The organism is Modestobacter marinus, from assembly GCF_019799945.1.
Taxonomy (GTDB): Bacteria; Actinomycetota; Actinomycetes; order Mycobacteriales; family Geodermatophilaceae; genus Modestobacter; species Modestobacter marinus_B.
This window is the reverse complement of the sequence record NZ_JABGCH010000014.1, coordinates 1-115343: the sequence shown is the minus strand read 5'-3', so window position 1 is coordinate 115343 and position 115343 is coordinate 1. Positions and strand designations below refer to the sequence as shown.

Sequence of the window (115343 nt, the reverse complement as noted above, 5' to 3'; positions counted from 1 at the left end):
GAGCGGGGGCCGCGGGAGCGGTGACGGCCCGGGGGCTGCCCGGCAATCAACCACGGGGGCACTGGACCCGCCCCCGCCGGTCCGCCCAGATCGCCTGGCAGCACCTCGTGCTCACCCTCGAGCGGGCCGCCCAGCAGCTCGCCGACCCCGCCTGGCTGAACCCCTGGGAGGCGCTCGACCAGGTGCTCGCCGCCTACAGCGCCACTCGGACGACCCAACCGCTCGGCGGTCCCGATCCCGGCGCAGGTCTCGGCCCGGACACCGGTCTGGCCCTGCTGGTGAAGCCGACCGTCGAGGCCGCCTTCTTACGTCAACAGCACCTGCTGGCCCTCCTCGATCGCGCCATCGACACCACGCAGACCGCCCCAACCCAGCTGCCGGCGTTCGACCAGCAGACCGCGCAGGCCCTGCTGGCCCGCGTTCGCGCTCTGCAGGCGCATGGTCCCGACGCTGGCCAGCTCGCTAGCCCCGACGGAGCCGCCGGCTGTGGGGACGCCGAAGCCGACGGCGCCGGCGGCGATCCCGTTCGAGAGGTGTTGAGGTACGCGCCCACCTTTCTCAGGGTGATGGGGACCAACAAGGCCCTCGCGCTTGCCACCGGCGTCCGCGACCCCGGACTCCTCGCCATGGTTTAAGACGTCGCGGTCCTCGCCGAGGGCAGCCGGTACGACGCATCCGACCCCGTCGTGACCCCGCTCCTCGACGGCATCGTCGACCAACTGAGCCGTCACCCGGGCTTCGCCGGCGAGGTCCGCAAGACCTTCCCGCTGCTGAATCACCAGACCGTGCTGTTCCTCAAGAGCCGCCTCGATCTGACCCAGAGCACCCTGCTCGGACCGAGTGCGGGAGCGGCCAGGCGCCCGCAGAGTTGACCGGAGGAATACGCCGGATCCACTCCAGGACGTGGGATGTCTGTCGAGTGAGCGCTGTGCTTCCCTGGTGCTGAGCGCCGGATCACTCGTTTGTGCTGGCAGGAGCCTTGGCGCGGCTGGGCTGCACCCGCATCGGTTCTCCGGGCATCTTCGGGGTGCACACCCGCGAAACGCCGTCCTGAACTGCATAAACGCAGGTCGCCGAGGAGCGAAATCGGTCAGGTTGTCGGTCGAACGCGGTTGCCGCTGCACGGGTGCGGCGCCGTGACGAAACTACTCGAGGAGGTTGCGTTGCCCTGGGCGTCGGTGGCGACGTCACCGGCGGGGATCGGGGAAGCCGAGGCTGGTGTAGCCGGGGGCGCGCTTGGCGAGGGACGAGGCGAGGACGCCGGTGGCCACGTCGTGGTAGTCGTGCACCTCGGCGGTGGTCTTGCCCGGGTGCGGGCGCAGGACGCGCCCGGCGTACTGGACGAGGCGGCCCTTGAAGGCGATCGGCGCGGCGAGGAAGAGGGTGTCCAGTGCGGGGCAGTCAAAGCCCTCGCCGATGTAGGGGCCGGTGGCGACGATCAGTAGCGGTGACCGGCCGGGGTGGGGTTCCAGCCGGGCGAGGGCCGCGGTGCGGGCCTTGGCGCCCATACCGCCGCGCAGAATGACCGGGTCGTGCCCGTGCTCGCGCAGCGCGGCGGCGAGACGGTCGAGATGGTCGGTCCACTGGGTGAGCACCAGGCAGTGCCGGCCGCGGGTCAGTGCCGTGACCACATCGGTGACGACCTGAGCGGTGCGGGTGTCGTCGGCGACGAGGTCGCGGTAGATCGCGGCGATGGCGCCGGGTGCGGCCGGATCCGCGTCGCCGGTGTAGCGAAAGCCGGTGGGGTGCACGTGCAGCACCGGCTCCGGTGCCGGTGCATCGGCTGATCGGACGGCGAGGGTGCCGATCGGTGCCGGGGTGAGGGTGTGCCGGACCGGTCCGAGTTGCAGGCCGATGAGGTCGTCGAGCTGGTCGCGGCGGTACGGGGTGGCGGTCAGGCCGAGCCAGCGGCGGGCCGGGATCTGCCGGACGGCGTGTTCGAAGGCGGCCGCGGGAACGTGGTGGCACTCGTCGATGACGACCAGCCCGTAGCCGGCGGTCAGCTCGGCGACGTCGTCTGCGCGGGCGAGGGTCTGGAGGGTGGCGACGTCGATGACGCCGGTGGTCCTGCTGCGCCCGCCGCCGCGTTGGCCGGCCGTGATGCCCAGCAGTTCGCGGATCCGCGCTCGCCACTGGTCGGCCAGCGCCTTGCGGTCGACCAGCACCAGGGTGGAGACGGCGTGCTGCGCGATCAGCGCGCAGGCGATGACCGTCTTCCCGGCGCCGGGTGGAGCGACCAGGACGCCCAGCTCATGCCTGGCCAGTGCGTCGCATGCGGCCTGCTGTTCGGGGTCGAGCTGGGCGGTGAAGCGGAAGGTGTGCGGTCGTCCCGGGTCGCGTTCGTCGGCGAGTTCCAGGCGGCTGCCGGCCTGCTCGATCAGTGCGGTGAGTCGGTGGAGCATCCCGCGGGGGAGGATCAGGTCGCCGGTGAGGGTCTCGTCGTAGCTGCGCAGGAAGCGCGGGGTGTCCCAGGTGGAGGCCCGCCGGCGCTGGCGCTCGTAGAAGGCCGGGTTGGGCATCGAGGCGGCGTGCTTGAGCGTCGCCATCAGCGGCGGCGGCAGGTCCGCGCCGTTGACGGTGATCGCCGCGCCGAGTGCGGCGCGGATGGCGGCGGGCGGCAGGACGGCGATCCTGGTCGAGGTGGGGGGGCGGAGCCGGTCGACCGCGGCGCCGACGGGAACCTGGCCCAGCCGCTGCGCCAGCAGGGTGACCTCTTTGGGGGTGAGGCGGCCGAGGCTGGACAGGTAGGACCACTGGTCCTCGTGCGGCTCCAGGGTGGCCAGGTCCAGGAACACCGTGGCCCCGCGGCGGCGGGCGCGGCCCTGCAGCGGCGCGGCGATCAGGTTGCCGAGCCCACCGACCTGCAGGACGTCCTGGGAGGGGAAGAGCCGGTCGTAGCTGGCCAGGTCCATCCGCCCGCGCACCGCGATCGCTTCGCGCAGCAGCCCGCTGCCCACCTGTCGGGCGGTCACCGCAGGGACCGGGGCGGTGAAGAACAGCCACACGTGGGCGCCCAGGCCGGAGCGGGAGACCTCCAGCGCGGCGGATGCACCGGCGGCGCGCGCCGCCTTCAGATAGGCCGGCGCGTCGAGCATGGCGGTGGCGCCGTCGAAGTCGGCGGCCAGCCAGCAGCAGCGGTCGCCGTCCAGCAGCGGGTACAGACCGAGCTCCAGCTCTCCGGAGAGATGGGCGGTGATCACCTCCTGGGTCAGTGGGAGGTACTCACGTTCTGCTGCCGGGACACCCTTGCGCCAGCCGCCTCGCACCGCGGGCGTCCAGCCCGACCTTCCCGACCGGCCGTTCTCCCACCGCAGCGCGTACACGTCCGGGCGGCCTGCGAACAACGCCGCGAAGAAGGCGACCTTGGCCGCCGCCGGCGAGCCGGCGTGCACCGGACCGGGCGCCGCGTCGAACACGCCGGTCTGCACCGGACCCGGTGGTCGCGCCTCCCTGGGGGTCAACTCCAGCAGGCGCAGCAACCGGGTGTTCTCCGCTCGCAACCGGGCCACCTCGTCGCGCAGCGCCGACAGTTCGTCGTCCAGATCGACGAACGGCAGCGTGCCCTGCTCGTGGTTCGAGGTCCCCGGCACGTCTGTCATGATGTCGCGAAAGCGACGATTTGCGATCACTGCGCAGAACCGCCATTAGTCCTGGAGCGCTCACCGGCCGGCAGCGGTCACTTTGGTGTGCCATCAGCGTTCGCACTTGGCCTGGTCGTAGAGAACGCGGATGTCGGCGGGTCCGCTGCCGGAGTGGCGCCAACATCGGACGGTGGAGGGGCTGGTGCCGAGGCGCTCGGCGACCTCCTGGGTGGTCAGCAAGTTTCTCGTGGTGAGACGGCGATGGGGACGGATACGAGTCCGGCACTCTCAGAAGGCGTCGAGCCGACTCGATTGGCGACAGCCGGGATGGGGTGACAACGGGGCGACAATACTGGTGAGTCGCGGTCCGCCACGTCACCCCTGTGTCACCGCAGGACCGGGCGACGTTCCTACCGAAAGCGACGCCGGGTTCGTTGCTGCACCACGCGCACGACGTCGTCCAGAGTCGCGGCGATCGCGATCAGGTGCCGGTCGTAGACCCTGCCCTGCTCGACCTGGGCGGCGAGCTCGCGAAGGAGCTCCACCCGGGCAAGCTGCCGAGGCCGCGCAGCTGTCCTCGGCGCCGTCGCCGGGACTGTGACCACCCGTTCGACAATCTCGACAGCGCTTCGTCCGCATGCGGCGGCCCGGGCCTGCTCCCAGGCCCGGTGCCGGCAGGTCGCCGAGCACCACTTCGAAATCGGCCCCCGCGATGCTGGGGTGATCGGCCCGTGGCACCACCCGCACGTCGTAGCCGCCGCCCGCCGAGCCCAACTGTGCGAGCCGTCCCCCTCCGGTGCACGGTCCAGCGACGGCGCCTGCCGCGCGAGGGATCGCTCCTGCTGCTGACGGCGTCGACGATCACGGTCACGCTGCCGAGCGCGGTACTCACTGCTGCCCTTGCTGCCCATGCCTCCGAGCGTCCGAGGTGACGTTCATGTACCCGTCACCACGATTTGCGGGGTCCCTGGATGCATTAGGTGTGTGGGTCATGATGTCTTACCTCGATCGGTCGCCAAGGCCGCTGCTCCGTAGCGGCGGCGATGGCGCCGTGGCGGGACGCGACCGTCCGCTCGTCGCATGGTGCGTGGTTGATGGCGGGCAGCTCCGTGTACAGCCCCTTCGCGAGACGATCCGGGGCGTGGACAAGCGACGAGGTGGAAGTGCCGACGTCCTGCGCGGCACACGCCTACGTCGTCGATCTTGCCCGGTCTCGCCGACAGTGACGGCGTGTGCGAGCCATGACCGCCGTCTTGCCATGCGACATCCGGGGCTCCTTCGCGCCGGCCGTCGCGCGGCTCGAGGTGACCGCTCTTGCCCTTGGGCTCGCCTGTCGACCTGGCCATGAGCGGCTGGAGTACGAGAGCCTGACGGAACGCCACTCGTCAGTGCACTCGACGGTCGCACCGGCCACCGAAGGATCCAGTACGCCATCTACGCCGCGGCATGCCTGCGTGCAGGGCTGCATGCCGACCCGCTGGGCGGACGCCGGAGGGTCCGTTGCTCGACCTACGAGCTGCCGTGGCACCAGCCCATGGCGTCCTCGGCGGCCGTCCGCTCAGACGGTCGCCGCCCGGGTCTCAGGGTGTTTCCGCCGCCCCGGGCTAACCCGGTCCACCCGTACGCGACCCCGCCCACCGCTACGGAGCCCGCGCTTCGCCCGCAGAATGGCTTCGCTCACGACATGACCCGGCCGCCACGGCGGGTCAAGCAGCCAGTACTTGGCTCGGTCGGATGAGCTGAGAACGGACCAGCGCTCGCCGCGCCACCAGTCGCCTTCCCCTCAGCTCCCGACCGAGGAGAGGTGTGCGGATGGGCACGACGAAGCGCCGGCAGGCCGGCGAGGGTGGGATCAGCGAGTACCAGACGAAAGCAGGGCCGCGGTTCCTGATCAAGTAATCGGTGCTGCAGGAGGACGGAAACAAACGCGTCGTCTGCAAGCGCGGCTTCAGGACCAGGCGCGAGGCCGCCGCCGCGCTGCGCGCGAAGAGCCGCAGGACGGAGACCGGCGACTGGGGCCATCCGTCGAAGCAGCCCCTGGCGGCCTACCTCACCGAGTGGCTCGACGGGCAGCGGCTGGCCCCCGCAACGCTGGCCAGCTACCGCAAGAACGTGCGTCTGCACCTCGCGCCCTGCCTGGGTGCCGTACCGATGGACCGGCTGACCGGGCACCGCCGTCGACGCCTGGATGCGCACGCTGGAGGCATCGGGCCGGGCTGACGGGCACGGCGGACTGTCACCCCGCACGGTGCGTTACGTCTACACGATCCTGCGGTCAGCACTCGCCGACGCGGTCAAGCACGGCCGGCTCGCCGTCAACCCCACCGACCGGTCGACCCCGCCCAGCCCGTCGCAGGCCCGGCCGCCGGAGATGCACGCCTGGACGGCACCGGAGCTCGCCCGCTTCCTCCGGTGGGCAGATGAGCACGACTCCGACATGGCCATGGCCTGGCGGCTGCTGGCTTACACGGGGATGCGCCGCGGCGAGGCGCTCGCACTGCGGTGGCGCGACGTCGACCTGGACGCCGGACGGGTTGCCGTCCGCCGCAGCGTCGGCGTGGTCAAGGACAAGGGGAAGGGCGAGCAGCTGGTCGAGGGCGTGACGAAGACCGGCCAGTCCCGGGTCGTGGACCTCGACGCCGGCACGGTCGCCGCCCTGCGCGCCTACCGCGCTGTCCGCGGATCGGTGGCACTGGACCTCGTCCGTGACACCGCCCTGGTGCTCGGCACTCTCGTCGGCAGTCACCGGCACCCCGAGCGGTTCTACCGGCTGTTCGTCGAGTACCAGCTGCAGGCCCGCAGGGCTCTGGGGGAGGAGCTGTTGCCGGTGATCCGGCTGCACCACTTGCGGCACACCCACGCCACGCTGCTGCTGGCGGCCGGCGAGCCGGTCAAGGTCGTCTCTGAACGGCTCGGCCACGCCAGCGCGACCATCACCCTCACCGTCTACCAGCACGTGCACCCCGGCATGGGCCGGCAGGCGGCCGACCGGTTCGCCGCACTGCTCGACGGCTGAGAACAGCGCCAGGGCCGCGAAGTATCAAAGTGGTATCACGAGGCCCTTCCCGGCTCCGAAACGATATCACCCCGGGCTCCTGACCTGCAGGAACACCGGGGTGAGGGAGTGTCCGAGGGGGGACTTGAAGCACTACTCGGCAGGTTGTGCTGAATCGGTGCCTGGAGCCCTGCCGAAGCGAAGCCAGTCGTACCAGCAGAGTACGGGCCACCAGTGCGATTTGTACGTTGGAATCTGCCGCATGGCTATCAAAGTGGCGTGCCGGTCGTCCAGCGAGTAGTCGGCCGGGTCCTGCTCCTGCTCCCGCTTCTCGCGGAGGCGGTCGAGGTCGATGCCGGTGTTCCGGTGCCATTCGGCGCTCAGGACAATTCAGCACTTCGCCGCCCTGCGCTTTGGTGATGCGGACGCGCCGCTCGTCGACCCCTCGAAGTTATGGCCAGGGTCGGGAGTTAGCGCTTTTGCGCCTGGGGCGCGGCGTAAAGATTGGCCAGGCGGATAGAGATCGCCCGATCGAGGAGCCGCTCAATCGTTTCGGACATGTGAACGAGCCGGATCCGTCGAGCAAACTCGATTGGACCGAACGTCTCCGCAAGCTTGCCGATCGTCTCGTCGGCGAAGCTGCTTGATACGACATTGACTCCCTCGAAGTCTAGGTACAGTACAGGTGCACCCTCGTTGAGCACGTTAACCAGCCAGTTGCGCAACTCAGTCGCAGCTTTGCGGGAGCCGGTGCCGTGCGCATGCTCCGCCAGCTTGATGATATGGAAACCTTCGTCAGATTCGAATGACTCGAGGCGGCTATGAACCGCACGCCCTGCCAGGACCTTCGAGATGTCCACAGCTTGATCCGTCCGTACTTGCCAATCGACGACGGTTCCGAAATGATCGTCGTCCGCAATGATTCCTGACCCGAGGTTCAGTGTGGTTACCCGCTTGTCGGTCATCTCAAGACCCGAGCGACCGGAGATAAGACGCAAACTGCCTCGGTTCTCCTCGACGGCCGCCTTCAACCCGTAGAGGCCATTGCCTCGCTTGTCTCCTGTGCTACTGACGCCCTCCTGGAGGGCTAGGGTAATTGCGTCCACTCCCGTTCGGGGTCGATGCACGCCACCTCGGATGAACGATCGGTGGATGCCAATTCCCGTGTCGGCGACGCAGACGCTCAAGCGTGGTCGCTGCTTGGTGACGGAGGCCATCACAAAGCCTTGCTCGACGTGGCTGTGCTGGAAGACATTATCTAGCACCTCATAGAGACTCCAATTGAGCGTCTGTAGTACGCCAGGGCTGAACTGGACCTGCCTGCTGAAGTCTTCGACGAGCGAGTTGCAGAGATGGACGGCGAGATCCTCGGTGTACGCCCAGACCAGGCTCAGACGGTTCGTTGCGGCCGAGAGGTTTTCTCTTGTCGCAAGCAGGGGACTGCGAACTCGCGCGTGGTTGAGGAAGGAATCAGTAGCAACCTTGACAGTCACTTGCAGGCCAAGCTCTTTGTGCTGCTCCACCAGGGCTGCAAGGGGGACAATGGCGTTCGCGTAGGTGCCGCCCTCAACTCCCGTCAAGTCGATCTCGACGGCGGCATGCCCTCGCTCGCGTGCCTGCTTCAGGAAGACCGCTACCGCCACGACCTCGGGATGGCCGGCCAGCTTGGTCATTTTTAGGGTTGGTTTTGCGGCCGGGGGCGCTGGTACGGGCACACCCTCTCCTGACGTCGACGCACTCGGCAGGTGGGCCCCGTTCGCCACGCCTCGATCGCGGATCAAGAGTCCGCCGGGCGGTTCAACTTCTCGATCGCAACTGTGCACCCAGCGAGAAAGTCCGTCTGGGTGTCAGCCGTCTGCTCGAACATGCCCAGAACGTAGTTGTACTCGTGCAGGCACTGCCCCGACACGTCGCTGATGCTTCGCCCATAGTCGGCAACAGCGTCGGACCAGGCGTTGCCGCCTGCGATGACCCCGTCCAGGTAGGCGTCCGAGGGGGTGCCGCCGCCGTTGGTCATGGCGGCGAGGCCCGAGCCAGCGATGAAGGCGAGGTACGTGTACAGGATGACGAGGGCGACCTTCCAGCGGGTCCGGAGCCCAGAGATCCAGTTCCACGCTCGATGTACCTGCTGCACGGCTACTCCGATCGCTGCCTCCACGTAACGGAAGGTCCCGTCTTGCATCGGCGGTCGGCGGCGATGTCTTGACCTACCGAGTATTAGCGCCCTGACGTCGGGGCGAAGCGGCAGGACGACCAGGGGCCGGGGACAGGGACGGCGGACCCCCACCACCTGGAATCAACCGCACGGCGCACGCGCCGACCGTTTCGCCGATTTGCTGACCGCCGCGCGGCTGGAGGTTGACACCTTACGACTGGCCGTCTGCCACGCCGGGCCACCTCGCCCCGTCGAGACCGCCGAGCCGAGGACGAGCGGAGTGGCCCGCTCCTTGAGAAGGGGGTGCCGGTCCCCGCCCCCGCGGCGGTGTTGGTGGCCGTGGAGTCGGCGCTGGCCCGGTTCGGTGCGGATGGCGACGTCCGCCTGCCGGGCAGCCGGCTGAGGGGCGGCGCCGAGCTGAGGGCCGACCGAAGCGGGATCCCGCAACTAATCGTGTCGTACAGGCATCGCTTACTCATCGAAAACGTGCTGAGACGAGCTGATGCGGCCAACGTCAACCAGCGGCATACGTGCTGCTCAGAGCAACAACTCGTCATTTGTCAATGTTGGTCAACTACGCCAGATCAAATCGCAGGATGTATTGGCTCGGGCAGGCTTGACGACTGGTTTCGCAACCTGAATTCGGGCGGGCGTAGCAGGGCCTGACGGGGCGGCGGCCGCGCAGCCACCCGTCCGGGCGAAGACGTCGGCCGCGCTATCGAAGGCGACGTCGTTCCCAGGGGGCTTGCACTGGTGTCACCCCTCGACGCAGCGACCGGTAGGGACGATGTCACCCCGGGACGCGTCGCGTGTTCCAGCGGTGTCACCCCGGGCCTTCATCGGTTGCTCATCGACGTCACCCCCGCGCGGCTGTCACCAACTCGGCCGTTTCGGCGCCTTCTGGAGATGAGCCGCCGCTGGCCGAGGCAGCGGCCCTTGCTCTCTCCGGAGGAGTCATGACCGAGTCTGCCCCTGAGCCGAAGGCGGCATCCGGCGACAGCCGTGCCCGCGACCGCGCCGTGATCGCGCGCATCGCGGCCGCGGAGCGCTGGGCCCGCACCCCGGACCGGGCGGCGGCGACCGAGCCGGCCCGTCGCGGGCTGCGGGCCCGGTTCGAGCGGGAGGCCGACCCCGACGGGATTCTCGACGCCGCCGAGCGGGCGCGGCGCGCGGACGCGCTCATGACCGCGCACATGCTGCGGTTGGCCCGCGCCTCGGCCAAGACCCGTCGGTCGGCGACCGAGCGCGGTCGGCCCCGTTAGAGCCGGTCGCCCAGGGCCAGCCGGCGGTGCGCCTCGTGCGCCCGCTCGACCGCGGTGGAGGCGGCGTAGCGGGACAACATCTCGTCGCTGCGCCAGCCGGCCAGCATCATCAGGTCCCGCTCCTGCCCGCCGCCGACCAGCCAGCGGTGGGCGAAGGTGTGCCGGAACCGGTGCGGATGCACTCCGTCGACGCCCGCCTGCCGGCTGCGCACCTCGAGCACCTCGCGGACGCCGTCGACGGTCATCGCCCCGCGCAGCCCGAGCAGCAGCTTCGGTGAACTCGCCCGGGCGTGCAGCGCGCGCACCCGCAGGTAGCGGTCGATCGCCTGGCCGGTCCGGGCGCCGAATGGCACCGCCCGCGGCTGGGATCCCTTGCCGATGACGTAGGCGACCTCGCGGTCCAGGTCGACGTCCTCGAGCTTGAGCCCGCACAGCTCCGACACCCGGACGCCGGTGTCCAGCAGCAGCCGCAGGATCACCTCGTCCCGACGGCCGAGAAATATCGGGCGAGCGAACGTGCCCGGACGACCCCGGCCGACCGCGCACGTCTTCAGCAGCGCGGTGATCTCGGCGTCGGTGAGGATCGGCACCGGCTTGTCCGGGGCGGTGGCGATCTCGATGCCCTCGGTGGGCGCCGTGTCCAGCTCACCCTCGACGACCAGCCACCGGCAGAACCGGCGCATGCCGCGCAGTCGGGTGGCCACCGTGCTGGGCTCGCAGTTCTCCGCCAGCTCGGCCAGCCAGGCGCTGATCGCGTGCCGGGTCAGCTCGTTGAGGGTCTCGGGGCGGTCGTGCTCGGCCAGCCAGCGGCTGAAGTAGCGGACGCTCTGGCTGTACAGCTCGATGGTGCGGGGTGCCTTGCTGGCCGCGCGCAGGTGCCGACGAAATGACGCGAGAAGGTCCTCCAGCCGCACCGCCACGGAGGGAGATTATCGGTCGAACGAGCGCTGCGCGAGGTCTCCCGACGCCCCTAACTCAGGTATTTTTGCTGGTGGGAGCCTTGGCGCGGCTGGGCTGCACCCGCATCGGCTCGCCCGGCATCTTCGGGTAGTCCGGGGGATAGGGCATCTCCCCGAGCCCGAGGTCGCGCTCCTGCTGGTCGGCGAGCTCCACCAGCGGGGTGATGTCGAAGGCGTGGTCGGCCAGCCCGGCGTGCTTGTCCCCGACCTGGCGGAACCGGGCGGGCATGGTGAGCACGTCGAAGTCCAAGGGGGAGACGTCGGGCAGCTCGTCCCAGTCCAGTGGCGCGGAGACCGGGGCGTGCGGCTTCGGCCGGATCGAGTAGGCGCTGGCGATCGTGCGGTCCCGGGCCATCTGGTTGTAGTCGATGAAGATCTTCTCGCCGCGCTCCTCCTTCCACCAGTTCATCGTCACGCGGTCCGGGATGCGCCGTTCCAGCTCCCGGCCGAACGCGATCACCGCCCGGCGCACCTCCGGGAAGGTCCACCGCGGCTGGATCGGCACGTAGATGTGCACCCCGCGCCCGCCGGACGTCTTCGGCCAGCCCTCCATGCCGTACTCGTGCAGCAGCTCCCGCACGTGCGGCGCGACCCAGACCGCGTCGGAGAAGTCGGTGCCCGGCTGCGGGTCCAGGTCGATGCGGATCTGGTCGGGCTGCTCGACGTCCCCCTTCGACACCGGCCACGGGTGGAAGGTGAGCGTTCCCAGGTTGGCGCACCAGGCGACGACGGCGACCGAGTCGGGCGCGATCTCGTCGGCGGTCCGCCCGCTGGGGAAGGTGATGTGCGCCGTCGGCACCCACTCGGGGGCGTTCTTGGGGACCCGCTTCTGGTAGAACGCGTCGCCGGTGTTGTCGACCCGGGTGGAGAGCCGGGCGCCCTCGAAGACCCCGCCGGGCCAGCGCTCCAGCGTCGTCGGCCGGTCCCGCAGCGCGAACAGGACGCCCGGCCCGACGGCGACGAAGTACTCGACGACGTCGATCTTCCGGATGCCCCTGTCGGCGAAGTACGGCTTCTCCGGGTTGCTCACCCGCACCTCGTGGCCGTCGAGCTCAAGCACCACGGCGTCCTTGCTGCTGCCCATCGGGCTCCGTCCGGTCGGGCGCGCGGGAGCGCGCGGGTCAGGCGGGAAGGATCCGTGCCCGAGCGCGACCGCGCAAGATCAAGCGGGGCAGGTCGTGCCGTCCGCGGGAACCGCCAGGTCGATCAGGTACGCGTTGACCGCCCCCGTCACGCAGTCGGTCTTGGGGTAGGCGGTGTGCCCGTTGCCCTCCCAGGTGAGCAGCGTCCCGCTGAGCAGCTGGGTGGCCATGTCGACGGCGCCGCCGGCCGGCGTCACCGGGTCGCCCCGCGTGCCGATCACCAGGATCGGGGCGCTGCCCTCGGCGTCGCGCGCGGGCAACGGGGTGCGCGGCGCCTCCCAGGCCGTGCAGGTGTAGAGGCCGCGTGCGGCGTCGGCACCGAAGAGCGGGTACTTGCCGTTCCAGTCGGCGGCCAGCTCCTGCACCTGCTCCCGGGTGAACTCCTCGTCGGTGTCCGCGCAGGTCACGGCGACCATCGCGTCGATGACGTTCGTGTAGGTCCCGTCGTCGGTCCGGCCGGTGTAGGTGTCCGCCAGGGTGAGGACCCCGGCCGAGTCGCCCTCACCGGCCGAGGCCAGCGCCTGGGCCAGCTGCGGCCAGGCACTGGGCTGGTACAGGGCCGAGCGGACGGCGTTCAGCACCAGGCCGGGCGTCGCCTCCCGGGTCTCACCCGCCCGGCTGCTGGGGACCGGGTCGGCGGCCGCCTGGGCGAGCCGGTCGTTGAGGAACCCGCGGGGGTCGCCGCCCAGCGGGCAGCCGCCCATCAGGCCGGTGCAGTTGGCGGCGAAGGCGTCGAAGACGGCCTCGAAGGCCTGCGCCTGCGCCTCGGCCCGCTCCTGCCGGCCGGCGTCGGGGTCGACGGCGCCGTCGAGCACCAGGGCGCGCACCCGGTCGGGGAACAGCTCGGCGTAGGCGGAACCGAGCGTCGTCCCGTAGCTGTAGCCGAGGTAGGTCAGCTGCTCGTCGTCGAGCGACTGGCGGACCAGGTCCATGTCCCGGGCCGCGTCGACCGTGCTGAAGGCGCCCAGCGCCGCGCCGTACTTCTCCGCGCAGCCCTCGGCCGCCGCGTCCACGCGGCCGAAGGACTCCTCCAGCGAGGTCTCGTCGAGCGCGCGCGGGTCCTCGGCGAAGAGCTCGTCCTTCTGCTCGGCGCTGATGCACTCGACCGGGGTGGACAGGCCCACCCCGCGGGGGTCGACGCCCACCACGTCGAAGCGGGCCAGGACGTCCGTGGGCAGGGTCAGCGCCGCCTGCACCGCCGCGTCGGTGGCCGACTGGCCCGGGCCGCCCGGGTTCACCTGCAGCGACCCGATCCGGTCGGTCTGCCCGGCGAGCACGGCGCGGACCAGGACCAGCTGGAGGGTGCCGCCCTCGGGGTCGTCGTAGCTGACCGGCACGTCGGTCGTCCCGCACTCGAAGGACAGGTCGCGGTCGGAGCCGGGGCGACCCTCGATGATCGGGTCGATCTGCTCGCTGCAGTCGCTCCAGTCGATCGGCTGGGCCTCGGGCGCGGCAGTGGTCGCCGGGGCGGAGCTGCTGGCCGTCGGCTCGTCGTCGCCGGTGGAGGTGCAACCGGCGAGGACCGCGGGGGTCAGGAGCAGGGCGCCGAGGACGGCGGCGGAGGTGCGGCGGTGCGAGTACACGATGATCCACCCTAGGACCCGCACGGAGAGGTGGCAGCCGCAACCGTCTGCCTCAGCCGCCCAGCACCTCCGCGAGGTCGTAGCGGACCGGGACGTCGAGCTGGTCGTACGTGCAGGAGCGCGCCTCGCGGTCGGTCCGCCAGCGCACGAACTGGCCGGTGTGCCGCAGCCGGCTGCCCTCGAGCTGGTCGTACTTGACCTCCACGACCAGCTCCGGGCGCAGCGGCACCCACGACAGGTCCTTGCCCGCGTTCCAGCGGCTGGTGGCCCCCGGCATCCGGTGCTCGCCGTCCGCGTCGGTCTGCGCGTTCGCCCAGTCCTGCCAGGGGTGCCCGTCCAGTGCCTCGGCCCGGTACGGCGCCAGCTCCTCGACCAGTTCCGCGCGGCGCTTCATCGGGAACGAGGCGGCCACGCCGATGTGCTGCAGGGTGCCGGCGTCGTCGTACAGCCCGAGCAGCAGCGAGCCGACCACCGGGCCGCTCTTGTGCCACCGGAAGCCGGCGACCACGCAGTCGGCGGTGCGCACGTGCTTGACCTTGGTCATCACCCGCTGGTCGGGGGCGTAGGGCTGGTCGCCCCGCTTGGCGACGACGCCGTCCAGGCCGGCGCCCTCGAACTCGTGGAACCACCGCTGCCCGGTCTCGGCGTCCTGGGTGATCGTGCTGACGTACACCGGGGCCTCCACCCCGGCCAGCACCTCCCGGAGCCGGGCCTGCCGCTCGGCGAACGGGGTCTCCATCAGCGACTCGTCGCCCAGCGCGAGCAGGTCGAAGGCGACGAAGGACGCCGGGGTCTCCTGAGCGAGCTTCGCGACCCGGGAGGCGGCCGGGTGGATGCGCTGCAGCAGGGCCTCGAAGTCCAGCCGGTCGCCGCGCGGGACGACGATCTCGCCGTCGATCACGCACCGCTCGGGCAGCCGGGCCCGCACCGCCTCGGCCACGTCGGGGAAGTAGCGGGTCAGCGGCCGCTCGTTGCGGCTGCCCAGCTCCACCTCGTCGCCGTCGCGGAAGACGATGCAGCGGAAGCCGTCCCACTTCGGCTCGTAGAACCAGCCCTCGCCCGTGGGCAGCTGGGACGCGGGCTTGGCGAGCATCGGCTTGACCGGAGGCAGCACGGGCAGGTCCATGGCGTCAGTCAAGCAGCCCCCGGTGATCCGGCTCACGACCGATGAGTTCGCCCCGCCGCCGGCGTCCTCTGACCAGGGGAGACCGCCGACCGAGGAGTCCGGATGACCGCGACCTCAGCACCGACCGCCCGCACCCTCGACGTGCCCGGTGGGTGCCTGCACCACGAGATCCGGGGTGCCGGGCCCCTGGTGGTGCTGGTCGGCGCCCCGATGGACGCCGACGCCTTCGCGCCGCTGGCCGACCTGCTCGCCACCGACCACACCGTGCTCACCACCGACCCGCGCGGCGTGCACCGCAGCCGGGTCGACGACCCCGAGCGCGACTCTCCGCCCGAGCTGCGCGCCGACGACCTGTCCCGGCTGATCGCCGATCTCGACGCGGGGCCCGCCACCGTCCTGGGCTCCAGCGGGGGAGCGGTCAGCGCCCTGGCGCTCGTCCAGGCCCATCCCGAGCTGGTGCCCACGGTGATCGCCCACGAGCCGCCCCTGGAGGAGCTGCTCGAGGACCGGGAGCAGTTGCGGGCCGGGACGCAGCGGATCGTCGACACCTACCTGGCGGAGGGCTCGGCCGCGGCCTGGCGGGCGTTCATGGGGATCGCGGGCCTCCCCGAGGACGACGGGGGCACCGGTGCACCCGACGGGCCGTCGGAGCGGGACGAGCGGGTGATCGCCGACGAGCGGCACTTCTTCCTCCGGGAGCTGCGCGCCACCACCGGCTTCCGGCCCGACCTGGCAGCACTGCGGGCCGCCCCGACCCGGATCGTGGTCGGGATCGGCGAGGACTCCGCGGGCCAGCTGTGCGACCGGACGTCCCGGGCGCTCGCCGCGGCCCTCGGCACCCGGCCGACGCTCTTCCCGGGCTCCCACGTCGGCTTCGTGGAGGACCCGGTGCGGTTCGCCGCCCGGTTGCGCGAGGTGCTGTCGGCCGGCTGAGGAACCGGCTCAGCGCAGCGCGTACCGGGTGAAGAGGACGCCGTCCTCCTCCAGCACCTGGCGGAGCGCGGCGCCGGCCGGCGCCGGGAGCCCGGCCGGCAGGAGCCCCGGCCCGCCGACCAGCAGCGGGGCGATCGACAGGTCCAGCTCGTCGACCACGCCGGCGGCGAGGGCGGCCCGGAACAGCGCGGGGCCGCCCTCGCAGACCACCTGCTCGAGCCCGCGGGCGGCGAGCTGGTCGAGCGCGGCGGGCAGGTCGACGTCGTCGTCCCCGCAGACCAGCACGTCGACCCCGGCGGCGCTCAGCGACGCCCGGCGATCGGGATCGGCGGCGGCGCAGGTGACCAGCAGCGTCGGTGCGACGGCGCCGGTGACCAGCTGGTCGTCCGGGCGGAGCGACGCGCGCCGGGAGACGACGGCGATCGGCGCCACCGGCGCGCGGCCCAGCTCGGCGCGCAGCCGGCCGACGGGGGAGTCCGCGAACACCGGCCGGTACCCCTCGGCCGCGGCCGTGCCCGCACCCACCAGGACGACGTCGGACAGCGCGCGCAGCACCCGGAACACCCGCCGGTCACCCGCCGAGCCGAGCCCGCCGCTGCGGCCCCCGACGGCGATCACGCCGTCGAGCGCCGCGACGAAGTCGACCCGCAGGTGCCGGCCCGGCGGCAGCCGGTAGGCCTCGGCGAGGCCGTCGTCGTCGAGCGCGCCGGGGTCGGGCAACAACCGCCGCACGATCAGCGGGTGGTGACGACGGCGGCGCTCTCCGCGGGGACGTGCACGACCGTCCCGTCCAGCTGGGGGGCGTCCCCGGTGCTGAACAGCACGCCGGTGGCGGCGACGTCGAGCTGCACCTCGCGCTCCTGGTCGGACAGGTTCGCGAGCACCCGCAGCGAGCCGCGGTCGACGACGAGCCACCGCTCCTCGTCGTCCCAGCTGACCGCCATCTGGGTGAGGTCGGCGTCGACCAGCTCCGGGTGCTGCTTGCGCAGCGCGAGCAGCGCCCGGTGCACGGACAGCAGGTGCGCGTGCGGCTCCTTGCCCACCTCCGACCAGTCCAGCTTCGAGCGGGTGAAGGTCTCCGGGTCCTGCGGGTCGGGGACGACGGCGGCGTCCCAGCCGTGCTCGGCGAACTCCCCGATCCGGCCCTCGGCGGTGGCCTTGCCCAGCTCCGGCTCCGGGTGGCTGGTGAAGAACTGCCAGGGCGTCGAGGCGCCCCACTCCTCGCCCATGAAGAGCATCGGCGTGAAGGGGCTGGTCAGCACCACCGTCGCGCCGACGGCGAGCAACCCGGGGGAGAGGGAGGCGGAGATCCGGTCACCGACGGCCCGGTTGCCGATCTGGTCGTGGTCCTGCAGGTAGGCGAGGAACTTCCAGCCCGGCAGCGCGTTCGTGTCCACCGGCCGGCCGTGGTGGCGGCGCCGGAAGCTCGACCACGCGCCGTCGTGGAAGTACGCGCCGACCATCGTCTTGGCCACCCCGCCGAGGCCCGCGGCGTGGAAGTCGGAGTAGTAGCCCTGGCCCTCGCCGGTGAGCTGGGTGTGCAGGGCGTGGTGGAAGTCGTCGCTCCACTGCGCGTCCAGCCCCTTGCCGCCGGCCACCCGCGGGGTGACCAGCGAGGGGTCGTTGAGGTCGCTCTCGGCGATGAGCGTCAGCGGGCGGCCCTCGGCGACCGAGAGGCGCTCCACCTCCACGGCCATCTCCTCCAGCACGTGGGTGGCGCGCTCGTCGACCAGGGCGTGCACCGCGTCCAGCCGGAGGCCGTCGACGTGCATGTCCCGCAGCCACATCAGCGCGTTGTCGATGATGTAGCGGCGGACCTCGTCGGAGTCGGGGCCCGAGAGGTTGACCGAGTTGCCCCAGGTGTTGGCCCCGCCCTCGCTGAAGACCGGGAAGAACAGCGGCAGGTAGTTGCCCGACGGGCCGAGGTGGTTGTAGACGACGTCCTGGATCACGGCCAGGCCGCGCTGGTGGCAGGCGTCGACGAACCGCTGGTAGGCGGCCGGGCCGCCGTAGCTCTCCTGGACGGCGTACCAGGCGACGCCGTCGTAGCCCCAGTTGTGGGTGCCGTTGAACCCGTTGACCGGCAGCAGCTCGACGAAGTCGACGCCGAGGTCGACCAGGTGGTCCAGCCGGTCGATCGCCGACTCCAGGGTGCCCTCGGGCGTGAACGTGCCGACGTGCAGCTCGTAGACGACACCGCCGGCGAGCCGGCGGCCGGTCCAGGCGCGGTCCCCCCAGGTGTACGCCGCGGGGTCGAAGCGCCGGGACAGCCCGTGCACGCCGTCGGGCTGCCGGCGCGAGCGCGGGTCGGGGCGGGGGGTCTCGTCGTCGTCGAGCAGGAAGCCGTAGTCGGCCTCCGGGGACGCCGGGACCGTGGCCCGCCAGAAGCCGGCGTCGTCCCGCCGCATGTCGTGCACCTCGCCGTCGATCTGCAGGCGGACCCGCTCGGGCACGGGCGCCCAGACGGAGAACTCGACGGGCTCGGACATGCGGGGGCCTCCTGGAACGGGTCGGGCGGGCGGCGCGGGAGATCATGCCCGCGTCCCGGCGGACCAACCCTCGGTGTGCCCAGGCCCACCGGACGGCGGCCGGGGCGGATGCCCCGGCCGCCCTCGGCGTGTCAGACCGAGATGACCTGACCGACGAAGATCCGGTTCGGGTCGCTGATCGTGCTGCCGTTCTGGTTGTGCAGCTCGCGCCAGCTAACGCCATGGGCTGCGGCGATCTTCGCCAGGGTGTCGCCGGGCTGCACCGTGTAGGTGCCCCCGGACGACGACGAGGCGGCGGCCGCCGGTGCCGGAGCCGCCGGTGCGGGCGCCGCGGCCGCGGCCGTGGACCCGCCGGTGAGGTACCGGCCGCAGTGCGGCCAGGCGCCGATGCCCTGGCCGTCGAGGACGGCCTCGGCGATGGCGACCTGCTGGTCCGGGCTGGCCAGGTCGGCCCGCGACGCGTACTGCCCGCCGCCGTAGGCCAGCCACGTGGACGAGCTGAACTGCAGCCCGCCGTAGTAGCCGTTGCCGGTGTTGATGTGCCAGTTGCCACTGGACTCGCACTTCGCGACGCCGGTCCAGTCGTGCTCGGCGGCCTGCGCGGGGGAGACCCCCAGGGCGAGGGCGGTACCGAGCGCGGCGGTGCCGACGACGCCCGCGCGGAGCAGACGGCGGCGGGCAGGGGTGAGCTGGACGTGCTGGGACATGCGGGATCCTCCGATCACCGCCGGCGAGGTGAGCTGTCGGGTTCGGGCGATCGGTGCCCGGCCGCGTGCCGCGGCTTCACCCCGAGACGCGCTCCTGGTTTCGGGCGCGCCGGATGTGGGTCCCCCACCCCCGTCCGGGAGGTTCGACGTCAGGCGGCCGGTGGACGGGGTTGGGCGGTCCGGCGCCTCGCAGCCCGGCCAGGGTGCCCGGATGCGCGGGGAACGCTAAGCGGAACCGCGCGGTCTCGCCGAACGAGACTGGCGCGTCCTGTCGGCGTGTCGCTGACAGGCCGAGCCGGTCGCTGCGTACAGCGACCGGCCCGGGACGTCACGTGTCAGAACGTCGACCCCGCGGCCCTTCCGGCAGGAGGGCCCTTCCTCAGTCGCGGACGAGCAGCGCGACCGGCAGCTGGGTGAGCAGCTCGCTCAGCTGGACGCCGCCGGCGGCGGAGACGACCCGGGTACCGGTCAGCAGGTCGCGCCACGCCCCGGTGGGCAGGGTGATGGCGGTGTCCGCCCACCCGCTCCCGGCCAGCTGCACCGGCCGCCGGGTCGCCACCGTCACGACGCCGCCGCGGTCGAAGGCCACGACGGAGTCGGCGGCGGTGCCGGTGGCCGCCACCGGGGTGTACCCGGCGAAGGCCTCCGGGTGGTCCCGGCGGTGCCGCAGCGTGCGCGACACGACCAGCAGCTTGGCCGCACCGGTCTCGTCGACCGGCGGCACCCAGCCGCCGTCGAGCCGGGCCAGCAGCTCGCGCCGCTGCGCGTAGTCGACCGGACGGCGGTTGTCCGGGTCGACCAGCGAGAAGTCCCACAGCTCGGTGCCCTGGTAGACGTCCGGGACGCCGGGCATCGTGAGCTGCAGCAGCTTCTGGCTCAGCGCGTTGCTGTACCCGAACGGCGCGATGCGGGCGACGAGGTCCTCGATCGCGCCGTGCGTCGCCTCGTCGTCGAACGCGGCGTCGACCAGCGCGTGCAGCTGCTCCTCGAACTCCTGCACCGGGTTCGTCCAGGTGGTCGAGGTGCCCGCCTCGCGGGCGGCCTTCTCCACGTAGGCGTGCGCGCGGTCCCGGGACAGCGGCCAGGCGCCGACCAGGTTCTGCCACACCAGGTGCGCCAGGGAGCGGTCGGCCAGCGGGTGCCGGTCGAGCAGCTGGCGCACCAGCTCAGCCCACTCGGTGGGGATCTCGGCCAGCACCGCCAGCCGGGCCCGGACGTCCTCGCTGCGCTTGGTGTCGTGCGTGGACAGCGTCGTCATCGAGGCCGGACGGCGCTCGACCCGCCGCTGCTGCGCCTCGTGGAACTCGGTGACCGTCGTCCCGAACCGGGCCGGGTCCCCGCCCACCTCGTTGAGCGCGACGAACCGGGCCCACCGGTAGTAGGCGCTGTCCTCGACGCCCTTGGCCATGACCGGGCCGGAGGTCTGCTCGAACCGGGTGGCCAGCTCGGTGCCGGCCTGCCCCAGCAGCGGGTGCAGGGCGTCGACCGCAGCGGTGAGGTCCGGCCGGCGCTGCTTGACCGCGTGGACCGTCTCGTCGAGGTGCACGCGCCCGTCGGGCAGGTAGCTGCGGTACACCGGGAAGCTCGCCAGCAGCTCGGCCAGCCCCTCGCGCACCTCGGCCGCCGGGACTGCGGCATGGCCCACCCCCCCGAGCTCGCCGACGATCCGCTGCAGCCGGGCGACCTCCGAGCCCAGCATCCCGTCGGTGACCTCGCGCTTGCAGTCGTGCACCAGCTGCGCGTAGTCGACGGGCGCGCCGGTCAGCTCGGTGTCCAGCGCGGTGATCGCCGTCTCGCCGGCCGGGTCGACCAGGACGTCGTCTACCTCGGCGAGCGCGTCGTAGCCCGTCGTCCCCGCGGTCCGCCAGCTGTCCGGCAGCTCCTCGCCGGGCTCGAGGATCTTCTCGACCACGGTCCACCGGTCGCCGGTGACCTCGGCCAGCCGGTCCAGGTAGCGCTTCGGGTCGGCGAGGCCGTCGGGGTGGTCGATGCGCAGCGCGTCGACCGAGCCGCCGTCGACCAGCTCCACGATCTTCCGGTGGGTGGCGTCGAAGACCTCGGGGTCCTCCACCCGCAGTCCGGCGAGCGTGTTGATCGCGAAGAACCGGCGGTAGTTGAGCTCGTCGTCGGCACGCCGCCAGTCGACCAGCTCGTAGTGCTGCCGGGCGTGCACCGCGACCGGGTCGTCGCCGGCCTCGGCGGTGCCCGGCGCCACCGGGAACCGGTTGCCGTAGTAGTGCAGCTCCGGCTCGCCGTCCACCTCGGCCAGCTCCAGCTTCGCGAGGTCCTCGTCGCTGCCGAGCACGGGGAGGCGCACGCGGCCGCCGCCGAAGTCCCAGTCGATGTCGAACGCGGCCGCGTGCGCGCTGTCCCGGCCGTGCCGGAGCACGTCCCACCACCACGGCGACTCGGCCGCGTCGCTGACGCCCATGTGGTTGGGCACCAGGTCCAGCACGAGCCCGAGGCCGTGTTCGTGCAGGGCGGAGACGAAGCGGTCGAACCCCGCCTGGCCGCCGCGCGACTCGTCGATGTGCGCGTGGTCGGTGGTGTCGTACCCGTGGGTGCTGCCCTCGGCCGAGCGCAGCAGCGGCGAGGAGTAGGCGTGGGTCACGCCGAGGTCGGCGAGGTAGCCGGCCACGGCCGCCGCGTCGTCGAGGGTGAAGTCGGCGGTCACCTGCAGCCGGTAGGTGCCCGCGGGCACCTCCCGGCTGCGGTGACCGTCCGTGGACGGTGTGCTCATGCGGCGGCCTGGAGCACGACCATGGCCCGGGCGTGCAGGGTGAGCGTGTCGCCCGCCTTGACCGTGACGGGCTCCACCTCACCCAGCTCGGCGGTGTCCACGATCACGGTCCAGCTCTGGGCGTACTCGTCGCTGGGCAGGGTGAAGTCGATCGGCTCGTTCGAGGCGTTGAAGGCCAGGTAGAAGCAGTCGTCGGTGACCAGCTCGCCGCGCTCGTCCATCTCCCTGATGCCGTGGCCGTTGAGGTACATGGCCAGCGACTTGGCGTACCCGGCGTCCCAGTCCTCGTCGGACATCAGCTCACCGGCCGCGGTCAGCCAGGCGATGTCCTGCACCGGGTCGCCCTCTTCCCGGCGGACCGGGCGGCCGTGGAAGAAGCGGCGACGGCGGAACGTCGGGTGGTCGGTGCGCAGCTTGGTGACGAGCTTGGTGAACTCGAGCAGCCCCTCGTCGACCGAGTCCCAGTCGATCCAGGTCAGCTCGGAGTCCTGGCAGTAGCCGTTGTTGTTGCCGTTCTGGGTCCGGCCGAGCTCGTCGCCGTGCAGCAGCATCGGCACGCCCTGGGACAGCATCAGCGTGGCGATGAAGTTCCGCCGCTGCCGGGCCCGGAGGGTGAGCACGTCCTTCTTCTTCGTCCTGCCTTCGACGCCGCAGTTCCAGCTGCGGTTGTGGCTCTCGCCGTCGTTGTTGCCCTCGCCGTTGGCCTCGTTGTGCTTCTCGTTGTAGGAGACCAGGTCGTTGAGGGTGAACCCGTCGTGCGCGGTGACGAAGTTGATGCTCGCCACCGGCCGGCGGCCGGAGTGCTGGTAGAGGTCGGCGGAGCCGGTGACCCGGCTGGCGAACTCACCGATGGTGGCGTCCTCGCCGCGCCAGAAGTCGCGGACGGTGTCGCGGTACTTGCCGTTCCACTCGGTCCACAGCGCCGGGAAGTTGCCCACCTGGTAGCCGCCCTCGCCGATGTCCCACGGCTCGGCGATCAGCTTGACCTGGCTGACGATCGGGTCCTGGTGGACCAGGTCGAAGAACGCCGACAGCCGGTCGACCTCGTGGAACTGGCGAGCCAGCGTGGAGGCCAGGTCGAAGCGGAAGCCGTCGACGTGCATCTCGGTGACCCAGTAGCGCAGCGAGTCCATGATCAGCTGCAGCGACTGCGGGGTGCGGACGTTCAGCGAGTTCCCGGTGCCGGTGGTGTCCATGTAGTACTGCTCGTCGCCCTCGACCAGCCGGTAGTACGCCCGGTTGTCGATGCCCCGGAACGACAAGGTGGGGCCCATGTGGTTGCCCTCGGCGGTGTGGTTGTAGACCACGTCGAGGATCACCTCGATGCCCGCCTCGTGCAGGGCGCGCACCATGCCCTTGAACTCCTGGACCTGCTGCCCGTCGGTGTTCTGCGCGTACTCGTTGTGCGGGGCGAAGAAGCCGATCGTGTTGTAGCCCCAGTAGTTGCGGAGGCCCTTCTGCAGCAGGGTGTCGTCCTGCACGAACTGGTGCACCGGCATGAGCTCGATCGCGGTGACCCCGAGGCTCTGCAGGTGCTCGATGATCGCCGGGTGCGCGACGCCGGCGTACGTGCCGCGCAGCTGCTCGGGGATCCGCGGGTGGGTCATGGTCAGGCCCTTGACGTGGGCCTCGTAGATGACGGTCCGCTGGTACGGCGTCTTCGGCGGGCGGTCGACGCCCCAGTCGAAGAAGGGGTTGATGACGACGGACTTCGGCATGTGCACCGCGGAGTCCAGGTCGTTCCGCTTACCGGAGTTGAAGTGGTAGCCGAAGCAGGCCTCGTCCCAGTCGATCTGGCCGTCGATCGCCTTGGCGTACGGGTCGAGCAGCAACTTGTTGGGGTTGCAGCGCTGTCCCTGGCTCGGGTCGTTGGGGCCGTGCACGCGGTAGCCGTACCGCTGGCCGGGCTGGATGCCGGGCAGGAACGCGTGCCAGACGAAGGCGTCCCGCTCGGGGAGCCGGATGCGCTCCTCCTTGCCGTCGGCATCGAAGAGACACAGCTCGACCTTCTCGGCGACCTCGCTGTAGATGGCGAAGTTGGTTCCGGTGCCGTCGTAGGTGGCGCCGAGGGGATAGTCGTTGCCGGGCCACACCTGGGTGGTCATGGAGAGGTCGTCCTCCTGGACTGAGCGCCCCGTTCCGGGGCACGTACGGCACGTCGCTGGTGCGGGGGAGTTGAACAGGCGTCCGCGGTCGGATGCCCGGATCGTGGCTGTCGCACACCTGTCATGACCTGCGCCACAGCGGGCGACATGGACGGGGCGGCCATGATCATCGGCATGGCCGGGCGGCGGAGTGCCCGCGCGGGGTGCGGCGGGCGGCCCGCGGCGACGATGCGCGCGGGGGCCGACGACGGCGGCGGCGAGACCGCCCAGAACGGTACCCGGCACGGCCGGGAGCCGGTGCTGGGCAGGAGGCGCAGTCCGGTCCGCCGCTGACCCCGTCCGGCTGCCCGGGTGGCACTGGCGGCGGCCGGAGCTGCGCGTTCCTACCGGCGGCGAGGCTAGGGGTGCGCGCGGTCGGGGACAAGACCACCGGTGCGTTCGCTCCGGCGTGTCGCCCCAGTCGTCCCCTCGAGGCGCACGAGGCGTCACGTGCACCGCCGGGCGAGGAGGTCGCGGGAGCCGTTCTGTCGTCCCCCCGTCGTACCGTCGTCCCGTGCGCGCATCCACCGACATCCGGCCCACGCGGGGCCGGTTCCGGGTCGTCAGCGAGTTCGAGCCCTCCGGTGACCAGCCGGCGGCCATCAAGGCGCTGGCCGAGCGGGTCAACGCCGGCGAGACCGACACCGTGCTGCTCGGTGCCACCGGCACCGGGAAGTCGGCCACCACCGCCTGGCTCGTCGAGCAGGTGCAGCGGCCCACGCTGGTCATGGCGCCGAACAAGACCCTCGCCGCGCAGCTGGCCAACGAGTTCCGTGAGCTGCTGCCCGACGCCGCGGTGGAGTACTTCGTCTCCTACTACGACTACTACCAGCCCGAGGCCTACGTCCCGCAGACCGACACGTACATCGAGAAGGACTCCTCGATCAACGAGGAGGTGGAGCGGCTGCGGCACTCGGCGACCAACAGCCTGCTCACCCGCCGCGACGTCATCGTGGTCTCGACCGTGTCCTGCATCTACGGCCTCGGCACCCCGGAGGAGTACGTCGAGCGGGCGCTGAAGATCAAGGTGGGGGAGGAACGCGACCGCGACGACCTGCTGCGCACCCTGGTCACCGAGCAGTACACCCGCAACGACCTGTCCTTCACCCGGGGCACCTTCCGGGTCCGCGGCGACACCATCGAGGTCTTCCCGGTCTACGAGGAGCTCGCCTGCCGGATCGAGATGTTCGGCGACGAGGTGGAGCGGCTGTACTACCTGCACCCGCTCACCGGTGAGGTCGTCCGCGAGGTGGAGGAGCTGTTCGTCTTCCCGGCCACCCACTACGTCGCCGGCCCGGAGCGGATGGAACGGGCGATCCGCACCATCGAGGCGGAGCTGGAGCAGCGGCTGGCCGAGCTGGAGAAGCAGGGGAAGCTGCTGGAGGCCCAGCGGCTGCGCATGCGCACCACCTACGACATCGAGATGATGCGGCAGGTCGGCTTCTGCTCGGGGATCGAGAACTACTCCCGGCACATCGACGGGCGCGCGCCCGGCAGCGCCGGCGCCTGCCTCATCGACTACTTCCCGGACGACTTCCTGCTGGTCATCGACGAGTCGCACGTCACCGTGCCGCAGATCGGCGGCATGTACGAGGGCGACATGAGCCGCAAGCGCACCCTCGTGGAGCACGGCTTCCGGCTGCCCTCGGCGATGGACAACCGTCCGCTGCGCTGGGAGGAGTTCACCGACCGGATCCACCAGACCGTCTACCTGTCGGCCACCCCGGGCTCCTACGAGCTGGGCAAGGTCCAGGGGGACGTCGTCGAGCAGGTGATCCGCCCGACCGGCCTGGTCGACCCCGAGGTCGTGGTGAAGCCGACCAAGGGCCAGATCGACGACCTGGTGCACGAGATCCGGGTACGCACCGAGAAGAACGAGCGGGTGCTGGTCACCACGCTGACCAAGAAGATGGCCGAGGACCTCACCGACTACCTGCTGGAGCTCGGCATCAAGGTGCGGTACCTGCACTCCGAGGTCGACACCCTGCGCCGGGTGGAGCTGCTGCGGGAGCTCCGCCAGGGCGAGTACGACGTGCTGGTCGGGATCAACCTGCTGCGCGAGGGGCTCGACCTGCCCGAGGTGTCGCTGGTCGCCATCCTCGACGCGGACAAGGAGGGGTTCCTGCGCTCGGGCACCTCCCTGATCCAGACGATCGGCCGCGCGGCGCGCAACGTCTCCGGCGAGGTGCACATGTACGCCGACAAGATCACCCCGTCGATGGCGCAGGCGATCGAGGAGACCAACCGGCGGCGTGAGAAGCAGGTCGCCTACAACCTGGAGCACGGCATCGACCCGCAGCCGCTGCGGAAGAAGATCGTCGACATCCTCGACGGGATCTACAAGGCCGCCGAGGACGCCGAGGCGTCCACCGAGCTGATCGGCGGCTCCGGGCGCCAGCAGTCCCGCGGGAAGTCGCCGGTGCCGGGGCTGTCGTCGAGGAGGGCGGGCAAGGCCGGCTCGATCGACGTCCAGGGGCTCCCGCGCAACGAGCTGGCCGACATGATCGCGACGATGAACGAGCAGATGCTCGCCGCCGCCCGGGAGCTGCAGTTCGAGGTCGCCGCCCGGCTGCGCGACGAGCTCAACGAGCTGAAGAAGGAGCTGCGCCAGCTCGACGCCGCACACGCCTGAACACCGCCCTCGCGCCCGCCGCTCGCACGTTCTCCGCGGGCGGCAGGGGGCTGGCGGGCTCTCCGCTGACCGAAGGGCACGATCGCGTGGTGGCGGTCGAGAGCCCGGGTTGGTACGGCGTGCGGTGCCTCTTCGCCCACGGGATCACCGACGACGGGCAGTCCTACGAAGAGCGAGAGACCTCAGCACACCGGCACCGAGCTCCAGCAGACGGGCGAGTGAGCTGCTGTTGTGCGCTGGTGGTCGCTTCCGCGGTATGGAGGCGACGATCAGCGCACAACGGAGGAGGAGCGCGGTGCAGCGCGAGGAGCTGGTGGCCTACTGCCTGGCCAAGGCGGGGGCGGAGGAGACCTACCCCTGGGGTGAGGCCGAGCTGGTGGCCAAGGTGGGCGGCAAGGCGTTCGCCTTCATCGGGCTGGACGGCGGCACGGTCGGGCTGAAGTGCGGCCGGGACGCTGCCGAGGCGGCCGAGTGGCGCGAGCGCTACCCGGGTGCCGTGACCGTCAGTGCCTACGTCGGGCGGTACGGCTGGAACTCCGTCGACTGGACCGGCCCGGTGCCCGACGACGAGGTCCGCGAGCTGGTGGACGGCTCGTACGACGCGGTGGTCGCCGCGCTGCCGAAGAGCCGCCGGCCGCCCACCGGCTGAGGCCCCGGCCGCCGGGAACACGGGAGGGGTCCCGCGCGTTACCCCCTCGAACCGACCCGGTGCGGCATCGCTGACGCCTGTGCCCGGGACGGGGGTGGAGGGGAGTATCCCCACGCGGCAACGTCGTCAGTACGAGGTCCCATGACCTCCGGCGCTGCCGGTCGGCCATCGACGGCCGACGGGAGAGACCTCCGGAGCTGACACTCGCCAGCACACCGGAGGAAATCCTTGGACGTCCCCTTCTGGATCTGGGCGATCACCATCGCCGCGGTCCTCGGCATGCTCGTGTTCGACTTCGTCGGGCACGTACGCACCCCGCACGCACCCTCGCTCCGCGAGGCAGCCACCTGGTCGGCGGTCTACGTCGGCATCGCGATCGTCTTCGGCCTGCTCGTCTTCTGGTTCGGCGGAGCGCAGCCCGGTGGTGAGTACTTCGCCGGCTACATCACCGAGAAGAGCCTGTCGGTCGACAACCTCTTCGTCTTCGTGCTGATCATGGCCAGCTTCGGCGTGCCGCGGATCGCCCAGCAGAAAGTGCTGCTGTTCGGCATCACCTTCGCCCTGGTGCTGCGGACCATCTTCATCGCCGTCGGCGCCGCCGCGATCGAGAACTTCAGCTGGGTCTTCTGGATCTTCGGCGGCATCCTGATCTGGACCGCGATCGTGCAGGCCCGCAGCGGCGGCCACGGTGGCGACGAGGAGTACCAGGAGAACGCTGTCCTCCGGCTCGTGCGCCGCGTCCTGCCCACCACCGAGGAGCACCACGGCGACCGGATGACGGTGAAGCTGCAGGGCAAGCGGTACATCACCCCGCTGGCCATCGCACTGATCGCCATCGGCACCGCGGACATCATCTTCGCCGTCGACTCGATCCCGGCCATCTTCGGCCTGACCCAGGACACCTACCTGGTCTTCGCGGCGAACGCGTTCTCGCTGCTCGGTCTCCGGCAGCTGTTCTTCCTCATCGACGGGCTGCTCGACCGGCTGGTCTACCTGGCCTACGGCCTCGCGGTGATCCTCGCCTTCATCGGCGCCAAGCTCCTCATCCACGCCATGCACACCAACGAGCTGTCCTGGCTCAACGGCGGCGAGCACATCACCGTCATCCCGGAGATCCCGACCTGGCTGTCCCTGACGGTCATCATCGTGACCCTGCTGGTCACCACCGTCGCGAGCCTGCGCCACGACCGCCGGGTGCGGGAGCGCCGGCGGACCCGGGACGCCGCGGCGGCCGGGCTCGGCACCGCCGCCGTCACCGGCGAGGCAGCGCCCGTGGACGGCGAGGCGGTGCGGCTGGACGGCGAGGCGGTGCCTGTGGACGGCGACGCGGCGCCGGTGGACGGCGAGGACCGTCTCGCGCACGCGGGGGACGGCGCCCTGCGCAGCGGTTCGTCCGCGCGTCGCGACTGACCCTCGCTCAGCCGCTCCGGGGCCGGGGACGATCGACCGTCGTCCCCGGTCCCGCCCGGTCCCGCCCGTCCGGTCCGCCGGTCCTGGACCGCCGCGGGGTGGGGCGGCGGCGCGACCGACCGCGGCACACGGCCCTTCCGCGAACTCTGTGGGGTGGCTGTAGTTTGATGCCGGGTCTCAGAGTCGGCGGTGGTCGGCGGGACCCGTAGGTGGAGGGGAGTATCCCCACGCGGCGGTGTCGTCATCACGAGGTCCCATGACCTCCGGCGCCGTCGGTCGCCGGCTGGTGTCGGCGGCGGGAGAGACCTCCGGCACTGACGACTGCCAGTCCCCGGAGGAAGCTGCATGACCGCACCCGTACCCGTCCCCGAGCCGCTGCGGCGCCTGATGGCGACCCCCCTGCGGAACGGACGGTGCGTCTGATGGAGCTCCCGGTCTGGTTCGAGATCGCGACGTTCGTGGGGCTGACCGTCCTGCTGCTCGCCGACCTCGCCATCGTCGCCCGCCGTCCGCACGAGCCCTCCGTCAAGGAGGCAGGCCTCTGGGTCTCGTTCTACGTGGGCCTGGCCCTGCTCTTCGGTCTGGTCGTCCTCGCGGTGACCAACGGGCGGTACGCCACGGAGTTCTACGCGGGCTGGCTGACCGAGTACTCCCTCTCGGTCGACAACCTCTTCGTCTTCGTGATCATCATGGCCCGCTTCCAGGTGCCGAGGAAGCTCCAGCAAGAGGCGCTGATGATCGGGATCATCATCGCCCTCGTGCTGCGCGGCATCTTCATCCTGCTCGGCGCCGTGGTCATCGAGCGGTTCGTCTGGGTCTTCTACATCTTCGGTGTCTTCCTCATCTACACCGCGATCAACCTCGTCCGGCACCGGGGCGACGACGAGGACTACGAGGAGAACGCGTTCATCCGCCGCATGCGCCGGGTCCTGCCGATGTCGAAGGACTACCACGGCGCGAAGATCCGGGTGACCGAGGACGGCAAGAAGCTGTGGACGCCGATGATCGTGGTGATCCTGGCCCTCGGCACCACCGACCTGATCTTCGCGCTCGACAGCATCCCGGCGATCTTCGGGTTGACCCGCGAGCCGTTCATCGTGTTCACCGCGAACGTCTTCGCGCTGATGGGTCTGCGGCAGCTGTACTTCCTGCTCGGCGGCCTGCTCAAGCGGCTCGTCTACCTGTCCCTCGGCCTGGCCGTCATCCTGGCGTTCATCGGCGTCAAGCTGATCCTCGAGGCGGTGCACGAGAACCAGCTGCCGTTCGCCGGCGACCGCGAGCCGATCGAGAGCGTCCCCCACATCCCGATCTGGCTGTCGCTGTCGATCATCCTGGGTGTCCTGCTGATCGCCACGGTGGCCAGCCTGCTCAAGACCCGCGGCGAGGAGCCGGACGAGGACGTCCCCGCCGAGGTCGAGCAGGGTGGGTCGCCCGTCTCCACGGAGACCACAGGGCGTCCCGCGCCCGCTCCGGAGACGGCCGAGGAGACCCGCCGCAGCTGACCGGTCCCCGGGTGCGCCGTCCGCGGCGCACCCGGGGTCGGGGTCAGCGGGGCGGGAGCGTGCCCGGCTCGACGACGGCGCCGCCGGCCGCCACCAGCACGCCGTCCTTCCAGACCTCCCGGACCCGCCCGGGCAGCCCGGACAGGTCGCCCGCGTCGCCCTCCAGCACGACGAGGTCCGCCCGCTTGCCGCGCTCGAGGCTGCCCAGCTCGGCGTCGACGCCCATCAACTGCGCGGCCGAGAGCGTCGTGGCGTGCCAGACCTGCTCCGGGGTCATCCCGCAGTCGGCCATGAGCTGCAGCTCGCCCAGGTTGTCGCCGTGCGGGCCGACGCCGCTGTCGGTGCCCATCGCGATCTTCACGCCCGCCTCCACCGCGCGGGTGACCGAGGCGTCGTGCACCGCCTGCACGGTGCGGGCCTTCTCGATCACCCTCGCCGGGAGCGAGGCGCCGGCCGCCACGGCGGTGAGCACCGCCCGCGGCGCGGCGAGGGTGGGCACCAGCCACGTGCCGGCCTCCAGCATCAGCTCGATCGCCTCGTCGTCGAGGAAGATGCCGTGCTCGATCGACCGGATGCCGGCCCGCACCGCCGCCTTGATGCCCTCCGCGCCCTGCGCGTGCGCCATCACCGCCACGCCCGCCGCCTCGGCCTCCTCGACCAGCGCGTCCAGCTCGGCCGGCCGGAAGTGGGGGTGCCGCGGGTCGTCCCGGGCCGAGAGGACGCCGCCGCTGGTGGCGACCTTGAGCACGTCGGCCCCCGCGCGCAGCAGCTCGCGGACGGTGCGGCGCATCGCGTCGGCGCCGTCTACCACCGTGGCCGGGCGCCCCGGGTGCGGGCCCATCAGCGGCACCTCGGCGCCGCAGACGTGCCAGCCGTCGCCGTGCCCGCCGGTCTGGGACAGCATGCTGATCGCGATCTGCATCCGCGGCCCGGCGATCAGCCCGTTCCGCACCGCCTCGGCCACGCCGAGGTCGGCGCCGCCCGCGTCGCGCACCGAGGTGATGCCCAGCGCCACGGTGCGCCGCAGGTTGTGGGCCGCCTCGTAGAAGCCGTAGCTGAACGGCGTCTGCAGCACCCGCAGCATGTCGACGCCGCTGAGCATGACGTGCACGTGGCAGTCGAACAGGCCCGGCAGCAGCGTGGCGCCGGCGCAGTCGACCACCTCGTCGCCGTCCAGCCCCGGGCCGACCGCGACGATGCGGCCGTCCTCGACGGCGACGTCCGCGGGCGCCGCCGGGCTGCCCGTGCCGTCGAAGACCTGTCCACCGGAGAACACGCGTCTCGTCATGCGCGCACCCTAGGACCTCACCCGTTAGCGGTGCTCATCATCTGGGCCGTGCCGGGCCTGGGCTAGCGTGCCCGTCATGCGGCCGACCGACCTCTCCCTGCTGCGCGTTCCCGGCGTCCCCGCGGTGTCGCCGGACGGGCAGGCCGCCGTCGTCGCCGTCACCCGGCTGGACCTGGACGCCGACGAGTACCGCAGCCGGCTGTGGACGGTGCCCACCGACGGCTCCACGCCGCCCCGGCCGCTGACCCAGGGGCACCGCGACTCCGCGCCGGTGTTCTCCCCGGACGGGCGGTGGCTGGCCTACCTCTCCGCGGAGCCCAAGGGTCGGCCGCAGCTGCACGTGCTGCCGGTCGGCGGCGGCACCGCCCGGGCGCTGACCGACCACCACCTCGGCGCGGGGGCGCCGGTCTGGTCGCCGGACTCCCGGCGGCTGGCCTACGTCGCGCGGGTGCCCGAGCCCGGCCGGTACGGCACCGAGGAGGAGGTCGGCGCCGGCGGCGAGGCGCCGCGGCTGATCACCACGCTGAAGTACCGCGCCGACGACCTCGGGTTCACCAACGACCGGCGCAGCCACGTGTTCGTCCTCGACCTGCCCGGGGACGACGACGGCGCCCCGCTGCCCGAGCCGTTCCAGGTCACCGACGGCGACGCCGACGACCAGGACGTCGCCTGGAGCCCGGACGGCACGGAGCTGGCGTTCGTCTCCGCCCGGCACGAGAGCGCCGACCGTGACCTCGTCGCCGACGTCTACGCCGTCCGGCCGGACGGGACCGGTCTGCGCCGGGTCACCGAGTCGCGGGCCGGCTGCTCCCGGCCGGCGTTCGACCCGGACGACCTGTCCGGCAGCACGATCTACGTCACCGCCGTCCCGGACCTGGGCGAGAGCGGCCGGGACTTCGTCGCCCGCCAGGCCACCCTGTGCCGGGTGTCCGCGGCCGGAGGCCCGCTGGAGGTGCTGCTCGACCCCGAGGAGCACCAGCGCGGCGACGAGACCCCCACGACGGTCATCGCCGACGGCGCGGCCTTCCTCGGCGTCGAGCGCCGCGGGTCGGTCGAGCTGCTGCGCGTGCCGCTGCGCGGCGGGCAGCCGGAGGCGCTGGTCGACGGGCCGTACACCGTGCGCGGGGTCGGGATCGGAGGGGGCGTCGTCGTAGCGACCGTGGCGCACGACCGCTCCGCCGGTGAGCTGATCGCCATCACCCCGGGACGCCGACGGCTGATCAGCGGGTTCGGCGCGCCGCTGCAGCGCACCGGCCGGCTGCACCGGATGCGCGAGCGGACCGCCACCGCGCCGGACGGCTACCCGGTGCACGGCTGGGTGACCACCCCGCCCGGCCCCGGTCCGCACCCGGTGCTGCTCACCGTGCACGGCGGCCCCTTCTCCCAGTACGGCTGGACGCTGTTCGACGAGACCCAGGCCTACGTCGAGGCCGGCTACGCGGTGGTGCAGTGCAACCCGCGCGGGTCGTCGGGGTACGGCCAGGCGCACGGCCGGGCGGTCCAGCAGCGGATGGGCACGGTGGACGCCGACGACGTCGTGGCCTTCCTCGACGCCGCGCTGGAGGACCCGGCGCTGGACGCGGGCCGGGTGGGCGTCATGGGCGGCTCGTACGGCGGCTTCATGACCACGCTGCTGCTCGGGCGCACCGACCGGTTCGTCGCCGGGATCAGCGAGCGCGCGTTCAACGACCCGGTGAGCTTCGTGGGGTCCTCGGACATCGGGTTCTTCTTCGCCGACGAGTACGTGGGCACCGACCCGGCCGGCATCGCCGCGCAGTCGCCGCTGGCGCACTCCTACAAGATCAGGACGCCCACGCTGGTGATCCACTCCGAGGAGGACTGGCGCTGCCCGCTGGAGCAGGGCACCCGGCTCTACGTCGAGCTGAAGCGCCGCGGCGTGCCCACCGAGCTGCTGCTGTTCCCCGGCGAGGGGCACGAGCTGTCCCGGTCGGGGCGGCCGAAGCACCGGCTGGCCCGGCTGGAGCACGTGCTGCGCTGGTGGGCCCGCTGGCTGCCCACGGCGCAGAACGCCGCGGGGCTGGCCGAGCTCACGGCCGCGGGCGGCCGGGGCGCGGGCGAGGCGGAGCCGGTGGACGTGGCGGTGGACGGCGAGGCCACCGGACGGCGGTCCGACACGATCGCCGTCCCAGCCACCCGGCTGCGGTGACCGCTGCCGCGCTGCCGGTCGCGCCCGACGGCGACCCCGCGCACCGCCGTCCTGGACCCGGCTACTGAGGCCCGGCCGGTCCGCTCGCGTGGCGGGCCACGGACAGCGCGACGCCCGCGTGGTCCAGGTGCCCGTCCCCGTCGTCGACGGCCCGCTGGTACACCGCGGCGAGGGTCGTCGCGATCGGCAGGGCGAGACCGTGCGCCGCCGCGGCCTCGGCGGCGAACCGCAGGTCCTTGAGCTGGTTGTCCATGCTCCCGCCGCCCGTGAAGTCGCCGGTGAGCCAGCGGTCGCCCTTCTGCCGGAGCGCCTCCGAGCCGGCCAGCCCGCCACCGAGCAGCTCGAGCAGCGGTCGCCGGTCGATGCCGTGCGCATCGGCCAGCACCAGCGCCTCGGAGAGCGCCCCGAGGGTCGCGGCGACGACCACCTGGTTGCACGCCTTCGCCACCTCGCCCGCGCCGCAGGGGCCCAGGTGGCGGACCGTCGACCCGACCAGGGACAGCACCGGCCACGCGCGGTCCACCGCCTCGGCCGTGCCGCCCACCATGACGCTCAGGGCGCCGGACTCCGCACCGGCCGGGCCCCCGCTGACCGGGGCGTCGACGACGTCGATGCCCGAGGCCGCCAGCCGCTCGGCGAGCGCGGCGACCCGTACGGGCGAGACGGTCCCGTGCACCACGAGGACCGGCCGGGCCACACCGGCGGCGGCCCAGCCGGCGAGCAGGCCGTCCTCGCCCTCGAGCACCTCCTCGACGTCCCCGAGGTCGGTGAGCACGGTCAGGGTGACCGGGGCGGCGGCCTCGGCCGGGCGGCTCACCACCCGCGCCCCGGCGGACCGGAGCGCCTCGGCCTTGGCCGGCGTCCGGTTCCACACGGTCAGCTCGCCGAGCGCGGCGAGGAGGCGTCGCGCGATGGGTCCCCCCATCCGGCCGAGGCCGAGCAGGGACACGTCCGGGGTGCTCATGGGCCGGGGTCCTCCAGGTCGTCGGATCGAGGTCTGCGGGGTCGCGTCGTCGCCTCGTGCCCCGCCGCCGGCCCTACTCTGCACGCCGTGGGCCGGGGCCGGTCCACCGAGCAGGAGGGAAGGGCCGTGGACGTCTCCTCGACCGGTGCCCCGACGGTGGTCGGGGCCGGTGCGCATGCCGTGCCGTCGTCCTGGGCCACGCGGGCCGGGGTGACGATGCTGCACATCGCCAACCACACGCCGTCGGCGGTCACCGTCTACCTCGCCGCCGTGCTCGCCGCGGCGACCGCGGTCTCGGTCCTGGAGGACTGGGCGTTCGGTGACGCGGTCTGGTGGGCGTTCGTCACCACGACGACCACGGGCTACGGCGACCTGTCGCCGGCGACGGCGGCCGGCCGGGTCATCGCGGTGGTCACGATGTTCGTGGGCATCGTGGGCATCGGCGTCATCGTCGGGCGGATCGCCGCCGTCGTCATCCGGACCCGGGACGACTTCACGCACGAGGAGCAGGTCGACCTGTCCCACGACTCGGACGAGCAGCTGCGGCTGCTGCGGGAGATCCAGGCGCAACTGGAGGCGGGCGACGCTGCGCCGACGGCGGACCAGGAGGACTCGGCGAACCGCGCCCCCTGACCGTGCGTGCGGCAGCTGCCGGGACCGTTCCCTCGCCGCATGCCGATCTCCGCGATGGAGCGGTGGCCGCGCACCCGTCGCGGTCCTAGCGTGCACGGATGGCGCTCATCTATCCCGTGGTGGCCGATGCTCCCGAGCCCGAGGACGGGACGGACCCCGAGTTCGCGGAGCTCGCCAGCGACCTGTCCGACGCCTGGCTCGTCGAGATCGCCGTCGATGACGACGGGGACGACGCGTGCTTCGGTCCCCTGACCGCGCGGGCCGCCTGGGAGCTCGCGGTCGGCGTCGACGCGCGACGCCCGGCGTGGGCGGTGTCGGTCGTGCCGTTGCACGTCGCCGGGACGGCGGAGGAGCTGGTCGCCCTCTTCGAGGAGGACCAGCCGGGCCCTGCGGCGGTCGACGAGGGGCGCTGACGTCGGGGTGGTGGCAGGGTGCTGTCGTGGTCGCGCGCCAGGTCCCCCGCTGGTCGGAGTTCGCCGAACTGGTGCAGCCGCGTCGGCTCCCGGGCGACGCCACCGACCGGCGTCTGGCGCGTGCCGCGACGATCGGCGACCTGCGGGACCTGGCCCGGCGGACGGTTCCGCGCGCCGTGTTCGACTACACCGACGGGGCCGCCGGAGCGGAGATCTCGCTGCGGCGCTCACGGGAGGCCTACCAGCGCGTCGAGTTCTGCCCCCGGGTGCTGCGCGACGTGAGCGTGGTGGACCCCTCCACGACCCTGCTCGGGGCACCCTCGGCCCTGCCGCTGGTGTTCGCGCCCACGGGCTTCACCCGGCTGCTGCACACCGAGGGCGAGTCGGCGGTGGCCCGGGTGGCCGAGCGGATCGGCGTCCCGTACGCGCTGTCGACGATGGGGACGACGTCGATCGAGGCACTGGCCGAGGCGGCGCCGGGCGCCCGGAGGTGGTTCCAGCTCTACCTGTGGCGCGACCGGGAGGCCAGCGCCGCCCTGGTGCAGCGAGCGGCGGCCGCCGGTTACGAGGCGCTGGTGCTCACCGTGGACACGCCCGTCGCCGGCCCGCGGCTGCGCGACGTGCGCAACGGCTTCTCGATCCCGCCCGCGCTCACCCTGCGGACCGTCGCCAACGCCGCCGTCCACCCGCGCTGGTGGATCGACCTGCTCACCACCCCACCGCTGGAGTTCGCCTCGCTCCGCTCCTGGGGCGGCACGGTGGCCGAGCTGGTGGACCGCGTCTTCGAACCGGCGGCCACCCTGGCCGACGTCGAGCGACTGCGTGCGTCGTGGCCGGGAGCCCTGGTGGTCAAGGGCGTCCAAGGGGTGGACGACGCCCGCGCTGTCGTGGACGCCGGGGCCGACGCCGTGGTCGTCAGCAACCACGGCGGTCGGCAGCTCGACCGCTCACCCACGCCGCTGGAGCAGCTGCCCGCCGTCGCGCAGGCGGTCGGGGACCGCGCCGAGGTGTACGTGGACGGTGGCGTCCTCGATGGTGCCGACGTCGTCGCCGCGGTCGCGCTCGGGGCCCGGGCGTGCCTGGTGGGGCGGGCGTACCTGTACGGGCTGATGGCCGGCGGGGAGCGCGGAGTGCAGCGGGCGGCCGACATCCTGTCCAAGGAGGTCACCCGCACCATGCAGTTGCTCGGCGTCGCGGGCGTGGCCGACCTGACCGCGGAGCGGGCCCGCCTGCGCCCCTGAGGCATTGCCCCGGCGACCTGCGGGTTCCTAGGGTGCCGCATGGACCTCGTCGAGATCGTGCCCTCGTTCGAGCAGTACGCGTTCACCTTCGGCGGGGTGCCCCCGCTGCGGCGCGTGACGCCGGGGACGGCGCTGCGGCTGTGGTCCGACGACGCCTTCTGCGGCGCCCTGCGCTCGGTCGAGGACCTCTCCAGCGAGAAGGTCGACCTGCGCTACGTGAACCCGCAGACCGGGCCCTTCCACGTCGAGGGCGCCGAGCCCGGCGACACGCTGGCGCTGCACTTCGTGGCGATGGAGCCGGCCCGGGACTGGGGTGCCTCGGCCGCGATCCCGTTCTTCGGCGGGCTCACCAGCACCGACCGGGTGGCCACGCTGCAGGACCCGCTGCCCGACACCACCTGGATCTACGAGCTCGACCGGGCGCGCAACACGGTCACCTTCGTCGCCGGGCACAGCGACTTCTCGGTGGACCTGCCGGTCGAGCCGATGCTGGGCACGGTGGGCGTCGCGCCGCCCGGGGGAGAGGCACGGAGCTCGCTGGTGCCCGAGCGTTTCGGCGGCAACATGGACACCCCGCAGATGCGGGCCGGCACCACCTGTTTCCTCGGGGTGAACGTCGAGGGCGCGCTGTTCTCCGTCGGCGACGGGCACTACCGGCAGGGCGAGGGGGAGGCGTGCGGGACCGCCGTCGAGGGCGCCATGACGACGACGGTGATCGTGGAGCTGATCAAGGGCGGCGGGCCGGCCTGGCCGCGGCTCGAGGACGACACCCACTGGATGACCGTCGGCTCCAGCCGCCCCCTCGAGGACGCCTGGCGGATCGGCCAGGTCGAGCTGGTGCGCTGGTTCGGCGAGCTGTACGGACTGCACGCGATGGACGCCTACCAGCTGCTCTCGCAGATCACCGAGGTGCCGATCGCCAACGTGGTGGACGCGAACTACAGCGCCGTGGTCAAGGCGCGCAAGTCCCTGCTGCCCACGGCGTCGGCCTACGGCGGACTGCACGCGGAGCTCCGACAGCGCGCTGCCGGGCTGCTCTGACCCGATTCCCGAGACCAGGAGAGAACCCATGGACCTGCAGTTGACCGGCGCCCGGGTGCTCGTCACCGGGGGCACCCGCGGCATCGGGCGGGCGACCGTCGAGGCGTTCGCCGACGAGGGCGCGGCCGTCGAGTTCTGCGCCCGCGACGCCGGGGAGATCGAGACGACCGAGAAGGCCCTGGCCGGCCGCGGCGGCGGCGTGCGCGGCGTGCAGCTCGACGTCCGCGACGGCGCGGCGCTGACCGCGTGGGTGGAGGCAGCGGCGGAGCGGCTGGGCGGCCTCGACGCCGTCGTCGCGAACATCAGCGCGCTCGCCATCCCGGACACCGAGGAGAACTGGTACACGTCGTTCGAGGTCGACCTGATGCACACCGTGCGGCTGGCGAGGGCGGCCCTGCCCCACCTGGAGGCCAGCAGCAACGGGTCGATCGTGGCGATCTCCAGCGTCTCGGGGCGCGAGGCCGACTTCGCCTCCGGCCCGTACGGCACGATGAAGACGGCGATCGTCGGGTACGTCTCCGGCCTGGCGCTCCAGCTGGCCGGTCGGGTGCGGGCCAACGTCGTCTCCCCGGGGAACACCTACTTCGACGGCGGCGTCTGGCAGCAGATCGAGCAGGGCAACCCGGAGCTCTTCACCATGGCGCTGGGCCTGAACCCGACCGGGCACATGGGCACGCCGGAGGAGTCGGCCCGGGCGGTCGTCTTCCTGAGCAGTCCCGTCGCGAGCCGCATCTCCGGGACGAACCTGGTCGTCGACGGCGCGCTGACCCGCGGCGTGCAGCTCTGAACCAGCGGGCACCCGGGGAACAGGGGACCCGGTCAACCCCGGTCGTCGGCTCCGCTCGCGGCGCCGACGTGGACCACCCGTCTCGTCTCGTACCAGGTCGCGCCGACCGGCTCGCCGGCCATGTTCCAGCTCCAGGAGACCCGCGGGGTGATGCGCAGGAACAGACCTGGACCCACCATCCCGACCCGCTCCACGGGACCGTCGGCCACGCCGTAGACCCTGATCCCGCGCGCGACGAACGGGTCGAGGGACGGCAGGTCGTCCACCACCAGGGCGACCTTGCGACGTCCGGCTCGCACGTTGCTGACCTTGCGGGTCCTCAGGACGCTCGCACCGGAGCCGCCGACCCAGAAGTACGCACCGTCGAACTCGATGGCGACCGGGACGACGTCAGGCTGATCGTCCTCACCGAGCGTCGCCAGCCGGGCGATCCCGTGGGACCGCAGGAACTCCAGCTCGTCGGCCCTAAAGGTCACCTGGTCACCACCCGCGGGCGCGCCACTCGCCGAGGTGTGGACGCTCGGCGCCCAGGGTCGTGTCGTTGCCGTGCCCCGGGTAGACCCACGTGTCGTCCGGGAGGACGTCGAACAACCGGGCCTCGACGTCGTCGATCAGGCTGGTGAACCGGGCCGCGTCCTGCTGGGTGCTGCCCACACCGCCGGGGAACAGGCTGTCGCCGGTGAACACGTGCGTGCCCGCGCCCTCCGGCCCGCGCCAGACCAGCGCGATCGACCCGGGGGTGTGACCACGCAGGTGCACGACTTCCAGCGTCTGGTCGCCCACGGCGACGGTGTCCCCGTGCTCGACGGTCCGCGTCACCGGGACCGGCAGGTCCCCGGCGTCGGCCGGGTGCGCGATCGTCTCCGCGCCGGTGGCCGCGACCACCTCCGGCAGGGCGCGGTGGTGGTCCCAGTGGCCGTGCGTGGTGACCACGGCGCGCAGGTCGGCGCCCGCGATCAGCGCGAGCAGCGCCGCGGGCTCGGCCGCCGCGTCGACGAGCACCGACTGGCCGGTGCCGGGCCCGGTGCCGGTGTCGGTGAGCAGGTAGGCGTTGTTCGCCATCTCGCTGACCGCGAGCTTGCGGATGGTCAGCCCGGGCAGCTCCCGCACGTCCGCCGGGCCGCCCACCGTGACCTCGCCGGTGTAGGTCTGCGCGCTCATCCCGCTCCCAACTGGAACTGTCGGTCGCCCCGGATAGGTTCGTCGCATGGACGGTAGTGCAGCGCCCGGGTCCACCTCCCTGCACGACCACGGGGTGGTCGGGCTGCCCGCCACGGAGATCGCGGCCCGGGTGCGCGCCGGTGAGCTGTCCGCCGTCGAGGTCGTCCGCGCCCACCTGCGCCACCTCGCCGAGGCCGACCCCCGCCTCGGCGCGTTCCGCGTGCTGCGCACCGAGGCAGCCCTGGCCGAGGCGGCCGAGGTCGACGCCTCCCCGCGGCGCGGGGAGCTGCCGCTGGCCGGCGTGCCGATCGCGGTGAAGGACAACGTCGCCGTGGCAGGCGAGGTCGCCACCGACGGGTCCCGGGCCCACCACCCGGCGCCCGCCAGCGCCGACCACCCCGTGGTGGCCCGGCTGCGGGAGGCCGGTGCCGTGGTCGTCGGGATCACCCGGGTGCCGGAGCTGTGCCTGTACTCGGCCACCGACGGTCCGGGCACCGTCACCCGCAACCCCTGGGACACCGCCCGCTCGCCCGCCGGGTCCTCGGGCGGCAGCGCGGCCGCGGTCGCGGCGGGCATCGTGCCGCTGGCCCAGGGCAACGACGGGCTGGGGTCGCTGCGGCTGCCCGCGGCCGCGTGCGGTCTGGTCACGCTGAAACCGGGGTCGGGCGTCGTCCCGGCGTCCATCGGGGCCGACAGCTGGTCGGGGATGGCGGAGAACGGCGTCCTGGCGACCACGGTGGCCGACCTGCGCGCCGGCTTCGCGGTGCTCGCCGGGGCGGCGGCCGGGCCACCGCCGGGCGAGGGGGCGCCGCTGCGCGTCGCGGTCTCCACCCGCTCCCCGCTGCCGGGGGTCCGGCTCGACGCCGCGGGGCGGGCCGCCGTCGACGCCGTGGTGGCCGAGCTGCGGGCCGCCGGGCACACCGTGGTCCGCCGCGACCCCCCGATCACCGTGGGCGCCGCCCTCGGCGCCGTCGCCCGCTGGCTGGCCGGCGCGGACGCCGACGCCGACGCGCTTGGCCTGGACCGGTCCGCGCTGGAGCCGCGCAGCCGCCGGCACGCGCAGCTGGGTCGCTGGGTCCGCCGCGCCGGACTGGTCCGGCCGGGTGCGGCCGCCCTGTTCCGGTCCCGGATGGGCGAGTTCTTCGACCACGTCGACGTCCTGCTCACCCCGATCGTCACCGGTCTCCCCCTGCCGGCCCGGCCGTGGCACGAGCGGGGCCTGCTGGCCAACCTCACCGCCAACGCCCGCTGGGCGCCGTGGGCCGGCGCGTGGAACCTGGCCGGTCTGCCGGCCCTCGTGCTGCCGGCCGGACCGGGGCGCGAGGGGCTGCCGACCGCGGTCCAGCTGGTCGGCCCGGCAGGCTCCGAGACGCGACTACTCTGGCTGGCCGGAGAGCTGGAGCACCGGCTGCCCTGGCGCCGGCACGCCCCCGTGTTCGACCCCCGGGAACCCGTCGGCTGACCCGCTCCTCCGCGGGGCACCCTCGTCGCCGGGAGAGACGCAGCTGACACGCCGGCGGGGGACTGCACCCCAGCGGGAAGGCGTTCCACCCGGCGATGACGGACAGCGCGCGAGAGCACGGAGCACCGCCCCACCTCTGGCTCAGCCAGACCCGAACCACTGCGACCGACAGGGATCACATGGACCGGCTCGTCGTCCGCGGCGCCCGCGAGCACAACCTCAAGGACGTCCACCTCGACCTGCCCCGCGACGCGATGATCGTGTTCACGGGGCTCTCCGGCTCGGGCAAGTCGAGCCTCGCCTTCGACACGATCTTCGCCGAGGGTCAGCGCCGGTACGTCGAGTCGCTGTCGGCCTACGCCCGCCAGTTCCTCGGCCAGATGGACAAGCCGGACGTCGACTTCATCGAGGGGCTGTCCCCGGCTGTGTCGATCGACCAGAAGTCCACCAACCGCAACCCGCGGTCGACCGTCGGGACGATCACCGAGGTCTACGACTACCTGCGCCTGCTCTACGCCCGCGCCGGTCAGCCGCACTGCCCCAACTGCGGCAAGCCGATCTCCCGGCAGACACCGCAGCAGATCGTCGACCAGGTGCTGGCCATGGAGGAGGGCACCAAGTTCCAGGTTCTCGCCCCGGTCGTCCGGGCGCGCAAGGGCGAGTACGTCGACCTGTTCAGCTCGCTGCAGACCCAGGGCTTCTCCCGGGTCCGGGTCGACGGCACCGTGCACCCGCTCACCGAGCCGCCGAAGCTGAAGAAGCAGGAGAAGCACACGATCGAGGTGATCGTCGACCGGCTCACCGTCAAGGAGAGCGCCAAGCGGCGGCTCACCGACTCGGTCGAGACCGCGCTGGGGCTGGCCGGCGGGATGGTCGTGCTGGACTTCGTCGACCTGCCCGAGGACGACCCGCACCGCGAGCGCACCTTTTCCGAGCACCTCGCCTGCATCGACGACGGGCTGTCCTTCGAGGCGCTCGAGCCGCGGTCCTTCTCCTTCAACTCGCCGTTCGGCGCGTGCCCCGAGTGCACCGGCATCGGCACCCGCAAGGAGGTCGACCCGGAGCTCGTCATCCCCGACGCGACCAAGAGCCTGGCCGACGGCGCGGTGGCGCCGTGGGCCGGGTCGATGAGCAACGAGTACTTCCTGCGGCTGCTCAGCGGGCTGTCGGACATGCTCGGCTTCTCCATGCAGGACCCCTGGGAGAAGCTGCCCGCCCGGGTGCAGAAGGCCGTCCTGCACGGCTCGCCCGACCAGGTGCACGTCCGCTACAAGAACCGCTACGGCCGCGAGCGCAGCTACTACGCCGCCTTCGAGGGCGTGCTGCCCTTCCTCGAGCGCCGGCACGAGGACACCGACAGCGACTTCATGCGGGACAAGTACGAGGGCTACATGCGCGACGTGCCGTGCCCCGTCTGTCACGGCACCCGGCTCAAGCCGGAGATCCTCGCGGTCAAGCTCAACAGCCGCTCGATCGCCGAGGTCACCAACCTCTCGATCGGCGAGGCATCGCAGTGGCTGGGGGCGCTGGAGCTCGGCGAGCGGGAGAAGGCGATCGCCGACCGCGTGCTCCGGGAGATCCAGGCCCGGCTGTCCTTCCTCGTCGACGTCGGCCTGGACTACCTGTCGCTGGACCGCCCGGCGGCCACCCTCGCCGGTGGCGAGGCGCAGCGGATCCGGCTGGCCACCCAGATCGGTTCCGGGCTGGTCGGCGTCCTCTACGTGCTCGACGAGCCGTCGATCGGGCTGCACCAGCGGGACAACGTCCGGCTGATCGAGACGCTCGTCCGGCTCCGCGACATGGGCAACACGCTGATCGTCGTCGAGCACGACGAGGACACGATCAAGCAGGCCGACTGGATCGTGGACATCGGACCCGGTGCCGGCGAGCACGGCGGCGAGGTGGTGGTCAGCGGAACGTACGAGGACCTGCTGGCCAGCGAGCGGTCGCTCACCGGGCAGTACCTGTCCGGCCGGCGGGAGATCACCATCCCGGCGAACCGCCGGGAGCCCGCCCCGGGCAAGGAGCTGGTGGTCAAGGGCGCCCGCGAGAACACCCTGCGCGGGATCGACGTCGCCTTCCCACTCGGCTGCCTGGTGGCGGTGACCGGGGTCTCCGGCTCCGGCAAGTCCAGCCTGGTCAACGACATCCTCTACACGACGCTGGCCAATGAGCTGAACCGCGCCCGCATGGTGCCCGGCCGGCACCGGACCATCACCGGCCTCGACCAGCTGGACAAGGTCGTCGGCGTCGACCAGTCGCCGATCGGCCGCACGCCGCGGTCCAACCCGGCCACGTACACCGGCGTCTGGGACCACGTCCGCAAGCTGTTCGCCAGCACGACCGAGGCGAAGATGCGCGGCTACCAGCCCGGCCGCTTCTCCTTCAACGTCAAGGGCGGCCGCTGCGAGGCGTGCTCCGGCGACGGCACGTTGAAGATCGAGATGAACTTCCTGCCCGACGTGTACGTCCCCTGCGAGGTCTGCAAGGGCGCCCGGTTCAACCGGGAGACCCTCGAGGTGCACTACAAGGGCAAGACGGTCGCCGAGGTCCTCGACATGCCGATCGAGGAGGCCGCGGACTTCTTCGAGGCGATCCCGGCCATCTCCCGGCACCTGCGCACGCTCACCGACGTGGGCCTGGGGTACGTGCGGCTCGGCCAGCCGGCCACCACCCTGTCCGGCGGGGAGGCGCAGCGGGTCAAGCTGGCCAGCGAGCTGCAGAAGCGGTCCAACGGACGCACCATCTACGTCCTCGACGAGCCCACCACCGGGCTGCACTTCGAGGACATCCGCAAGCTGCTGCTGGTCATCCAGGGCCTGGTCGACAAGGGCAACTCGGTCATCGTGATCGAGCACAACCTCGACGTGATCAAGAGCGCCGACTGGATCATCGACATGGGGCCCGAGGGTGGCTTCCGCGGGGGACAGGTTGTGGCCGAGGGGCCGCCGGAGTTCGTCGCGACGGTGCCCGAGAGCCACACCGGCCGGTTCCTGGCGAACATCCTGGACCCGGAGACGGTCGCCGCGGCCGCCGGCCCGAAGAAGCGGACCCGCAAGAAGGCCAGCTGAGGGATGCCCCGGGGTGCCGCGGCCACGGTGAGCCGTGGCCGCGCCACCAGGGGGCGGCCACGGTGAGCCGTGGCCGCGCCACCAGGGGGCGTCCGTCCGTCGGCGGTCGGGTGCTCAGCCGCCCGCAGGACGAGCCATCGGACGGTCGGCGGGCTCGACGCGCGGTCCCGGCACGACGGTCCGGCCCGCCTCGACGTCCTGCCAGAAGGCATCGACCCGTGCGTTCCACACGTCCGGCACCTCCTGGAAGGGCTGGTGCGCCTCGCCCTCCTGCACCTCGAACACGGCGCCCGGGATGAGCTCGGCCACGGTCCGGGCGAGGTCCGGCCGCCCGACGAGATCGGCGCTGCCCGCGAGCACGAGGGTCGGTGCGGTCACCTGCGGCAGCCGGTCGGTGGTGTCGTGGTCGACGAGCGCGTCGAGGTAGTGCCGCAGGTCCTCGGCCGCCTGCGGATACGGGAAGGTGAGCACGTCGTCGATGAATGCGGCGACGGTGCCGTCGGCGTGGGCCCGCGGCGTGTAGACGTCGAGGAAGAACGCCTCGAGGAACTCCCGGTCGCTGGGGGCGGCGGTGACCAGCCAGCCGACGGAGCGCAGCCAGGTGCGCAGGTAGGCGTCCGGTCGCGCCCAGGTGCCCTGCAGCACCAGGCTCCGCACGAGGTCCGGACGGCGCAGGGCGAGCTCCTGCGCGGTGATGCTGCCGCCGGAGAAGCCGGCCACGTGCGCCGACCGGATGCCGAGGCCGTCGAGGACGCTGGCCGCGTCGTCGGCCGTCGCCTCCACCGTCGCCGGTGCATCCGGCATCGCCGTCCGACCGGACCCCCGGTTGTCGAATGCCGTCAGCCGGTACCGGTCCGCCAGCCCGTCGAGCTGGAACTGCCACGACTCCACCGTGTCGCCGGCGCCGCCGATGAGCAGGACGTCGGGGCCCTGCCCGACCTGCTCGGTCCAGATGCTGAGGTCTCGTGCGTCCACGAACCCGCCCATCGCGGGCCTCCTTCGGGTCGAGGTCATCGTGGTCCCCGCTGGAGGAGTCGAACCTCGTACGGCCAGGCTGGGAGCCCCGCGATCGGCTGTCAACCACGCCCGCGACGACCAGGCCGCCGTCCCCAGGTCCGCGGCCGACGGCTCGCGACGCCGTCCTCCACACGCGTCCGGCGTGGGCGTTCCCGCAGGGCGGGACGGGCCCGCCGGACTGTCGGCGTGTCGACCTAATCTGGTGACATGGCCGACCCGTCCACGTATCGACCCGCGGTCGGCAGCATCCCGGAGAGCCCCGGGGTCTACAGATTCCGCGACCCCGCCGGCCGGGTCATCTACGTCGGCAAGGCCAAGAGCCTCCGGCAGCGGCTCAACAGCTACTTCGCCGACGTCGCCGGCCTGCACCCGCGCACCCGGCAGATGGTCACCACGGCGGCCTCCGTCGAGTGGACCGTCGTCGGCACCGAGGTCGAGGCCCTCCAACTCGAGTACAACTGGATCAAGGAGTTCGACCCGCGCTTCAACGTCCGCTACCGCGACGACAAGAGCTACCCGTCGCTGGCCGTGACGCTGAACGAGGAGTACCCGCGGCTGCAGGTGATGCGCGGGCCGAAGAAGAAGGGCGTCCGCTACTTCGGGCCCTACGCGCACGCCTGGGCGATCCGCGAGACGCTGGACACGCTGACCCGGGTCTTCCCGGCCCGCACCTGCTCCAACGGCGTCTTCAAGCGGGCGAGCCAGATCGGCCGCCCCTGCCTGCTCGGGTACATCGGCAAGTGCGCCGCACCCTGCGTCGGCCGGGTCAGCGCCGAGGAGCACCGGGAGATCGTCGACGACTTCTGCGACTTCATGGCCGGCCGGACCGACTCGATGGTCAAGCGGCTCGAGCGGGAGATGGCCGAGGCCGCCGAGGCGATGGAGTACGAGAAGGCCGCACGGCTGCGCGACGACCTCGGCGCGCTCAAGCGGGCGATGGAGAAGCAGGCCGTCGTCCTCGGGGACGGCACAGACGCCGACGTCGTCGCCTTCGCGCAGGACGAGCTGGAGGCCGCCGTGCAGGTCTTCCACGTGCGCGGCGGGCGGGTCCGCGGTCAGCGCGGCTGGATCATCGACAAGGTCGAGGAGGTCACCACCGGCCAGCTCGTCGAGCAGTTCCTGCTGCAGGTGTACGGCGGGGTCGACGAGCAGACCGGTGTGGGGGAGGCCGGCGAGGCGGTGCCGCGGGAGGTGCTCGTCCCCGAGCTCCCCGACGACGCCGACGTCTACGCCGAGCTGCTCAGCGAGCTGCGCGGCTCCCGGGTGTCCCTGCGGGTGCCCCAGCGTGGCGACAAGCGCAACCTCATGGAGACCGTCGAGCGCAACGCCAAGGAGGCCTTCGCGCGGCACCGCGTGAAGCGGGCCAGCGACCTCACCGCCCGCTCCCTGGCCCTCGCGGAGATCCAGGAGGCGCTCGACCTGCCCGAGGCGCCGCTGCGGATCGAGTGCATCGACATCTCGCACGTCCAGGGCACCAACGTCGTGGCCAGCATGGTCGTGTTCGAGGACGGGCTGGCCAAGAAGTCGGACTACCGGCGGTTCTCCGTCGCGCACGGCACCGACGACACCGCGGCGATGGCCGAGGTGGTCCGGCGGCGGTTCGCCCGCCACCTCAAGGAGGAGGCCGACCGCCGGGACGAGCAGGGCATCGCCGCCGAGGAGGGTCGGCCCCGCAAGTTCGCCTATCCGCCGAACCTGCTGGTCGTCGACGGCGGGGCGCCGCAGGTGGCCGCGGCCGGCCGGTCGCTGGCCGAGCTCGGCATCGTCGACGTCGCGGTCTGCGGCCTGGCCAAGCGGATGGAGGAGGTGTGGCTGCCCGACGACCCCGACCCGTTGATCCTGCCGCGCACCTCCGAGGCCCTGTACCTGCTGCAACGGGTCCGTGACGAGGCCCACCGGTTCGCGATCACCTACCACCGGCAGCGACGATCCACGACGATGCTGGTCTCGCTGTTGGACGACGTCCCGGGGCTCGGCGAGTCCCGGCGAAAGGCGCTGATGAAGCAGTTCGGTTCGCTCAAGCGGCTGCGTGCCGCCACGGTCGAGGAGCTCACCGCGGTGCCCGGCATCGGCCGGCGCACCGCTGAGGCGGTGCTCGCCGCCGTGGCCGAGCCCGGGGCGCCGTCCGCCGAGCCCGACCCCGAGGTGGAGGGCGTCGACCCCGACGACGAGGTGCTCCGCTCCGCCGCCCAGCAGCGGCCGGTCCAGGGTGCGGACGCCGGCGAGATGGCCGAGGTCGGCCGGGTGCGCCCGGCCGCCGGGGCGGGCGCGTGAGCGCGCTCGGGTCGGTGCCGTCCGGAGGTGGACCGGCGGGGGAGCGCCGTGCGGCCGAGGGGCCACCGGCGGGACCGCAGAGCGACGTGCCGCCGTCGCTGGACAGCACGACCACCGAGGTCCCGCCGCTGGACGTCGTGGTGGTGACCGGGCTGTCCGGTGCCGGCAAGAACAGCGCCGGCCGGGTGTTGGAGGACCTCGGCTTCTTCGTCGTCGACAACCTGCCGCCGGCCCTGCTGCAGCCGATGGTCGAGCTCGGCGCCCGCGGCGACCTGCGCCGGTTCGCCGCTGTCGTCGACGTGCGCAGCCGCGCGTTCTCCAGCGACCTGCAGGAGGCGATCCGGCTGCTCGCCGAGGCCGGGCACCGGCCGCGGGTGGTGTACGTCCACGCCCGCAACGAGGTGCTCATCCGCCGGTACGAGTCGGTGCGCCGCGAGCACCCGCTGCAGGGCACCGGCCGGCTGATCGACGGGATCGACGCCGAGCGCGAGCTGCTCACCGGCATCGCCGGGGAGGCCGACCTCTGGATCGACACCAGCGACCTCAACGTGCACCAGCTGCGCGACACCCTCGAGTCGGCGTTCGTCGAGCACGGGGCGCCGCCGCAGGTCGTCGCCACGGTGCTGAGCTTCGGCTTCAAGTACGGCCTGCCGCTGGACGCCGACCTGGTGGTCGACGCCCGCTTCCTGCCGAACCCGCACTGGGTGCCCGAGCTGCGGCCGATGACCGGCCGGGACGCCGAGGTGCGCGACTACGTGCTCGCCCAGGAGTCCGCCGAGCCGTTCCTGGACGGCTACATGAAGGTCCTCCGGCTGCTGCTGCCCGGGTACCGGCGGGAGGGCAAGCGCTACCTGACCCTCGCGGTGGGCTGCACCGGCGGCAAGCACCGCAGCGTCGCCATCGCCGAGGAGTTCGCCCGCCGGCTCTCCGCCGAGGGCGTGACCGCGACCGCCCGCCACCGCGACCTGGGGCGCGAGTAGTGGCCGGCCCGCCCCTCAAGGTCGTCGCCTTCGGCGGCGGCCACGGCCTGGCCGCCGCCCTGGGCGCCTGGCGTCGGCTCACCCCCGACGTCACCGCGGTGGTCACCGTCGCCGACGACGGCGGGTCCTCCGGCCGGATCCGGCGTGAGATGCCGGTCCTGCCGCCGGGCGACCTGCGCATGGCGCTGGCGGCGCTGGCCGGCGACGCCCCGCGGACCCAGGAGATGGTGCGGCTCATGCAGCACCGGTTCGGCGGCGAGGGTGTGCTGGCCGGGCACCCGGTGGGCAACCTCGTGCTGACCGGTCTGACGGAGATGTACGGCGGGGACAGCGTGCGCGCCCTGCGGGTGATGGCGGACCTGCTGGGCGCCACCGGCCGGGTGCTGCCGATGGCCGAGGTGCCGCTGGACCTGATCGCGACGGTGGCCAGCGTCGACCCGGACGACCCGCAGGAGACCCGCCGGATCCGTGGGCAGGTGGCGATCGCCTCCACGCCCGGCCACGTCACCGACATCAAGGTGTCCCCGGCGGACCCGCCGGTGCCCGACGCTGTGCTCGAGGCGATCGCCGCGGCCGACGTGGTCAGCCTGGGCCCGGGGTCCTGGTACACCTCGGTGCTGCCGCACCTGCTGGTCCCGCGACTGCGCAAGGCACTGGAGGTCAGCCCCGCCCGGGTGGTCGTCGTGCTGAACCTGGAGCCGCAGGTGGGGGAGACCGACGGCTTCTCGCCGCAGGAGCACCTGCGCGTCCTGCTGGCCCATCTGGGGAGCGTGTCGCTCCACACTGTGATCGCGGATGCGACTGCGGTTGTTGACCGGCGTGGTCTCCTGTCTGCTGTGCAGGGATGTGGAGCGGAGCTGGTGCTCGCACCGGTCGCCGCACCCGACGGCGCACCACGGCACGAACCCACCCGGCTCGCCGCCGCACTGGCCTCCGCGGTCGGTGCACGGTGACCGGCGGGGGAGGGGACGGGCCCCGGCACGACCGGGGCACGGCCGGCACACAGGGGGAGAGGGACAACCGTTGAGGGCGATGGCTGGGGACACGAGAGCAGGTCGCTGCGGGCGCGCAGGGAGGTGGACGTCGTGGCGATGACGGCGATGGTCAAGGACGAGCTCTCCCGCGTGGAGTGCACCAAGACGTCCGAGCGCAAGGCCGAGGTGACGGCGCTGCTCCGGTTCTCCGGGGGGCTGCACATCGTCGGTGGCCGGGTGGTCATCGAGGCGGAGCTGGACACCGGCTCGGTCGCCCGCCGCCTGCGCCGGGACATCAGCGAGGTCTACGGCTACACCAGCGGGGTCAGCGTCCTGGCCGGCGGCAACATCCGCCGGGGCGTGCGGTACCTGGTGCGGATCGCCAAGCACGGTGAGGGCCTGGCCCGGCAGACCGGCCTGGTCGACCAGCGCGGCCGCCCGGTGCGGGGCCTGCCGCCGTCGGTGGTGTCCGGCAGCATCGGCGACGCCGAGGCCGCCTGGCGGGGCGCCTTCCTGGCGCACGGCTCGCTGACCGAGCCGGGGCGGTCGTCGTCCCTCGAGGTGACCTGCCCGGGCCCGGAGGCCGCGATGGCGCTGGTCGGCGCGGCCCGGCGGTTGGGCATCGGCGCGAAGGCACGTGAGGTGCGCGGCACCGACCGCGTGGTGGTGCGGGACGGCGACGCGATCAGCGCGCTGCTGACCCGGATGGGCGCGCACGACGCCGTCATGGCCTGGGAGGAGCGGCGGATGCGCCGCGAGGTCCGGGCCACCGCCAACCGGCTGGCCAACTTCGACGACGCCAACCTGCGCCGCTCGGCGCGGGCCGCGGTGGCGGCGAGCGCCCGGGTGGAGCGCGCGCTGGAGATCCTCGGCGACGACGCCCCCGAGCACCTGCTCATCGCCGGCCGGCTGCGGCTGGAGCACGGCCAGGCCTCGCTCGAGGAGCTCGGTCAGCGGGCAGATCCGCCGATGACGAAGGACGCGGTGGCCGGTCGCATAAGGCGTCTGCTGGCCATGGCGGACAAGCGGGCCAAGGACCTCGGCATCCCCGACACGGAGTCCGTCGTCACCGACGACATGCTGGCGCAGTGACCCGGGCGCGGGCGCTCGGTCGCCCCGGGGCGATGCGGCTGGGGAGCCCGCCCGGCGGTGAGGACCGGGCGGTCGGACGGAGGGGTCCGGGCCGATAGGCTCTGGGCGCGATGTGGCCGCGCGCACGCGTGGTCGACGCTGCGGCCGGGCCACCCGGGTCCGGCTGCGCGACACGGTCTGGGAGGTCCGCAGTGACGGTACGGGTCGGGATCAACGGGTTCGGTCGGATCGGCCGCAACTTCTATCGGGCAGCGGCCGCGAGCGGCCAGGACATCGAGATCGTCGCGGTCAACGACCTCACCACCCCCGAGACGCTCGCCCACCTGCTGAAGTACGACAGCATCCTGGGCAAGCTGGCCGAAGACGTCTCGGTCGTCGGTGACGGCATCAAGGTCGGCGGCGCCACCCTCAAGGTCCTCGCCGAGCGCGACCCGGCCAACCTCCCCTGGGGCGAGCTGGGCGTCGACGTCGTCGTCGAGTCCACCGGCTTCTTCACCAAGGCCGCCGACGCCCGCAAGCACGTCGACTCCGGCGGCGCCAAGAAGGTCGTCATCTCCGCGCCGGCCACCGACGACGACCTGACGATCGTCATGGGCGTCAACCACGAGCAGTACGACGGCTCGCAGACGATCATCAGCAACGCCTCGTGCACCACCAACTGCCTCGCGCCGCTGGCCAAGGTGCTCAACGACGCGTTCGGCATCGAGCGCGGCCTGATGACGACGATCCACGCCTACACCGCCGACCAGAACCTGCAGGACGGCCCGCACAAGGACCTCCGCCGCGCCCGCGCCGCCGCGCTGAACATCGTCCCGACCTCCACCGGCGCGGCCAAGGCGATCGGCCTGGTGCTGCCCGAGCTGAAGGGCAAGCTGGACGGCTACGCGCTGCGCGTCCCGGTCCCCACCGGCTCGGCCACCGACCTCACCGTGACCCTGTCCCGCGAGGTCACCGTCGACGAGGTCAACGCCGCCTACCGCGAGGCTGCCGCCGGTCCGCTGGCGCCCTACCTGACCTACACCGACGCGCCGATCGTCTCCTCCGACATCGTCACCGACCCGGCGTCGTGCATCTACGACTCGGGGCTGACCAAGGTCTTCGGGAACCAGGTCAAGGTCGTCGGCTGGTACGACAACGAGTGGGGCTACTCCAACCGCCTCGTCGACTCCGTCGCGCTGGTCGGCAGCAAGCTCCAGTGATGCGGTCCGTCGACGAGCTCATCGCCGACGGGGTCGCGGGTCGGCGCGTCCTGCTGCGCGCCGACCTGAACGTCCCCCTGGACCAGGCCCGGCTCGGCGAGGGCGCGGCCGCGATCACCGACGACGGCCGGATCCGGGCGAGCGTGCCCACCATCCAGGCGCTGCGGGAGGCCGGCGCCCGGGTCATCGTCGCCGCGCACCTGGGCCGTCCCAAGGGCGAGCCGGACCCGCAGTACTCCCTCGCGCCGGTCGCCGCCCGCCTGGGCGAGCTGCTGGGCACCGACGTCCCGCTGGCGGCCGACGTCGCCGGACCGGACGCCTCCGGCCGGGTGGCGGGGCTCGCCGACGGCAACGTGCTGCTGCTGGAGAACGTCCGCTTCGAGGCGGCGGAGACCAGCAAGGACGACGCCGTCCGCGGGGAGCTCGCCGACCGGCTGGCCGGGCTGGCCGACCTCTACGTCGACGACGCCTTCGGTGCGGTGCACCGCAAGCACGCCTCGGTGTACGACATCGCCGAGCGGCTGCCGCACGCCGCCGGGCGGCTGGTCGCCCGGGAGCTGGAGGTGCTGACCCGGCTCACCCAGGACCCGGAGCGGCCCTACGTCGTGGTGCTCGGCGGCTCGAAGGTGAGCGACAAGCTCGCCGTCATCGAGGCGCTGCTGCCCAAGGTCGACACCCTGCTGGTGGGCGGCGGGATGTGCTTCACGTTCCTGGCCGCCCAGGGGCACGGCGTCGGCAAGTCGCTGCTGGAGGCCGACCAGGTCGACACCTGCCGGCGGCTGCTGGCCGAGGCCGGCAACCGGATCGTGCTGCCGCTCGACGTCGTCTGCGCGCCGGAGTTCAGCGCCGACGTCGAGACGACCGTCGTCCCCGTGGAGGAGATCCCGGACGGGCAGATGGGCCTCGACGTGGGCCCGCGCACCGTGGAGCTCTTCGGCTCCTCGCTCGGCGACGCGCGCACGGTGTTCTGGAACGGGCCGATGGGCGTCTTCGAGCTGGCCCCCTTCCAGGCCGGCACCCGCGGTGTCGCGCAGGCGGTCGCCGCGGTCGACGGGCTGTCGGTGGTCGGCGGGGGCGACTCCGCGGCCGCCGTCCGGCAGCTCGGCCTCGACGAGGCCGCGTACGGGCACATCAGCACCGGGGGCGGCGCGTCCCTGGAGTACCTCGAGGGCCGGCAGCTGCCGGGCCTCGCGGCGCTCGCCGACTGAGGGGATGGCGATGGCACGCACGAGGAACACCCCGGCGGTCCGCGAGGGGCGCCGTCCGCTCATCGCGGGCAACTGGAAGATGAACCTGACCCACCTCGAGGCCATCGGGCTGGTCCAGAAGCTGGCCTTCTCGCTCACCGAGGTCCAGCTCGAGGCCGCCGAGGTGGTCGTGCTCCCGCCGTTCACCGCGCTGCGCAGCGTCCAGACGCTGGTCGCCGGGGACAAGCTGGCGATCGGGTACGGCGCGCAGGACCTCTCGGCGCAGGACTCCGGTGCTTACACCGGTGAGGTCAGCGGGGCGATGCTGGCGGCGCTGGCCTGCCAGTACGTCGTCGTCGGTCACTCGGAGCGGCGCACGCTGCACGCCGAGGACGACGCCGTCGTCGCCAGCAAGGTCCAGGCGGCGCTGCGCCACGGGCTCACGCCCCTGCTCTGCGTGGGGGAAGGGCTCGACGTCCGGCGGACCGGCGCGCACGTCGCGCACTGCACCGGCCAGCTCGACGCGGCCCTGGCCGGGCTGACCGCCGAGCAGCTCGGCGGCCTGGTGGTCGCCTACGAGCCGGTGTGGGCGATCGGCACCGGTGAGGTGGCCACCCCGGACGACGCGCAGGAGGTCTGCGCCGCACTCCGGGCGCGGCTCGCCGAGAGCGTCGGCCCGGAGACGGCGGCGGGCGTCCGTATCCTCTACGGCGGGTCGGTGAAGGCCGGTAGCGCGGCCGGCATCCTCGCCGGGCCGGACGTCGACGGAGCGCTCGTCGGCGGTGCCAGCCTGGACGCCGACGAGTTCGCATCGATCTGTCGACACGCCGCCGACGGGGGCTGACCGCCGCCGGCACTGACCGGGCGGAGCAAGCACCACGGTGATCCACCGCACTGACCGACGGCCGGCCGGCCGCCGTCCCCTCCGGGGCGCGCACCGACCGGCCGTCGTACTGTCCCTCCTCCTCGTCCTCGGGTTGCTGGTCGGCTGCGGCAGCGGCAACAGCGGCGTGGCCGGCGTGCCCACCCTCACCGGGGAGGCCGGCGCCGGCGTCGACGGCGTGCGCGCCCCGTCCGACGCGACCGGTGGCACGCTGCGGCTGGTCACCGGCGAGGTGGACAGCCTGGACCCGCAGCGCTCCTACGTGCCCGGCGTCTGGAACCTGATGCGGCTCTACGTCCGCACGCTGGTGACCTACTCGACCGAGCCGGGGCGGACCGACGAGCTGGTCCCCGACCTCGCCACCGACCTGGGCAGCACGCCCGACGGCGGGCGGACCTGGACCTTCACCCTCAAGGACGGCATCCGCTTCGAGACCGGCCAGCCCATCACCTCCCGGGACGTCAAGTACGGCATCGAGCGGTCCTTCGCCTCCGACGTCGTGGTGGGCGGCCCCAGCTACGTCGTCGACCTGCTCGACGACCCGGCCAACCCCTACGCCGGGCCCTACCAGGACGAGACCGCGGACAAGCTCGGCCTCGGCTCGATCGCCACGCCGGACGACCGGACGATCACCTTCACGCTGACCACCCCGGCCCTGGACTTCCCGTTCGTGATGGCGCTGCCCTCGAGCAGCCCGGTGCCGGGCGCCAACGACGCCGCCGGGGCGTACGGCGAGAAGCCGATCTCGTCGGGGCCGTACCTGGTCGCCTCGGTCGACGCCCGGGCCGGCATCCGGCTGGAGCGCAACCCGGAGTGGGACCCGGCGACCGACGAGGTGCGCACCGCGCTGCCCGACGCGGTCGTCGTCCGCACCGGGATGTCCGGCCTGGCCCGTGACCAGGCGCTGCTGGCCGGCTCGGCCGACATCGACCTCTCCGGCAGCGGGGTCCAGCAGACGATCACCACCGGCCGGCTGGACGACGAGCAGGTCGCCGCCCGCGTCGACGACGTGACCACCGGCTCGGTGCGGCTGCTCGCCCTGCCCACGACGGTCGCCCCGATGGACAACGCCGACTGCCGGGCCGCGGTCGCCGCCGTCGTCGACCGGGCCGCGGTGCAGGAGAGCATCGGCGGGTCCACCAACGCGGTGCGGACCGCTCACCTGTGGCCGCGGGCGCTGGACGGCGGTCCCGAGCAGGCCGATCCCCAGCCGGACCTCGACGCCGCCCGGGAGGCGCTGGAGCGGTGCGGGCGGCCCGACGGGTTCAGCACGGTGATAGCCGTCCCCGACGCCCTGAACGCCGTCGCCCTGGCGGACACCGTCTCCGGGGCACTCGCCGAGGTCGGCATCACGGCGGAGGTGCGGCCGCTGGACCCGACCACGTACTACGCCACCGACATCGGCAACCCCGAGACGGTCACCGCCAACGGCTACGGCATCGTGCTGGCCACCTGGAAGGCGGACTTCCCGACCCCAGCGTCGTTCCTGGTCCCATTGGTCGACGGCCGGTCCATCCGCACGGTGGGCAACACCAACTACGCCCACCTCGACACCCCGGAGATCAACGCCCGGGTCGACACCGCCCGGGCGGCCGCCGAGCCGGCGGCCGCCGACGAGGCCTGGCGGCAGGTCGTCGGCGCGGCCGAGGCGACCGGGGTGTACGTGCCGCTGGCCGAGGCCCGGGTGCAGCTGCTCAGCGGGCAGCGGCTGCGCAACGGCGTCGTGATGCAGCCCTACGGGGGCTACGACGTGGCCACCGCCGGCGTCGGCTGACAGCTTCGGGAGCATCGCAGCAAGCGCCAGCGACCGAGGAGCGGACCGGGGCGCGGAAGCCGACCGGCCGACCGGGTCGACAGCGTCGGTCGCGGGGGGCGCCACCGGCGGTCGGCTAGGCTGGAACGTCGAGAGGCCGGCTCCCCGGCCCGAGCAGTGTCCGCCGTCAGTCCCGCCCGCCAGGGTGCCTGCCGTCACCCGTGCCCACGGGACAGGAGAAATCGCATGGAGCTGGTCCTCAACGTGCTGCTGGTGCTCACCAGCATCGTGCTCGTGGTGCTCATCCTGCTGCACCGCGGCAAGGGTGGTGGGCTGTCCTCGATGTTCGGCGGCGCCGTCTCCTCGCAGCTGTCGGGCAGCTCGGTGGTGGAGAAGAACCTCAACCGGCTGACCGTCTTCGCCGGCCTGGTCTGGACAGTCTGCATCGTCGCGCTCGGCATCCTCATCAAGGCCGGTTGACCTCGCAGTTCCCCCGCACGGCCGGCTGAGCACCCCAGTTCTTCCGGACGCTTGCGAGCCGATACGCACGGTGTTCGCATCGTGACCTGAGTCCGGCCGGGGAGGCCCTAGACTGCCCGGGCGGTGATCAACTCGGTACCGCGTCGAGGCGACGATCAGGGGGCCGCTCGTGGCTGGTGGGAACGCGATCCGAGGCAGTCGGGTCGGTGCGGGGCCGATGGGGGAGGCCGAGCGGGGCGAGGCCGCGCCGCGTCGGCGCGTCGGCTTCTGGTGTGCGAACGGACACGAGTCCCGCATCGCCTTCGCGGCCGACGTCGAGCTGCCGGAGACCTGGGACTGCCCGCGCTGCGGTCTCCCGGCCGGTCTCGACGAGCAGAACCCACCCCCGGCGCCGCGCACGGAGCCCTACAAGACGCACCTGGCCTACGTCCGCGAGCGGCGCAGCGACGCCGACGGTGACGCGCTCCTCGAGGAGGCGCTGTCCCGGCTGCGGGCCCGCCGCGGCGCCTGAGGAAGGACCTCGTTCCCCCCACGCCCCGCAAGCTCGGCGCGGGTCCCTGAACGAGGCCGACCCAGCACGTCACCAGGCCCGGTCACCCGCCCGGGGTGACCGGGCCGTCGTCGCGTGCGGCGGTCAGTGCGGCAGCTGGCTCGCAGCGGCCTCGTCGAGCAGCCAGCGGGTGGCCCGGGTGCCCCGGGCGCCGGCGGCCGGCAGCTCCACCGGGGTCACTTCGCCCGAGAGCGCCCGGGCCACCGCGTCGGCCTTCGCCTCGCCGCTGACCAGCAGCCAGACCTCCTCGGCGGAGGTGATGGCCGGGAACCCGAGGCTGATCCGGGTGGGCGGCGGCTTGGGGCAGTCGCGGACGGCGACCACCGGCCGCTCGTCCCGCGCCGCCGGCGACTCCGGGAAGATCGAGGCCACGTGCCCCTCTCCGCCCATGCCGAGCATCAGCACGTCGAAGCGGGGGAGTCGAAGGACCCCTCCGCCCCCCGCCGCTCGCGAGCTCGCGGCGGGACCCTGCGGAGGGGCCGCCCGCTCGAGTCGCGTGGCCGCGGCCGCCAGCTGCTCGGCGTACCAGGCGGCGGCGTCCTCCGGCTCGTCGAAGCCGGCGTCCGACGACGGGATGGGGTGCAGCCGCTCCGGGTCCAGACCCACCCGGTCGAGGAAGGCGGTGCGGGCGCCGGTCTCGTTGCGGTCGTCGGAGCCGGCCGGCACGAACCGCTCGTCGCCCCACCACACGTCGACCTGCTGCCAGTCCACGACGGCGTGCTCGGGCTCCGCGGCCAGGTCGGCGACCCGCTGGAGGACGGCGGTGCCGATCCCGCCGCCGGTGAGCACCACCGACGCCGTCCCGTGCACCGCCTGAGCCGCCGCCAGCCGGGCGACCAGCGCGGAGGCGACCACCCGGGCCAGGTGCTCGGCGTCCGGCTGGACGACCACGTCCGGCGTGGGCCGGCCCAGCGCGGCGAGCGCCTCGTCGACCCGGTCACCCGGGGACTGCTGGGTCATCGCCGCGTCACCTCCCCGGCCGACGGCGCGTCCGCCGACTGGACGACCTGCTGCTCGTCGGAGTCGTCCGCGGGGTCGTCGTGCTCCCCGCTCCGGGCGACCTCGTCGGTGTCCTCCGAGGTCACCGGAACGGTGGGTGCGGGCTGGGCGGCGGCCGGGGTGGACGTGCGGCCGTCGCCGTCGTCCTGCGCCGACTGGTCGGGGCGCATGGGGTCGTACCAGACGTGATCCCGGCAGGCGCTCCGCTCGCTCAGCCCTGACAGGCCGGTGACCGCCGCCAGCGCCTCGCTGTAGGGCTCGTCGGGGTCCAGCCGCCGCAGCTCCTCGCCGACCAGCTCACCCAGCGTGCGCTCGGGCAGCGCCACGACGGCGTCGGGCCGGTAGGGCTGGCTGATCACCGCGCCGCCCTTGCGGTCGTCCCGCAGGCGCACCTCCTCGTCCTCGTCCAGCCGCAGGACCACCCCGGAGATGCCCGACGGGCCGGGGGCGCGCTCGCCGCGCACCACCGGGACGCTGCAGCCGCAGCGGGAGGACAGCCACCCGGCCACCAGCTGGGCGGTGGCGTTGGCGGGGTCGCCCTCGATCTGACCGCCCTCCACCCGGACCGGTTCACCGCGCCGGCCGGAGACCGAGTCCAGACTGGAGGCGAGGATGGCCCGCCAGGGCGTGCTGCGGGTCCAGGCGAGGTCGGTGTCCCCGGGGGCGTAGTCCCGGGCCCGCATCTGCAGAACGGCCACCGGGTCGTCGGTCAGCGACGAGTCGGTGATCCGCCGGTCGGCGATCACCCCGAGCGCGTCGCGGGCGATGAGCTCCGGCGGCGACTCGTGCCACCAGGTGACGACGGGGGCGTCGGCGGCCAGCAGTGGCAGCACGACCGACTCGGCGTGCAGGCCCAGCCGTCCGTACATCCGCATGACCACGGCCTCGCCGGGGCCCAGCCGGCCACCGATCTGCACCTCGGCGTCCAGCCGCGGCATCGGGGCCTCGATCTGGCGGCGGACGACGACGAGCAGCCGGCACGGGTGCAGCTCGGCGGCCGCCGTCGCCGCCTGCTCGGCCTCGGCGACCCGGCGCTCGTCGGCGACGACCACCAGGGTCAGCGCGATGCCGCTCATCACCGCCCCGCCGGTGCGGCGCTGGGCGGCCAGTTCCTTGACCACCGCGGATCCGGTGGTGTCCCAGAGCGTGGTCACGGGGTCTCCTCGGGAGCGGGCACGGGGGAGGGGAGGAACGGGGTCACGGCCGGCGCCACTGACGTCCCTCGGCCTCGAGCATCGCGTCGGCGGCGCGCGGGCCCCACTCGCCGGCCCGGTAGGGCTGTGGCGTGGTGCCGGCCCAGAACTCCTCGAGCGGGTCGATGACCGCCCAGGAGGCCTCGACCTCGGCGTTGCGCGGGAAGAGGGTGGCGTCGCCGAGGAGGACGTCCAGCAGCAGGCGCTCGTAGGCCTCCGGGCTCGCCTCGGTGAACTGCTCGCCGTAGAGGAAGTCCATGGCGACGTCCCGGACCTCCATGACGCTGCCGGGCACCTTCGAGCCGAACTTCAGGGTCACCCCCTCGTCGGGCTGGACGCGGATAACCAGCTGGTTGTGGCCCAGCTCCTCGGTGTCGGTGGGCGCGAACGGCAGGTGCGGGGCGCGCTTGAACACGAGGGCGATCTCGGTGACCCGGCGGGGGAGCCGCTTGCCGGCGCGCAGGTAGAACGGGACGCCGGCCCAGCGCCGCGTCTCCACCCCCAGCCGCACCGCGGCGTAGGTCTCGGTCGTGGACTCCGGGCTGACGCCCTCCTCCTCCCGGTACCCGATGGCCCGCTGCCCGGCCAGCCAGCCCTGCTCGTACTGCCCGCGGACGGCGAAGCGCTCCTTGTCCTCCGGCACCGAGATCGCGCGCAGCACCTTGAGCTTCTCGGTGCGGATCTCCTCCGCGGAGAACTCGACCGGCTCCTCCATCGCGGTGAGCGCCAGCAGCTGCAGCAGGTGGTTCTGCAGCACGTCCCGGGCGGCGCCGGTCTTCTCGTAGAACCCGGCGCGGCCGCCGATGCCGACGTCCTCGGCCATGGTGATCTGCACCGAGTCGACGTGGTGGCCGTTCCAGACCGGCTCGAACAGGGTGTTCGCGAACCGCAGCGCCAGCAGGTTCTGGACCGTCTCCTTGCCCAGGTAGTGGTCGATGCGGAAGACGTCGTCGGCGCTGAAGACCGAGTCGACGAGCTCGTTGAGCGCGCGGCTGGAGGCGAGGTCGTTGCCGAAGGGCTTCTCGACGACGACGCGCCGCCAGCGCCCCAGGGTGCTCTCGGCCATCCCGGTGCGCTGCATCTGCTTGAGCACGATGGGGAACATCGCCGGCGGGATGGACAGGTAGAAGGCGGCGTTGCCGCCGATCCCGTGGCTGCCCTCCAGCTCGCTCAGCGCGCCGGCCAGCTCGTCGAAGGCGTTGTCGTCGTCGAACGAGCCCTGCACGAAGTGGACGCTGTTCGCCAGCCGCTCCCAGACCTCCTCGCGCCACGGGGTCCGGGCGTGCTCACGGGCGGCGGAGCGGGCCAGCTCGGAGAACGCTTCGTCGCCCCAGTCGCGCCGGGCGAAACCGAGGAGGGCGAAGTTGGTGGGCAGCAGCCCCCGGTTGGCCAGGTCGTAGACGGCCGGGAGCAGCTTCTTGCGCGCCAGGTCGCCGGTGATGCCGAAGACCACGAGCGCACACGGCTCCGGCACCCGGGGCAACCGCCGGTCCCGCGGATCGCGCAGCGGGTTGGAAGACATCGGGGTTCCGTCCTCGGTGGAGTTGCGAGAGTGCCCGCCGTCCGGCTCGGCGCTGGACCGGACGGCGGGGTGGTTCCGGGTGGTGCGGACGTGCGGCGCGGGCGCCGGCGGAGGACGGCCTCGCCGGCGCCCGCCCGGTCACGCCTTGTCCTGCAGCTGCTCCTTCACCGAGGCGGTCAGCTCGTCCCAGGAGTCGACGAACTTCTGCACGCCCTCCTCCTCGAGGACGCGGAACACGTCGTCCAGGTCGACCCCGGCCTCGGCCACCGACTTCATGACCTGCTCCGCGTCGGCGTAGGCCTCCTGCACCGCGGTGCCCGGCTGCCCGTGGTCGGCGTAGGCCATCAGGGTCTTCTCCGGCATGGTGTTGACCGTGTCCGGCCCGATGAGCTCGCTGATGTACATCGTGTCGGAGTACTCCGGGTTCTTGACCCCGGTCGAGGCCCACAGCGGCCGCTGCGGCTGGGCGCCCTTGGCCTCCAGCGCCTTCCAGCGGTCGGAGGAGAAGACCTCCTCGTAGGCCCGGTAGGCCAGCTGGGCGTTGGCGATGCCGGCCTTGCCCTTGAGCGAGGCGTTAGCGCCGGCCGCGTCGAGCCGCTTGTCGATCTCGGTGTCCACGCGGGAGACGAAGAACGACGCGACGGACTCGACGTCCTCGAGGGAGGCGTTCGGGTCCTCGGCCAGCCGCTGCTCCAGCCCACTGAGGTAGGCGTCCATGACGGCGCGGTACCGCTCGAGGCTGAAGATCAGGGTGACGTTGACGCTGATGCCCTTGGCGATGGACGTGGTGATCGCGGGCAGGCCCGCGAGCGTCGCCGGGATCTTGATGAACAGGTTCGGCCGGTCCACCAGCCACCACAGGTGCGCCGCCTCGGAGGCGGTGGCGTCGGTGTCGTGGGCCAGGCCCGGGGCCACCTCCAGCGAGACGCGGCCGTCCCGGCCGGTGCGCGCCGCCACCGGGGCGAGCAGGTCGCAGGCGTCCCGGACGTCGGAGGCGGTGATCGTGCGCAGGGCCTCCTCGACGCTCACCTGGCGGACGGCCAGGGCGTGCAGCTGGTCGTCGTAGGACGACGAGCCGCTGATCGCCGCGGCGAAGATGGTCGGGTTGCTGGTGACGCCGACGATGCTGTGCTCGTCGACCAGCGACTGCAGGTTGCCGCTGCGGATGCGGTCGCGCGACAGGTCGTCGAGCCAGACGGCGACCCCCGCCTTCGACAGCTGGGCCAGGTTCTCGTTCTGGGCCATGACGTGCCCTCCCTCGGGTTCTCTTATTGTGGTCAGATCAGCGGTCGCCGGTGGCGTGGGGCAGCCCACCGCGGGACACCCCGGGACCCGCGGGGGTCGCAGCGCCCGAGGCGGCGGCCTCGATGCTCTCCCGGGCGGCCGCCACGACGGCGTCGTGCGTGAGCCCGAACTGCTCGTACAGCACGGCGAAGGCCGCGCTGGCGCCGTAGTGGTTCAGGCCGACGATCCGCCCGGCGTCCCCGACGAACTCACGCCAGCCCATCGGCACGCCGGCCTCGACGCTGACCCGCGCCTTCACCGACGGCGGCAGCACCTCGTCGCGGTAGGCCTGGTCCTGCTCGGCGAACCACTCCCAGCAGGGCAGCGAGACCACCCGGGTGGGCACCCCGTCGGCCTCCAGCACCTCGCGGGCGGCCACCGCGATCTGCACCTCCGAGCCGGTGCCCATGAGGACCACCTCGGGGGTGCCGGTGGACGCCTCGGCCAGGACGTAGCCGCCGTTGGCCACGCCCTCGGCAGACCCGAACTCGTCGCGGTCGAACACCGGGAGGTTCTGCCGGGACAGCGCCAGACCGGCGGGCCGGTCGTTGTTCTCCAGGATCGTCCGCCAGGCGACGGCGGTCTCGTTCGCGTCGGCGGGGCGGACGAAGTCCAGGCCGGGGATGGCCCGCAGCGCGGCGTAGTGCTCGATCGGCTGGTGCGTGGGGCCGTCCTCGCCCAGGCCGATGGAGTCGTGCGTCCACACGTAGGTGACCGGCAGCTGCATCAGGGCCGCAAGCCGCACCGCTCCGCGCATGTAGTCGGAGAACGTGAGGAAGGTGCCGCCGTAGACGCGGGTGCCGCCGTGCAGCGCGATGCCGTTCATGATCGCGCCCATGGCGTGCTCGCGGACGCCGAAGTGCAGGGTGCGGCCGTAGATGCCGCCGGTCCACATCTTGGTCTGGCGGTTGGGCGGCAGGAACGACGGCTCGCCCTTGACCGCGGTGTTGTTGCTCTCCGCGAGGTCGGCCGAGCCGCCCCACAGCTCGGGGAGCTCGGGGTAGAGGGCCGCGAGGACCTCGCCGGAGGCCTTGCGGGTGGCCACGCCCTTGGGGTCGGCCGGCCAGCTGGGCAGCTTCTCGGCCCAGCCCTCGGGCAGCGTGCGGGTGCCCATGCGGGACAGCAGCTCGGCGGCGTCCGGGTTGGCCTGCTCCCACGTGGCGAACCGCTCGTCCCAGGCGGCGTGCGCGGCCTTGCCGCGCTCGACGACCTCGCGGGCGTGCCCGATGACCTGGGGGTCGACGTTGAAGGTCTTCTCCGGGTCGAAGCCGAGGATCTCCTTGGTGGCCTTGACCTCGTCCTCGCCGAGCGCCGAGCCGTGCGCCGCACCGGTGTTCTGCTTGTTGGGCGCCGGCCAGCCGATGACGGTGTGCAGCACGATGATCGACGGGCGCTGGGTCTCGGCCTTGGCGGCGGCGAAAGCGGCGTCGACGGCGGCGAGGTCCTCACCGTCGTCCACGTGCTGCACGTGCCAGCCGTAGGCCTCGTAGCGCTTGCCGACGTCCTCGGTGAACGCGATGTCGGTGTGGTCCTCGATCGAGATCTCGTTGTCGTCGTAGACCACGACCAGGTTGCCCAGCTGCTGGGTGCCGGCGATGGAGGAGGCCTCGCCGCTCACGCCCTCCTGCAGGTCGCCGTCGGAGGCGAACGCCCAGATGGTGTGGTCGAAGAGGCTCTCGCCCTCCGGGGCCTCCGGGTCGAACAGGCCGCGCTCGCGGCGGGCCGCCATCGCCATGCCGACGGCGTTGCCCACGCCCTGGCCCAGCGGCCCGGTGGTGGTCTCCACGCCGGCGGTGTGGTGGACCTCGGGGTGGCCCGGGGTCAGCGATCCCCAGGTGCGCAGCGCCTGCAGGTCCTCCAGCTCCAGGCCATAGCCGGAGAGGTACAGCTGGACGTACAGCGTGAGGCTGGAGTGCCCCATGGAGAGCACGAAGCGGTCCCGGCCGACCCAGTGCGGGTCACTCGGGTCGTGCTGCAGCCACTTCTGGAACAGCAGGTACGCCGTGGGCGCCATGCTCATCGCCGTCCCGGGGTGGCCGTTGCCCACCTTCTGGACGGCGTCCATCGCCAGCACGCGGGCGGTGTCGATGGCCTTGCGGTCCAGCTCGCCGAAGGCCTCGGGCAGCGTGGGCTCCGGCTGGCGCGGCGAGCCGGTGGGGGAGTCGCTGGTGGCCTCGGCCGGAGCCTCGGGCGCGGTGCTCTTCGTGGAGGTTCCGCTGTCGGTGGTCATGTGGCGCTCGGTACTCCCTCGGGGTCGGTCGATGTCGGACCGCCCAGGGCGCAGGAACCCACCACCCCGGGCGGACGACGGTGCGCACCACGGCCGCCCGGTGTGGCGCGGTCGAGAGTCAGAAGCGGTGGGTGCGCCGGTGTCCTCGACGACCGCCCTACCCGCTGGACGCGCAGTGTCAACGTGATCAAACCCTAGTGGTACCAGGCGGTTCCCGGTGGGCCGCCGGGCTACAGTGGTCCGGCAACCCATCCCCGGCGGAGAAGGACCACGTGGTGCCCTGCTGCCTGCGCGACGGCGCGCTCCCGGGCACCCGGTGACGGCGATCTCCGACCGTCCCGCCGTCCGAGCCCGGACGCTGTCCTCCGTGCGCGCCTACCGAGCCCGGACGCTGTCCTCCGTGCGCGCCTACGTGGCGCTCACCAAGCCCCGCATCATCGAGCTGCTGCTGGTCACCACCCTGCCGGCGATGCTGCTGGCGGCCGGGGGCTGGCCCTCGACCGGCCTGGTCGTCGCGACCCTGGTCGGCGGCACGATGGCGGCCGGTGCGGCGAACGTCTTCAACTGCTACGTCGACCGTGACATCGACCAGCTGATGCACCGCACCGAGAACCGGCCGCTGCCGACCGGGGCGATCACCCCACGCGCGGCACTGGTGTTCGGGATCGTGCTCACCGTCGTCTCGATCACGCTGCTGGCGCTCACCACGACGCTGCTGGCCGCCGCGCTGGCCGCGGGCGCGATCTTCTACTACGCCGTCCTCTACACGATGGTGTTCAAGCGGCACACCCGCCGCTCCACCGAGTTCGGCGGGATCCCCGGCGCGGCTCCGGTGCTGATCGGCTGGGCCGCGGTCACCGGCTCGCTGGCCTGGCCCGCCTGGGTCTTCTTCGGCGTGGTCTTCTGCTGGCAGATGCCGCACTTCTGGGCGCTGGCGATGCGCTTCCGGGCCGACTACGCCCGCGCGGACGTGCCGATGCTGCCGGTGGTCACCACCGCGCGCAGCGTCGGCCGACAGATGGTCGCCTGGTCCTGGGCGACGGTCGCGGTCTCCCTGCTGCTGTGGCCGGTGGCCGCCGACTACGGCATCGCCTGGCCGTACACGGCGCTGGCCGCAGGTCTGGGCGTCTGGTTCATCGCCGAGACGCACAAGCTGAACGGCCGGATCAAGCAGGACGTCGAGACCCGGCCCATGCAGCTGTTCCACATCTCGATCTACTACATGACCGCGCTGTCCGCGGCGATCGTCCTCGACGTCCTCGTCTGAACCGCCGGACCCCGGCGCCTCGAGTCCCCGGCGCTGGAGGCGGGGCGGGCCCGGGCAGTGCACGCGGATGGCGCGTTCCCCCGCTGGGAAATGCGCCACCAGCGTCCATCACCCCCCGCCGGGGTGCGCAAGGTGTGCGCTGAGGCGGGGTCCTGGCCACCAGGACCCGGCCTGGGGTGCACTCCGTCCGGCGGAGGTAGCCGCGACAGTCGGTGGGACCAGGTCCTGCGTCAGCGGGTGACGGCCTCGGCGGTCGCGGGGCCCGCGACGGGGAGCTCGGACGCCGGCCCGCGGACCGCCCACAGCAGCCGCGCCGTGTAGACGGTGATCAGCACCGCGCCGGCCATGTGCAGCAGCACGAGCACCGCCGGCAGCTGGGTGAAGTACTGCGCGTAGCCGACGACGCCCTGGGCCAGCTGCACGACCAGCAGGTCACGCGCGGCCCGCCGCACCCGGCCGGGGGAGTCGGTGGCGTGCAGGGCCACCAGCAGGGCGACGGTCAGGCCGATGAGCAGGAAGACGACGTCGGCGTGCAGCTGGCTCATCAGCTCCGGGTCCAGGCCGGTCCGCCCGGCCGCCGGGTCCCCGCTGTGCGGACCGCTGCCGGTCACCACCGTGCCGACGACGAGGACGGCGGCGACGGTGGCGGCGATGCCCGTGGTCAGCAGCGCGAACGGACGCCGGACCAGCAGCTGCCCCACCCCCGGCTCGCGGGACCGCAGCCACAGCGTGGTGGCGACGTGCACCAGCACCATCGAGAGCAGGAAGTGCGCGGCGACCGTCCACGGGTTGAGGCCGGTGAGCACGGTGACCCCGCCGAGCAGCGCCTGGGCCGGGATGCCCAGGAAGCTCAGCACCGCCAGCCGGCGCAGGTCCCGCCGGGCCGAGCGGAACACCGCGACCAGCGTGGCGATCGCGACCGCGGTCAGCACGAAGGTGAGCAGCCGGTTGCCGAACTCGATCGCGCCGTGGCCGGCCAGCTCGGGGGTGGCGACGAAGCTGTCGTCGGTGCACCGCGGCCAGGTGGGGCAGCCGAGCCCGGACCCGGTGAGCCGCACGGCCCCGCCGGTGACGACGATCAGCCCGTTGGCGACCACGTTGGCCAGGGCGACGCGGGAGACGGTCGCGGGGGTCACCGCCGCACGACGGAGCTGGGCGGGGAGAGCCGACACGGCCCCGATGCTACTGATCGCGGCGCGGACGCCCGAGCGGCCGCAGCCGGGTGACGGTCGCCGGGGCGGACGAGGACCGGCGGGGGTGTGACCTGCATCTCGGGGCGCCCGCAGGTAAGGGCGGCCTTGCTTGCGGGCTCCCCGAATAAGCACACAATCGTGTTGTGGAATCCAACCCGGCGCGTGTCCCGTCCTCGGCTCCGGCCGACGACGGCCGCACCCGTGACCGGGTGAGCGCCCTCCTCCTGGAGCACGGCGCGCAGACCGCCGCCGAGCTCGCAGCCCGGCTGGGCGTCTCCCCGGCGGCGGTGCGCCGTCACCTCGACGCCCTGCTGGCCACCGGGCGGGTGGCCGAGGGCGTGGACGTCCACGCGCCCGCCGGACGGCGCGGTCGCGGCCGACCCGCCCGCCGGTTCGCCCTCACCGAGGCCGGCCGCGCCGCGTTCCCGCACGCCTACGACGACCTGGCGCTGACCGCGCTGCGGTTCGTCGCGGCGCACGGCGGCCCCGAGGCGGTCCGCGAGGTGGCCGAGCAGCAGCTCTCCGGGCTGGAGCAGCGGTGCTCGGCCGCCGTCCAGCAGGCCCAGGCGGCCTCGGCGGAGCCCGTCGACCGGGCCCAGGTCGTGGCCGCGGCGCTCACCACCGAGGGCTACGCCGCGATGGCCACGTCCATCGGTAGCGGGGCCATCTCCAGCGGCGAGCAGCTGTGCCAGCACCACTGCCCGGTCGCGCACGTCGCGGCCGAGTTCCCCCAGCTGTGCGACGCCGAGACCGCGGTCATCAGCCGGCTGGTCGGCACGCACGTCCAGCGACTTGCGACGATCGCCCACGGCGACGGCGTCTGCACGACGCACATCCCCGGGCAGCGCACCCCCCGCAGCGGGAACAAAGCAGCCCCGACAGACCCTGTACCTGCTGGTCGCGCCACAGCCGCAACGGCGGGCGCCAGCACTCGATCCACCCCCCTGATCGACCGGGAGAGGACCCCCGCATGACCAGCACCCAGCAGCCGGTGACGAGCACGCCGCTGACCCAGGACGAGACGATCGACTCGATCGGCCACTACCAGTACGGCTGGGCCGACACCGACGTCGCCGGCGCGGCCGCCAAGCGCGGGCTGAACGAGGACGTCGTCCGGGACATCTCGCGGCGCAAGAACGAGCCGGAGTGGATGCTCGAGCGGCGCCTCAAGGCGCTGAAGATCTTCGGCAAGAAGCCCATGCCCGACTGGGGCTCGGACCTCTCCGGCATCGACTTCCAGAACATCAAGTACTTCGTGCGCTCCACCGAGGCGCAGGCCGCCACCTGGGACGACCTGCCCGACGACATCAAGAACACCTACGACAAGCTGGGCATCCCGGAGGCGGAGAAGCAGCGGCTGGTCTCCGGTGTCGCGGCCCAGTACGAGTCCGAGGTCGTCTACCACAAGATCCGTGAGGACCTCGAGGAGCAGGGCGTCATCTTCCTGGACACCGACACGGCGCTGAAGGAGCACCCGGACCTGTTCCGCGAGTACTTCGGCTCGGTCATCCCGGCCGGCGACAACAAGTTCGCCGCGCTGAACACCGCGGTGTGGTCCGGCGGCTCGTTCATCTACGTGCCGAAGGGCGTGCACGTGGAGATCCCGCTGCAGGCCTACTTCCGGATCAACACCGAGAACATGGGCCAGTTCGAGCGGACCCTGATGATCATCGACGAGGGCGCCTACGTGCACTACGTCGAGGGCTGCACCGCGCCGATCTACAAGACCGACTCCCTGCACTCCGCGGTCGTCGAGATCATCGTCAAGAAGAACGCGCGCTGCCGGTACACGACCATCCAGAACTGGTCGAACAACGTCTACAACCTGGTCACCAAGCGGGCCGTGGCCCACGAGGGCGCGACCATGGAGTGGGTCGACGGCAACATCGGCTCCAAGGTGACGATGAAGTACCCGGCCGTGTGGATGACCGGCGAGCACGCCAAGGGCGAGGTCATGTCCATCGCCTTCGCCGGCGAGGGCCAGCACCAGGACGCCGGCGCCAAGATGGTGCACGCCGCGCCCCACACCTCCTCGACGATCGTGTCCAAGTCCGTCGCCCGCGGTGGTGGCCGCACCTCCTACCGCGGCCTCGTGCAGATCGACGAGGGCGCCCACGGCTCCCGGTCGACGGTGAAGTGCGACGCCCTGCTGGTCGACACCATCAGCCGGTCGGACACCTACCCCTACGTCGACGTCCGCGAGGACGACGTCGCCATGGGCCACGAGGCCACCGTCTCCCGGGTCAGCGACGACCAGCTCTTCTACCTGATGAGCCGCGGTCTGTCCGAGGACGAGGCGATGGCGATGGTCGTGCGCGGCTTCGTCGAGCCCATCGCCCGGGAGCTGCCCATGGAGTACGCCCTCGAGCTGAACCGCCTGATCGAGCTGCAGATGGAAGGTGCCGTCGGCTGATGTCGGCCTCTGACGACCAGACAACCCTGACCACGGACACCGCGGCCCTCGCCGGGGAGCTCTTCGCTCCCGGCGTGGGCGCGCAGGCCGGCCCGCCGACCACCCCGGCCGCGGGGACCGGCACGGCCGGTGACGTGTCACCCGGTGCCCACTCCCACGGTGGTCCCGCCCCGACCGGCTCGCCGGCCGAGCGGTTCACCTCGACCGACCCCGACGCCTTCGCCGTGCCCACGGGCCGCGAGGAGGAGTGGCGCTTCACCCCGATGCGCCGCGTCCGCCAGCTGCTCAACGGCGCCCCGTCCGACGCGCACCTGCGGTGGGACACCGACCTGCCCGAGGGCGTCGAGCTGACCAGCGTGGAGGCCGACGACCCGCTGCTCAAGGGCCTGCCCGAGCCGGTCGACCGGCTCGCCGCGCTCACCCGCCAGCGCAGCAACGGCGCCGCCGTCGTCCGGATCGCCACGGAGGCCGTGCTCGACCGCCCGGTCACCCTCGGGCTGTCCGGCACCGGCAGCCAGGACGTCGTCTGGGGCCAGCTCGTCGTCGAGGTCGGCGCGTTCGCGAAGGCGACCGTCGTGCTCGACCACAGCGGCCTGGCCAAGTACGCCGGCACCGTCTCGTTCCTCATCGGGGACGGCGCGCAGCTGACCGTCGTCTCGGTCCAGGACTGGGCCGCCGGCACCGTGCACGGCACCCAGTTCGACGCCGTCGTCGGCCGGGACGCCACCCTCAAGCAGGTCGTGGTCACCCTCGGCGGCGACCTCGTGCGGCTGGTCAGCAACGTGCAGTACGCCGGCCCCGGAGGCTCGGTGGACCTGTTCGGCCTGTACTTCGCCGACGAGACCCAGCACCAGGAGCACCGGCTCTGGGTCGACCACGCCACGCCGCACTGCCGCAGCAACGTCGTCTACAAGGGCGCGCTGCAGGGCGAGAACGCCCGGACCGTGTGGATCGGTGACGTCCGGATCCGCCCCGCGGCGATCGGGACCGACACCTACGAGCTCAACCGCAACCTGGTGCTCACCGACGGGGCCCGCGCCGACTCGGTGCCGAACCTGGAGATCGAGACCGGCGAGATCATCGGCGCCGGCCACGCCAGCGCGACCGGCCGGTTCGACGACGAGCAGCTGTTCTACCTGTGCTCGCGGGGCATCGACGCCGAGACCGCGCGTCGCCTGGTGGTGCGCGGCTTCTTCGCCGACGTCGTCCAGCACATCGGCGTCCCCGCGCTGCAGGAGCGGCTGATGACCGCCATCGAGCGGCGGCTCGGCGCCCTGCCCGAGCTCGACGAGCAGCCCGTCGAGGTGGCCTGACCCATGGGTTTCGAGCGCGTCTGCGCCCGGTCCGAGGTCCCCGAGGACGGGGCCCTGCGGGTCGAGCTGCCGGACGTCGACATCGCCGTCGTCGACTTCGAGGGTGAGCTGTTCGCCATCGAGGACGTCTGCTCGCACGCCGAGGTCCCGCTCAGCGAGGGCGAGGTCGAGGAGTTCGACGGCGCCCCCACCATCGAGTGCGCGCTGCACGGGTCGTGCTTCGACCTGCGCACCGGGCAGCCCACCAACCTCCCGGCCACCGAGCCGGTCCCCGTCTACCCGGTCCGGGTGGAGGGTGACGACGTCCTGGTCGACGTCGACGCCCCCCTCGCCGTGGCCAGCAACTGAGGAGCGAGAACACCCGTGACCAGCCCCACCGCCACCCCCACGTCCACCGGCACCGCCGGCACCAGCGTGCTGGAGATCCGCGACCTGCACGTCACCGTCGGCGAGGGTGACGAGGCCAAGGAGATCCTCCGCGGCGTCGACCTGACCGTCCGTGGCGGCGAGACCCACGCGATCATGGGCCCCAACGGGTCGGGCAAGTCGACCCTGGCCTACTCGATCGCCGGGCACCCCAAGTACACGATCACCGGCGGCACCGTGACCCTGGACGGCGAGGACGTCCTGACCATGACCGTCGACGAGCGCGCCCGGGCCGGCCTGTTCCTGGCCATGCAGTACCCGGTCGAGGTCCCCGGGGTGTCGGTGTCCAACTTCCTGCGCACCGCGGCGACCGCCATCACCGGCGAGGCGCCGAAGCTGCGCACCTGGGTGAAGGACGTCCGCACCGAGATGGAGGCGCTGGAGATGGACTCCGTCTTCGCCGAGCGCAACGTCAACGAGGGCTTCTCCGGCGGTGAGAAGAAGCGCCACGAGATCCTGCAGATGCGGCTGCTCAAGCCGCGGATCGCGATCCTCGACGAGACCGACTCCGGCCTGGACGTCGACGCGCTGCGAGTCGTCTCCGAGGGTGTCAACCGGGCCAAGGCCGACAGCCCGGTCGGCGTCCTGCTGATCACCCACTACACGCGGATCCTCCGCTACATCAAGCCCGACTACGTGCACGTGTTCGTCAACGGCCGGATCGTCGAGGAGGGCGGCTCCGAGCTGGCGGACAAGCTCGAGAACGAGGGCTACGCCGCGTACGTGAAGGACTCGAAGGAGACGGCGAAGGCATGACCGTGACCGTCTCGCGTCCCGCCGGGGCGCAGCAGGTGCCCCTGCCTCTGGACGTCGAGGCGATCCGGGCGGACTTCCCGATCCTGTCCCGCACCGTGCGGGACGGTCGCCGGCTGGTCTACCTGGACTCCGGGGCCACGTCGCAGAAGCCGCGGTCGGTGCTCGACGCCGAGCGGGACTTCTACGAGAACCACAACGCCGCCCCGCACCGCGGTGCCCACCAGCTCGCCGAGGAGGCCACCGGCCTCTACGAGGCGGCCCGGGCGGCCGTCGGGCGGTTCATCGGCGCTCCGGAGACCGAGGTCGTCTTCACCCGGAACACCACCGAGGCGATCAACCTGGTCGCCTACGCGCTGTCCAACGCCGCCACCGCCAAGGAGAAGGCGTTCCGCCGGTACGCCGTCGGCCAGGGCGACGAGATCGTGGTGACCGAGATGGAGCACCACGCCAACCTCGTGCCGTGGCAGCAGCTGTGCGAGCGCACCGGGGCGACCCTGCGCTGGCTCGGCCTGACCGACGAGGGCCGGCTGGACCTCGCCGACCTCGGCACGGTCGTCAACGAGCGGACCAAGCTGGTCGCGGTCACCCAGCAGTCGAACATCCTGGGCACGATCAACCCGCTGGAGCGGATCGTCGCCCGGGCGCACGAGGTCGGCGCCCTGGTGCTGGTCGACGGCGCGCAGTCGGTGCCGCACCAGCCGGTCGACGTCACCGAGCTGGGTGCGGACTTCCTGGTCTTCTCCGGGCACAAGATGCTCGGCCCGACCGGGGTCGGCGTGCTGTGGGGCCGGTACGAGGTGCTCGACGCCCTGCCGCCCTTCCTCACCGGTGGCTCGATGATCGAGGTCGTGCGGATGGAGGGCAGCACCTTCATGCCCCCGCCGCAGCGCTTCGAGGCCGGCGTGCCGATGACCGCGCAGGTGATCGGGTTGGGCGCGGCCGTCGAGTACCTGGAGCGGCTGGGCATGGCCAACGTGCACGCGCACGAGGAGGCGCTCACCGGGTACGCGCTCGAGCAGCTGCAGGCGATCCCCGGGGTGACCGTGATCGGCCCGCCGGACACCGTCGCCCGCGGGGGAGCGATCAGCTTCACCGTCGAGGGGATCCACCCGCACGACGTCGGCCAGGTCCTCGACGACCTGGGCATCGCCGTCCGGGTGGGGCACCACTGCGCCTGGCCGGTCGTCCGCCGCTTCGGCGTGCCGGCGACGACCCGGGCCACGTTCTACGTGCACACCGGCTACGACGACGTCGACGCGCTCGTGGAAGGTGTGCGGGCGGCGCAGCGCTTCTTCGGGACGACGCCGGAGGAGGCACCCGCCTGATGCAGCTGCAGTCGATGTACCAGGAGATCATCCTGGACCACTACCGGAACCCCCACGGCCGCGGCCTGCGGGAGCCGTTCGAGGCCGAGGTCCACCACGTCAACCCGACCTGCGGGGACGAGGTGACCCTGCGGGTGCACCTGGACGGCGACACCATCGCCGACGTCTCCTACGAGGGGATGGGCTGCTCGATCAGCCAGGCGTCGGTCTCGGCCATGTACGACCTGGTGGTCGGCCGGACGGTGCCCGAAGCGCTGGAGACCGGTGAGCACTTCAAGACCCTGATGCAGAGCAAGGGCGACGCGTCGGTGGCGGAGCAGCTCGAGGACCAGCTCGAGGACGCCGTCGCCTTCGCCGGCGTCTCCAAGTACCCGGCCCGGATCAAGTGCGCGCTGATGAGCTGGATGGCGCTGAAGGACGCGAGCGCCCGCGCCTGGCAAGGAGTGAACTGACATGAGCGACCCCACCACCCCCGGTTCGACCACCGACGAGGGCATCGTCGGCGGCAAGTCCGCCCTGCTCGAGGACGTCGAGGAGGCCATGCGCGATGTCGTCGACCCCGAGCTCGGGGTCAACGTGGTCGACCTCGGCCTCGTCTACGGCCTCGACGTCGACACCGAGGCCAACGTCGCCATCATCGACATGACGCTGACCTCGGCGGCCTGTCCGCTGACCGACGTCATCGAGGACCAGGCCCGGCAGGCACTGACCGGCGGCCCCGGCCCCGGCCTGGTCGACGACATCAGGATCAACTGGGTCTGGATGCCGCCGTGGGGTCCCGACAAGATCACCGACGACGGCCGCGAGCAGCTGCGCGCCCTCGGCTTCCGGGTCTGAGGACCCTTCTGCCCCCACCGCTCGCAGGCTCGCGGCGGGTCCCTGCAGGAGGGCCGTTCCAGCATGTCGACGCTGCATCACCTTGCGTTGCTCCTGAAGCGGCTGGCCGCGGGGGAGACCCCGCCGGCCGATGCGCGCGTCACCGCGGTGCCCGCGCCCCTCGGGGCGCGGGCACTCGTCGTCGGGGGGACGGCGTGGCACGTCGTCGCGGCGGACGTCGACCCGTACTGGGTCGCCGCCCAGATCGCGCACGACCCCCTCGCCGCACCGCTGGGTGCCCGGTTCCTGGCCGCGCTCGCCGACCGGGTGGGCGCGGAGCCGGGCGTGCTGGACGCCGTCCTGGTGGCGCCGCCGCCGCCCGCGGGACCGGGAGTCGACCTCGTCGAGGTCGAGCCGGGGCAGCACCCGCGCGTCCGGCGCGCGCTGGCGCACCGCACCGGCGTCCGGGTCTGGACGACGCCCGACGGCACCGGCGTGCTCGTCCTCGGGTGCGGCGTCGCGGGCCGCTGGGAGGCGGCGGTCGAGGTGTTCCCGGCGGCCCGGGGTCGTGGCCTCGGCACCGCTCTGGCCGCCGCTGCCCCCGCGCTGCAGCCCGCCGGTGAGCCGCTGTGGGCGCAGGTGGCCCCGGCGAACACGGCCTCGCTCCGGGCGTTCCTCTCCGCCGGCTGGCGGCCCGTATGCGCCGAGGTCCTCTTCACCTGACCCGTACAGCGGCTGCAAGGAACCGCATCAGCGCAGGTCGGCGACCTGGTCGGGGCCCTCGGCGGTGCGGCGTCGGCGGCGGGACTCGAACCTGATCCCCACGACGAGCAGCGCGACCCCGGCGACGGCCAGCGCGAGCAGGCCGGGCACCGGCAGCCAGGCGACCGCCCGGCCGACCGCGACGACGACCAGCGAGACGGCGCCCACCACGAACGGCGCGCGCAGCCGCCAGCGGGTACCGGCGAGCACCGCCACGGTCGCTCCGGTGACCAGCAGCACCAGGCGCGGGGTGTCCGGGTCCACGACCGCGAGGACGGTGGACGGCGCGAACGCGGTGACCAGCGCGGGGCCCACCGTCGACCAGGACGGGTCGGTGACCAGCCGGGGGCCGGCGTACAGCGACAGCACGACCGCGGCCGGGAGGGTGTAGGCCTCGGGCACCGTGCTCCCGGCATCGGCGGCCGCCAGCCACGCCGCGGCCACCAGCGCCAGGCAGCCGGCTCCCCGGGCCGGGTCCCGATCGGCCAGGTAGGCGTAGCCCAGCCCGGCCGCGCCGAGGACGGCCAGGGTCAGCGTCACCGGGGGCAGGTCGCCGGAGCGGCCGACGTCGATCACGGCGACCACCGCGACGGCCGCGGCGCTGCCGGCCAGGGGGATCTCCGACCGGTCCCCGCGGAGCAGGGTGGCGACCTCCAGCGCCAGCAACGCGAGGACCACCAGCAGCGGCCCGGCGAAGGTGACCGGCAGCGAGCCGTCGGCCTCGGTGAGGAGGACGGCGCCGGCCAGGCAGCCGACGGCGACCGGCAGGGCGCCGGCCCGGTCCGACGGTTGCCGGGCGGCCACCAGGACGGCCGGCAGCGCGGCGGCCAGCAGCAGGCCGGCCAGCTGCGACCAGTGCCCGGTGGCGAGCAGCCGGGCGGCGGCCAGGCCGGTCAGCGCGGTCGCCGACGCCAGCCCCGTCGGCCGCGTCACCGCGTTCGGCTGGGGCGAGGCCGTCACGGCCACCACCGTCGCGACCACCAGCCCGAGGTAGCCGCTGGTCGACGTGCCCGCGCGGCCGGCCGCGTCCAGCGCGCCGGAGACGGCGACCGCGGCGACCACCCCGGCGGTCACCGGGACGGCGGCCCGCGGACCCAGGAGCGGGCGCAGGGACTGGCGGGCGCGCAGCCAGGCCAGTCCGCCGGCGGCGGCGACGACGAGCGCGGCGATCCCGGCGGCCACGCCGAGCTCCGGCGTCCGCCAGACCAGGAGGAGGCCCCAGGTCACCCCGGTGAGCCACCACGGGACGGTCGTGGCCAGCGTCAGCACGGCCAGCGACCGCCGGGCGAAGCGGCTGACCAGCAGGCCTACGAGCGCGGTCCCGAGCACGGTCGCCACCAGCACCGGCCGGGTCTGGTACCAGCCGTCCAGCCCGGTCAGGACGGCGGCCTGCCCGGCGACCCAGGCCGACAGCGGCCACACGACGGAGGTGCGCCGGACCAGGCCCAGGACGAGGCACGCGACCGCCAGGCCCCCGAGCACCGTCACCGCCGCCGACGTCTCGTCCGCGGCCCGGCTGCTGATCAGGACCAGCACGACGGTCGACGCCGCCAGCGTCTCCTCCGAGGCCCGCAGGCCGCGACGGCCGCACAGCAGCGACGCGGCGGCGGTCGCGAGCGCCAGCGTGGCCTGCAGCACCCAGCCCCGCGGGCCCAGCGAGGCCGAGCCGGCGGCGACCAGGGCGACGGCACCCGCGCCGAGCAGGACCTGCTGGAGGGTGAGCTGGCCGAGCCCGTCCTCGTCGTCCGGCGCAGGCGGCGGGCTGGGCAGCGAGCCGACCGGCGGCGGGTAGGCGACCTCGGGGGTCCGCGGCACGCTGTACCTCCTCGTCCGGCCGGCTGCGGCTCACGCTACGGCGCGGGGGACCGGTCCGGCGGCCGGGCTCAGCTCATCTGGGCCACCCAGGCGACCGCCTCGCGGGCCTGCTGCCGGCGGCGTTCGTAGGTCGCGCCCACGACGAGCAGCAGGAGCCCGGCCGTGGCGAGGACCACCCAGCGGGGGAGCAGCGGCGCGTACGGGCCCAGCCGCCCCACCACGACGAAAGCCAGCGCCGCGGCGCCGAGCACGAAGGGCGCCTGCCGGTGGTGGAGTGCGCCGCCGGCGGTGAGGACGGCGGCCGTGGCGACGACCAGCACCAGGCGCAGGGCGGAGGGCTCCGCGACCACGACGAACGCCGAGGGCAGGAGCCCGACAGCCACCGCCGCCCCCTCCGCCGACCACGACCGGGCACCGGCCCGCAGCCGGGGGACGGCGACGAGCAGGAGGCCAGCCGCCGCGGGCAGCGTGTACGCCTCCGGGGTCTGCACGCCGACCCCGGCGATCGCGACCCAGCTCGCGCCGATCAGATCGGCCACCGCCAGCGCACCGACCCACCGGCGGCCGCTGACGAGCGCGTAGCAGCCCGCGGCGGCCCCGACGACGGCGAGCTGCAGGCCCACCTGACCCCAGGCGCCGACGTCGCCGCTGGTCGCCGCCGCCGCGAGCCCGGCGAGCGAACCGGCGGCCGGCGCGGCCCCCTCCTCCGGCCGTCCCGACCGCAGCGCGCCCACCGCGAAGCCGACCGCGCCGACCAGGGCCAGCAGCATGCCGGCGGACACCGCCGGCAGCCAGCGGTCCCCCCGGGCCAGCAGGACGGCGACGGCGGGGGCGAGCAGGGCGGCCCCGGTGGCCTGTGCCCGCACCGCCGGCAGCCGGAGCGCCGCCGTCGCGGCGGGTACCGCCGCCGCCAGGGCGAGCAGGGCCAGCGGCCGCCACCGCTCGGCGTCGATCAGCAGCAGGCAGCCGGTCGCGGTGAGTGCCGTCCCGGCCGCCAGCAACCCGGCCCCGGTCGTCCTCGTGCGCGCCAGCACGGCGGCGGCCCCGGTGAGCGCGGCCAGGCCGAGCGCGCCGGCCACCACCGGCCCCGGGGTGCCCAGCGTGCGCAGCGACCCGGCGAGAGCGAGCCCGGCGACGCCGGACGCGGTCGCGACGACGACTCCGGTCGACGGCAGCCTGCGGACGGGGCGGGGCTGCCGGCCGAGGACGGTCGCGGCGATCCCCGCGGCGACCAGGACGGCGTTCGCCCCCCACGACTCGGCCGCGTCGTCGCCGGCGGCGAGGACGAGTCCACCGAGCACCCCGACGGCCGCCCACACCGCGGCCAGCGCCTGCGCGACCCGGTCCACGCCCGGGCGCAGCGCAGCGGTGGCGGCCAGGTCGGCGGCCGCGACCCCGAGCACGACGGCGACCCCCACCGGGCTCCCGAGCAGGTCCGGCGGGAGGAGCAGCGCCGCCACCGGCTGGGCCGCCAGCAGAGCCAGCAGCGGCCAGGCCGTGGTGGAGCGGGTGGCCCGGTGCAGCGCACCGGCGACCGCGCCGACGGCGGCACAGGACAGCGCGGTCCACAGCCGCAGCGGCACGGCGTCGGCACCGAGCAGTCCCAGGGCGTGGGCGGCGCCCAGGTCGACCGCCAGCAGTGCGGCGCCCGCGGCGACCAGCGCCTCCTCGGTGGCCCGCAGGCCCCGGCGCGCGGCCCAGGCGGACGCCGCGCAGGCCGCGGCGGTGACCACGAGCATCACCAGCGCCTGGAACGTCACGCCGAGCCGGGTCCAGGCGACCGCCACGAACGCCAGAGCGCCGGCCACGACCAACAGGGCGCCCAGACCGAGGAGCACCTGCTGCGGGCTCAGTCGGCGGCGGTGCGACCGGGGAGGGGGTGCGGCGACGGGCGGCGTCCACGGTGGCGGCGGTGCTGCCACCGGAGGTGCCGTCGGTGGGGCCCAGACCGGCCGCGCCTGCGGCGGGGCCCGGTCGGCCGGGACGGCCGGAGGAGTCGCGGCGGGAGGGCCGGGCGCGGTCAGGGGAGCTGCGCCCGGCGCGGCCGCCCGGAGCGTGGCGAGCAGGGCGTCCTGGTCGCGGGCCAGTTCGTGCAGGGTGGCGCCGATCCGGGCGACGACCGTCGCGGCCTGCCCGGCGGCCGGCAGCCCGCACACCGGGCAGACCACCCCGGGCGCGCCGGTCACCGGCGTGAGACAGACCGGGCAGGGCGGACCGGGTGGCCTCGGGCGCGGGAGCACGGACGCATCCTGGCGGGCGCGGGGCCGGGCGAGGCCGGTTCTCCCCAGGGTGTGCCCCGGACGGGCAGTGCCGTCCACATCACCGGAAACCCGGTCGGAACATCGCCCCGGAGCGCCTACCCTGGGATCAGTGATCACGACGACCGGCCTGGAGCTGCGCGCCGGCGCCCGCATCCTCATCAGCGACGCCGACCTGCGCGTGCAATCCGGTGACCGCATCGGGCTGGTCGGACGCAACGGCGCCGGCAAGACCACCACCCTCACCACCCTCGCCGGCGAGCGCGCGCCGCACGCGGGCAAGGTCGAGGTGACCGGCGAGCTCGGCTACCTGCCGCAGGACCCGCGCAGCGGCGACCTGGACATCACCGCCAGTGACCGGGTGCTGTCCGGCCGGGGCCTCGACGTCCTCAAGGCCCAGCTGACCAAGGCCCAGATCGCCATGGCCGAGCCGGCGGACGACGCCGAGCGGGACCGCGCGGTGCGCCGGTACGGCCGGCTCGAGGACCAGTTCGCCGCGCTCGGCGGGTACGCCGCGGAGAGCGACGCGGCTCGCATCTGCACGAACCTGGGCCTGCCCGACCGGATCCTGGAGCAGCCGCTGCGCACCCTGTCCGGCGGTCAGCGCCGCCGCGTGGAGCTGGCCCGGATCCTGTTCTCCGACGCCGACACGCTGTTGCTCGACGAGCCGACCAACCACCTGGACGCCGACTCGATCACCTGGCTCAAGGGGTTCCTTGCCAGCCACCGCGCCGGGCTGATCGTGATCAGCCACGACGTCGAGCTGCTGGACGCGGTGGTCAACAAGGTGTGGCACCTGGACGCCAACCGCGCCACCGTCGACGTCTACAACCTGGGCTGGAAGCGCTACCTGCAGGCCCGGGAGACCGACGAGCGCCGACGCAAGGCGGAGCGGGCCAACGCGGAGAAGAAGATCGACGCGCTCACCGCCCAGGCGGACAAGATGCGCGCGAAGGCGACGAAGGCCCGGGCCGCGCAGAGCATGGACAAGCGCGCCGCCCGCCTGGCCGCCGGGCTGGCCGAGGTCCGGGTGCAGGACAAGGTAGCCAAGCTCCGCTTCCCGACCCCGGCGCCCTGCGGCCGGACGCCGCTCACCGCCGAGGGGCTGAGCAAGAGCTACGGCTCGCTGGAGATCTTCACCGACGTCGACCTGGCGATCGACAAGGGCACCCGGGTCGTCGTCCTCGGCCTCAACGGTGCGGGCAAGACAACCCTGCTGCGGATGCTCGCCGGCACGGAGACCCCGGACACCGGGGCGGTCGTCGCCGGGCACGGGCTGCGGGTCGGCTACTACGCCCAGGAGCACGAGACGATCGACATGGACCGCACGCTGCTCGAGGTGATGCGGTCCGCGGCGCCGGAGTCCACCGACACCGAGCTGCGGCGCATCCTCGGCGCCTTCCTCTTCTCCGGGGACGCGGTCGACCAGCGGGCGGGCACGCTCTCCGGTGGTGAGCGCACCCGGCTGGCGATGGCCACGCTGGTCGTCTCCGGCGCGAACGTGCTGCTGCTCGACGAGCCGACCAACAACCTCGACCCGGCGAGCCGGGAGCAGGTCCTCGAGGCGCTGCGCACCTACGCCGGGGCGATCGTGCTGGTCACCCACGACGAGGGCGCCGTCCGGGCGCTGAACCCGGACAAGGTGATCCTGCTGCCCGACGGCACCGAGGACACCTGGAGCGAGGACTTCGCCGACCTGGTCTCGCTCGCGTGATGAAGGGCCCCGTCCTCCCCACCGCTCGCGAGCTCGCGGCGGGACCCTGCAGGAGGGCCGTCACTCGGGTCACTGGCCCGACCGCACCGTTCCGTGATCGGCCGCTTGCAGTGGCCGACCCCGTGCGCCTGGGTGATCATCTGTCGTGGGACGCCGAGGTCACTGGGACCGCGGCGCCGGGGGAACAGCGGGCACCGTCGGTGCAGAGCCGACGGCACCCCTGACACGGAGGGGAGTCATGGCCGACTCGAGCACCACGGACTTGAGCAAGGGCAAGCGGATCACCGGCGACGACCGGTCGTCGCTGGCTGACGAGCTGCGCAACCGGTACGACGGCGGCGAGAGCATCCGCTCGCTCGCCACCTCGACCAACCGCTCCTACGGATTCGTGCACCGCCTCCTGTCCGAGTCGGGGGCGACGTTGCGTGGCCGGGGCGGTGCGAACAGGAACGCGAAGAAGACTGCGTGACGGAGGCCGACTCCGGGTGGGTGAGGACGGCGCGGGACGGCGCCGTCCTCACCCTCATCCTCGATCGGCCCGACCAGCTCAACGCGCAGACCCCCGCCACCTGGGCCGCGCTGCGGTCGGTCGGTGAGGGCCTCGACGACGACGTGCGGGTGGTCGTCGTGCGCGGCGCGGGGCGGGCCTTCTCCGCCGGCCTGGACCGCCGCATGTTCGACCTCGCCGGGCGGGCCGGCGGTGGGCTCGGCGAGCTCGCGGCGCTGCCCGCGGAGGTCGCCCAGGAGCGGATCCGCGGGTACCAGGCGGCGTTCCGCTGGCTGCGCTCGCCGGGGATCGTGTCGCTGGCCGCCGTCCAGGGCCACGCCATCGGCGCCGGCGCGCAGCTCGCGCTCGCCTGCGACCTCCGGGTGGTCGCCGCGGACCTGCAGCTCCGGTTGCCGGAGGCGACGCTGGGCCTGGTCCCCGACCTCACCGGGACGAGCACCCTGGTGGAGCTGGTCGGGTACAGCCGCGCCCTGGAGATCTGCCTGACCGGCCGGGCCGTCGGGGCCGGGGAGGCGGTCGCCAGCGGGCTGGCGAACGTCGCCGTCCCGCGGGAGCAGCTGGACGGCGCTGTCGCCGACCTGGTCGCGGCGCTGCTGGCGCCCGACGCCGGCGCCGCCCGGGAGACCCTCGCGCTGCTGCGGTCCGCGGTGCGCAACGACCCCGGGGCACAGGACGCCGCCGAGCGCGCCGCCCAGGTCCGCCGGCTGGGGGCGCTCGCGGCCGGCCGCTGAGGAACAGGCCCCGTCCTGCCGGTGTTGACCGCGACACTCGGATCGTGCCGTCACCCGGTCGGCGCGGAGGGGAGAGGAGGCCGCGGTGGACTCTCCGATGACCTCCATGGCGGCGATGCGGTCGTTCCGCCAGGACGCGTCCGTGACCGCGCGGCAGATCCCGAAGGGGACGGTCCGGCGCATCCTCGGCATCGCCGGGCCCTACCGTCGCGAACTGATCGCCTTCCTCGCGCTGGTCGTGTTCTCCTCGGTGATCGGCGTGGTCACGCCGCTGCTGGCCGGGGACATCGTCAACCGCATCGCCGGGCTCACCGGCTCGGCGGGGGACGTCGTCCGGATCGCGCTGTTCGTCGCCGGCCTGGCCCTGCTCGACGCGGTCGCCTCGCTCGCCCAGCGCTGGTACTCCGCCCGGATCGGCGAGGGCGTCATCTACGACCTGCGCAGCCGGGTGTTCGAGCACGTGCAGCGGATGCCGGTCGCCTTCTTCACCCGGACCCAGACCGGCGCGCTGGTCAGCCGGCTGAACAACGACGTCATCGGCGCGCAGCGGGCGTTCACCTCGACGCTGTCCGGCGTCGTCTCCAACGTGATCGCGCTGGTGCTCACCGCCGGGGTCATGTTCAGCCTGTCCTGGCAGATCACCCTGCTGTCGATCGTCATGGTGCCGCTCTTCGTGCTGCCGGCGCAGCGGATCGGCAAGCGGCTGCAGGAGATCACCCGGGAGTCCTACGGCCTCAACGCGTCGATGAACGCGACGATGACCGAGCGGTTCAACGTGGCCGGGGCGCTGCTGGTGAAGCTGTTCGGGCGCCCGGAGGCCGAGGCGGAGTCCTTCCGCGGCCGGGCCGCCCGGGTCCGGGACATCGGCGTGCTCTCGGCGATGTACGGGCGGGTCTTCTTCACCTCGCTCACGCTGGTCGCCGCGCTGGCCACCGCGCTGGTCTACGGCCTGGGCGGGGCGCTGGCGTTCACCGGGTCGCTGTCGGCCGGCGACGTCGTCGCGCTGGCCCTGCTGCTGTCCCGGCTGTACGGCCCGCTGACCGCGCTGGCCAACGTGCGGGTCGACGTGATGAGCGCGCTGGTCAGCTTCGACCGGGTGTTCGAGGTGCTCGACCTGGCGCCGATGATCGCGGAGGCACCCGACGCCGTCCCGGTACCGGCCGGCGACCGGTCGATCGAGTTCGACCACGTGTCCTTCCGCTACCCGGCGCCCGCGGACGTGTCGCTGGCCTCGCTCGAGGACGTCGCCGTGCCCGAGCAGCACAGCGGCACGGACGTGCTGCACGACGTGTCGTTCCGGGCCGAGCCCGGTGAGCTGATCGCGCTGGTCGGGACGTCAGGGGCGGGCAAGTCGACGATGGCCGCCCTGGTGTCCCGGCTCTACGACGTCACCGGGGGAGCGGTGCGGGTCGGTGGGGTCGACGTCCGGCAGGTCACCAGTGCCTCGCTGCGCGACGCCATCGGCGTCGTCACCCAGGACGCGCACCTCTTCCACGACACCATCCGCGCGAACCTGCGCTACGCCCGGCCCGAGGCCACGGACGACGAGCTGTGGGCGGCACTGACCGGGGCCCGGATCGCCGCGCTGGTCGCGGCGCTGCCCGACGGGCTGGACACGGTCGTCGGCGACCGTGGGTACCGGATGTCCGGCGGGGAGAAGCAGCGGCTGGCGATCGCCCGGGTGCTGCTCAAGGCGCCGGGCATCGTCATCCTCGACGAGGCGACCGCGCACCTGGACAGCGAGTCGGAGGTGGCGGTGCAGCACGCGCTGGACGCCGCCCTGGCCGGCCGCACCTCCCTGGTGATCGCCCACCGGCTGTCGACCATCCGCGGCGCCGACCAGATCCTCGTCGTGGACGACGGCCGGATCGTCGAGCGCGGCACGCACGACGAGTTGCTCGCCGCCGGCGGTCACTACGCCGACCTGTACCGGACCCAGTTCGCGCCCGCTGAGGTCGCACACAGCTCGACCGCCGTGGTGTGACCCGACCTGAAATCTGGGTCACGAACCTGCGCGGCACCGGCGGGTCCCGTGGTCTACCGCACTCGTACCATGACAGTTTCGGGTGTACCGGCAGCCGCCGGTGGACCGCGCTGAGAAAAGGTGCCCATGACTGCTGACCCCCGTCCGATCGTTGCCTCCGGCAAGCCCTACGCCGTTGCCGTGCCGCCCATCGAGGGCTCGTCCTCCCTGGAGCAGTTCCTCGGGGACGCGGAGTTCACCATCGACGGGACCGGTGGCCTGCTGGTGATCCGCGGCCACGGCGTTCCGCTCGGCGAGGTGGTCCGGTTCCACGAGAAGGACCACATCGGCGGCAAGGACGTCCGGGTCTGGCACGTGTCCAAGCGCGACACCGGGTTCGTGGCCGAGCACGTCGCCGCCTTCTGACCGACCGGCAGGTCCGACCTCGGCCGGCCCGCGGCGCGGGGTGGGCAGCGTGCACTGGCGGGCCACTAGCGTGAACTGCTGTCCCACCCGCACCACCGGCAGGAGCAGTCGTTGAGCGCAGGCCATCCGCAGGACACCCAGATCCGGGCGCTGTACGCCCGCTTCATCGCCGGGTGGAACCAGCGCAGCGGGGTCACCGTGTCCTCGGTGTTCGCCGACGACGGCGAGATGATCGACCTCGACGGCACCCTGCGCAGCGGCCGGCTGACCATCGCCGCGGACATGCGGCGGCTGTTCACCGAGCGCGCCACACCGACTTTCGTCGGCATCGTCCGCTCGGTCCGCCGGCTCAGCGAGGACGTCGCCGTGCTGCACGCCGTCACCGGCATGATCCCGCCCGGGACGAACGCACTCGAGCCTGCCCTGCACACGGTGCACACGCTCGTCGCGGTGGACGACAGTCGCTGGAAGATCGCCGTCCTGCAGAGCACCCCCGCCCGCTACGGCGGCCGGGCGGACGTGGTGGCCGCGCTGACCGCGGAGCTCGAGGCCGCCCGGTGACCGTGCTGACCCGGGTCGCCGACCTGCTGGCCGACCCGACGGCGGCCGTGCTGCTGGACGTCCGCTGGGCGCTCGGCGACCCGCGCGGCCGGCAGCAGCACCTCGAGGGGCACCTGCCCGGCGCCGTGTACGTCGACCTGGAGACCGAGCTGGCCGCGCCGGGGTCGGCGGCCGAGGGCCGGCACCCGCTCCCGTCGGTGCAGTCACTGCAAGCAGCGGCGCGTCCGTGGGGTGTCTCGAACGGCTCCCGGGTCGTCGTGTACGACGCAGGGCCTGGGCTGGCCGCCGCCCGCGCCTGGTGGCTGCTGCGCTGGGGCGGGCTGGCCGACGTGACCATCCTGGACGGCGGGCTCGCGGCGTGGACGGCGGCGGGCGGGCCGGTCGAGCGCGGCGAGGTCGTCCCCGAGCCGGGGGACGTCACGCTGACCGGCGGGTGCCTGCCGACGCTGTCGATCGAGGAGGCCGCCGCGCTGCCCGGCGGCGGTGGCGTGCTGCTCGATGCCCGGGCCGCCGAGCGGTACCGCGGCGAGGTCGAGCCGGTCGACCCGCGGCCGGGGCACGTGCCTGGTGCGCTGAGCGCACCGACGGCCGGCAACGTGGGTCCGGACGGCCGCTTCCTTCCCGTCGCTGTACTCGCCGAGCGGTTCGCCCAGCTCGGGGTGCGGCCAGGGACGACGGTCGGGGTGTACTGCGGCTCCGGGGTCACCGCCGCCCACGAGGTGGCGGCCCTCGCCGAGGTGGGCATCGACGCGGCGCTGTGGCCGGGCTCCTGGTCGCAGTGGTCGGCCGACCCGGAGCGGCCGGCGGCGACCGGGACCGATGCCCCATGACGCGGCCGAACGCCGGGACCTGGGTGGTGGCCGGGCTGGCCGGCGTCGCGCACGCCGTCATCGGGGTGGTGTTCTACGCCGCCTCGGGGCTGGTCGCGCCGCTGTGGGCGATCGTCCTGCTGGGGCTCTGGTGGCTGGTGCTCGCGGTCGTCCTGGTCCGGCTGGCCCGGCGCGGGTCGTGGTGGACTCCCGTGGTGCCGCTGATCGCTTTCGGCACCTGGTGGGCCGCGCTCACCGCGGGCGAGCAGGCCCTCGGCTGGACCGCCTGAGCTCAAGCCGGAACGGTCGTCAGCGCGGCGTCGTAGCGGTCGAGGAGGACGGCGGCGATCCGCTCGTCCGGCAGCAATGGCGCCGTGACGGAATCCGCGCCGGCGTCCTGCAGCTTGTCGTGGAAGTGCCCCGGCGCGAGCAGGTAGGCCGCGACCACCACCTGCTCGGCGCCCGCCCGGCGCGCCGCGGTCACCGCGCCCGCGACCGGAGGCTGCGCGGCGGAGCCGTACCCGGTCGTCACCGGTCCCGCCCAGCTCCGCTGCAGCAGGTCGGCGGTGTCCTCGACGTCCTGGACCGACCGGGGGTCGCTGGAGCCGGCGGCGGCGAGCACGATCGCGGTGAGCGGGTCGCGGGGGTCGGCACCGGCCCCGGCCAGCCGGTCGGTGAGCACCGCGGCCAGCCGGGGGTCCGGGCCCAGCGGCCGCGCGGCGACGGCTTGGGGGTGGGCGGCGACCGCACCCGCGATGTCGACGTGGACGTGGTACCCGCCGGACAGCAGCAGCGGGACGACGACCGCCGGGGTGGCCGTGTCGGCGAGACCCCGCACCACGTCGACCACGGTGGGCGGCTGGACGTCGACGAACGCGGCGGTCGTCCGCAGTCCGGGGCGGAGCGCGCGGGCCGCCAGCGCCAGCTCGGCGATCAGCCGCCGTCCCGTCGGGTTGCGCGTGCCGTGCGCGCACGCCACGAGCACGTGGCCCCCTCGCAGGGGCCCACCGCGAGCCTGCGAGTGGTGGGGGGCGAGGGGGTCCTTCATCACAGCGCGCGGATGGCGCCGCCGTCGACCGGGATCATCACGCCGGTCAGGTACGAGGCCGCGGGGGAGAGGGCGAACGCCGCGACGGCACCGAACTCGGCAGGTTCCCCCACCCGGCGCAGCGGGATCGAGGCCTCGGTGCGGGCGCGCATGGCCGTCGCGTCGCCCGAGGCCGCCTCGATCTCGGTGATCCGGTCGGTCGCGATCGTCCCCGGCAGGAAACCGAGGACACGGACGCCCCGCGGGCCCAGCTCGTCGGCCAGGGCCTTGGCGGTCATCGCCAGCCCGGGCCGCAGCCCGTTGGAGATGGCCAGGTGGCCGATCGGCTGGCGCACCGACGTCGAGAGCACGAACCCGATCGCCGCGCCCTCGGCCAGGTGCGGAACCAGCGCCCGGACCAGCCGCAGCGGCCCGACCAGCACCGACTCGAAGCCCGCCCGCCAGGCGTCCTCGCCGACCTCGAGCACCGAGCCCGGTGCGGGGCCGCCGACGGAGATCAGGGCGCCGTCCACCCGGCCGAGCCGGTCCAGCGCTGCGCCCACCAGGGTCTCGGCCGTGCCGGCGTCCGCGAGGTCGGCCGGGACGCCGGACGCCGCCGGCGCCCCACCGAGTGAGGCGACGGCGGCGTCCACGGAGTCGGCGCCGCGGGAGCTGATCAGCACCCGGGCGCCGTCGTCGACCAGGGCCCGGGCGGTCGCGAACCCCAGCCCCCGGCTCGCGCCGGTGAGCAGGTAGCCGCGACCGCCCAGTCCCAGGTCCATCAGGCGGTGACGGTCCCGCGCAGCGAGCGCAGCACGAACTGCATGATCCCGCCGTTGCGGTAGTAGCTCGCCTCACCGGGGGTGTCGATCCGGACCGTGGCGTCGAACTCCACGTCACCGGCCTTGACCTTCACCGTGCGCGGGATCGTGCCGTCGTTCAGCGCGGTCACCCCGGTGATCTCGAACGTCTCGTCCCCGGTCAGGCCGAGGGACTCACGGTTCTGCCCCTCCGGGTACTGCAGCGGCAGCACGCCCATGCCGATCAGGTTCGACCGGTGGATCCGCTCGTAGCTCTCGGCGATGACCGCCTTGACCCCGAGCAGCGCCGTCCCCTTGGCCGCCCAGTCGCGGGAGGAGCCGGAGCCGTACTCCTTGCCCGCGAGCACGACCAGCGGGATGCCGGCGTCGATGTAGGCGCGTGAGGCGTCGTAGATCGACGTCGTCTCGCCGGTGAGGTGGTTCTTGGTGACGCCACCCTCGGTGCCGGGCACGAGCAGGTTCCGCAGCCGGATGTTGGCGAACGTGCCGCGGATCATGACCTCGTGGTTCCCGCGGCGGGACCCGTAGGAGTTGAAGTCGCGGCGCTCGATGCCGTGCTCCTGCAGGTACCGGCCGGCGGGGGAGTCGGCCTTGATCGAGCCGGCCGGGGAGATGTGGTCGGTCGTGACCGAGTCACCCAGGACGGCCAGTGTGCGGGCGCCGGTGATGTCCTCGACCGGGGTCGGCTCGGCCGGCATGCCCTCGAAGTACGGGGGCTTCCGGACGTAGGTGCTCTGCGGGTCCCACGAGAACGTGTTCCCGGACGGCGTGGGCAGGTTCTGCCACTGCTCGGTGCCGGCGAAGACGTCCTCGTAGCTGCGGCCGAACTGCTCCGCCGAGACCGCCATGTCGATGGTCCGCTGGACCTCCTGCGGCGACGGCCAGATGTCGTGCAGGAAGACGTCGTTGCCGTCGGGGTCCTGGCCCAGCGGGTCGTTGTTCAGGTCGACGTCCATGGAGCCGGCCAGCGCGTAGGCGATGACCAGCGGCGGGGACGCCAGGTAGTTCATCTTGACGTCAGGGTTGATCCGGCCCTCGAAGTTCCGGTTGCCCGAGAGCACCGAGACGACGGCGAGGTCGGCCTCGTTGACCGCCTTGCTGACCGGCTCCGGCAGCGGCCCGGAGTTGCCGATGCAGGTCGTGCAGCCGTAGCCGACCAGGTAGAAGCCGAGCTTCTCCAGGTAGGGGGTGAGCTCGGCCTTCTCGTAGTAGTCCATGACGACCTTGGAGCCCGGCGCCAGCGTCGTCTTGACCCACGGCTTGGTGGTGAGGCCCCGCTCGACGGCCTTCTTGGCCAGCAGCGCCGCGCCGATCATCACCTGCGGGTTGGACGTGTTGGTGCAGGAGGTGATCGCCGCGATCACGACGTGGCCGTGGTCGACGAAGGTCTCCGTGCCGTCCTCCATGACCACCCGGGTCGGGCGGGAGGCCCGCTCCGTGCTGGGGCTGCCGTGGACGGCGGTGTGCGGCTTGCCGGCCGCGCCGTTGCCGTGCGCGAACGGGCTGGCCGGGTCGGAGGCGGGGAAGGACTCCTCGGACGCCTCGTCGACGTTGGACTCGGCCTCCGGCGCGACGTCGGGGTCGTGCGAGACCTGGTCGAGCTGGGCGTAGGTCGGCAGCGCCTCGCGGAACGCCTCCTTGGCCTCGGTGATCGCGACCCGGTCCTGCGGGCGCTTCGGGCCGGCGATCGACGGGACGACGGTGGCGAGGTCCAGCTCCAGGTACTCGGAGAACGCCGGCTCGCGGGACGCGTCGTGCCAGAGGCCCTGCTCCTTGGCGTAGACCTCGACCAGCTTGACCTGCTCCTCGCTGCGGCCGGTGAGCTGCAGGTAGGTGATGGTCTCCCCGTCGATGGGGAACATCGCCGCGGTCGAGCCGAACTCCGGGCTCATGTTGCCGATCGTGGCCCGGTTGGCCAGCGGGACGGCGGAGACGCCGGCGCCGTAGAACTCCACGAACTTCCCGACCACGCCGTGCTCGCGCAGCATCTCGGTGATGGTGAGCACCAGGTCGGTGGCGGTGGCGCCGTCGGGCAGCTCGCCGGTCAACTTGAAGCCGACCACCCGGGGGATGAGCATCGAGACCGGCTGACCGAGCATCGCGGCCTCGGCCTCGATGCCACCGACGCCCCAGCCCAGCACGCCCAGGCCGTTGACCATCGTGGTGTGGGAGTCGGTGCCCACGCAGGTGTCGGGGTAGGCCAGCGTGCGGTTCCCTTCGGCGCGCGGGAAGACCACGCGGGCCAGGTGCTCGATGTTGACCTGGTGGACGATGCCGGTGCCCGGGGGGACGACCTTGAAGTCGTCGAACGCGCCCTGGCCCCAGCGGAGGAACTGGTAGCGCTCGCCGTTGCGCTGGTACTCGATCTCGACGTTGCGCTCGAAGGACTCCGGGGTGCCGAAGACGTCGGCGATCACCGAGTGGTCGATGACCAGCTCGGCCGGGGCGAGCGGGTTGATCTTCTGCGGGTCGCCACCCAGGTCGGCCATCGCCTCGCGCATGGTGGCCAGGTCGACGATGCAGGGGACGCCGGTGAAGTCCTGCATCACCACGCGTGCCGGGGTGAACTGGATCTCCTGGTCCGGCTCCGCCGACGGGTCCCAGTTGGCCAGGGCACGGATGTGGTCGGCGGTGATGTTCGCGCCGTCCTCGGTGCGGAGGAGGTTCTCCAGCAGGACCTTCAGGCTGAAGGGCAGCTTCTCAGCGCCCTCCACCGCGTCGAGCCGGAAGATGTCGTACTCGGTGCCGTCGACGTCGAGCGTCGCCCGGGCTCCAAAGCTGTCCTTGCTGGCTGCCACTGCTGCGCCTCACCCTCAATGGTCCTGCGCGCGCTACTGCTGCGCCTCGATGTTCCACCCGACATCTTCCCAGCCCCGTGCCGGGTTCGCGGACCAAGGCCACCCTTTCCTCACCCAGCGTGAGCCGCGTCACCGCTGCGTGCGCGCCGCCTACCGTGGGACGGCGTGACGGTGCCCGACCCGCTGCCCGATGCCCGGCGCATCTGCGTCCTCACGGGGGCGGGGATCTCCACCGACAGCGGCATCCCCGACTACCGGGGCCCGCGGGGCGTGTGGACCCGCGACCCGGACGCCGAGAAGCTGGTGACCCTGGGCTACTACATGCGCGACCCGGAGATCCGCCGCCGCTCGTGGCTGATGCGCAGGGACCTGGCGACGGCCGGCGTCCGGCCCAACGCGGGGCACGCGGCGCTGGCGGAGCTGGAGCGCCAGGGCCGGCTGCGGGCGCTGCTCACCCAGAACATCGACGGGCTGCACCAGGCTGCCGGGTCCTCGCCCGCCGTGGTCCGGGAGCTGCACGGCACCGTGCACGAGGTGGAGTGCACCGGCTGCGGCCACCGGATGCCCACCGTCCAGGTGCTGTGCCGGCTGGACGACGGCGACCCGGATCCGGCGTGCCCGGTGTGCGGCGGTGTGCTGAAGACGGCCACGGTCTACTTCGGGCAGGCCCTGGACCCCGCGGTGATCGGGGCCGCGGCGGAGGCGGCGGCCGACTGCGACGTGTTCCTCGCCGTCGGCACCTCGCTCCAGGTGCACCCCGCCGCCGGCCTGGTCGAGGTGGCCGCCGGGAACGGCGCCCGCGTCGTCGTCGTCAACGCCGAGCCCACTCCCTACGACCCGCTGGCCGACCTCGTCGTCCGTGAGCCGATCAGCGCCGCGCTGCCGCGACTGCTCGCCCGCGACGACGGGGCGTCCGGCAGCCCCCTGGCCGGTTAGCGTGACACGCACCACGTCCAGCGGCCGGCGACGCAGCCGGCCTCGGCACCGGGAGCCGGCATGCGCGTGCCCCTCACCACCCGTGACTTCCTCGACCGCGCGGAGCTGGTCTACGGCGACCGCGTCGGCGTCGTCGACGAGCCAGCCCAGCCGGCCCCGTCCCTCGGCGAGCTGACCTACCGCGAGGTCGCCCGCCGCGCCCGTGCCGTGCAGGCCGGCCTCGACGGTCTCGGCGTGGGGGAGGGCGAGCGGGTGGCCGTGGTCAGCCACAACTCGGCCCGGCTGCTGGAGTTGCTGTTCGGCGTCCCGTCGTCCGGGCGGGTGCTCGTGCCGATCAACTTCCGGCTGCAGCCGGAGGAGGTGCGGTACATCGTCGAGCACAGCGGCGCGCAGGTGCTGGTGGTCGACCCGGAGCTGCAGCCGCTGCTGAGCGGGGTCGGCGCGAAGCACCGCTTCGTGGTGGGGGAGGAGTACGAGTCCGGGCTGCTGCGGTTCGACGCCGAGCCCGCCCCGTGGGCCGAGCCCGACGAGGAGGCCACCGCCACGGTCAACTACACGAGCGGGACCACCGCGCGGCCCAAGGGCGTGCAGATGACCCACCGCAACCTGTGGGTCAACGCGGTGACCTTCGGCGTGCACATGCAGGTCGGCGACCGCGACGTCTACCTGCACACGCTGCCGATGTTCCACTGCAACGGCTGGGGGCTGCCCTACACGGCGGCCGGCGTGGGGGCGACGCAGGTCGTCCTGCGCAAGGTGGACGGGGTGGAGATCCTGCGCCGGGTCGAGCGGCACGGAGTCACGCTGATGGCCGGGGCGCCGGCGGTGTGGAACGCCGTCCTCGACGCCGCCGCGGAGTGGAACGGCGAGGTCCCCGGCCGGGACCGCGTCCGGATCATCGTCGCCGGGGCCCCGCCGCCGTCGCGCACCATCGCCCGGGTCGAGGAGGAGCTCGGCTGGGAGTTCAACCAGATCTACGGCCTCACGGAGACCGCGCCGCTGCTGACCATCAACCGCCCGCGGGCCGAGTACGACGACCTCGACCCGCAGGACCGGGCGAAGGCGCTGGCCCGCGCCGGGGTCCCGGCGCTGGGCACCCGGCTCTCCACCAACGCGTCAGGGGAGGTGCTGGCCCAGGGCAACACGGTGCTCGAGGGCTACTGGGAGAACCCGGAGGCGTCCGCGGACGCACTCGAGGGCGGCTGGTTCCACACCGGGGACGGCGGCTCGCTCGACGACGGCGGCTACCTCACGATCTCCGACCGCAAGAAGGACGTGATCATCACCGGCGGGGAGAACGTGTCCTCGATCGAGGTGGAGGACGCCGTCTTCAGCCACCCCGCGGTGGCCGAGGTCGCGGTGATCGGGGTGCCCGACGACAAGTGGGGCGAGATGGTCACCGCCCTCGTGGTGCTCGCCGAAGGGGCGACGGCCACCGACGCGGAGATCATCGCGCACTGCCGCGCCCGGCTGGCCCACTACAAGGCGCCCAAGCGGGTGGAGTTCCGGGAGGCGATCCCGCGGACCGCCACCGGCAAGATCCAGAAGTTCAAGCTCCGCCAGGAGTTCTGGTCGGCATCCGACCGCCAGTAGAAGGACCCCGTCGCCTCTCAGAAGGACCCCGTCCTCCCCACCCTTCGCGAGCTCGGGGCGGTGGAAGGACCCCGTCCTCCTCACCCCTCGCAAGCTCGGGGCGAGCCTCGGGACGGGGCCTGAGGTGGCCATTCCAGCACGTCACGAGCCCTGAACGCGCGCTGAGCGCGGGTGTCCTCCCTTCGGGGGAGATCCACCCGCGCGGCTCGGTCCGTACGCCGGACCGGTCGATGACCAGGTCGAGAGCACACCCCGACGGGTGTGCCTGGACTGGTCGAGACCGGGTTCGCCCCTGCGGTGGACCGGGCAGCGGAGGAGCAGCTCAGTGCGCGAGCAGGTCGGGACACGGATCGGACGCCGGACGAGGGGCCGCTGGGCCCGCCGCGTGATCGGGGCGGGAGCGGTCGCCGTCGTCGGCCTCGTCGGGTTCCAGGGCACGGCGACGGCCGCGCCGGTCAACCCCAGCGACGCGCAGATCAGCGCGGCGGAGCAGGCCAAGGCCGACGCGGCGACGCGGATCGGTGAGATCACCGCCCAGCTCGCCGAGGCCCAGGCCGCCGCCGACGCCGCCTCCGCGGCCTCCCACATCGCGCTGCAGGACTACGAGGAGAAGCAGGAGGCCTACGACGCGGCCCGGGCGACAGCGGACGCGGCCGCCGCCGCCGCGCTCCAGGCCGCCGCCGACCTCGACCAGGGGCGCGCGGACGTCGCGACCTTCGCCCGGGAGAGCTACATCCAGGGCAGCACCGCGTCGGGCACCGTCGCGCTGCTCAGCGCGGACGGCCCGGCGCAGCTCATCGAGCGGGCCGCGTTGCTGAACGCGGCCGGCGAGCACCGGACCGACGTGCTCGCCCAGCTGACCGTGCTGCAGGAGCAGGCCACCGCGGCCGACGAGGTCGCCAAGGCGGCGGTCGCCCAGGCCGACGCGCTCAAGACCGAGGCCGAAGCGCTGCTGGCCGCCGCGCAGGCCCAGGAGATCGCCTCCCGCGGCCAGGCCGACGCCCTCGCCGCGCAGCAGGTGTCCGTGCAGGCCGAGCTCGAGCAGGCGCAGCAGACGCTGTACGGCCTGGAGGGCGCCCGTGCGGCTGCCGAGGCCCACGCGCAGCAGCAGGCCGCCGCGGCGGCAGCCGCCGCGGCCGCGCAGCGGGCCACCGCCTCCGCGTCGTCCGCCGGCTCGTCGTCGTCCGGGGGCTCGTCCGGGTCGTCGTCGTCCCGGCCGTCGGCGGGCTCCTCGGGGTCGGCCTCGGGTGGGTCGGCCTCGGGTGGGTCGGCCTCCGGTGGGTCGGCCTCCGGTGGGTCGTCGTCCGGGAGCGCGTCGTCCGGGAGCGCGTCGTCCGGCGGGGGGACGACGGCGAGCGCGCCGTCCGGGTCCGCCGTCCAGACCGCGATCGCCGCCGCCAGGAGCCAGCTCGGCCTCCCGTACTCGTGGGGCGGCGGTGGCAGCAGCGGCCCCAGCTACGGCATCTCGCCGGACACCAGCATCTGGGGCTTCGACTGCTCGGGTCTCACCCAGTACGCGTACGCCAAGGCCGGGATCGCCATCGGTGGCACCAGCCGGGAGCAGTGGAACCGCTTCAGCGGCAGCACCGTCGCGAAGTCCGACCTGCAGGCCGGGGACCTGGTCTTCTGGGCCACCGGGAGCTCGTACACGTCGATCTACCACGTGGCGCTCTACATCGGCGGCGGCCAGGTGGTCCAGGCCCCGCAGAGCGGCGACGTCGTCAAGATCAGCAGCATGTGGTACGGCGCGGACTACTTCGGCGCCGTCCGGCCGACCGGCTGACGAAGGACCCTCGTCCCCACTTCTCGCAGGCTCGCGGCGGGACGCGAGAGGGGCCGGGAGGAGCCCAGACGTGAGGGCGTCGGGCAGCCACGGGGGGAGCTGCCCGACGCGCTGATGAGGCTAGCAGTCAAGTCGTTACGGAAGTGCGCTCACGACGCGCCCGATGCGCTCCACCTCGACGGTGGCGTGTCGCAGCAGAGTGCAACGGTGGACCCGCTGTCTGCACCGAGTGCCCGCACAGCCGGTTGTAGGAGACTGGCGGCGTGACCGCCGCCAGCAGCGCTCCCTCCCCGGATCAGCCCACCCCGCCGTCGGTCGACGCCGCGCGCATCGAACGCGCGCTCTTCGAGATCAAGCGGGTCATCGTCGGGCAGGACCGGCTCGTCGAGCGGATGCTGGTGGGCCTGCTGTCCCGCGGGCACGTGCTGCTCGAGGGGGTGCCGGGTGTGGCCAAGACCCTCGCCGTCGAGACGCTCGCCCGGGTCGTCGGCGGCAAGTTCGCCCGCCTGCAGTTCACCCCGGACCTGGTCCCGGCCGACATCATCGGCACCCGGATCTACAAGGCGGGACAGGACGCCTTCGACACCGAGCTCGGTCCGGTGTTCGCCAACTTCGTGCTCGCCGACGAGGTCAACCGGGCGCCGGCGAAGGTGCAGTCCGCGCTGCTGGAGGTCATGGCGGAGCGACAGGTCTCGATCGGCGGGGTCACCCATCCGCTGCCCGACCCCTTCCTGGTGCTGGCCACGCAGAACCCCATCGAGAACGAGGGCGTCTACCCGCTCCCCGAGGCGCAGCGCGACCGCTTCCTGCTCAAGGTGCTCGTCGACTACCCGACCCCGGAGGAGGAGCGGGAGATCATCTACCGGATGGGCTCCGTGCCCCCGGTGGCCGAGCCGGTCCTCGGCCCCGACGACGTGCGCCGGCTGCAGCGGACCGCCTCGGAGGTCTTCGTGCACCACGCGCTCGTCGACTACGTCGTCCGCCTCGTCGTCGCCACCCGCGCCCCCCGCGAGCACGGCATGCCGGACGTGGCCGGCTGGGTGTCCTACGGCGCCAGCCCGCGCGCCTCGCTCGGCCTCATCGCGGCCGGCCGGTCGCTCGCGCTGATCCGCGGCCGCGACTACGTGCTGCCCCAGGACGTCCTGGACGTGACCGCCGACGTGCTGCGCCACCGGCTGGTGCTCTCCTACGACGCGCTGGCCGACGGGGTGCCGGCCGACCACGTCGTCAAGCGGATCGTGCAGAGCGTGCCGCTGCCGCAGGTCACGCCGCGGCAGCGGGCCGACGGCTACGGGCCGGGTTCGCCCGGTGGGCCGGTGGCTCCGTTCCCGGCCGGCCCCGGCGGATGGCAGCCGCCCGGCTCTCCGATGCTGGCTCCCCAGTACGGGCCCGGGCCGGGTGGGCAGCCGGACGGCGGACGGGCCGACAGCGGCCCGGGTCCGCAGCGGGTGTGACCGGCAACCCCACCCCGGCGTCGGGCGCGCCGCCGCACTTCGGCACCGGCGGCCCGGCCGCCGAGGCGCTGCTGCGCAAGCTCGAGCTCACCGTCCGCCGCCGGCTCGACGGGCTGCTGCAGGGCGACCACCTGGGCCTCGTTCCGGGCTCGGGCAGCGAGGCCGGCGACGCCCGCACCTACCACCCGGGCGACGACGTCCGCCGGATGGACTGGCCGGTCACCGCCCGCACGCAGGTGCCGCACGTGCGGGAGACCATCGCCGACCGGGAGCTGGAGACCTGGGCGGTGGTCGACCTGTCCGCGAGCCTGGACTTCGGCACCGCCGGGTGCGAGAAGCGCGACCTGGCCGTCGCCGGGCTGGCCGCCGTCGGCCACCTGACCGTGCGCGGCGGCAACCGGCTGGGCGCGATCGTCACCACGGGGGAGCGGGTCGACCGCTATCCGGCGACCCCCGGCCGGCTGGCTGCCGACCGGCTGCTGCGCGCCGTCGTCGCCACGCCCCGCGCGAGCGGCGGACGGCGCGGTGACCTGGCCGCCGCGCTGGAGCTGCTGCGCCGCCCGCCGCGGCGCCGCGGCCTGGTCGTGGTGATCTCCGACTTCCTCGGTGACGCCGACTGGGAGCGGCCGCTGCGCGGGCTGGGCGCGCGGCACGAGCTGCTCGCCATCGAGGTGCTCGACCCGCGGGAACTGGAGCTGACCGACGTCGGGCTGCTCACCGTGGTCGACCCGGAGAGCGGGCAGACGCTGGAGGTGCCGACCGGGGACGCCGCCTTCCGCCGCCGGTTCGCCGAGGGAGCCGCCGCGCAGCGCGCCGAGATCGCGGCCGGGCTGCGCCGCGCGGGTGCCGCGCACCTGCGGCTGCGCACCGACCGGGACTGGTTGGCCGACGTCGTCCGCTTCGTCGCCGACCGCCGGCGCGCCGGCACCGGAGGAGCCTCCCGATGACCTTCCAGTCCCCGTGGTGGCTGCTCGCCCTGCTCGCCGTGGTCGCGCTCGTGGCGCTGTACGTGCTGCTGCAGCTGCGCCGGGCCCGTTACGCCGCGCGGTTCACCAACGTGGCGCTGCTGGGCTCGCTGGTGCCCAAGCGGGCCGGCTGGCGGCGGCACGTGGCCTTCGGGCTGGTGGCGCTGGGCCTCGCCGTCCTCGTCGCCTCGCTGGCCGCGCCGAGCACCGAGGTGCGCGTCCCCCGGGACCGCGCCACGGTGATCATGGCGGTGGACGTGTCGCTGTCGATGCAGGCCACGGACGTGGAGCCCGACCGGTTCGCGGCGATGCAGATCGCGGCGAAGCAGTTCGTCGGGGTGCTGCCCGCCCGGATCAACCTGGGCCTGGTCTCCTTCGCCGGCACCGCGACCACGCTGGTCACCCCGACGACCGACCGGGACCAGGTGAGCACGGCGATCGACAACCTGGAGCTGGCCGAGGCGACCGCCATCGGCGACGCCGTCTTCACCTCGCTGACCGCCATCGCGAACTTCCAGTCCAGCCTGGAGACCGACGGGCAGGAGGCGCCGCCGGCGCGGATCGTGCTGCTGTCCGACGGGTACAGCACCGTCGGCCGGGACGCGACGCAGGCGATCGACGCGGCCAACGGCGCAGAGGTGCCGGTCTCGACGATCGCCTTCGGCACCGACTACGGCACCCTGGACCTCAACGGGGAGACCGTGCCGGTGCCGGTGGACCGGGCGACGCTGGAGCAGATCGCCGAGGAGACCGGCGGCAGCTACAGCGAGGCGGCGAGCCAGCAGGAGCTGGAGGAGGTCTACGAGGACCTCGGCAGCCAGATCGGCTACACCACCGAGCCCCAGGACATCAGCCCCTGGTTCGTCCGCGGCGGACTGCTGTTCGCCTTCCTCGGCATCGTCGCCTCGCTGCTGTGGACGAGCCGGCTGCTCTGACTGTGGGCCTCGCCGGCGCAGGGTGCCGTTCACCGCGACCGCCATCCGGGTGTCCGCGCCTCCTAGCCTCCATCCCGTGCTGTTCACGGTGGCCTCGGCGCACCTGCTGGCCATGGAGGCGCACGAGGGCCAGGTGGACGAGCACGGCCGCGACTACTACCTGTACCGGCTGCTGCCGCTCGCCGAGGCGGCCGTGCCCTACGGGGAGCTCGCCGAGATGGCGGCGGTGCTGCACCGCGTCATCGAGGACACCCGCGACCACCCCGACGTCACCCGCCGGTACGACGTCGACCGGTTGCGCGCCCTCGACGTGCCCGAGGAGGTCGTCCAGGCGATCGACGCGGTCACCCGGCGGCCGGGGGAGCGCTACCTGGGCGGGGTCATCCAGCGCTCGGCCGCGGACCGGCTGGGCCGCCTGATCGCGCTCCTGGACAACAAGCGGGCGCTCGACGAGACCCTGGTGCTGGCCCGGACCGACCCGGAACGGGCCCGCAGCCTCCGCGACGGCCGGTACCTCCCGGCGCGGCGGATCCTGCTCAAGGCCGAGGCGGCCGACGGGCACCGGATCCTGGCCTGACGGGTCCGGGGTCCCGGTCAGCGGTGGGGGTCGAGGACGAGCTTGCCGGTGGAGCGGCGGGCGAGCAGGTCCTGGTGTGCCTCGCGGACGGCGGACAGCGGGTACCGCCCGCCCGCGACCGGCCGCAGGGCGCCCTCGGCGACGAGCGGCAGCAGCTCGCCGATCGCCTCGTCGAGCATCTCCGGGCGGCTGAAGCAGTGGGCGAGCCAGAAACCGATGACGGCCCGGCTGGTGCCCATCAGCGCCTGCGCGTTCACCGGCTTCGGGGGCACCCGGCCGGCGGTGCCGTAGGCGGCGAGCCGGCCGAACGGGGCCAGCGCCGACAGCGAGCCGTCGAAGACGTTGCCGCCGGTCATCTCCAGGACGACGTCGACCTTCCGGCCGCCGTTGGCCTCGCGCAGAGCGGCGGTGAACTGCCTCGGGTCGTCCTCGGCGAGGGCCGGGTCGACGGTGGCGTCCGCGCCGAGCTCCTCGGCCAGGGCCCGCTTCTCCGCGCTGGACGCGGTGGCGATCACCCGGCCGGCGCCCCAGCGCCGGGCGAGCTGGACGGCGAGGGAGCCGACCCCGCCGGCGCCGGCGATGACGACGACGGACTCGCCGGGGGAGAGGTGGGCGCTGGTGCGGAGCAGGTGCCAGGCGGTGGCGCCCTGCAGGACGACGGCAAGCGCCTGCTCGTCGGTCACGCCGTCCGGCACCGGCCAGGTCACCCGCGGGGAGGCCGCCACCTTCTGCGCGTAGCCGCCGCCGGCGAGCAGACCGACCACCCGCGGCCCGCCGTCCGCCGGGGTGCCGACGAACTCCGCACCCGGGACCAGCGGCAGTTCCTGCGGGGCCAGGTAGCTGTTCTCGGTCTGGTGCGTGTCGGCGAAGTTGATGCCAGCGGTGGAGACGTCGTAGAGCTGCTGGCCGTCTGCCGGCGTCGGCTCGGAGACGTCGACGACGTCGAGGACCTCCGGGCCGCCGAAGCGGGTGATCTGCACAGCACGCATGGGGGCAGGCTAGGTGACTGCTTCTGAACGCACCGCGCCCCCGGTGCGCCCGCCCAGGGCTGGTCGGCTGCCGGAGCCGCCTGTCCGCCGCCGACCTCGTCGCCTGCGAGCTCGCCAGCACCTTCAGGCCGTCCTCCGACGCCGACCCAGGGACGGCCGTGTAGATGGTCACGCGGGGTCCGACCGGTCCCCGGCCGGCAGGTCGAGGTCCGCTACCGGTTCGTCATCGACGCGACCCATGCCGCGGTGATCGCGGCGCACCCGCTTCTCCGTGGGAGCCTCGCGGTGCAGGCGGCTGTCTGGCCGGGTTCCGGATCGGCGGAACTCAACTGGTCGCCACGGTGACTGCTCGGCGCACGTTGTCGCTGACGTCCAGTTGGGCGACCAGCCACGCGGCCAGGTCGACGCGAGAGATCCTACGGGCCTTCTCCCCGGTCCGGGCGTCGAAGGTCCGGACGGTGCCGGTGGCCGGCTTGTCGGTCAGGATCGCTGGGCGCGCGATGGTCCAGTCCAGCCCGCTGGCCGTGACGGCCCGCTCCATGGCCGCCTTGTCCGCGGTCGAGCCGCGCAGGAAGGTCTTGAGCAGGACCCGCAAGCCCATCGTGCCGTTGGCCAGGCTGTCGCCCACGCCGACACTGGAGGTGACCAGCAGCCGCCGGACGCCGGAACGGGTCATGGCGGCGATGACAGCTCTGGCCACGTCGGCTTCCAGCGTGGTGTTCGACTTGTACGGCGTCTTGCCGCCGATCGTGTCGATCACGGCGTCCTGTCCCGCCACCGCGGCGGCCACCGCGTCCGCGTCGGTCGCGTCGCCTTCCGCGACGTCCACTCCGGCCGGGCCGTCGTAGTCGCCGGCGTGGTGGACGAAGGCGGTGACCTGGTGTCCGGCGGTCTGCGCCTGCTGGACCACGGCACCACCGGTCTTGCCGCCGGCACCGAGCACGAGCACTCTCACGGCGTCTCCTCATCGATCAACGGTGCTCCGAGTCGAGCCGTCCACTCGCTTGGATGACAGTCACCCTAGGAGCGTTGCTCCCACGCGAGGGAGAACCGTTCGCCGGGCTGCCGAAGTGAGGGGCACCTGACACCTCCGGGGTGGCGAGGATGCCTTCGACTGTGCGGACTCGGGCCGCGTCGCGTGCGGCCTGGACAAGCCAGGACCTCCGGTCGGCCGGGTCACCGGCACCGGCAGATGAGGTCAGTTGTCTTACAGGGCGTGGTGCGTGTCGGCGAAGTTGATGCCGGCGGCGTTGACGTCGTAGAGCTGCTGGCCCTCACCGGGCGTGGGGTCGGGCAGATCGACGACGTCGAGGACCTCGGGCCCGCCGAAGCGGGCGATCTGCACGGCTCGCATGCAGGTGAGGCTAGGGCGTGCCGTGAGGCGGCTGCCCTGCCCAGGCTGCCGGCCCCCGGTGTCGCGGATCAGCTGCGCGGGGGGAGTGGCCCGGCTGTCAGGCGACGTCGGTGCGGGCGTCGTCCAGGTAGGCGCGCACCGCGGGCGCCGGGACCCGGAAGGACCGGCCGACGCGCACCGCGGCCATCTCCCCGGCGTGCACGAGGCGGTACACGGTCATCTTCGAGACGCGCATCATCGCGGCGACCTCAGCCACGGTCAGGAAGCTGACCGCAGCCCGCGGCGCGGGCGCCTCGGCCACCGGTCGCGCCGCCATCGGGCGGGCAGGCGCCGGTCGCGGGGCGACGGGTCGCTGACCCATCGGGCCGGTGCCGGGGTGCGGGACACCCGCCGGCCGAGTGTGGAGCTGGCCGTAGGCGGCCTGACGGGGGAGAGCCGGAGCGGGGGAGCGCTGGGGGAGGGGCATGTCGGTCCTCTCGAGGGGGCCACGGGACGCGGCGCCGGTTCGCCGTCGGCGACGGTGTGCGTCCGTGCTGCAACAGACGGTAAGGAAGTTGCTACGGGAGCGCGAGTGGAAGGAAGACGAGACGGAACGGTCCGATTCGGCAGTAGTTGGCCCTGAGGAGGCACGGGTCGACGCGTTGTCGCAGGTGACGCGCGCAGTACGCGACGTACACGGCCGTCCGTCAGTGGGCTCCCCACGGCGCGTCGGGTGACGCGCCGACCTGTGAGTCGGCCAGCCACCCCAGCAGGCGCCCCCGCGACCAGCAGCGACCGATGGCCTCGGCGTGCAGCTCCCATCCGTCGAACACCGCCAGACCGACGATGCTGTGGCCGGACGCGCGGCGATCGCCGAGGGTCGGGACCGCCGGCGCGACGCCGACCCCCTCCGCGGACACCCACGCCACCGCCCGGCCGGCGGCCGCTTCGTCGAGGCGGTGCAGGAAGCGCAGGCGGTCCTCGAGCGGGAACCGCGACAGCGCCCACGTGGTGGTGACGACGGGCAGGGCGTCCGCGGGCACCCGGGCGAGGGCGTCGGGCAGCACCTCGACGGCATCCCCCCGGAGCAGCAGCGGAGGGGCCGTCGCCGCCAGCGCCAGCTCCGCGTCCAGCTTCGCCATGCGCTCCGGCTCATCCGGCGCCAGGCAGGCGCGCAACCACCGGGCGTCGTCCGCGTCGGTCGCGTCCACCGGATCGACGTCGACGCCGACCCGGGCGACGACCTCGGGTACGGCTCGGGTCGGGACGGGCCGGTGCCCGACCAGCGACGCCGACAGCTGCACCGGAGAGGACGGGTCGCCCAGGGACCGTCCGTCGCTGTACGTGATGCCGACCCGATCGACATGGAGGTTGAGCCCAGGCGCGGAGCCCACGTCGATCAGCCCGACCACCGGCGCGCCGACCCGGCGCGCCGCCTCGGCGATCGCCGGGTACAGCACGGCGCAGCGTCCGGTGTCGGAGGTCTTCGTCTTCCGGCGCACCGCGATGGCCACGACCGAGTCGGTCATCCGGAGCAGCGTGTCGATCGCCGCGGCAGCGGCCGCGTCGCCGTCCGCGGCGGCATACGCCGCGGCCAGCGTCGGGGCGCGTCCGCCGAGGGCCAGGTCGTGCAGCGCGGCGAGGATCAGCGTGGGGTGCCGCTTGCGCGCCGGCGCCGCCTCGATGGCGCGCAGTGCCTCGGCGGACCCGCTCAGGGCGACGGCGACGCGTTCGTACAGCGGGGACGTCCCGGCGGCGTCGACCGCACCGAAGCGCCGGTACAGCTGGGCGAGCGTCCGGGCCCCGCCCACGGGTCCAGCGCGTCCTGCGGTCGTTCCTGGCATCCCGACATCGTGATCGATGGAACGACGCCCCGACCCGTCGCTTGCCAGAGCGCCGAGGAGATACTCGACCGAGGAACCGAGACCTCGCACCCGCCTGGTCGCCGCGGGCCCCCCGAGTCACATCCCCAGCTGTCACCGGCCGGCGCGCAGGGCGGCGATGACGCCGCCGTCCATCAGCAGGTCGGTGCCGGTGATGAAGCCGGCGTCCGGGCCGAGGAGGAAGGCCGCCGCTGAGGCCACCTCGTCCGCGGTGCCGACCCGGCCGGCGGCGGAGGTCTCGATCATCTCCCGATAGCCCTCGGCGCCCGGGCCGGACATCTCGTCGCGGGCCAGCGGGGTCAGGATGATGCCGGGGCTGATGGAGTTGACCCGGGCACCGCGGTCGCCCCAGGTGACGGCCGCGGCCTGGACGCGCAGGTGGTTGCCTGCTCCTGCACCAGCCGCTGCCCGGCGAGTTCTCGCTCACGCTCGACGCCTACCGGGCGCTGGAGAAGCTGCTGGCCGACGGCGACGTCCGCGCGATGGGCGTCAGCAACTTCATGCCCGATCACCTCGACCGGCTGCTGGCGGAGACGTCGGGGGTGCCGGCGGTCAACCAGATCGAGGTGCACCCCTACTTCCGCCAGTCCGAGCTGCTGGCGGTCCACGCCGAGCACGGGATCCTCTCGCAGGCGTGGTCGCCGATCGGCGGGATCACCTCCTACCGGGACGGCTCGCGCGGCAGCACCCTCCAGAACCCGACCATGCAGGCGATCGCGGCCGAGCACGGCCGGACGCCCGCCCAGGTGATGCTGCGCTGGCCCCTGCAGCAGGGCCGCCGGGTCATCCCCAAGTCGGTCACGCCGTCCCGGATCGCCGAGAACATCGACGTCTTCGACTTCGAGCTCACCGCGGACCAGCTGCTCGCCATCGACGCCCTCGACACCGGTGTCCGCGGCGGCCCGGAGCCCGCGCAGACACCCGGGAGAGCTTCGGCCTGCGGATCCCCGAGGCCTGACGCCGTCCGCAGGGGGCCCTGCCACTACCCCGACCAGCAGGCACTCCCTGCTGACCCCGACACGGCGTTCCATGGAAGCCGGACGGCACCGCGAGCCACCGCCCGCGCGCCGTCCCCGTCGACCCCCGATCTCAACAGAAGGGCACGATCCCGTGCGAGCAACTGTCATGTACGGCGCCGGCGACGTCCGGGTCGAAAAGGTGTCCGATCCGGTCATCGAGCAGTCCACGGACGCGGTGGTGCGCGTGGTGCGCGCCTGCGTCTGCGGCAGCGACCTGCACCCCTACCACTCCATGCCGGCCGTGGCCGAGGGCTCACCGATGGGCCACGAGTTCATCGGCGTGGTTGAGGAGGTCGGCTCCGACGTCGCCCAGGTCCAGCGGGGCGACTTCGTCATCGCCCCGTTCGCGTACTTCGACAACACCTGCGTGTTCTGCCGCGAGGGTCTGACCACGTCGTGCCAGCACGGCGGCTTCTTCTCCACCGCGCAGGCCGAGGCGGTCCGGGTGCCGCAGGCCGACGGCACCCTGGTCAAGGCGCCGGTGGGGGAGGACTCCGCGCTGCTGCCCTCGCTGCTCACGCTGTCCGACGTCCTCATCACCGGTCACCACGCCGCCGTCCGGGGCCAGGTGTCGCCGGGCAGGTCGGTGACGGTCATCGGTGACGGTGCCGTGGGTCTGCTGGCGGTGCTCTCGGCCAAGCGGCTCGGGGCCGAGCAGATCATCCTGATGGGCCGGCACCAGGTCCGCACCGACCTGGGCCGGGAGTTCGGCGCGTCCGACGTCGTCGCCGAGCGCGGCGAGGAGGGCATCGAGAAGGTGCTCGAGCTGACCGGTGGGCAGGGGACCCACGCGGTGCTGGAGTGCGTCGGCTACATGAACGCCTACGAGATGGCCGTCGGCACGGTCCGCGCGGGCGGGATCATCAGCCGGGTCGGCGTCCCCCAGTACGAGGAGGCGCCGGTCGGCTTCGCCAGCCTGTTCGGCCGCAACATCACCCTCACCGGCGGTCCCGGCGCGCAGCGCTCGTACATCGAGGAGCTGCTGCCCGACGTGCTCGAGGGCCGCATCGAGCCGGGCCGGGTGTTCGACCGCACCGTGGGCCTCGGCGAGACCCCCGAGGGCTACCGCGCCATGGACGAGCGCACCGCGCTCAAGGTCCTCGTCCAGCCCTGAGCGGAGGAGACACGATGGAGTTCCTGCCCAGGCAGCCCACCGTGCAGGGCCCGGCGGAGAGGTTCACCGGCGACGTGCACGTCGACGTCGTCTTCCGCGGCGAGGACCCGGTGCGCACCCGGGTCAACACCGTGCGGTTCGCGCCGTGCGCCCGCACCGCCTGGCACTCCCACTCCCGGGGGCAGGCGCTGCAGGTCACCGACGGGGTCGGTCTGGTGCAGGCGCGCGGCGGGGAGGTGCAGGTGATCCGTCCCGGCGACGTCATCTGGACGCCGCCGGGTGAGGAGTGGTGGCACGGCGCCGCTCCCGACCAGTTGATGGTGCACACCGCCATCTGGGAGGGCGACGACACGACCTGGGGCGACCTGGTCACCGACGAGGAGTACGGCTACCCGGGCACCGAGTGACCCGGGACGGCGGGGAACCGCCGTCCCGGCTCCTGGGCAGGGGGACGGTCGACGCCCCCGACTGCCCCCGCCCGCGCGGTGCGGGCCGGGGCAGTCGGGCACGTGGTGTGCCTACCGCAGGTCGAAGCGGTCGAGCTCCATGACCTTCACCCAGGCGGCGACGAAGTCCTGCACGAACCTCTCCTGGGCGTCGTCGGCCGAGTAGACCTCGACGATGCCGCGCAGGATGGAGTGCGAGTTGAGGACCAGGTCCACCGCGGTCGCCGTGCGCACCACCGTGCCGTCGGCGTCCAGGCCCTCGTAGACCCCCTCGGCGTCGGCCGAGGTGCGCCACGAGATGCCCAGGTCGAGCAGGTTGCGGAAGAAGTCCTGCGAGAGCACGCCGGGCCGGTCGGTGAAGACCCCGTGCGTCACGCCGCCGGTGTTCGCGCCGAGCACGCGGAGCCCGCCGAGCAGGACGGTCATCTCCTTCGCGGTCAGCTCGAGCATGTAGGCGCGGTCGACCAGCAGCGTCTCGGGGGCCAGCTTGCTGCCCGGCGCGATCCAGTTGCGGAAGCCGTCGGCCCGCGGCTCGAGCCAGCGGAAGTTGTCGACGTCGGTCTGCTCCTGCGAGGCGTCCGTGCGGCCGGGTGTGAACGGCACGGTCACCTGGACGCCGGCGTCCGCGGCGGCCTTCTCCACCGCTGCGGAGCCGCCGAGCACGATGAGGTCGGCCAGCGAGACCCGCTTGCCGGTCTGCGACTCGAACTCGCTCTTCACCCGCTCGAGCACCGGCAGGACGTCCCGGACGCCCTCGTTGACCGCCCAGCCGATCTGCGGCTCGAGGCGCAGCCGGGCGCCGTTGGCCCCGCCGCGCTTGTCGGTGCCGCGGAACGACGCCGCGGCCGACCAGGCCGTGTGCACCAGCTGCGGGACGCCCAGGCCGGAGGAGAGCAGCCGCTGCTTGAGGTCGGCGACCTCGGCCTCGCCGACCAGCTCGTGGTCGACGGCCGGGACCGGGTCCTGCCAGATGAGCTCCTCGCTCGGCACGTCCGGGCCGACGTAGCGGCTGCGCGGGCCCATGTCCCGGTGCAGGAGCTTGAACCACGCCCGGGCGTACTGGTCGGCGAAGTGGTCGGGGTCGTTGTAGAACCGCTCCGAGATCTCCCGGAACCCGGGGTCGGCCATGAGCGCGAGATCCGTGGTCGCCATCATCGGCGGGTTCTTCTTGCCCTCGATGTGCGCGTCGGGGACGAGCTGCTGCGCCTCCGGGTTCTTCGGCTTCCACTGCTTGGCCCCGGCCGGGCTCTCGGTCAGCTCCCACTCGTAGCTGAACAGCATCTGGAAGTAGGTGTTGTCCCACGTCGTCGGCGTCGGCGTCCAGGCGCCCTCGAGGCCGCTGGTGATGGTGTCGGCGCCCTTGCCGGTGCCGTGCTGGCTGATCCAGCCGAGGGCGTTGCCGTGCACCGGGCACCCCTCCGGCTCCGGCCCGACGAGCTCGGGGTTCCCCGCCCCGTGCGTCTTGCCGAACGTGTGCCCGCCGGCGATGAGCGCGACGGTCTCCTGGTCGGTCATCCCCATCCGGCTGAAGGTCACCCGGATGTCGTGAGCGGACGCGAGCGGGTCGGGCCGGCCCTGCGGACCCTCCGGGTTGACGTAGATCAAGCCCATGGTGACCGCCGCGAGGTGGCCCTCGTCGAGGTCGAGCGGGACGTCCCCGCCGTAGCGCTCGTCACCGAGCCAGGTGTCCTCCGGACCCCAGAAGATCTCCTCGGGCTGCCAGGCGTCCTCGCGGCCGAAGGCGAACCCGAAGGTCTTCAGGCCCATGTCGTCGTGCGCGACGTTGCCGGCCAGCAGGAGCAGGTCGGCCCAGGAGAGCTTGCGGCCGTACTTCTGCTTGATCGGCAGCAGCAGGCGACGGGCCTTGTCCAGGTTGGCGTTGTCCGGCCAGCTGTTCAGCGGGGCGAAGCGCTGCGCGCCGGTGGCGCCGCTGCCGCGGCCGTCGGCGATGCGGTACGTGCCGGCCGCGTGCCAGGACATCCGGATGAACAGCGGGCCGTAGTGGCCCCAGTCGGCCGGCCACCAGTCCTGCGAGGTGCGCATGACCTGGACGAGGTCGCGCTTGAGCTCCTCGACGTCGAGCTTCGCGAACTCGGCCCGGTAGTCGAAGTCCTCGCCCAGCGGGTCGGAGTCCCTCGAGGGCTTGTTGAGCACCGTCAGGTCGACCTGGTTCGGCCACCAGTCGCGGTTGGTGTGCGGCCGCTGGTCGGTGGCCACGGTCGGCGAGGGGATCGCCGGGTTCTCGCTCTCGCTCGTGCTGTGGCTGTGGGCCTTGCCGGCCTCGGTCTTGTCGTGCTCGCTCACGTGGTGCCTCTCTGTGCTGCGGAACTGTCGGTGGTCGGAGGGCTGGCAGGGGGCGTGGCGCAGGACCGGCACCGGCCCCAGTAGATGACCTCGGCCTCGTCGACGAGGAAGCCCGCGTCGGCGGAGGGGGTGAGGCAGGGTGCCTCCCCGGCGGCGCAGTCGACATCGCTGATGGCGCCGCAGGACCGGCACACCAGGTGGTGGTGGTTGTCCCCGACCCGCGCCTCGTAGCGCGCGACGGAGCCCTGCGGCTGGATGCGCCGGACCAGGCCCTTGTCGGTGAGGATCCGCAGCACGTCGTACACCGCCTGGTGTGACAACGCGCCCAGGCGGGCGCGGGCGGCGCCGATCAGCGCCTCGGTGTCGACGTGCGGGTGCTCGTGGACGGCGTTCAACACCGCCAGGCGCGGGCGGGTGACCCGCAGACCCGCCGCGCGCAGCGCCCGCTCGAGGTCTGCGACGTCCGGCACCGCCTCATCGTCACGGCCTTCCTTGAACCAGTCAACATCCAGCCTGGCACGGCACAGGTCGCCAGGTCGCACGTGGCACGCCGCTGATAAGGGTGGACGACGTCGGGGACCACCGCCCGGCGTTGCAGCGGCCCGGTCGCTGCCAGACGTCGAGGCGGACGATGTAGAAGGACTGGCTCGCGCCCGGGTGCCGCCGTCCGCGTTGCCCGGCTGCAGTTCCAGCCGGGTGTTCTCGTCCGGCCAGCGGTGGGGCTCGAAGATCCGGACCCCGGTGGGCCACGCGGTCGCCGAGCTCCACACACGACCAGGAGCCCGTGCGCCGCCGTGGACGGTGGCGCACAGGCTCCTGGTCTGTGGTGATCTGAGGCCGGGCCGCCGGCGCGTGTCGTAGAGGCGGGCCCAGCGGCGGGTCAGTCCCGGCCGGTCATCAGCGCCGGGTCGGTCACCGGCAGGCCGATGTGGGCCGCGTCGTCGTCCCGGGTGGCCCGGACGTTCCGGAGGTGACGGGCCACGGCAGCGGTCAGCTGGGCGCCCCGCCGAGGAATGCCCGCCCGCTCGATGGTGGCGGTGGCGCGGTGCGAGGCGATCGGGGTCACTGTGGAGCTCCTGTTTCACAAATGGTCATGTCGTACGTCCGACCATAATGCGAGATTGACGATCGGGCCGCACAGAAGGCCTGTGATCATGACCACCAGTTGGCCGTGGCAAGCAATGCTGTGCGCGCCATCACAGAAACATGGCAGGCATGTGACCTGCACCTCCGCGTCGACCTGCGGCTCGTGCTCGGCATTCATCACCGTTCCGCGTCCCGTTTTCCCCATGCCATTTTGTGGTGTTCGGTCGACTCGTACGGATGGCGTTGTCGCATTTTTTTCGGGCCGATCGGAGGGTCGTAGGCGAGCGTCTCGGAAGTCCCGTCGATCCGGGTCATGGCGCGCCTCCGGTACGAGCGCCTCGTCGTCTCGTGCCGAACCTCGACAGCAGGGTCGGAGGGCTCGCCGGATCGCGGTCAGCGCCGCCGTTCCGACGCCGCGCACCATGCGCTGGTCCGCACCTGGGACCGCGCCGGCTGCGTCATGATGGGCACCTCGACGCGGGAGGGACGATGGCCGGTTACACCGCGACCGCGATCTGCGAGGGTGACCACTGGGTGATCGACGTCGACGGCGTCGGCACCACCGAGGCCGACACCGTCGACGACATCCAGGAGATGGCCGTTGACCTGGTCGTCGCGACCACCCACGCCGCCCACGAGGACGTGCACGTCGACGTGCGCATCGTCTGACCCGGCCGCGCCGGCGCGGCCGGGTCGGACGGTCACCGGTTCGCGTCGTCCCGCAGGAGGCGCAGCCAGCCGAGCAGGAGCGCGCCACCGGCCCAGGCGAGCATGGTCGTCACCGACGACGTCTGCGTCATCCCGGGCACCTCGCCGAGCAGCAGGAACGCCGCGCCGCTGCCGGGCAGGACCTGGGCGAGCTCGGTCATCCACTCGTAGCCGAACTGCGGCAGCAGCACCGGGAGGAGCAGCATCAGCAGGAAGACGGTGACCAGGCCGCCGGCCGTGTTCCGCAGCACGAAGCCGAGCCCGACCGCCAGGGCGGTGCCGGCCGCGAACACGAGGGCGATGGTGCCCAGCACGTCCAAGCCCTCGTCGAGGGGCAGCGTGAGGCTCGGGCGTCCGGCGGTGAAGGCCGCGAGGGCCGAGCCGAGGCCCAGCAGCACGCCGAGGGTCGTGGCGGTGCCCACCGTCACCAGCAGCCGGGCGAGCAGGAGGATGGTGCGGCGCGGCGTCCACTGCAGGGTCGGCACGATCCCACCGGTCGCGTAGTCGGACGTGACGGCGGTGAGGGCGAGCGCCAGCAGGGCGAACTGCGCCGGCATGGCGGTGACGGGCACGATCGCCCAGGCCGGGTCGCCCTGCGGAGGCACCGGGTCGGTGGCCACGTCGAAGCCGGCGGCGGCGCCGATGCCCACCATCACCCCGGCCGCGGCGGCCAGGAAGAACCCGGTGGTGCGGACCGTCCACAGCCGGGTCCACTCGGCCGCGCAGGTGCGGGCGAGAACCCGCCAGGACGGGACGTCGGCCTCCCGGACCGGTGTGACCAGCGCCGTCACCGTGCTCCCTCCGTCGTCAGGACCGGCTCGTCCCGGCCCCCGTGGTACTCCACGCTCGTGCCGGTCAGCGCCAGGTAGGCGTCCTCCAGCGACTGGGCCACCTCGGCGAGGTGGCGCAGCGGGATGTGCGCGGCGTTGGCCAGGTCGCCCACCAGCTCGGCGGTGGCGTCCTGGACCTGCAGCTCGTCCGCCTCGATCCGGGCGACGGTGAGGCCGCGCTCCCGGAGCCGGACGAGCAGCGCCTCGGACTCCGAGCTGCGGACCCGCACCTGCCCGTGACCCAGCCCGCTGAGGATCTCCGCCGTCGTCGCGTCGGCGATCAGCCGGCCGCGGCCGATGACCACCAGCCGGTCGGCGGTCTGCTCCATCTCGCTCAGCAGGTGACTGGAGACCAGCACCGTGCGCCCCTCGTCGGCGAGCTGGCGCAGCAGCCCGCGGATCCAGCGGACGCCGTCGAGGTCCAGCCCGTTGACCGGCTCGTCGAACAGCAGCACGCGGGGGTCGGCCAGGAGGGCCGCGGCGATCCCCAGCCGCTGCCGCATGCCGAGCGAGTAGCCCTTGATCCGGCGGCGGGCCGCACGACCGAGCCCGACGAGCTCGATCACCTCCTCCACCCGGCGCAGCGGGACGCCGTTGGTCCGGGCCGCCACGCGCAGGTGGTTGCGACCGGTGCGGCCGGGGTGCACGGAGCTCGGGTCCAGGAGCGCGCCGACCTCGCGCAGCGGTTCGGGGGACGTCGGGAACGGCCGGCCGTTCACCAGTGCCGCACCGGAGGTGGGCCGGTCCAGGCCCAGCACCATCCGCATCGTCGTGGACTTGCCGGCTCCGTTGGGCCCCAGGAACCCGGTCACCTTCCCCGGCTGGACGTCGAAGCTCAGGTCGTCGACGGCCAGGACGTCGCCGTAGCGCTTGGTCAGCCCGCGGACCTCGATCACCGGCGCGCTCCCGGCGGAGTGCCCTGCGACCGGCCCCGCCGGAGGGCCCGCACGGCGTACGCGATGGCGCCGAGGACGAGCAGTGCGCCCAGACCCTGGAGGCCGGGGGAGTCGTCGGACTCGCCGTACACGACGGCGAAGACGCCGAGCGCGACGGCCAGGGCGGTGCCGACGACGAGCGGGAGGTGCTTCACGGGGTCTCCTCCAGTCGGGGGCTGTGCGCGGCGCCGTCGTGGTCGTCGACCCACTCGAGGAGGTCCCCGGGCTGGCAGTCGAGGACCCGGCACATGGCCTCTAGGGTGCTGAACCGCACGGCCTTGGCGCGGCCGTTCTTCAGCACCGCCACGTTCGCCGGCGTGAGACCGACCCGGTCGGCGAACTCGCCGACGCTCATCTTGCGTCTGGCCAGCTCCACGTCGATGCGGACGACGATGGCCATCAGATGACCGCTTCCAGGTCGGTCCGGAGCGACGTGGCCTGCCGCAGCAGCTCGCGCATGACCACCATCAGCAGCCCCAGCACCGTGAGGCCCATGCCCAGCAGGAGCAGCAGGAGCGGGAGCCCGGGGTCGTCGGCGTGGAAGGCGACGTAGAGGGAGAACCCGCCGAGCACCACCCAGGCGGCGGCGATGGCCCACACGATCGCGTCCACCCACACCATGGACGCCTCGCTGAAGATGCGGTCGTCCCGGACCAGGGTGAGGAGCTTCCAGGTGGACACGATCACCACCTGCACGCACAGCACCCAGAACACCGTGATGGCGGTCATCGGCCACCGGAGGTAAGCCATGTCCGGGTTCTGCTCGGCCATGTACGCGAACTGCCCGGGCAGGGACATGACCTGGAAGAGGACCAGCAGTGCGAACAACAGCACGAGGAAGACTCTGAGCGGGCCCACCGCTCGTTGCGCGATTAACATGCATCGACTCTCACGGGCTTCCTATCGAAAGTCAATAAGCCACGCCCGTGCGGGTGAGAAGTCGCGGGCACCGTTGCTCCGGGGGCCCTCCGGCGGTCCACCCCGCCGGAGGGTGAGGGCCGGCGGCGGTGCGGTGGACGGGACGGCGTCCCAGCGGGTACAGACGGTCACGACGGATCCCGGCCGGAGGAGTGGACGTGCTCATCGGAGTGCCCAGAGAGTCCCGCCCCGGGGAGACGCGGGTGGCCGCGACGCCGACGACCGTGGTGCAGCTGATCGACCTCGGCTACACGGTCGTCGTCGAGAGCGGCGCGGGCGCCGCGGCCAGCGCGCGGGACGAGGACTACGAGGCCGCCGGTGCCCGGATCGGGGACGCGGCCGAGGCGTGGGGCGCCGACGTGGTGCTGCACGTGGGCAAGCCGGCTCCCGAGGAGATCGCCGCGCTCCGAGACGGCGGGGTGCTGATCAGCGTGCTGACCCCGGCGCTGGACCCCGAGCTGGTCGCCCGGCTGGCCACCCGGCCGGTCACCGCCCTGGCGGTGGACGCCGTCCCCCGGATCTCCCGCGCGCAGGGCATGGACGTGCTCAGCTCGATGGCGAACATCGCCGGCTACCGGGCCGTCATCGAGGCCGCGCACGCCTTCGGCCGGTTCTTCACCGGCCAGGTCACCGCGGCCGGGAAGGTGCCGCCGGCGAAGGTGCTCGTCTGCGGCGCCGGCGTCGCCGGTCTCGCCGCGATCGGTGCGGCCAGCAGCCTGGGCGCGATCGTCCGGGCGACCGACGTCCGCCCGGAGGTGGCCGAGCAGGTGCGCTCGGTGGGCGGCGAGTACGTCGCCGTCCGGGCCGCCGAGCAGCGGGTGAGTGCGGACGGCTACGCCCGGGAGATGTCCGAGGACTTCAACCAGCGGGCCGCCGAGCTCTACGCCGAGCAGGCCCGCGACGTCGACATCGTCATCACGACGGCGCTGATCCCCGGCCGGCCGGCACCGCGGCTGATCACCGAGGAGATGGTCGCGAGCATGCGGCCGGGCAGCGTCGTGGTGGACATGGCCGCCGCGCAGGGGGGCAACGTCGCCGGCTCGGTGCCCGACCAGGTCGTCGTCACGTCCAACGGCGTGACGATCATCGGCTACACCGACCTGGCGGGGCGGCTGCCGGCGCAGGCTTCCCAGCTGTACGGCACCAACCTGCTGAACCTGCTGAAGCTGCTCACCCCGGCCCGGGACGGCCAGCTGGTGCTCGACCTGGACGACGTCGTGCAGCGCGCCATCACCGTGGTCCGGAACGGCGAGACGCTCTGGCCCCCGCCGCCGGTCCAGGTCTCCGCGGCACCCGCCGTCCCGGAGCCACCGCCGGCCCCGGTGAAGGCGCCGGCGCGTGAGCCGATGACGCCCGCGCGGCGCTCGGCACTGGTCGGGCTCGGCGCTGCGGTGCTCTTCCTGCTGACGGCGTTCGCGCCGGGCCAGCTGGTCGGCAACCTCACCGTCTTCGCGCTGGCCGTGGTGGTCGGCTTCTACGTCATCGGGCACGTGCACCACGCCCTGCACACCCCGCTGATGAGCGTCACCAACGCCATCTCCGGGATCATCGTCGTCGGCGCGCTGCTGCAGGTCGGGCACGGGAACACCGTCGTCACCGTGCTGGCCGTCGTCGCCGTCCTCCTGGCCAGCATCAACGTGTTCGGCGGCTTCGCCGTGACCCGCCGCATGCTCGCCATGTTCACGCCCACCCGGTCCGCCCGATGAGCGCCACCACCGCGGCTGGGGCCGCCTACCTCGTCGCCGGGCTGCTGTTCGTGCTGAGCCTGGCCGGGCTGTCCCGGCACGAGACGGCGCGGGCCGGCAACCGCTTCGGCATGGCCGGCATGGCGCTGGCGCTCGCCGCCACCGTCGGCCTCGCCGCCCGCGACCTCGAGACGGTGGCGGTCACGCTGATCGTCGTCGCCATGGGCGCCGGCGCGGCGATCGGCCTCTGGCGGGCCCGGCGGGTCGCGATGACCGGCATGCCCGAGCTCATCGCGCTGCTGCACAGCTTCGTCGGCCTGGCCGCGGTGCTGGTCGGCTGGAACGGATACCTCGGGGTCGAGGGCGCGCCCGCAGGCGAGGCGGAGGTGCTCGACCTGCCGGTCGGCATCCACTCCGCCGAGGTGGGGATCGGCGTGTTCATCGGCGCGGTCACCTTCACCGGGTCGATCGTCGCCTTCCTCAAGCTGTCGGCGCGGATCCGCTCCAACCCGCTGATGCTGCCCGGCCGCAACGCGCTGAACCTCGGCGCGGTGGGCGCCTTCGCCCTCCTGACCGTGGTGTTCGTCGTCGAGCCGAGCCTGCTGGTGCTGGCCGCCCTGACCGTGCTCGCGCTGGCGCTGGGCTGGCACCTGGTCGCCTCGATCGGCGGCGGGGACATGCCGGTCGTCGTCTCGATGCTGAACAGCTACTCTGGGTGGGCCGCCGCGGCGTCGGGCTTCCTGCTCGACAACGACCTGCTGATCATCACCGGCGCGCTGGTCGGCTCCTCCGGTGCCTACCTGTCCTACGTGATGTGCCAGGCGATGAACCGGTCGTTCCTGTCGGTGATCGCCGGTGGGTTCGGCATCGAGGGCGGCAGCGTGGCCGCCACCGAGGACGGCGAGTACACCGAGGTCACCGCCGACGAGGTGGCCGCCCTCCTCCGGGACGCCGAGTCGGTGGTCATCACGCCGGGCTACGGCATGGCGGTGGCGCACGCCCAGGGGCCGGTCGCCGAGCTCGCCCGCACGCTCACCGAGGCCGGGGTGCAGGTGCGCTTCGGCATCCACCCGGTCGCCGGCCGGCTGCCCGGGCACATGAACGTGCTGCTGGCCGAGGCCAAGGTGCCGTACGACATCGTCCTGGAGATGGACGAGATCAACGACGACTTGGCCAAGACCTCGGTCGTGCTCGTCATCGGCGCCAACGACACCGTCAACCCCGCCGCCACCGAGGACCCCGGCAGCCCGATCGCCGGCATGCCGGTCCTCACCGTGTGGGAGGCCGAGCACGTCGTGGTCTTCAAGCGGTCGATGAGCACCGGCTACGCCGGGGTCCAGAACCCGCTGTTCTTCAAGGAGAACACCCGGATGCTCTTCGGCGACGCCCGCCAGCGGGTCGAGGACGTCCTCAAGGCGCTCTGACCCGGCCGCCCGACGCCGGGTCAGAGCAGGTGCAGCAGCGCGACCGTGCCCAGCCTGCAGACCGTCGCCAGCACGACGCTGCCCCGCCGCCAGGCCACCGCGGCGGTGACGACTGCTCCGGCGAGGAAGGCCGGGTCCACGCCGCCCGGGCCGCCGACCAGTGCCGCGGCGATCACCGGGGCCAGGACGGCCGGGCCGACGTGGGGGAGCGCGCGCCGGACCGGCCCCGGCAGCTGCCCGGCCGGGACGAGCGTGATGAGCGGGACCCGCAGCAGCCAGGTCACCGCGGCGGCGCCGGCCCAGGCGACGAGCGCGGTCACGACGCCTCGCCCTGGGCCAGGACGGACGCCCCGATGCCGGCCGCCGCGCCGATCAGCACCGGGATCCCGGCGGGCAGGGCACCGCTCAGGGTGAGCGCGCCGGTGACCACCGCCGCCGTGCCGGCCGCCACCAGTGCCGGCCGGTCGGTGACGCGGGGAACCAGCAATGACAGGAAGACGGCGGCTGGGGCGAAGGCCAGCACGGGGGTCGCGGCGGCGAGCACCGGCCCGGCCACCACGCCGAGGGCGACCAGGCCGGTCCAGGTGAGGGCCAGCGCGCCGCCCAGCGTCATCCAGTAGCGGCGGAAGTGAGTGGCGTCCCGCAGGTCGTCGCGGGCGGTGACCAGCACGAAGGTCTGCTCGAGCTTCCCGCACCCTTTCCGCGCGGCGGCGGCCGCCCGGAAGGAGCGGGGAGCCGGTCCACGTCAGGCGACGACGACCTCGATGCCGGCGGCCTCCAGCGCCGCGAGCGTCTCCTGGTCGGCGCCGTCGTCGGTGACCAGCACGTCGACGTCCTCGGGAGCGGCGAACCGGACGAGGGTCTCCCGGT

106 protein-coding genes and 1 riboswitch are annotated in these 115343 nt (G+C 73.1%); of the genes, 60 read left to right on the top strand and 46 right to left on the bottom strand.

What is annotated here, in order from left to right; translation table 11 throughout:
- Window positions 1-20 precede the first annotated feature (20 nt).
- On the top strand, window positions 21-635 hold the full coding sequence (locus HK417_RS13345; RefSeq protein WP_222267206.1) for a hypothetical protein: 615 nt from the start codon (window positions 21-23) through the stop codon (window positions 633-635).
- A 51-nt stretch (window positions 636-686) separates the two neighbouring features.
- A complete protein-coding gene (locus tag HK417_RS13340; RefSeq protein WP_222267204.1) occupies window positions 687-872 on the top strand; it encodes a hypothetical protein in 186 nt (61 codons plus the stop codon).
- Between the two features lie 315 nt (window positions 873-1187).
- Here the strand turns inward: HK417_RS13340 and HK417_RS26475 are convergent, their stop codons facing one another.
- The 3 genes from HK417_RS26475 to HK417_RS25390 all read right to left on the bottom strand — a co-directional run bounded on the left by HK417_RS26475 (window position 1188) and on the right by HK417_RS25390 (window position 4126).
- The gene (locus HK417_RS26475; protein WP_222267202.1) at window positions 1188-3590 is read right to left on the bottom strand and encodes a DEAD/DEAH box helicase; all 2403 of its coding nucleotides are present in this window, start codon (window positions 3588-3590) and stop codon (window positions 1188-1190) included.
- 102 nt (window positions 3591-3692) lie between these two features.
- Window positions 3693-3821, bottom strand: a complete 129-nt coding sequence (locus HK417_RS13330) for a helix-turn-helix domain-containing protein (protein ID WP_222267200.1) — start codon at window positions 3819-3821, stop codon at window positions 3693-3695.
- 170 nt (window positions 3822-3991) lie between these two features.
- Window positions 3992-4126 (bottom strand): hypothetical protein, encoded by a 135-nt coding sequence (locus HK417_RS25390; protein WP_261326589.1) that lies wholly within the window; start codon window positions 4124-4126, stop codon window positions 3992-3994.
- A gap of 1357 nt (window positions 4127-5483) precedes the next feature.
- On the opposite strand from HK417_RS25390, the gene HK417_RS13325 reads away from it, so the two are divergent.
- Together HK417_RS13325 and HK417_RS13320 are read left to right on the top strand one after the other, a co-directional pair.
- Window positions 5484-5801, top strand: a complete 318-nt coding sequence (locus HK417_RS13325; RefSeq protein WP_222267198.1) for an Arm DNA-binding domain-containing protein — start codon at window positions 5484-5486, stop codon at window positions 5799-5801.
- Window positions 5770-6597 carry a tyrosine-type recombinase/integrase gene (locus tag HK417_RS13320; protein ID WP_222267196.1) on the top strand — a complete coding sequence of 276 codons (828 nt, stop codon included), beginning with the start codon at window positions 5770-5772 and terminating at the stop codon, window positions 6595-6597. The genes HK417_RS13325 and HK417_RS13320 overlap by 32 nt, the downstream gene beginning before the upstream one ends.
- 449 nt (window positions 6598-7046) lie before the next feature.
- Here the strand turns inward: HK417_RS13320 and HK417_RS13315 are convergent, their stop codons facing one another.
- Window positions 7047-8249: an STAS-like domain-containing protein gene (locus HK417_RS13315; protein ID WP_222267194.1), complete on the bottom strand. Its 1203-nt coding sequence runs from the start codon at window positions 8247-8249 to the stop codon at window positions 7047-7049.
- Window positions 8250-8353: 104 nt separating this feature from the next.
- Window positions 8354-8734, bottom strand: a complete 381-nt coding sequence (locus HK417_RS13310; protein WP_222267192.1) for a hypothetical protein — start codon at window positions 8732-8734, stop codon at window positions 8354-8356.
- Between the two features lie 953 nt (window positions 8735-9687).
- Here HK417_RS13310 and HK417_RS13305 point away from each other — a divergent pair.
- Entirely contained in the window at window positions 9688-9993 is a 306-nt protein-coding gene (locus tag HK417_RS13305; protein WP_222267190.1) for a hypothetical protein, read from the top strand.
- On the opposite strand, the gene HK417_RS13300 is transcribed toward HK417_RS13305, so the two are convergent.
- From HK417_RS13300 to HK417_RS13285, 4 genes are all read right to left on the bottom strand, one after another.
- Window positions 9990-10913, bottom strand: coding sequence for a tyrosine-type recombinase/integrase (locus tag HK417_RS13300; RefSeq protein ID WP_222267188.1), 924 nt, complete (start codon window positions 10911-10913; stop codon window positions 9990-9992). The two genes, HK417_RS13305 and HK417_RS13300, sit on opposite strands and share 4 nt — an antisense overlap.
- A gap of 55 nt (window positions 10914-10968) precedes the next feature.
- Complete coding sequence (locus HK417_RS13295) at window positions 10969-12036, bottom strand: DNA polymerase domain-containing protein (protein WP_222267186.1); 1068 nt, start codon at window positions 12034-12036, stop codon at window positions 10969-10971.
- A gap of 78 nt (window positions 12037-12114) precedes the next feature.
- The gene (locus HK417_RS13290) at window positions 12115-13677 is read right to left on the bottom strand and encodes an alpha/beta hydrolase (protein ID WP_222267184.1); all 1563 of its coding nucleotides are present in this window, start codon (window positions 13675-13677) and stop codon (window positions 12115-12117) included.
- A 52-nt stretch (window positions 13678-13729) separates the two neighbouring features.
- Window positions 13730-14803: an ATP-dependent DNA ligase gene (locus HK417_RS13285; RefSeq protein WP_222267182.1), complete on the bottom strand. Its 1074-nt coding sequence runs from the start codon at window positions 14801-14803 to the stop codon at window positions 13730-13732.
- Between the two features lie 102 nt (window positions 14804-14905).
- Between HK417_RS13285 and HK417_RS13280 the strand changes: the two genes are divergently transcribed.
- A complete protein-coding gene (locus HK417_RS13280) occupies window positions 14906-15736 on the top strand; it encodes an alpha/beta fold hydrolase (RefSeq protein ID WP_222267180.1) in 831 nt (276 codons plus the stop codon).
- Window positions 15737-15745: 9 nt separating this feature from the next.
- On the opposite strand, the gene HK417_RS13275 is transcribed toward HK417_RS13280, so the two are convergent.
- From HK417_RS13275 to glgX, 5 genes are all read right to left on the bottom strand, one after another.
- Window positions 15746-16468 (bottom strand): dihydrofolate reductase family protein, encoded by a 723-nt coding sequence (locus tag HK417_RS13275; RefSeq protein ID WP_222267178.1) that lies wholly within the window; start codon window positions 16466-16468, stop codon window positions 15746-15748.
- A 2-nt stretch (window positions 16469-16470) separates the two neighbouring features.
- Entirely contained in the window at window positions 16471-18225 is a 1755-nt protein-coding gene (gene treZ / locus HK417_RS13270; protein WP_222267176.1) for a malto-oligosyltrehalose trehalohydrolase, read from the bottom strand.
- A gap of 131 nt (window positions 18226-18356) precedes the next feature.
- The gene (locus HK417_RS26155) at window positions 18357-18932 is read right to left on the bottom strand and encodes a transglycosylase family protein (protein WP_222267174.1); all 576 of its coding nucleotides are present in this window, start codon (window positions 18930-18932) and stop codon (window positions 18357-18359) included.
- A 3-nt stretch (window positions 18933-18935) separates the two neighbouring features.
- Window positions 18936-19091, bottom strand: a riboswitch (cyclic di-AMP (ydaO/yuaA leader).
- A gap of 220 nt (window positions 19092-19311) precedes the next feature.
- A complete protein-coding gene (treY, locus tag HK417_RS13260; protein WP_222267172.1) occupies window positions 19312-21672 on the bottom strand; it encodes a malto-oligosyltrehalose synthase in 2361 nt (786 codons plus the stop codon).
- Window positions 21669-23777 (bottom strand): glycogen debranching protein GlgX, encoded by a 2109-nt coding sequence (gene glgX / locus HK417_RS13255; protein WP_222267171.1) that lies wholly within the window; start codon window positions 23775-23777, stop codon window positions 21669-21671. The genes treY and glgX overlap by 4 nt, the downstream gene beginning before the upstream one ends.
- Before the next feature lie 123 nt (window positions 23778-23900).
- Between glgX and HK417_RS13250 the strand changes: the two genes are divergently transcribed.
- From HK417_RS13250 to HK417_RS13230, 5 genes are all read left to right on the top strand, one after another.
- Window positions 23901-24110 (top strand): hypothetical protein, encoded by a 210-nt coding sequence (locus tag HK417_RS13250; protein WP_222267169.1) that lies wholly within the window; start codon window positions 23901-23903, stop codon window positions 24108-24110.
- 220 nt (window positions 24111-24330) lie between these two features.
- Entirely contained in the window at window positions 24331-26448 is a 2118-nt protein-coding gene (gene uvrB / locus HK417_RS13245) for an excinuclease ABC subunit UvrB (protein ID WP_222267167.1), read from the top strand.
- Window positions 26449-26743: 295 nt separating this feature from the next.
- Window positions 26744-27097: an MmcQ/YjbR family DNA-binding protein gene (locus tag HK417_RS13240; protein WP_222267165.1), complete on the top strand. Its 354-nt coding sequence runs from the start codon at window positions 26744-26746 to the stop codon at window positions 27095-27097.
- A gap of 228 nt (window positions 27098-27325) precedes the next feature.
- Window positions 27326-28507, top strand: coding sequence for a TerC family protein (locus HK417_RS13235; RefSeq protein WP_261326586.1), 1182 nt, complete (start codon window positions 27326-27328; stop codon window positions 28505-28507).
- Between the two features lie 422 nt (window positions 28508-28929).
- The gene (locus HK417_RS13230) at window positions 28930-30009 is read left to right on the top strand and encodes a TerC family protein (protein ID WP_222267163.1); all 1080 of its coding nucleotides are present in this window, start codon (window positions 28930-28932) and stop codon (window positions 30007-30009) included.
- A 43-nt stretch (window positions 30010-30052) separates the two neighbouring features.
- Here HK417_RS13230 and HK417_RS13225 read toward each other — a convergent pair whose 3' ends face one another.
- The gene (locus tag HK417_RS13225) at window positions 30053-31297 is read right to left on the bottom strand and encodes a metal-dependent hydrolase family protein (RefSeq protein WP_222267161.1); all 1245 of its coding nucleotides are present in this window, start codon (window positions 31295-31297) and stop codon (window positions 30053-30055) included.
- A 76-nt stretch (window positions 31298-31373) separates the two neighbouring features.
- Between HK417_RS13225 and HK417_RS13220 the strand changes: the two genes are divergently transcribed.
- Entirely contained in the window at window positions 31374-33464 is a 2091-nt protein-coding gene (locus tag HK417_RS13220) for a S9 family peptidase (RefSeq protein ID WP_222267159.1), read from the top strand.
- A gap of 61 nt (window positions 33465-33525) precedes the next feature.
- Here HK417_RS13220 and HK417_RS13215 read toward each other — a convergent pair whose 3' ends face one another.
- On the bottom strand, window positions 33526-34428 hold the full coding sequence (locus HK417_RS13215; protein WP_222267157.1) for an NAD(P)-dependent oxidoreductase: 903 nt from the start codon (window positions 34426-34428) through the stop codon (window positions 33526-33528).
- An 87-nt stretch (window positions 34429-34515) separates the two neighbouring features.
- On the opposite strand from HK417_RS13215, the gene HK417_RS13210 reads away from it, so the two are divergent.
- The 5 genes from HK417_RS13210 to HK417_RS13190 all read left to right on the top strand — a co-directional run bounded on the left by HK417_RS13210 (window position 34516) and on the right by HK417_RS13190 (window position 38543).
- A complete protein-coding gene (locus tag HK417_RS13210) occupies window positions 34516-35061 on the top strand; it encodes a potassium channel family protein (RefSeq protein ID WP_222267155.1) in 546 nt (181 codons plus the stop codon).
- Between the two features lie 98 nt (window positions 35062-35159).
- Window positions 35160-35474 (top strand): hypothetical protein, encoded by a 315-nt coding sequence (locus tag HK417_RS13205; RefSeq protein WP_222267152.1) that lies wholly within the window; start codon window positions 35160-35162, stop codon window positions 35472-35474.
- Window positions 35475-35500: 26 nt separating this feature from the next.
- Window positions 35501-36715 carry an alpha-hydroxy acid oxidase gene (locus HK417_RS13200; RefSeq protein ID WP_308123563.1) on the top strand — a complete coding sequence of 405 codons (1215 nt, stop codon included), beginning with the start codon at window positions 35501-35503 and terminating at the stop codon, window positions 36713-36715.
- A 39-nt stretch (window positions 36716-36754) separates the two neighbouring features.
- Window positions 36755-37756, top strand: coding sequence for an acetamidase/formamidase family protein (locus HK417_RS13195; protein WP_222267150.1), 1002 nt, complete (start codon window positions 36755-36757; stop codon window positions 37754-37756).
- 28 nt (window positions 37757-37784) lie between these two features.
- Entirely contained in the window at window positions 37785-38543 is a 759-nt protein-coding gene (locus HK417_RS13190; protein WP_222267148.1) for an SDR family NAD(P)-dependent oxidoreductase, read from the top strand.
- 32 nt (window positions 38544-38575) lie between these two features.
- Here HK417_RS13190 and HK417_RS13185 read toward each other — a convergent pair whose 3' ends face one another.
- Together HK417_RS13185 and HK417_RS13180 are read right to left on the bottom strand one after the other, a co-directional pair.
- Window positions 38576-39019 carry a PPOX class F420-dependent oxidoreductase gene (locus HK417_RS13185; protein WP_222267146.1) on the bottom strand — a complete coding sequence of 148 codons (444 nt, stop codon included), beginning with the start codon at window positions 39017-39019 and terminating at the stop codon, window positions 38576-38578.
- A gap of 4 nt (window positions 39020-39023) precedes the next feature.
- Entirely contained in the window at window positions 39024-39704 is a 681-nt protein-coding gene (locus HK417_RS13180) for an MBL fold metallo-hydrolase (protein ID WP_222267144.1), read from the bottom strand.
- Window positions 39705-39750: 46 nt separating this feature from the next.
- Here HK417_RS13180 and HK417_RS13175 point away from each other — a divergent pair, with 46 nt between their 5' ends.
- Together HK417_RS13175 and uvrA are read left to right on the top strand one after the other, a co-directional pair.
- Window positions 39751-41166, top strand: a complete 1416-nt coding sequence (locus HK417_RS13175) for an amidase (protein ID WP_222267142.1) — start codon at window positions 39751-39753, stop codon at window positions 41164-41166.
- Window positions 41167-41345: 179 nt separating this feature from the next.
- The gene (uvrA, locus tag HK417_RS13170; RefSeq protein ID WP_222267140.1) at window positions 41346-44237 is read left to right on the top strand and encodes an excinuclease ABC subunit UvrA; all 2892 of its coding nucleotides are present in this window, start codon (window positions 41346-41348) and stop codon (window positions 44235-44237) included.
- Window positions 44238-44351: 114 nt separating this feature from the next.
- Here uvrA and HK417_RS13165 read toward each other — a convergent pair whose 3' ends face one another.
- Window positions 44352-45224 carry an alpha/beta fold hydrolase gene (locus HK417_RS13165; RefSeq protein WP_222267138.1) on the bottom strand — a complete coding sequence of 291 codons (873 nt, stop codon included), beginning with the start codon at window positions 45222-45224 and terminating at the stop codon, window positions 44352-44354.
- Between the two features lie 237 nt (window positions 45225-45461).
- Here HK417_RS13165 and uvrC point away from each other — a divergent pair, with 237 nt between their 5' ends.
- From uvrC to HK417_RS13115, 10 genes are all read left to right on the top strand, one after another.
- A complete protein-coding gene (gene uvrC / locus HK417_RS13160) occupies window positions 45462-47528 on the top strand; it encodes an excinuclease ABC subunit UvrC (protein ID WP_222267136.1) in 2067 nt (688 codons plus the stop codon).
- Window positions 47525-48508, top strand: coding sequence for an RNase adapter RapZ (rapZ, locus tag HK417_RS13155; protein WP_308123562.1), 984 nt, complete (start codon window positions 47525-47527; stop codon window positions 48506-48508). The genes uvrC and rapZ overlap by 4 nt, the downstream gene beginning before the upstream one ends.
- Window positions 48508-49461: a gluconeogenesis factor YvcK family protein gene (locus HK417_RS13150; protein ID WP_222267134.1), complete on the top strand. Its 954-nt coding sequence runs from the start codon at window positions 48508-48510 to the stop codon at window positions 49459-49461. The genes rapZ and HK417_RS13150 overlap by 1 nt, the downstream gene beginning before the upstream one ends.
- 138 nt (window positions 49462-49599) lie before the next feature.
- Window positions 49600-50574 carry a DNA-binding protein WhiA gene (gene whiA / locus HK417_RS13145; protein WP_261326610.1) on the top strand — a complete coding sequence of 325 codons (975 nt, stop codon included), beginning with the start codon at window positions 49600-49602 and terminating at the stop codon, window positions 50572-50574.
- 191 nt (window positions 50575-50765) lie between these two features.
- Window positions 50766-51773 (top strand): type I glyceraldehyde-3-phosphate dehydrogenase, encoded by a 1008-nt coding sequence (gene gap / locus HK417_RS13140; protein WP_222267130.1) that lies wholly within the window; start codon window positions 50766-50768, stop codon window positions 51771-51773.
- Complete coding sequence (locus HK417_RS13135; protein WP_222267128.1) at window positions 51773-52981, top strand: phosphoglycerate kinase; 1209 nt, start codon at window positions 51773-51775, stop codon at window positions 52979-52981. Before gap ends, HK417_RS13135 begins: the two co-directional genes overlap by 1 nt.
- A 10-nt stretch (window positions 52982-52991) precedes the next feature.
- Window positions 52992-53804 (top strand): triose-phosphate isomerase, encoded by an 813-nt coding sequence (gene tpiA, locus HK417_RS13130; protein ID WP_222267126.1) that lies wholly within the window; start codon window positions 52992-52994, stop codon window positions 53802-53804.
- Between the two features lie 37 nt (window positions 53805-53841).
- Window positions 53842-55617, top strand: a complete 1776-nt coding sequence (locus tag HK417_RS13125) for an ABC transporter substrate-binding protein (protein WP_308123561.1) — start codon at window positions 53842-53844, stop codon at window positions 55615-55617.
- A 225-nt stretch (window positions 55618-55842) separates the two neighbouring features.
- On the top strand, window positions 55843-56076 hold the full coding sequence (gene secG, locus HK417_RS13120; protein WP_222267124.1) for a preprotein translocase subunit SecG: 234 nt from the start codon (window positions 55843-55845) through the stop codon (window positions 56074-56076).
- A 169-nt stretch (window positions 56077-56245) separates the two neighbouring features.
- Complete coding sequence (locus HK417_RS13115; RefSeq protein ID WP_222267122.1) at window positions 56246-56587, top strand: RNA polymerase-binding protein RbpA; 342 nt, start codon at window positions 56246-56248, stop codon at window positions 56585-56587.
- Between the two features lie 123 nt (window positions 56588-56710).
- Here the strand turns inward: HK417_RS13115 and HK417_RS13110 are convergent, their stop codons facing one another.
- From HK417_RS13110 to tkt, 5 genes are all read right to left on the bottom strand, one after another.
- Window positions 56711-57586, bottom strand: a complete 876-nt coding sequence (locus tag HK417_RS13110; RefSeq protein ID WP_222267120.1) for a 6-phosphogluconolactonase — start codon at window positions 57584-57586, stop codon at window positions 56711-56713.
- On the bottom strand, window positions 57583-58779 hold the full coding sequence (locus tag HK417_RS13105; protein WP_222267118.1) for a glucose-6-phosphate dehydrogenase assembly protein OpcA: 1197 nt from the start codon (window positions 58777-58779) through the stop codon (window positions 57583-57585). Before HK417_RS13105 ends, HK417_RS13110 begins: the two co-directional genes overlap by 4 nt.
- 43 nt (window positions 58780-58822) lie before the next feature.
- Window positions 58823-60340 carry a glucose-6-phosphate dehydrogenase gene (gene zwf, locus HK417_RS13100; protein ID WP_222267115.1) on the bottom strand — a complete coding sequence of 506 codons (1518 nt, stop codon included), beginning with the start codon at window positions 60338-60340 and terminating at the stop codon, window positions 58823-58825.
- A gap of 138 nt (window positions 60341-60478) precedes the next feature.
- Window positions 60479-61585: a transaldolase gene (tal, locus tag HK417_RS13095; RefSeq protein ID WP_222267113.1), complete on the bottom strand. Its 1107-nt coding sequence runs from the start codon at window positions 61583-61585 to the stop codon at window positions 60479-60481.
- 37 nt (window positions 61586-61622) lie between these two features.
- Window positions 61623-63854 carry a transketolase gene (gene tkt, locus HK417_RS13090; RefSeq protein ID WP_222267111.1) on the bottom strand — a complete coding sequence of 744 codons (2232 nt, stop codon included), beginning with the start codon at window positions 63852-63854 and terminating at the stop codon, window positions 61623-61625.
- A gap of 367 nt (window positions 63855-64221) precedes the next feature.
- Here tkt and HK417_RS13085 point away from each other — a divergent pair, with 367 nt between their 5' ends.
- Entirely contained in the window at window positions 64222-65121 is a 900-nt protein-coding gene (locus HK417_RS13085) for a heme o synthase (RefSeq protein ID WP_308123560.1), read from the top strand.
- 230 nt (window positions 65122-65351) lie between these two features.
- On the opposite strand, the gene HK417_RS13080 is transcribed toward HK417_RS13085, so the two are convergent.
- Window positions 65352-66293 carry a COX15/CtaA family protein gene (locus tag HK417_RS13080; protein WP_308123559.1) on the bottom strand — a complete coding sequence of 314 codons (942 nt, stop codon included), beginning with the start codon at window positions 66291-66293 and terminating at the stop codon, window positions 65352-65354.
- Window positions 66294-66457: 164 nt separating this feature from the next.
- Between HK417_RS13080 and HK417_RS13075 the strand changes: the two genes are divergently transcribed.
- The 9 genes from HK417_RS13075 (at window position 66458) to HK417_RS13035 (ending at window position 74086) form a co-directional block, all read left to right on the top strand.
- Window positions 66458-67288, top strand: coding sequence for a helix-turn-helix transcriptional regulator (locus HK417_RS13075; protein ID WP_222267108.1), 831 nt, complete (start codon window positions 66458-66460; stop codon window positions 67286-67288).
- Window positions 67285-68727, top strand: coding sequence for a Fe-S cluster assembly protein SufB (sufB, locus tag HK417_RS13070; RefSeq protein WP_222267106.1), 1443 nt, complete (start codon window positions 67285-67287; stop codon window positions 68725-68727). Before HK417_RS13075 ends, sufB begins: the two co-directional genes overlap by 4 nt.
- Entirely contained in the window at window positions 68727-70040 is a 1314-nt protein-coding gene (sufD, locus tag HK417_RS13065) for a Fe-S cluster assembly protein SufD (protein WP_222267104.1), read from the top strand. Before sufB ends, sufD begins: the two co-directional genes overlap by 1 nt.
- A gap of 3 nt (window positions 70041-70043) precedes the next feature.
- Window positions 70044-70388, top strand: coding sequence for a non-heme iron oxygenase ferredoxin subunit (locus tag HK417_RS13060; RefSeq protein WP_222267102.1), 345 nt, complete (start codon window positions 70044-70046; stop codon window positions 70386-70388).
- A 15-nt stretch (window positions 70389-70403) separates the two neighbouring features.
- On the top strand, window positions 70404-71222 hold the full coding sequence (gene sufC, locus HK417_RS13055; protein ID WP_222267099.1) for a Fe-S cluster assembly ATPase SufC: 819 nt from the start codon (window positions 70404-70406) through the stop codon (window positions 71220-71222).
- Window positions 71219-72547 (top strand): cysteine desulfurase, encoded by a 1329-nt coding sequence (locus tag HK417_RS13050; protein ID WP_261326577.1) that lies wholly within the window; start codon window positions 71219-71221, stop codon window positions 72545-72547. Before sufC ends, HK417_RS13050 begins: the two co-directional genes overlap by 4 nt.
- Window positions 72547-72999, top strand: a complete 453-nt coding sequence (gene sufU, locus HK417_RS13045) for a Fe-S cluster assembly sulfur transfer protein SufU (RefSeq protein WP_222267098.1) — start codon at window positions 72547-72549, stop codon at window positions 72997-72999. The genes HK417_RS13050 and sufU overlap by 1 nt, the downstream gene beginning before the upstream one ends.
- A gap of 1 nt (window position 73000) precedes the next feature.
- Entirely contained in the window at window positions 73001-73384 is a 384-nt protein-coding gene (locus tag HK417_RS13040; RefSeq protein ID WP_261326576.1) for a metal-sulfur cluster assembly factor, read from the top strand.
- Between the two features lie 63 nt (window positions 73385-73447).
- Complete coding sequence (locus tag HK417_RS13035) at window positions 73448-74086, top strand: hypothetical protein (protein ID WP_222267095.1); 639 nt, start codon at window positions 73448-73450, stop codon at window positions 74084-74086.
- A gap of 27 nt (window positions 74087-74113) precedes the next feature.
- Here the strand turns inward: HK417_RS13035 and HK417_RS13030 are convergent, their stop codons facing one another.
- Window positions 74114-75940 (bottom strand): SCO7613 C-terminal domain-containing membrane protein, encoded by a 1827-nt coding sequence (locus HK417_RS13030; RefSeq protein ID WP_222267093.1) that lies wholly within the window; start codon window positions 75938-75940, stop codon window positions 74114-74116.
- A 68-nt stretch (window positions 75941-76008) separates the two neighbouring features.
- Window positions 76009-78126, bottom strand: a complete 2118-nt coding sequence (locus HK417_RS13025) for an SCO7613 C-terminal domain-containing membrane protein (RefSeq protein WP_308123558.1) — start codon at window positions 78124-78126, stop codon at window positions 76009-76011.
- Window positions 78127-78310: 184 nt separating this feature from the next.
- On the opposite strand from HK417_RS13025, the gene HK417_RS13020 reads away from it, so the two are divergent.
- From HK417_RS13020 to HK417_RS12985, 8 genes are all read left to right on the top strand, one after another.
- A complete protein-coding gene (locus tag HK417_RS13020) occupies window positions 78311-79912 on the top strand; it encodes an ABC-F family ATP-binding cassette domain-containing protein (RefSeq protein WP_222267089.1) in 1602 nt (533 codons plus the stop codon).
- 238 nt (window positions 79913-80150) lie between these two features.
- Window positions 80151-80381 (top strand): helix-turn-helix domain-containing protein, encoded by a 231-nt coding sequence (locus HK417_RS13015; protein ID WP_222267087.1) that lies wholly within the window; start codon window positions 80151-80153, stop codon window positions 80379-80381.
- Window positions 80378-81151: an enoyl-CoA hydratase/isomerase family protein gene (locus HK417_RS13010; protein ID WP_222267085.1), complete on the top strand. Its 774-nt coding sequence runs from the start codon at window positions 80378-80380 to the stop codon at window positions 81149-81151. Before HK417_RS13015 ends, HK417_RS13010 begins: the two co-directional genes overlap by 4 nt.
- 85 nt (window positions 81152-81236) lie before the next feature.
- Window positions 81237-83135, top strand: coding sequence for an ABC transporter ATP-binding protein (locus HK417_RS13005; protein ID WP_308123557.1), 1899 nt, complete (start codon window positions 81237-81239; stop codon window positions 83133-83135).
- Window positions 83136-83261: 126 nt separating this feature from the next.
- Window positions 83262-83540 (top strand): hypothetical protein, encoded by a 279-nt coding sequence (locus HK417_RS13000; protein ID WP_222267083.1) that lies wholly within the window; start codon window positions 83262-83264, stop codon window positions 83538-83540.
- Window positions 83541-83651: 111 nt separating this feature from the next.
- Window positions 83652-84101: an SgcJ/EcaC family oxidoreductase gene (locus HK417_RS12995; protein ID WP_222267081.1), complete on the top strand. Its 450-nt coding sequence runs from the start codon at window positions 83652-83654 to the stop codon at window positions 84099-84101.
- Window positions 84098-84931, top strand: coding sequence for a sulfurtransferase (locus HK417_RS12990; protein WP_222267079.1), 834 nt, complete (start codon window positions 84098-84100; stop codon window positions 84929-84931). Before HK417_RS12995 ends, HK417_RS12990 begins: the two co-directional genes overlap by 4 nt.
- On the top strand, window positions 84928-85200 hold the full coding sequence (locus HK417_RS12985) for a hypothetical protein (RefSeq protein ID WP_222267077.1): 273 nt from the start codon (window positions 84928-84930) through the stop codon (window positions 85198-85200). Before HK417_RS12990 ends, HK417_RS12985 begins: the two co-directional genes overlap by 4 nt.
- A 2-nt stretch (window positions 85201-85202) precedes the next feature.
- On the opposite strand, the gene HK417_RS12980 is transcribed toward HK417_RS12985, so the two are convergent.
- The 3 genes from HK417_RS12980 to HK417_RS12970 all read right to left on the bottom strand — a co-directional run bounded on the left by HK417_RS12980 (window position 85203) and on the right by HK417_RS12970 (window position 89556).
- Complete coding sequence (locus tag HK417_RS12980) at window positions 85203-85895, bottom strand: sirohydrochlorin chelatase (RefSeq protein WP_308123556.1); 693 nt, start codon at window positions 85893-85895, stop codon at window positions 85203-85205.
- Window positions 85896-85957: 62 nt separating this feature from the next.
- Window positions 85958-86719, bottom strand: a complete 762-nt coding sequence (locus tag HK417_RS12975) for an SDR family oxidoreductase (RefSeq protein ID WP_222267076.1) — start codon at window positions 86717-86719, stop codon at window positions 85958-85960.
- The gene (locus HK417_RS12970; RefSeq protein WP_222267074.1) at window positions 86719-89556 is read right to left on the bottom strand and encodes an aconitate hydratase; all 2838 of its coding nucleotides are present in this window, start codon (window positions 89554-89556) and stop codon (window positions 86719-86721) included. Before HK417_RS12970 ends, HK417_RS12975 begins: the two co-directional genes overlap by 1 nt.
- Window positions 89557-89721: 165 nt before the next feature.
- Between HK417_RS12970 and HK417_RS12965 the strand changes: the two genes are divergently transcribed.
- From HK417_RS12965 to HK417_RS12935, 7 genes are all read left to right on the top strand, one after another.
- Window positions 89722-90492, top strand: a complete 771-nt coding sequence (locus HK417_RS12965) for an SIR2 family NAD-dependent protein deacylase (RefSeq protein ID WP_308123555.1) — start codon at window positions 89722-89724, stop codon at window positions 90490-90492.
- Window positions 90493-90552: 60 nt separating this feature from the next.
- A complete protein-coding gene (locus HK417_RS12960) occupies window positions 90553-92085 on the top strand; it encodes an AMP-binding protein (protein WP_222267072.1) in 1533 nt (510 codons plus the stop codon).
- A 325-nt stretch (window positions 92086-92410) separates the two neighbouring features.
- On the top strand, window positions 92411-93868 hold the full coding sequence (locus HK417_RS12955; RefSeq protein ID WP_308123554.1) for a C40 family peptidase: 1458 nt from the start codon (window positions 92411-92413) through the stop codon (window positions 93866-93868).
- A 263-nt stretch (window positions 93869-94131) separates the two neighbouring features.
- On the top strand, window positions 94132-95322 hold the full coding sequence (locus HK417_RS26470; RefSeq protein WP_222267070.1) for an AAA family ATPase: 1191 nt from the start codon (window positions 94132-94134) through the stop codon (window positions 95320-95322).
- A complete protein-coding gene (locus HK417_RS12945; protein WP_222267068.1) occupies window positions 95319-96269 on the top strand; it encodes a DUF58 domain-containing protein in 951 nt (316 codons plus the stop codon). The genes HK417_RS26470 and HK417_RS12945 overlap by 4 nt, the downstream gene beginning before the upstream one ends.
- Complete coding sequence (locus HK417_RS12940) at window positions 96266-97222, top strand: VWA domain-containing protein (RefSeq protein WP_222267066.1); 957 nt, start codon at window positions 96266-96268, stop codon at window positions 97220-97222. Before HK417_RS12945 ends, HK417_RS12940 begins: the two co-directional genes overlap by 4 nt.
- A 76-nt stretch (window positions 97223-97298) precedes the next feature.
- Window positions 97299-97799, top strand: coding sequence for a phosphohydrolase (locus tag HK417_RS12935; RefSeq protein WP_222267064.1), 501 nt, complete (start codon window positions 97299-97301; stop codon window positions 97797-97799).
- A gap of 17 nt (window positions 97800-97816) precedes the next feature.
- Here HK417_RS12935 and HK417_RS12930 read toward each other — a convergent pair whose 3' ends face one another.
- From HK417_RS12930 to HK417_RS12905, 6 genes are all read right to left on the bottom strand, one after another.
- Window positions 97817-98788 (bottom strand): quinone oxidoreductase family protein, encoded by a 972-nt coding sequence (locus HK417_RS12930; RefSeq protein ID WP_222267062.1) that lies wholly within the window; start codon window positions 98786-98788, stop codon window positions 97817-97819.
- 325 nt (window positions 98789-99113) lie between these two features.
- Window positions 99114-99743, bottom strand: a complete 630-nt coding sequence (locus HK417_RS12925) for an NAD(P)-dependent oxidoreductase (RefSeq protein ID WP_222267060.1) — start codon at window positions 99741-99743, stop codon at window positions 99114-99116.
- A 252-nt stretch (window positions 99744-99995) separates the two neighbouring features.
- On the bottom strand, window positions 99996-100142 hold the full coding sequence (locus HK417_RS12920; protein ID WP_222267058.1) for a Zn-dependent oxidoreductase: 147 nt from the start codon (window positions 100140-100142) through the stop codon (window positions 99996-99998).
- Between the two features lie 97 nt (window positions 100143-100239).
- Window positions 100240-100608: an excisionase family DNA-binding protein gene (locus tag HK417_RS27285; protein WP_261326569.1), complete on the bottom strand. Its 369-nt coding sequence runs from the start codon at window positions 100606-100608 to the stop codon at window positions 100240-100242.
- Window positions 100609-100828: 220 nt separating this feature from the next.
- Window positions 100829-101932, bottom strand: a complete 1104-nt coding sequence (locus tag HK417_RS12910) for a DUF2332 domain-containing protein (RefSeq protein ID WP_222267057.1) — start codon at window positions 101930-101932, stop codon at window positions 100829-100831.
- 165 nt (window positions 101933-102097) lie between these two features.
- Complete coding sequence (locus HK417_RS12905) at window positions 102098-102382, bottom strand: SDR family oxidoreductase (RefSeq protein WP_261326596.1); 285 nt, start codon at window positions 102380-102382, stop codon at window positions 102098-102100.
- A gap of 104 nt (window positions 102383-102486) precedes the next feature.
- Between HK417_RS12905 and HK417_RS26465 the strand changes: the two genes are divergently transcribed.
- Genes HK417_RS26465 through HK417_RS12890 form a run of 3 tightly spaced genes read left to right on the top strand, consistent with a single transcriptional unit; the run spans window position 102487 to window position 104544 of the window.
- Window positions 102487-103311, top strand: a complete 825-nt coding sequence (locus HK417_RS26465; protein WP_308123553.1) for an aldo/keto reductase — start codon at window positions 102487-102489, stop codon at window positions 103309-103311.
- The gene (locus HK417_RS12895) at window positions 103199-104137 is read left to right on the top strand and encodes a zinc-binding dehydrogenase (RefSeq protein WP_308123565.1); all 939 of its coding nucleotides are present in this window, start codon (window positions 103199-103201) and stop codon (window positions 104135-104137) included. The genes HK417_RS26465 and HK417_RS12895 overlap by 113 nt, the downstream gene beginning before the upstream one ends.
- A gap of 14 nt (window positions 104138-104151) precedes the next feature.
- Window positions 104152-104544 carry a (R)-mandelonitrile lyase gene (locus tag HK417_RS12890; protein WP_222267055.1) on the top strand — a complete coding sequence of 131 codons (393 nt, stop codon included), beginning with the start codon at window positions 104152-104154 and terminating at the stop codon, window positions 104542-104544.
- A gap of 111 nt (window positions 104545-104655) precedes the next feature.
- On the opposite strand, the gene katG is transcribed toward HK417_RS12890, so the two are convergent.
- The 3 genes from katG to HK417_RS12875 all read right to left on the bottom strand — a co-directional run bounded on the left by katG (window position 104656) and on the right by HK417_RS12875 (window position 107953).
- Window positions 104656-106887: a catalase/peroxidase HPI gene (gene katG, locus HK417_RS12885; RefSeq protein WP_308123552.1), complete on the bottom strand. Its 2232-nt coding sequence runs from the start codon at window positions 106885-106887 to the stop codon at window positions 104656-104658.
- Window positions 106884-107357, bottom strand: coding sequence for a Fur family transcriptional regulator (locus HK417_RS12880; protein WP_222267053.1), 474 nt, complete (start codon window positions 107355-107357; stop codon window positions 106884-106886). Before HK417_RS12880 ends, katG begins: the two co-directional genes overlap by 4 nt.
- Before the next feature lie 410 nt (window positions 107358-107767).
- Window positions 107768-107953 carry a hypothetical protein gene (locus HK417_RS12875; protein WP_222267051.1) on the bottom strand — a complete coding sequence of 62 codons (186 nt, stop codon included), beginning with the start codon at window positions 107951-107953 and terminating at the stop codon, window positions 107768-107770.
- A 509-nt stretch (window positions 107954-108462) separates the two neighbouring features.
- On the opposite strand from HK417_RS12875, the gene HK417_RS12870 reads away from it, so the two are divergent.
- Window positions 108463-108642 (top strand): hypothetical protein, encoded by a 180-nt coding sequence (locus tag HK417_RS12870; RefSeq protein ID WP_222267049.1) that lies wholly within the window; start codon window positions 108463-108465, stop codon window positions 108640-108642.
- A 32-nt stretch (window positions 108643-108674) separates the two neighbouring features.
- Here the strand turns inward: HK417_RS12870 and HK417_RS12865 are convergent, their stop codons facing one another.
- From HK417_RS12865 to HK417_RS12845, 5 genes are read right to left on the bottom strand one after another with little or no spacing between them, the layout of a single operon-like run.
- Window positions 108675-109472: a hypothetical protein gene (locus tag HK417_RS12865; protein WP_222267047.1), complete on the bottom strand. Its 798-nt coding sequence runs from the start codon at window positions 109470-109472 to the stop codon at window positions 108675-108677.
- A complete protein-coding gene (locus HK417_RS12860; protein ID WP_222267045.1) occupies window positions 109469-110407 on the bottom strand; it encodes an ABC transporter ATP-binding protein in 939 nt (312 codons plus the stop codon). Before HK417_RS12860 ends, HK417_RS12865 begins: the two co-directional genes overlap by 4 nt.
- Window positions 110404-110601 carry a hypothetical protein gene (locus HK417_RS12855; RefSeq protein ID WP_222267043.1) on the bottom strand — a complete coding sequence of 66 codons (198 nt, stop codon included), beginning with the start codon at window positions 110599-110601 and terminating at the stop codon, window positions 110404-110406. The genes HK417_RS12860 and HK417_RS12855 overlap by 4 nt, the downstream gene beginning before the upstream one ends.
- Window positions 110598-110846 carry a helix-turn-helix domain-containing protein gene (locus HK417_RS12850; RefSeq protein WP_222267041.1) on the bottom strand — a complete coding sequence of 83 codons (249 nt, stop codon included), beginning with the start codon at window positions 110844-110846 and terminating at the stop codon, window positions 110598-110600. Before HK417_RS12850 ends, HK417_RS12855 begins: the two co-directional genes overlap by 4 nt.
- Window positions 110846-111280: a DUF2975 domain-containing protein gene (locus HK417_RS12845; RefSeq protein ID WP_308123551.1), complete on the bottom strand. Its 435-nt coding sequence runs from the start codon at window positions 111278-111280 to the stop codon at window positions 110846-110848. The genes HK417_RS12850 and HK417_RS12845 overlap by 1 nt, the downstream gene beginning before the upstream one ends.
- Before the next feature lie 236 nt (window positions 111281-111516).
- Here HK417_RS12845 and HK417_RS12840 point away from each other — a divergent pair, with 236 nt between their 5' ends.
- Together HK417_RS12840 and pntB are read left to right on the top strand one after the other, a co-directional pair.
- Entirely contained in the window at window positions 111517-113070 is a 1554-nt protein-coding gene (locus HK417_RS12840; protein ID WP_308123550.1) for a Re/Si-specific NAD(P)(+) transhydrogenase subunit alpha, read from the top strand.
- Window positions 113067-114473: a Re/Si-specific NAD(P)(+) transhydrogenase subunit beta gene (gene pntB / locus HK417_RS12835; protein WP_222267035.1), complete on the top strand. Its 1407-nt coding sequence runs from the start codon at window positions 113067-113069 to the stop codon at window positions 114471-114473. The genes HK417_RS12840 and pntB overlap by 4 nt, the downstream gene beginning before the upstream one ends.
- Window positions 114474-114493: 20 nt before the next feature.
- Here the strand turns inward: pntB and HK417_RS12830 are convergent, their stop codons facing one another.
- Both HK417_RS12830 and HK417_RS12825 read right to left on the bottom strand, forming a co-directional pair.
- Window positions 114494-114793, bottom strand: a complete 300-nt coding sequence (locus HK417_RS12830) for an AzlD domain-containing protein (protein ID WP_222267033.1) — start codon at window positions 114791-114793, stop codon at window positions 114494-114496.
- Window positions 114790-115143, bottom strand: a complete 354-nt coding sequence (locus HK417_RS12825; protein WP_222267031.1) for a hypothetical protein — start codon at window positions 115141-115143, stop codon at window positions 114790-114792. The genes HK417_RS12830 and HK417_RS12825 overlap by 4 nt, the downstream gene beginning before the upstream one ends.
- Window positions 115144-115343 lie beyond the last annotated feature (200 nt).

Bases quoted from the DNA above. Each gene is read 5' to 3' on its own strand.
- HK417_RS13320 (WP_222267196.1), top strand. From the start codon at position 5,770: ATGCGCACGCTGGAGGCATCGGGCCGGGCTGACGGGCACGGCGGACTG.
- HK417_RS13315 (WP_222267194.1), bottom strand. From the start codon at position 8,249: ATGACCAAGCTGGCCGGCCATCCCGAGGTCGTGGCGGTAGCGGTCTTC.
- HK417_RS13305 (WP_222267190.1), top strand. From the start codon at position 9,688: ATGACCGAGTCTGCCCCTGAGCCGAAGGCGGCATCCGGCGACAGCCGT.
- HK417_RS13295 (WP_222267186.1), bottom strand. From the start codon at position 12,036: ATGGGCAGCAGCAAGGACGCCGTGGTGCTTGAGCTCGACGGCCACGAG.
- HK417_RS13285 (WP_222267182.1), bottom strand. From the start codon at position 14,803: ATGGACCTGCCCGTGCTGCCTCCGGTCAAGCCGATGCTCGCCAAGCCC.
- HK417_RS13280 (WP_222267180.1), top strand. From the start codon at position 14,906: ATGACCGCGACCTCAGCACCGACCGCCCGCACCCTCGACGTGCCCGGT.
- treZ (WP_222267176.1), bottom strand. From the start codon at position 18,225: ATGTCCGAGCCCGTCGAGTTCTCCGTCTGGGCGCCCGTGCCCGAGCGG.
- HK417_RS26155 (WP_222267174.1), bottom strand. From the start codon at position 18,932: ATGTCCCAGCACGTCCAGCTCACCCCTGCCCGCCGCCGTCTGCTCCGC.
- treY (WP_222267172.1), bottom strand. From the start codon at position 21,672: ATGAGCACACCGTCCACGGACGGTCACCGCAGCCGGGAGGTGCCCGCG.
- glgX (WP_222267171.1), bottom strand. From the start codon at position 23,777: ATGACCACCCAGGTGTGGCCCGGCAACGACTATCCCCTCGGCGCCACC.
- HK417_RS13250 (WP_222267169.1), top strand. From the start codon at position 23,901: ATGACCTGCGCCACAGCGGGCGACATGGACGGGGCGGCCATGATCATC.
- HK417_RS13230 (WP_222267163.1), top strand. From the start codon at position 28,930: ATGGAGCTCCCGGTCTGGTTCGAGATCGCGACGTTCGTGGGGCTGACC.
- HK417_RS13225 (WP_222267161.1), bottom strand. From the start codon at position 31,297: ATGACGAGACGCGTGTTCTCCGGTGGACAGGTCTTCGACGGCACGGGC.
- HK417_RS13220 (WP_222267159.1), top strand. From the start codon at position 31,374: ATGCGGCCGACCGACCTCTCCCTGCTGCGCGTTCCCGGCGTCCCCGCG.
- HK417_RS13215 (WP_222267157.1), bottom strand. From the start codon at position 34,428: ATGAGCACCCCGGACGTGTCCCTGCTCGGCCTCGGCCGGATGGGGGGA.
- HK417_RS13205 (WP_222267152.1), top strand. From the start codon at position 35,160: ATGGCGCTCATCTATCCCGTGGTGGCCGATGCTCCCGAGCCCGAGGAC.
- HK417_RS13195 (WP_222267150.1), top strand. From the start codon at position 36,755: ATGGACCTCGTCGAGATCGTGCCCTCGTTCGAGCAGTACGCGTTCACC.
- HK417_RS13190 (WP_222267148.1), top strand. From the start codon at position 37,785: ATGGACCTGCAGTTGACCGGCGCCCGGGTGCTCGTCACCGGGGGCACC.
- HK417_RS13180 (WP_222267144.1), bottom strand. From the start codon at position 39,704: ATGAGCGCGCAGACCTACACCGGCGAGGTCACGGTGGGCGGCCCGGCG.
- HK417_RS13175 (WP_222267142.1), top strand. From the start codon at position 39,751: ATGGACGGTAGTGCAGCGCCCGGGTCCACCTCCCTGCACGACCACGGG.
- uvrA (WP_222267140.1), top strand. From the start codon at position 41,346: ATGGACCGGCTCGTCGTCCGCGGCGCCCGCGAGCACAACCTCAAGGAC.
- HK417_RS13165 (WP_222267138.1), bottom strand. From the start codon at position 45,224: ATGGGCGGGTTCGTGGACGCACGAGACCTCAGCATCTGGACCGAGCAG.
- uvrC (WP_222267136.1), top strand. From the start codon at position 45,462: ATGGCCGACCCGTCCACGTATCGACCCGCGGTCGGCAGCATCCCGGAG.
- whiA (WP_261326610.1), top strand. From the start codon at position 49,600: ATGACGGCGATGGTCAAGGACGAGCTCTCCCGCGTGGAGTGCACCAAG.
- HK417_RS13135 (WP_222267128.1), top strand. From the start codon at position 51,773: ATGCGGTCCGTCGACGAGCTCATCGCCGACGGGGTCGCGGGTCGGCGC.
- tpiA (WP_222267126.1), top strand. From the start codon at position 52,992: ATGGCACGCACGAGGAACACCCCGGCGGTCCGCGAGGGGCGCCGTCCG.
- secG (WP_222267124.1), top strand. From the start codon at position 55,843: ATGGAGCTGGTCCTCAACGTGCTGCTGGTGCTCACCAGCATCGTGCTC.
- HK417_RS13110 (WP_222267120.1), bottom strand. From the start codon at position 57,586: ATGACCCAGCAGTCCCCGGGTGACCGGGTCGACGAGGCGCTCGCCGCG.
- zwf (WP_222267115.1), bottom strand. From the start codon at position 60,340: ATGTCTTCCAACCCGCTGCGCGATCCGCGGGACCGGCGGTTGCCCCGG.
- tal (WP_222267113.1), bottom strand. From the start codon at position 61,585: ATGGCCCAGAACGAGAACCTGGCCCAGCTGTCGAAGGCGGGGGTCGCC.
- tkt (WP_222267111.1), bottom strand. From the start codon at position 63,854: ATGACCACCGACAGCGGAACCTCCACGAAGAGCACCGCGCCCGAGGCT.
- sufB (WP_222267106.1), top strand. From the start codon at position 67,285: ATGACCAGCACCCAGCAGCCGGTGACGAGCACGCCGCTGACCCAGGAC.
- sufD (WP_222267104.1), top strand. From the start codon at position 68,727: ATGTCGGCCTCTGACGACCAGACAACCCTGACCACGGACACCGCGGCC.
- HK417_RS13060 (WP_222267102.1), top strand. From the start codon at position 70,044: ATGGGTTTCGAGCGCGTCTGCGCCCGGTCCGAGGTCCCCGAGGACGGG.
- HK417_RS13050 (WP_261326577.1), top strand. From the start codon at position 71,219: ATGACCGTGACCGTCTCGCGTCCCGCCGGGGCGCAGCAGGTGCCCCTG.
- sufU (WP_222267098.1), top strand. From the start codon at position 72,547: ATGCAGCTGCAGTCGATGTACCAGGAGATCATCCTGGACCACTACCGG.
- HK417_RS13040 (WP_261326576.1), top strand. From the start codon at position 73,001: ATGAGCGACCCCACCACCCCCGGTTCGACCACCGACGAGGGCATCGTC.
- HK417_RS13035 (WP_222267095.1), top strand. From the start codon at position 73,448: ATGTCGACGCTGCATCACCTTGCGTTGCTCCTGAAGCGGCTGGCCGCG.
- HK417_RS13015 (WP_222267087.1), top strand. From the start codon at position 80,151: ATGGCCGACTCGAGCACCACGGACTTGAGCAAGGGCAAGCGGATCACC.
- HK417_RS13000 (WP_222267083.1), top strand. From the start codon at position 83,262: ATGACTGCTGACCCCCGTCCGATCGTTGCCTCCGGCAAGCCCTACGCC.
- HK417_RS12985 (WP_222267077.1), top strand. From the start codon at position 84,928: ATGACGCGGCCGAACGCCGGGACCTGGGTGGTGGCCGGGCTGGCCGGC.
- HK417_RS12975 (WP_222267076.1), bottom strand. From the start codon at position 86,719: ATGGACCTGGGACTGGGCGGTCGCGGCTACCTGCTCACCGGCGCGAGC.
- HK417_RS12960 (WP_222267072.1), top strand. From the start codon at position 90,553: ATGCGCGTGCCCCTCACCACCCGTGACTTCCTCGACCGCGCGGAGCTG.
- HK417_RS12940 (WP_222267066.1), top strand. From the start codon at position 96,266: ATGACCTTCCAGTCCCCGTGGTGGCTGCTCGCCCTGCTCGCCGTGGTC.
- HK417_RS12930 (WP_222267062.1), bottom strand. From the start codon at position 98,788: ATGCGTGCTGTGCAGATCACCCGCTTCGGCGGCCCGGAGGTCCTCGAC.
- HK417_RS12920 (WP_222267058.1), bottom strand. From the start codon at position 100,142: ATGCGAGCCGTGCAGATCGCCCGCTTCGGCGGGCCCGAGGTCCTCGAC.
- HK417_RS27285 (WP_261326569.1), bottom strand. From the start codon at position 100,608: ATGCCCCTCCCCCAGCGCTCCCCCGCTCCGGCTCTCCCCCGTCAGGCC.
- HK417_RS26465 (WP_308123553.1), top strand. From the start codon at position 102,487: ATGGGCGTCAGCAACTTCATGCCCGATCACCTCGACCGGCTGCTGGCG.
- HK417_RS12890 (WP_222267055.1), top strand. From the start codon at position 104,152: ATGGAGTTCCTGCCCAGGCAGCCCACCGTGCAGGGCCCGGCGGAGAGG.
- HK417_RS12870 (WP_222267049.1), top strand. From the start codon at position 108,463: ATGGCCGGTTACACCGCGACCGCGATCTGCGAGGGTGACCACTGGGTG.
- HK417_RS12850 (WP_222267041.1), bottom strand. From the start codon at position 110,846: ATGGCCATCGTCGTCCGCATCGACGTGGAGCTGGCCAGACGCAAGATG.
- pntB (WP_222267035.1), top strand. From the start codon at position 113,067: ATGAGCGCCACCACCGCGGCTGGGGCCGCCTACCTCGTCGCCGGGCTG.